The 115,343-nt window shown below is 65.8% G+C and carries 84 protein-coding genes, 1 tRNA gene and 3 pseudogenes (2 of these 88 only partly in view); 22 read left to right on the top strand and 66 right to left on the bottom strand.

Annotation, left to right across the window (positions count from 1 at the left end; genetic code table 11):
* Positions 1-1,075: the 3' portion of a phosphoglycerate dehydrogenase gene (gene serA, locus XARJCFBP2528_RS02865; protein ID WP_016904349.1), read on the top strand. 167 nt of this gene lie to the left of the window's left edge; the window shows 1,075 of its 1,242 coding nt (coding positions 168-1,242); the start codon falls outside the window, past its left edge; the stop codon is at positions 1,073-1,075.
* Positions 1,076-2,000: 925 nt separating this feature from the next.
* On the opposite strand, the gene XARJCFBP2528_RS02860 is transcribed toward serA, so the two are convergent.
* On the bottom strand, positions 2,001-2,588 hold the full coding sequence (locus XARJCFBP2528_RS02860; RefSeq protein WP_026064794.1) for an NUDIX hydrolase: 588 nt from the start codon (positions 2,586-2,588) through the stop codon (positions 2,001-2,003).
* 141 nt (positions 2,589-2,729) lie between these two features.
* On the opposite strand from XARJCFBP2528_RS02860, the gene XARJCFBP2528_RS02855 reads away from it, so the two are divergent.
* From XARJCFBP2528_RS02855 to XARJCFBP2528_RS02830, 6 genes are all read left to right on the top strand, one after another.
* Positions 2,730-4,202, top strand: a complete 1,473-nt coding sequence (locus tag XARJCFBP2528_RS02855) for an amino acid permease (protein WP_026064795.1) — start codon at positions 2,730-2,732, stop codon at positions 4,200-4,202.
* A 226-nt stretch (positions 4,203-4,428) separates the two neighbouring features.
* Entirely contained in the window at positions 4,429-5,859 is a 1,431-nt protein-coding gene (locus tag XARJCFBP2528_RS02850; protein WP_016904398.1) for an amino acid permease, read from the top strand.
* Positions 5,860-6,525: 666 nt separating this feature from the next.
* The gene (locus XARJCFBP2528_RS02845; RefSeq protein WP_016904399.1) at positions 6,526-7,179 is read left to right on the top strand and encodes a methylthioribulose 1-phosphate dehydratase; all 654 of its coding nucleotides are present in this window, start codon (positions 6,526-6,528) and stop codon (positions 7,177-7,179) included.
* Positions 7,180-7,218: 39 nt separating this feature from the next.
* A complete protein-coding gene (locus XARJCFBP2528_RS02840; protein ID WP_026064796.1) occupies positions 7,219-7,785 on the top strand; it encodes a 1,2-dihydroxy-3-keto-5-methylthiopentene dioxygenase in 567 nt (188 codons plus the stop codon).
* Positions 7,786-7,787: 2 nt separating this feature from the next.
* On the top strand, positions 7,788-8,486 hold the full coding sequence (gene mtnC / locus XARJCFBP2528_RS02835; protein ID WP_016904401.1) for an acireductone synthase: 699 nt from the start codon (positions 7,788-7,790) through the stop codon (positions 8,484-8,486).
* A 319-nt stretch (positions 8,487-8,805) separates the two neighbouring features.
* Positions 8,806-9,882 carry a C13 family peptidase gene (locus XARJCFBP2528_RS02830; RefSeq protein WP_026064797.1) on the top strand — a complete coding sequence of 359 codons (1,077 nt, stop codon included), beginning with the start codon at positions 8,806-8,808 and terminating at the stop codon, positions 9,880-9,882.
* 274 nt (positions 9,883-10,156) lie between these two features.
* Here XARJCFBP2528_RS02830 and XARJCFBP2528_RS02825 read toward each other — a convergent pair whose 3' ends face one another.
* The 11 genes from XARJCFBP2528_RS02825 to hisS all read right to left on the bottom strand — a co-directional run bounded on the left by XARJCFBP2528_RS02825 (position 10,157) and on the right by hisS (position 21,026).
* Positions 10,157-11,749 carry a calcineurin-like phosphoesterase C-terminal domain-containing protein gene (locus tag XARJCFBP2528_RS02825; protein WP_016904403.1) on the bottom strand — a complete coding sequence of 531 codons (1,593 nt, stop codon included), beginning with the start codon at positions 11,747-11,749 and terminating at the stop codon, positions 10,157-10,159.
* A gap of 156 nt (positions 11,750-11,905) precedes the next feature.
* Positions 11,906-12,526: a bifunctional phosphoribosyl-AMP cyclohydrolase/phosphoribosyl-ATP diphosphatase HisIE gene (hisIE, locus tag XARJCFBP2528_RS02820; protein WP_047124287.1), complete on the bottom strand. Its 621-nt coding sequence runs from the start codon at positions 12,524-12,526 to the stop codon at positions 11,906-11,908.
* Positions 12,516-13,292 (bottom strand): imidazole glycerol phosphate synthase subunit HisF, encoded by a 777-nt coding sequence (gene hisF, locus XARJCFBP2528_RS02815; RefSeq protein ID WP_047124286.1) that lies wholly within the window; start codon positions 13,290-13,292, stop codon positions 12,516-12,518. Before hisF ends, hisIE begins: the two co-directional genes overlap by 11 nt.
* Entirely contained in the window at positions 13,286-14,020 is a 735-nt protein-coding gene (hisA, locus tag XARJCFBP2528_RS02810; protein WP_016904937.1) for a 1-(5-phosphoribosyl)-5-[(5-phosphoribosylamino)methylideneamino]imidazole-4-carboxamide isomerase, read from the bottom strand. Before hisA ends, hisF begins: the two co-directional genes overlap by 7 nt.
* The gene (gene hisH / locus XARJCFBP2528_RS02805; RefSeq protein ID WP_016904936.1) at positions 14,017-14,619 is read right to left on the bottom strand and encodes an imidazole glycerol phosphate synthase subunit HisH; all 603 of its coding nucleotides are present in this window, start codon (positions 14,617-14,619) and stop codon (positions 14,017-14,019) included. The genes hisA and hisH overlap by 4 nt, the downstream gene beginning before the upstream one ends.
* Positions 14,616-15,743 carry a bifunctional histidinol-phosphatase/imidazoleglycerol-phosphate dehydratase HisB gene (gene hisB, locus XARJCFBP2528_RS02800; RefSeq protein ID WP_016904935.1) on the bottom strand — a complete coding sequence of 376 codons (1,128 nt, stop codon included), beginning with the start codon at positions 15,741-15,743 and terminating at the stop codon, positions 14,616-14,618. The genes hisH and hisB overlap by 4 nt, the downstream gene beginning before the upstream one ends.
* The gene (gene hisC, locus XARJCFBP2528_RS02795) at positions 15,740-16,831 is read right to left on the bottom strand and encodes a histidinol-phosphate transaminase (RefSeq protein ID WP_016904934.1); all 1,092 of its coding nucleotides are present in this window, start codon (positions 16,829-16,831) and stop codon (positions 15,740-15,742) included. The genes hisB and hisC overlap by 4 nt, the downstream gene beginning before the upstream one ends.
* Positions 16,828-18,123 (bottom strand): histidinol dehydrogenase, encoded by a 1,296-nt coding sequence (gene hisD, locus XARJCFBP2528_RS02790; protein ID WP_039815715.1) that lies wholly within the window; start codon positions 18,121-18,123, stop codon positions 16,828-16,830. The genes hisC and hisD overlap by 4 nt, the downstream gene beginning before the upstream one ends.
* Complete coding sequence (gene hisG, locus XARJCFBP2528_RS02785; protein WP_026064776.1) at positions 18,120-19,034, bottom strand: ATP phosphoribosyltransferase; 915 nt, start codon at positions 19,032-19,034, stop codon at positions 18,120-18,122. The genes hisD and hisG overlap by 4 nt, the downstream gene beginning before the upstream one ends.
* A 9-nt stretch (positions 19,035-19,043) precedes the next feature.
* The gene (locus XARJCFBP2528_RS02780; protein ID WP_016904311.1) at positions 19,044-19,370 is read right to left on the bottom strand and encodes a YerC/YecD family TrpR-related protein; all 327 of its coding nucleotides are present in this window, start codon (positions 19,368-19,370) and stop codon (positions 19,044-19,046) included.
* 222 nt (positions 19,371-19,592) lie between these two features.
* Positions 19,593-21,026 carry a histidine--tRNA ligase gene (gene hisS / locus XARJCFBP2528_RS02775; protein ID WP_016904310.1) on the bottom strand — a complete coding sequence of 478 codons (1,434 nt, stop codon included), beginning with the start codon at positions 21,024-21,026 and terminating at the stop codon, positions 19,593-19,595.
* 246 nt (positions 21,027-21,272) lie between these two features.
* Here hisS and XARJCFBP2528_RS02770 point away from each other — a divergent pair, with 246 nt between their 5' ends.
* Positions 21,273-21,896 carry a Crp/Fnr family transcriptional regulator gene (locus tag XARJCFBP2528_RS02770; RefSeq protein WP_080591401.1) on the top strand — a complete coding sequence of 208 codons (624 nt, stop codon included), beginning with the start codon at positions 21,273-21,275 and terminating at the stop codon, positions 21,894-21,896.
* A gap of 28 nt (positions 21,897-21,924) precedes the next feature.
* Here XARJCFBP2528_RS02770 and XARJCFBP2528_RS02765 read toward each other — a convergent pair whose 3' ends face one another.
* Both XARJCFBP2528_RS02765 and thrC read right to left on the bottom strand, forming a co-directional pair.
* The gene (locus XARJCFBP2528_RS02765) at positions 21,925-22,671 is read right to left on the bottom strand and encodes a murein L,D-transpeptidase catalytic domain family protein (protein ID WP_026064774.1); all 747 of its coding nucleotides are present in this window, start codon (positions 22,669-22,671) and stop codon (positions 21,925-21,927) included.
* 101 nt (positions 22,672-22,772) lie between these two features.
* Positions 22,773-24,083 carry a threonine synthase gene (gene thrC, locus XARJCFBP2528_RS02760; protein WP_026064773.1) on the bottom strand — a complete coding sequence of 437 codons (1,311 nt, stop codon included), beginning with the start codon at positions 24,081-24,083 and terminating at the stop codon, positions 22,773-22,775.
* Positions 24,084-24,226: 143 nt separating this feature from the next.
* Between thrC and XARJCFBP2528_RS02755 the strand changes: the two genes are divergently transcribed.
* The gene (locus XARJCFBP2528_RS02755; protein ID WP_016904306.1) at positions 24,227-24,541 is read left to right on the top strand and encodes an EthD family reductase; all 315 of its coding nucleotides are present in this window, start codon (positions 24,227-24,229) and stop codon (positions 24,539-24,541) included.
* A 74-nt stretch (positions 24,542-24,615) separates the two neighbouring features.
* Here XARJCFBP2528_RS02755 and XARJCFBP2528_RS02750 read toward each other — a convergent pair whose 3' ends face one another.
* The 5 genes and pseudogenes from XARJCFBP2528_RS02750 to XARJCFBP2528_RS23950 form a co-directional block, all read right to left on the bottom strand.
* Positions 24,616-25,566: a homoserine kinase gene (locus XARJCFBP2528_RS02750; RefSeq protein WP_026064772.1), complete on the bottom strand. Its 951-nt coding sequence runs from the start codon at positions 25,564-25,566 to the stop codon at positions 24,616-24,618.
* Positions 25,567-25,595: 29 nt separating this feature from the next.
* Positions 25,596-28,103 (bottom strand): bifunctional aspartate kinase/homoserine dehydrogenase I, encoded by a 2,508-nt coding sequence (gene thrA, locus XARJCFBP2528_RS02745; protein WP_026064771.1) that lies wholly within the window; start codon positions 28,101-28,103, stop codon positions 25,596-25,598.
* Between the two features lie 588 nt (positions 28,104-28,691).
* Positions 28,692-29,200: pseudogene (locus XARJCFBP2528_RS02740) on the bottom strand (TspO/MBR family protein).
* 379 nt (positions 29,201-29,579) lie between these two features.
* On the bottom strand, positions 29,580-30,188 hold the full coding sequence (locus XARJCFBP2528_RS21945) for a hypothetical protein (protein ID WP_080591443.1): 609 nt from the start codon (positions 30,186-30,188) through the stop codon (positions 29,580-29,582).
* Positions 30,185-30,709, bottom strand: coding sequence for a hypothetical protein (locus XARJCFBP2528_RS23950; protein WP_144424253.1), 525 nt, complete (start codon positions 30,707-30,709; stop codon positions 30,185-30,187). Before XARJCFBP2528_RS23950 ends, XARJCFBP2528_RS21945 begins: the two co-directional genes overlap by 4 nt.
* A 157-nt stretch (positions 30,710-30,866) precedes the next feature.
* Here XARJCFBP2528_RS23950 and XARJCFBP2528_RS02730 point away from each other — a divergent pair.
* Positions 30,867-31,969, top strand: a protein-coding gene (locus XARJCFBP2528_RS02730) for an IS3-like element IS1403 family transposase (RefSeq protein WP_102596355.1) whose coding sequence is annotated in 2 segments (ribosomal slippage) — positions 30,867-31,125 and positions 31,125-31,969 — 1,104 coding nt in all. Because the reading frame shifts where the segments join, the coding sequence is not laid out codon by codon here.
* 25 nt (positions 31,970-31,994) lie between these two features.
* Here the strand turns inward: XARJCFBP2528_RS02730 and XARJCFBP2528_RS23790 are convergent.
* From XARJCFBP2528_RS23790 to XARJCFBP2528_RS02675, 11 genes and pseudogenes are all read right to left on the bottom strand, one after another.
* A pseudogene (locus XARJCFBP2528_RS23790) lies at positions 31,995-32,164 on the bottom strand (integrase core domain-containing protein); the annotation flags it as partial.
* 270 nt (positions 32,165-32,434) lie between these two features.
* Positions 32,435-34,810 (bottom strand): glycoside hydrolase family 127 protein, encoded by a 2,376-nt coding sequence (locus XARJCFBP2528_RS02725; protein ID WP_016903930.1) that lies wholly within the window; start codon positions 34,808-34,810, stop codon positions 32,435-32,437.
* Positions 34,811-34,913: 103 nt separating this feature from the next.
* Positions 34,914-37,645: pseudogene (locus XARJCFBP2528_RS02720) on the bottom strand (TonB-dependent receptor plug domain-containing protein); the annotation flags it as partial.
* A 401-nt stretch (positions 37,646-38,046) separates the two neighbouring features.
* Positions 38,047-40,482, bottom strand: coding sequence for a glycoside hydrolase family 127 protein (locus tag XARJCFBP2528_RS02710; protein ID WP_016903931.1), 2,436 nt, complete (start codon positions 40,480-40,482; stop codon positions 38,047-38,049).
* A 1-nt stretch (position 40,483) separates the two neighbouring features.
* Positions 40,484-43,540 (bottom strand): TonB-dependent receptor, encoded by a 3,057-nt coding sequence (locus XARJCFBP2528_RS02705; RefSeq protein WP_053055003.1) that lies wholly within the window; start codon positions 43,538-43,540, stop codon positions 40,484-40,486.
* Between the two features lie 66 nt (positions 43,541-43,606).
* Positions 43,607-45,373, bottom strand: coding sequence for a DUF6055 domain-containing protein (locus tag XARJCFBP2528_RS02700; RefSeq protein WP_219722043.1), 1,767 nt, complete (start codon positions 45,371-45,373; stop codon positions 43,607-43,609).
* 181 nt (positions 45,374-45,554) lie between these two features.
* Complete coding sequence (locus tag XARJCFBP2528_RS02695; protein WP_047124284.1) at positions 45,555-47,900, bottom strand: S9 family peptidase; 2,346 nt, start codon at positions 47,898-47,900, stop codon at positions 45,555-45,557.
* Between the two features lie 193 nt (positions 47,901-48,093).
* Complete coding sequence (locus XARJCFBP2528_RS02690; protein ID WP_016905033.1) at positions 48,094-49,680, bottom strand: family 43 glycosylhydrolase; 1,587 nt, start codon at positions 49,678-49,680, stop codon at positions 48,094-48,096.
* Positions 49,677-54,023 carry an Ig-like domain-containing protein gene (locus tag XARJCFBP2528_RS02685; RefSeq protein WP_039815089.1) on the bottom strand — a complete coding sequence of 1,449 codons (4,347 nt, stop codon included), beginning with the start codon at positions 54,021-54,023 and terminating at the stop codon, positions 49,677-49,679. Before XARJCFBP2528_RS02685 ends, XARJCFBP2528_RS02690 begins: the two co-directional genes overlap by 4 nt.
* Positions 54,024-54,095: 72 nt before the next feature.
* Positions 54,096-56,912 (bottom strand): TonB-dependent receptor domain-containing protein, encoded by a 2,817-nt coding sequence (locus XARJCFBP2528_RS02680; protein WP_016901986.1) that lies wholly within the window; start codon positions 56,910-56,912, stop codon positions 54,096-54,098.
* 412 nt (positions 56,913-57,324) lie between these two features.
* A complete protein-coding gene (locus tag XARJCFBP2528_RS02675) occupies positions 57,325-59,682 on the bottom strand; it encodes a glucosidase family protein (protein WP_026064191.1) in 2,358 nt (785 codons plus the stop codon).
* A gap of 280 nt (positions 59,683-59,962) precedes the next feature.
* On the opposite strand from XARJCFBP2528_RS02675, the gene XARJCFBP2528_RS02670 reads away from it, so the two are divergent.
* Positions 59,963-61,129 (top strand): DUF5694 domain-containing protein, encoded by a 1,167-nt coding sequence (locus XARJCFBP2528_RS02670; protein WP_230724081.1) that lies wholly within the window; start codon positions 59,963-59,965, stop codon positions 61,127-61,129.
* 568 nt (positions 61,130-61,697) lie between these two features.
* Complete coding sequence (locus XARJCFBP2528_RS02665; RefSeq protein WP_016901989.1) at positions 61,698-62,606, top strand: IS110 family transposase; 909 nt, start codon at positions 61,698-61,700, stop codon at positions 62,604-62,606.
* Positions 62,607-62,987: 381 nt separating this feature from the next.
* Here XARJCFBP2528_RS02665 and XARJCFBP2528_RS02660 read toward each other — a convergent pair whose 3' ends face one another.
* From XARJCFBP2528_RS02660 to XARJCFBP2528_RS02600, 13 genes are all read right to left on the bottom strand, one after another.
* Positions 62,988-63,284, bottom strand: coding sequence for a flagellar basal body rod protein FlgC (locus XARJCFBP2528_RS02660; protein WP_016901990.1), 297 nt, complete (start codon positions 63,282-63,284; stop codon positions 62,988-62,990).
* A gap of 239 nt (positions 63,285-63,523) precedes the next feature.
* On the bottom strand, positions 63,524-65,161 hold the full coding sequence (locus XARJCFBP2528_RS02655; protein WP_026064193.1) for a DUF5597 domain-containing protein: 1,638 nt from the start codon (positions 65,159-65,161) through the stop codon (positions 63,524-63,526).
* On the bottom strand, positions 65,161-67,509 hold the full coding sequence (locus XARJCFBP2528_RS02650) for a S9 family peptidase (protein WP_026064194.1): 2,349 nt from the start codon (positions 67,507-67,509) through the stop codon (positions 65,161-65,163). The genes XARJCFBP2528_RS02655 and XARJCFBP2528_RS02650 overlap by 1 nt, the downstream gene beginning before the upstream one ends.
* Positions 67,499-69,085, bottom strand: coding sequence for an APC family permease (locus tag XARJCFBP2528_RS02645; protein ID WP_016901993.1), 1,587 nt, complete (start codon positions 69,083-69,085; stop codon positions 67,499-67,501). Before XARJCFBP2528_RS02645 ends, XARJCFBP2528_RS02650 begins: the two co-directional genes overlap by 11 nt.
* 155 nt (positions 69,086-69,240) lie before the next feature.
* Complete coding sequence (locus XARJCFBP2528_RS02640) at positions 69,241-71,112, bottom strand: DUF885 domain-containing protein (protein WP_047124283.1); 1,872 nt, start codon at positions 71,110-71,112, stop codon at positions 69,241-69,243.
* Positions 71,109-72,926 carry a DUF885 domain-containing protein gene (locus XARJCFBP2528_RS02635; RefSeq protein ID WP_047124282.1) on the bottom strand — a complete coding sequence of 606 codons (1,818 nt, stop codon included), beginning with the start codon at positions 72,924-72,926 and terminating at the stop codon, positions 71,109-71,111. The genes XARJCFBP2528_RS02640 and XARJCFBP2528_RS02635 overlap by 4 nt, the downstream gene beginning before the upstream one ends.
* Positions 72,927-73,041: 115 nt before the next feature.
* Positions 73,042-74,241: a M24 family metallopeptidase gene (locus XARJCFBP2528_RS02630; RefSeq protein WP_039522072.1), complete on the bottom strand. Its 1,200-nt coding sequence runs from the start codon at positions 74,239-74,241 to the stop codon at positions 73,042-73,044.
* Entirely contained in the window at positions 74,238-75,854 is a 1,617-nt protein-coding gene (locus XARJCFBP2528_RS02625; RefSeq protein ID WP_047124281.1) for an aldehyde dehydrogenase family protein, read from the bottom strand. Before XARJCFBP2528_RS02625 ends, XARJCFBP2528_RS02630 begins: the two co-directional genes overlap by 4 nt.
* A gap of 186 nt (positions 75,855-76,040) precedes the next feature.
* Positions 76,041-76,949 (bottom strand): dihydrodipicolinate synthase family protein, encoded by a 909-nt coding sequence (locus XARJCFBP2528_RS02620; RefSeq protein ID WP_047124280.1) that lies wholly within the window; start codon positions 76,947-76,949, stop codon positions 76,041-76,043.
* The gene (locus tag XARJCFBP2528_RS02615) at positions 76,946-78,259 is read right to left on the bottom strand and encodes an NAD(P)/FAD-dependent oxidoreductase (protein WP_047124279.1); all 1,314 of its coding nucleotides are present in this window, start codon (positions 78,257-78,259) and stop codon (positions 76,946-76,948) included. Before XARJCFBP2528_RS02615 ends, XARJCFBP2528_RS02620 begins: the two co-directional genes overlap by 4 nt.
* Positions 78,252-78,497: a 2Fe-2S iron-sulfur cluster-binding protein gene (locus tag XARJCFBP2528_RS02610; RefSeq protein ID WP_047124278.1), complete on the bottom strand. Its 246-nt coding sequence runs from the start codon at positions 78,495-78,497 to the stop codon at positions 78,252-78,254. The genes XARJCFBP2528_RS02615 and XARJCFBP2528_RS02610 overlap by 8 nt, the downstream gene beginning before the upstream one ends.
* Positions 78,494-79,684 carry an NAD(P)/FAD-dependent oxidoreductase gene (locus XARJCFBP2528_RS02605; RefSeq protein ID WP_016902002.1) on the bottom strand — a complete coding sequence of 397 codons (1,191 nt, stop codon included), beginning with the start codon at positions 79,682-79,684 and terminating at the stop codon, positions 78,494-78,496. The genes XARJCFBP2528_RS02610 and XARJCFBP2528_RS02605 overlap by 4 nt, the downstream gene beginning before the upstream one ends.
* Positions 79,684-80,622 carry a proline racemase family protein gene (locus XARJCFBP2528_RS02600; RefSeq protein WP_047124277.1) on the bottom strand — a complete coding sequence of 313 codons (939 nt, stop codon included), beginning with the start codon at positions 80,620-80,622 and terminating at the stop codon, positions 79,684-79,686. The genes XARJCFBP2528_RS02605 and XARJCFBP2528_RS02600 overlap by 1 nt, the downstream gene beginning before the upstream one ends.
* Before the next feature lie 160 nt (positions 80,623-80,782).
* Between XARJCFBP2528_RS02600 and XARJCFBP2528_RS02595 the strand changes: the two genes are divergently transcribed.
* The 4 genes from XARJCFBP2528_RS02595 to XARJCFBP2528_RS02575 all read left to right on the top strand — a co-directional run bounded on the left by XARJCFBP2528_RS02595 (position 80,783) and on the right by XARJCFBP2528_RS02575 (position 85,061).
* Positions 80,783-81,499: an AraC family transcriptional regulator gene (locus XARJCFBP2528_RS02595; protein WP_024937898.1), complete on the top strand. Its 717-nt coding sequence runs from the start codon at positions 80,783-80,785 to the stop codon at positions 81,497-81,499.
* A gap of 205 nt (positions 81,500-81,704) precedes the next feature.
* Positions 81,705-83,348: a signal recognition particle-docking protein FtsY gene (gene ftsY, locus XARJCFBP2528_RS02590; protein ID WP_047124276.1), complete on the top strand. Its 1,644-nt coding sequence runs from the start codon at positions 81,705-81,707 to the stop codon at positions 83,346-83,348.
* Between the two features lie 338 nt (positions 83,349-83,686).
* Entirely contained in the window at positions 83,687-84,760 is a 1,074-nt protein-coding gene (mutY, locus tag XARJCFBP2528_RS02580) for an A/G-specific adenine glycosylase (RefSeq protein WP_047124274.1), read from the top strand.
* A gap of 22 nt (positions 84,761-84,782) precedes the next feature.
* Complete coding sequence (locus tag XARJCFBP2528_RS02575) at positions 84,783-85,061, top strand: oxidative damage protection protein (RefSeq protein ID WP_016902008.1); 279 nt, start codon at positions 84,783-84,785, stop codon at positions 85,059-85,061.
* A gap of 278 nt (positions 85,062-85,339) precedes the next feature.
* Here the strand turns inward: XARJCFBP2528_RS02575 and XARJCFBP2528_RS02570 are convergent, their stop codons facing one another.
* Together XARJCFBP2528_RS02570 and XARJCFBP2528_RS02565 are read right to left on the bottom strand one after the other, a co-directional pair.
* A complete protein-coding gene (locus XARJCFBP2528_RS02570; RefSeq protein ID WP_047124273.1) occupies positions 85,340-86,965 on the bottom strand; it encodes a hybrid sensor histidine kinase/response regulator in 1,626 nt (541 codons plus the stop codon).
* A 133-nt stretch (positions 86,966-87,098) separates the two neighbouring features.
* Entirely contained in the window at positions 87,099-87,431 is a 333-nt protein-coding gene (locus tag XARJCFBP2528_RS02565) for an SMR family transporter (protein WP_026064197.1), read from the bottom strand.
* Between the two features lie 270 nt (positions 87,432-87,701).
* Here XARJCFBP2528_RS02565 and XARJCFBP2528_RS02560 point away from each other — a divergent pair, with 270 nt between their 5' ends.
* Positions 87,702-88,376: a class I SAM-dependent methyltransferase gene (locus XARJCFBP2528_RS02560; protein WP_016902011.1), complete on the top strand. Its 675-nt coding sequence runs from the start codon at positions 87,702-87,704 to the stop codon at positions 88,374-88,376.
* Between the two features lie 13 nt (positions 88,377-88,389).
* Here XARJCFBP2528_RS02560 and XARJCFBP2528_RS02555 read toward each other — a convergent pair whose 3' ends face one another.
* The 3 genes from XARJCFBP2528_RS02555 to XARJCFBP2528_RS02545 all read right to left on the bottom strand — a co-directional run bounded on the left by XARJCFBP2528_RS02555 (position 88,390) and on the right by XARJCFBP2528_RS02545 (position 90,244).
* Positions 88,390-88,962 (bottom strand): hypothetical protein, encoded by a 573-nt coding sequence (locus tag XARJCFBP2528_RS02555; RefSeq protein WP_016902012.1) that lies wholly within the window; start codon positions 88,960-88,962, stop codon positions 88,390-88,392.
* A 547-nt stretch (positions 88,963-89,509) separates the two neighbouring features.
* A complete protein-coding gene (locus tag XARJCFBP2528_RS02550; protein WP_024937906.1) occupies positions 89,510-89,767 on the bottom strand; it encodes a hypothetical protein in 258 nt (85 codons plus the stop codon).
* Positions 89,768-90,168: 401 nt separating this feature from the next.
* Positions 90,169-90,244 (bottom strand) — tRNA-Phe (locus XARJCFBP2528_RS02545).
* Between the two features lie 179 nt (positions 90,245-90,423).
* Between XARJCFBP2528_RS02545 and XARJCFBP2528_RS02540 the strand changes: the two genes are divergently transcribed.
* The 5 genes from XARJCFBP2528_RS02540 (at position 90,424) to dxs (ending at position 97,097) form a co-directional block, all read left to right on the top strand.
* Entirely contained in the window at positions 90,424-90,960 is a 537-nt protein-coding gene (locus XARJCFBP2528_RS02540; RefSeq protein ID WP_026064199.1) for a lipocalin family protein, read from the top strand.
* Positions 90,961-91,098: 138 nt separating this feature from the next.
* Complete coding sequence (locus XARJCFBP2528_RS02535; RefSeq protein WP_039512117.1) at positions 91,099-91,575, top strand: LEA/WHy family protein; 477 nt, start codon at positions 91,099-91,101, stop codon at positions 91,573-91,575.
* A gap of 37 nt (positions 91,576-91,612) precedes the next feature.
* On the top strand, positions 91,613-93,406 hold the full coding sequence (locus XARJCFBP2528_RS02530; protein WP_016905095.1) for an acyl-CoA dehydrogenase C-terminal domain-containing protein: 1,794 nt from the start codon (positions 91,613-91,615) through the stop codon (positions 93,404-93,406).
* Positions 93,407-94,147: 741 nt separating this feature from the next.
* Positions 94,148-94,804, top strand: a complete 657-nt coding sequence (locus XARJCFBP2528_RS02525; protein WP_026064924.1) for an HNH endonuclease — start codon at positions 94,148-94,150, stop codon at positions 94,802-94,804.
* A 376-nt stretch (positions 94,805-95,180) separates the two neighbouring features.
* Positions 95,181-97,097: a 1-deoxy-D-xylulose-5-phosphate synthase gene (gene dxs / locus XARJCFBP2528_RS02520; protein WP_039529840.1), complete on the top strand. Its 1,917-nt coding sequence runs from the start codon at positions 95,181-95,183 to the stop codon at positions 97,095-97,097.
* Positions 97,098-97,233: 136 nt separating this feature from the next.
* Here the strand turns inward: dxs and XARJCFBP2528_RS02515 are convergent, their stop codons facing one another.
* The 18 genes from XARJCFBP2528_RS02515 to XARJCFBP2528_RS02430 all read right to left on the bottom strand — a co-directional run.
* Positions 97,234-98,490, bottom strand: coding sequence for a glycosyltransferase (locus tag XARJCFBP2528_RS02515; protein ID WP_047124272.1), 1,257 nt, complete (start codon positions 98,488-98,490; stop codon positions 97,234-97,236).
* Entirely contained in the window at positions 98,480-99,091 is a 612-nt protein-coding gene (locus XARJCFBP2528_RS02510; RefSeq protein WP_026064889.1) for a hypothetical protein, read from the bottom strand. The genes XARJCFBP2528_RS02515 and XARJCFBP2528_RS02510 overlap by 11 nt, the downstream gene beginning before the upstream one ends.
* Positions 99,069-100,223, bottom strand: coding sequence for a glycosyltransferase (locus XARJCFBP2528_RS02505; protein WP_026064890.1), 1,155 nt, complete (start codon positions 100,221-100,223; stop codon positions 99,069-99,071). Before XARJCFBP2528_RS02505 ends, XARJCFBP2528_RS02510 begins: the two co-directional genes overlap by 23 nt.
* A complete protein-coding gene (locus tag XARJCFBP2528_RS02500) occupies positions 100,214-101,173 on the bottom strand; it encodes an NAD-dependent epimerase/dehydratase family protein (protein WP_016904829.1) in 960 nt (319 codons plus the stop codon). The genes XARJCFBP2528_RS02505 and XARJCFBP2528_RS02500 overlap by 10 nt, the downstream gene beginning before the upstream one ends.
* A complete protein-coding gene (locus XARJCFBP2528_RS02495) occupies positions 101,170-102,018 on the bottom strand; it encodes an MBL fold metallo-hydrolase (RefSeq protein WP_026064891.1) in 849 nt (282 codons plus the stop codon). Before XARJCFBP2528_RS02495 ends, XARJCFBP2528_RS02500 begins: the two co-directional genes overlap by 4 nt.
* 35 nt (positions 102,019-102,053) lie before the next feature.
* A complete protein-coding gene (locus tag XARJCFBP2528_RS02490) occupies positions 102,054-103,085 on the bottom strand; it encodes a 3-oxoacyl-[acyl-carrier-protein] synthase III C-terminal domain-containing protein (protein WP_016904831.1) in 1,032 nt (343 codons plus the stop codon).
* Between the two features lie 284 nt (positions 103,086-103,369).
* The gene (locus XARJCFBP2528_RS02485; RefSeq protein WP_047124271.1) at positions 103,370-104,389 is read right to left on the bottom strand and encodes an IS5 family transposase; all 1,020 of its coding nucleotides are present in this window, start codon (positions 104,387-104,389) and stop codon (positions 103,370-103,372) included.
* A gap of 64 nt (positions 104,390-104,453) precedes the next feature.
* Positions 104,454-105,473: a TraB/GumN family protein gene (locus XARJCFBP2528_RS02480; protein ID WP_026064510.1), complete on the bottom strand. Its 1,020-nt coding sequence runs from the start codon at positions 105,471-105,473 to the stop codon at positions 104,454-104,456.
* Between the two features lie 101 nt (positions 105,474-105,574).
* Positions 105,575-106,036 carry a cupin domain-containing protein gene (locus XARJCFBP2528_RS02475; protein ID WP_016903298.1) on the bottom strand — a complete coding sequence of 154 codons (462 nt, stop codon included), beginning with the start codon at positions 106,034-106,036 and terminating at the stop codon, positions 105,575-105,577.
* 35 nt (positions 106,037-106,071) lie between these two features.
* The gene (locus XARJCFBP2528_RS02470; RefSeq protein WP_016903299.1) at positions 106,072-106,866 is read right to left on the bottom strand and encodes a WecB/TagA/CpsF family glycosyltransferase; all 795 of its coding nucleotides are present in this window, start codon (positions 106,864-106,866) and stop codon (positions 106,072-106,074) included.
* Between the two features lie 4 nt (positions 106,867-106,870).
* Entirely contained in the window at positions 106,871-107,665 is a 795-nt protein-coding gene (locus tag XARJCFBP2528_RS02465; protein WP_016903300.1) for a polysaccharide pyruvyl transferase family protein, read from the bottom strand.
* A gap of 36 nt (positions 107,666-107,701) precedes the next feature.
* Positions 107,702-108,901, bottom strand: coding sequence for a GumK N-terminal domain-containing glycosyltransferase (locus tag XARJCFBP2528_RS02460; RefSeq protein WP_016903301.1), 1,200 nt, complete (start codon positions 108,899-108,901; stop codon positions 107,702-107,704).
* 64 nt (positions 108,902-108,965) lie between these two features.
* Positions 108,966-110,450 (bottom strand): lipopolysaccharide biosynthesis protein, encoded by a 1,485-nt coding sequence (locus XARJCFBP2528_RS02455; RefSeq protein WP_016903302.1) that lies wholly within the window; start codon positions 110,448-110,450, stop codon positions 108,966-108,968.
* Positions 110,451-110,467: 17 nt separating this feature from the next.
* Positions 110,468-111,517, bottom strand: coding sequence for a glycosyltransferase (locus tag XARJCFBP2528_RS02450; RefSeq protein WP_026064511.1), 1,050 nt, complete (start codon positions 111,515-111,517; stop codon positions 110,468-110,470).
* Positions 111,514-112,656, bottom strand: coding sequence for a glycosyltransferase family 4 protein (locus tag XARJCFBP2528_RS02445; protein ID WP_026064512.1), 1,143 nt, complete (start codon positions 112,654-112,656; stop codon positions 111,514-111,516). Before XARJCFBP2528_RS02445 ends, XARJCFBP2528_RS02450 begins: the two co-directional genes overlap by 4 nt.
* Positions 112,657-112,723: 67 nt before the next feature.
* Entirely contained in the window at positions 112,724-113,812 is a 1,089-nt protein-coding gene (locus XARJCFBP2528_RS02440; protein ID WP_016903305.1) for an acyltransferase family protein, read from the bottom strand.
* Positions 113,813-113,825: 13 nt separating this feature from the next.
* Positions 113,826-114,917: an acyltransferase family protein gene (locus XARJCFBP2528_RS02435; RefSeq protein ID WP_016903306.1), complete on the bottom strand. Its 1,092-nt coding sequence runs from the start codon at positions 114,915-114,917 to the stop codon at positions 113,826-113,828.
* A protein-coding gene (locus tag XARJCFBP2528_RS02430; RefSeq protein ID WP_026064514.1) for a hypothetical protein crosses the window boundary here: on the bottom strand, positions 114,914-115,343 show its end. The gene runs 857 nt beyond the window's last position; the window shows 430 of its 1,287 coding nt (coding positions 858-1,287); its start codon lies off the right edge, out of view; it ends in the stop codon at positions 114,914-114,916. The genes XARJCFBP2528_RS02435 and XARJCFBP2528_RS02430 overlap by 4 nt, the downstream gene beginning before the upstream one ends.

Here is a 115,343-nt window from a genome sequence, read left to right as displayed (position 1 = left end):
GCATATCGTCGGCATCCGCTCGCGCACGCAGTTGAGCGCGCAGGTGCTGGCACATGCCAAGCGGTTGATCGCGGTGGGCTGCTTCTGCATCGGCACCAACCAGGTCGAGCTGGACGCGGCCGAACTGGCCGGCATCCCGGTGTTCAACGCGCCCTACTCCAACACCCGCAGCGTGGCCGAGCTGGTCATCGCCGAGGCGATCCTGCTGTTGCGCGGCATCCCGCAGAAGAATGCCGAATGCCATCGCGGTGGGTGGTCCAAGTCGGCCGCCGGCAGCCACGAAACGCGCGGCAAGGTGCTGGGCATCGTCGGTTACGGGCATATCGGCACCCAGGTCGGCGTGCTGGCCGAGTCGCTGGGCATGCAGGTGATCTTCCACGACATCGAAACCAAGCTGTCGCTGGGCAACGCGCGTGCGGCGATCGATCTGGACGACCTGCTGGCACGCTCGGACGTGGTGACCCTGCATGTGCCGGAGACGCCGTCGACCAAGGACATGATCGGCGCGGCGGAAATCGCGCGCATGAAGCACGGCGCGCATCTGATCAACGCCTCGCGCGGCACGGTGATCGACATCGACGCGCTGGACGCGGCGCTGAGCTCGGGCCAGATCGGCGGCGCGGCGGTGGACGTGTTCCCGATCGAGCCCAAGGGCAATGGCGATGCGTTCGAATCAAAGTTGACCGCACACGACAACGTGATCCTGACCCCGCACGTCGGCGGCAGCACGCTGGAAGCGCAGGACAATATCGGCATCGAAGTGGCCGCCAAGCTGGTGCGCTACAGCGACAACGGCAGCACCCTGTCGGCGGTGAACTTCCCCGAGGTCACCCTGCCCGAGCATCCCGACAGCCTGCGTCTGCTGCATATCCACCGCAACGTACCGGGCGTGCTGTCCAAGATCAACGAACTGTTCTCGCGCCACAACGTCAACATCGACGGCCAGTTCCTGCGCACCGATCCCAAGGTCGGCTACGTGGTGATCGACGTCAGCGCCAGCGAGGCGCAGGCCACCGCGTTGAAGGAAGGCCTGGCCTTGATCGAAGGGACCTTGCGGACGCGCATTCTGTACTGAGCGGACTTTGTACCGAGGTGATTCCTTCTCCCAACGGGAGAAGGTGGCGCGAAGGGCCGGATGAGGGGCGCTGCACCCAACTTCGGCGCGTCTGCCATGGCAAACGCGTCGCCCCGCGCCAGTAAGGGTGACTCGTAAACTGGCAGCCGATGCCTGGCGGTACTCCCCCCCAAACCCCCGCTCCGCGCCAGTGGCGCGCAGGCAGTGCCTTATCCCCCCAACTAGTCAACCGTACCCTCCCCCGCGCCCCGGCCCGCGCTTGCGGCGCGGGCGCTCCCAGGCACGCGCGCCCATGGCGCGCAAGCTGTGCCTGCTCGCCCCCACAGGAGCGGGGCTTTGATTCGCAGACGTAAGCGTTAGGCAACGTCTCATCACGCACTCAATGCTTCCAAGGCGCCATGACAGCGAATGGCTGAGTCAGCAGCGTGGCCGGGGATTGGCGGAAAGCGGCACAAGGATGTGCCGCGGCGGCGAGTCAGACCGGATGTCTGACCAAGCCGAGCAGCCGATCGCCGGCCGCGCTGCTGCCGCCCACCGAAGCCGCCAAGCGACAGGCCGGGCCGCGCTTTGGGCACGCGCGCCTATGGCGCGCAAGCTGTGCCTGCTAGCCCCCACGGGAGCGGGGCTTTGATTCGCAGACCTGAGCATGAAACAACGTCTCATCACTCACCCACTGCGTCCAAGGTCATGACAGCGAATGGCCGAGGCAGCAGCGTGGCCGGGGATTGGCGGAAAGCGGCACAGGGATGTGCCGCGGCGGCGAGTCAGACAGGATGTCTGACCGAGCCGGGCAGCCGATCGCCGGCCGCGCTGCTGCCGCCCACTGAAGCCGGCAACTAACAAGCGCAGTGCCCGCGCTTGCGGCGCGCACGCCAGCGGTGCGCAAGCAGCGCCTTATTACCCCGACGAAAGGGGCGCTAACTGCTCAACGCGCGCGCGCCACCCACTTCTCCGCCATGCGCCGCATCGACGGATCCAGTTGCGGATCGGCAAGCAGCTCGGCGACCGGGCGCCACGCCAGGGCCAGCGATTCTTCGCTGACTTCGAACGCCTCGTCCGCCCCAGCCATCACCACATAGCGCGCGTCGTAATGCCAGTGCCCGGCCACCTCGCCGCGCGCGGGAATCCAGTGCCGGTCCAGGTCGAAAATGGCCGCGTCAGCCAGGCACAGTCCGGTCAATCCGGATTCCTCCTGCGCCTCGCGCAAGGCCACCTGCGCCAGGTCGCGGTCGCCGTCGGCGTGCCCGCCCAGCTGCAGCCAGCGCTGCAGCTTGCGGTGGTGGGTCAGCAACGTGCGCGTGCCATCGGCGCTGACCACCCAGGCCGAACCGGTGAAATGACCTTCGACACGCTCGCGCAGGAACGGGTTGGTGGCATCGTCCAGCAGCTGTGCGAACTGCTCGGCCAGCCCGGCTTCGTCGGGCCAGCGTGCGCGGTAGTCGGCCAATCGCTGTTGCAGGGTTGCATCCACCATCTGTCGTTCTCGGTCGCCCGTCGCGGGCAAGGCGGCCATTATCGCCATTCATGCTGCGTACGTGCTTGTCGTGAGCGTGTAGCTTTGGCAAGGTAGGCCGCTTGCCTGTCCGTTGGGGACGCGGCGCACACCTTCGCCCGGGCGCCAGCGCCTTAGCCTTGCCACTTAGGGATGTACCGAATGCTGAAGTCTCTGTTGAGGGTCAAACCGATCGAGCCCGCTGGACATGTGGACGGGGGCGAACCGGTCGAAGGCAGCCTGCAAGGCGAAGCCACCCTGCAACGCACCCTCACCGCCAAGCACCTGATCATGCTCGGCATCGGCGCGGTGATCGGCGCCGGCATCTTCGTGCTGACCGGCCAGGCCGCTGCCAACCATGCCGGCCCGGCGGTGATGCTGTCCTTCGTATTTGCGGGCATCGCCTGTGCGTTCGCCGGCCTGTGCTATGCAGAGTTCGCGGCGATGATGCCGGTCTCCGGCAGCGCCTACTCGTATTCATATGCCACCCTTGGCGAAGGCATCGCCTGGTTCATCGGCTGGTGTCTGGTGCTGGAGTACCTGTTTGCCGGCTCCAGTGTGGCGGTCGGCTGGTCCGCCTACCTAATCAGTTTCCTGACCGGCACGCTCGGATTACCGTTCCCGGCGGAGCTGGCCGGTGCACCACTGGCCTGGGACGGCCACAACTTTGTCAGCTCCGGCAACCTCATCAACCTGCCGGCCGTGCTGATCGTGGCTGCGGTGAGCATGCTGTGCTACGTGGGCGTCACCCAGTCGGCGTTCGCCAATGCCATCGTGGTGGCGATCAAGGTGGTGGTGATCTGCCTGTTCGTCGGCTTCGGCATCGCCTACATCGATCCGGCCAACTGGCACCCTTTCATTCCGGAAAACACCGGGCCGGGCCAGTTCGGCTGGGACGGCGTGTTCCGTGCGGCGTCGATCGTGTTCTTCTCCTACATCGGCTTCGACGCGGTCTCCACCTCCGCCGGCGAGACCAAGGATCCGCAGAAGAACATGCCGATCGGCATTCTGGTATCGCTGGCGGTCTGCACCGTCATCTACATCATCGTCTGCGCGGTGCTGACCGGCCTGCTGCCCTACACCCAGCTCGGCACCGCCAAGCCGGTGGCCACGGCACTGGAAGCGCACCCGCAGCTCACCTGGCTCAAGACCGCAGTGGAGATCGGTGCAATCGCCGGCCTGTCCTCGGTGGTGCTGGTGATGCTGATGGCGCAGCCGCGCATCTTCTACACCATGGCCAAGGATGGGTTGATGCCCAGACTGTTCGGCAAGGTGCACCCGAAGTTCCATACCCCTTATGTCGGGACGATCTTCGTCGGCGTGGTCGCGGCGCTGCTGGCCGGGTTGATCCCGCTCAGCGTGCTGGGCGAACTGGTGTCGATGGGCACCCTGCTCGCCTTTGCCACCGTGTGCGCCGGGGTCATGGTGCTGCGCTTCACCAAGCCGGATCTGCCGCGGCCGTTCCGGGTGCCGCTGGCGATGCTGATCTGCCCGCTGGGCGCGCTGGCCTGCCTGTTCCTATTCTTCCAGGCCTTCCAGGAACACTGGAAGGTGTTCGTGGGCTGGACCATGATCGGCCTGGTCATCTATTTCGGTTATGGCATTCGCCATAGCCGGCTGGCCCGTAAGGCTTGATTGCGAGTCCCTCGCAAGAGCCCGCACATCCGTGTGCGGGGATTTGACAACACGAGTCCCTCGCAACAGCCCACACATTCGTGTGTGGGGATTTGACGACACGAGTCCTTCGCAACAGCCCGCACATCCGTGTGCGGAGATTTGACGACACGAGTCCTTCGCAACAGCCCGCACATCTCGCATACGCCCGCACCGCCACGTGCAGGGATTCAACAGGAACCGCTGCATGTTCAAGCAACTCTGGGCCACCAAGCACCCGCACGCCAGCCACGAGGCGGCCGACGGGCTGGGCCTGCAACGCGCACTCGGGCCCTGGGGGCTGACCGCCCTGGGCATCGGGGCGGTGATCGGTGGCGGCATCTTCGTCATCACCGGCCAAGCCGCGGCCGACCACGCCGGCCCGGCGATCATGCTGTCGTTCGTGCTGGCCGCGGTGTGCTGCGCGTTCTGCGCAATGGCCTACGCCGAGTTCGCGGCGATGGTGCCGGTATCCGGCAGCGCCTACACCTATACCTATGCCACCTTCGGCGAACTGGCGGCCTGGTTCATTGGCTGGATGCTGGTGCTGGAGTACGGTGTCTCCGCCTCGGCGGTGGCGGTCAGCTGGACCGGCTATTTCCTCAGCCTGCTGGAGCATTTCAACATCCACCTGCCGGCCGCCCTGGTCAGCGCGCCGCTGGACGGCAAGCTGCAGCGCACCGGCGCAATCGCCAACCTGCCCGCCGCCGGTATCGTGCTGCTGCTGACCTGGCTGTGCTACGTGGGCATCCGCAAGTCGTCGGCGATGAACATGGCGATGGTGATCCTCAAGACCGGGCTGATCCTGCTGGTGATCGCGGTGGGCTGGAAGTACGTGGATACCGCCAACTGGCACCCGTTCATTCCGGCCAACGAGGGTCCGGGCAAGTACGGCATGGAAGGCGTGCTGCGCGGCGCGGCGATGGTGTTCTTCGCCTATATCGGCTTCGAGGCAGTATCGGTGGCGGCACAGGAATCGCACCGCCCGCAACGCGACCTGCCGATCGGCATGATCCTGTCGCTGGTCATCTGCACCGTGCTGTACATCGCCATGGCGGCAGTGATGACCGGCCTGGTGCCCTACACGCTGCTCGGCACCGACGAGCCGGTGGTGACCGCGGTGGCGGCGCATCCACAGCTGGCCTGGCTGCGCGTGGTGGTGGAAGTGGGCGCGCTGATCGGGCTGTCGTCGGTCGTTCTGGTGATGATCATCGGCCAGCCGCGCATCTTCATGATCATCGCGCGCGACGGGCTGCTGCCGTCGATCTTCACTCGCATCCATCCCAAGTACCGCACCCCGCACGTCAATACCGTGATCACCGGCGTGGGCATCGCCCTGCTGGCAGCGGTGTTCCCGCTGGATGTGCTGGGCGAGCTGACCTCGATGGGCACGCTGATCGCGTTCGCCGCGGTGTGCGCCGGCGTGCTGATCCTGCGCCGTACCCACCCGGAACTGCCGCGTCCGTTCCGCATGCCGGTGGCCTGGCTGATCTGCAGCGCCGGCGTGTTGAGCTGCCTGGCCCTGCTGTCGGCGATGACCCTGCACAACTGGATGTTGATGGGGGTGTGGACGCTGGTCGGGCTGGTGGTCTATTTCGGCTACGGTTACCGCCACAGCCGTCTGCGCGACGGTCGCTGAGCACACGCGTGGGCTGAGAGCGGCTGATAGAACGCCTGCGCGTCGGTCTATCGCAGAGCGGCTGATCTAGGCGGGCTGATCTTTAGCTTGGTTGGTGGGTGCTGGTCTGAGGCTTGGCTGCAGGGTCCTTGCCCGCCCACCCTCCCAGGACACGCCGCAAGTACGTCCTTGTAGGCTCTTACGCGGCATCCATGCCGCGTAAGGTCCCGCGACGGTGGGCGGGCAAGCACCTGTCGGGATAATCGGTGTGCACAGTGAAGAGCAGTTAGCGCAGTGCGTTATGCGCGTTGTTCGATACTGGTGCGCTGGCTCGAAGTGCGACACGGGGGCGACAAGCGGCTTTTCATGCGACCACCGACCAGCTTCCTGGTGCGGTGTCCTCGCCGGTTGCGGGACCCTTGGCGGCATGAATGCCGCCAAGGAGCCTCCATGGACGGATTCACGGCGTGTCCCGCGGGTGGTGAGGGCACCGCGCCCTCGACCGACCAGGCATTTGACCTGGGCTGGTGACTGCATCCAACAACAGACGACTGACGAAACCACCGCGCTCACTGCCAGGCGCGCGCTCCTCAGGTTTTGTCGGCCGCTCTGGGTACGGCCGTGGCGGGAACAAAACCCTGCTGCGCTGCACCTGACCGTAATCCGGCGGGGCAGTAGAATAGGTCCATGAATGCGACCACTGCCCCCCTGCCCTATAGCGCCGCGCGTCTGCACGAGCTGGCGCACCTGCTGATCGGCAACATCCGCGAGCTGGCCCAGGCCGGCTGGACGCCGGCCACCAGCAGCAATTTCTCCCATCGCCTGGACGAACAGCACGCGGCGATCACCGTATCCGGCCGCGACAAGGGCCGCCTGGTTGAAGAAGACATCATGGTGGTGGACTTCGATGGCCTGGCGGTTGGCCGTCCGTTGCGCCCGTCTGCGGAAACGCTGCTGCACACCCAACTGTATCGCCGCTTCCCCGAGATCGGCTGCGTGCTGCACACGCATTCGCCGGTGCAGACCATTGCCTCGCGGCTGTACGCCGGCAGCGGGATGATCCGGCTGGAGGGCTATGAGCTGTTGAAAGCCTTCGAAGGCAACACCACACATGAAACGGCAGTGGACGTGCCGGTGTTCGCCAATACGCAGGACATGCAGGTACTGGCCGCGCAGGTCGAGGCCCTGCTGGACAAACAGAGCCTGTGGGGGTATCTCATCGAAGGGCACGGTCTGTATGCCTGGGGCCGCAACATGGCCGAGGCGCGCCGTCACCTGGAGGCCTTCGAATTCCTGCTGCATTGCGAACTCGAGCTGCTGAAGCTGCGCGGCCCGCGCTGAGTCCTCGCCACCTCCCCTTTCCTTGTGAGCCAGATCGCCATGAGCCGACTTCGCATCTACAACGATTCCGATCCCAACCTGCCGCAGCTCGATAGCCGCGACGGCGAGCAGATTGCCGCCGAGCTGAGCAAGATCGGCGTGACCTTCGAGCGCTGGAAGGCCAATCAGCCGATCGAGCCGGGCGCATCACCCGAGCAGGTGATGGCGGCCTACCGCGAGGACATCGAGCGGCTCAGCACCGAGCGCGGGCTGAAGACCGTCGATGTGGTCAGCATCGCGCCGGACAATCCCAAGCGCGAGGAAATGCGCGCCAAGTTCCTGGACGAGCATTTCCACAAGGAAGACGAGGTGCGCTTCTTCGTCGCCGGCTCGGGCCAGTTCACGCTGCACGTGGACGACAAGGTCTACGAGATCGAATGCGTGAAGGATGACCTGATCGCCGTGCCCGACAGCACCCTGCACTGGTTCGACATGGGGCCGGAGCCGCACTTCGTGGCGATCCGCTTCTTTACCGAGCCCGATGGCTGGGTCGGCCACTTCACCGGCACCGAAATCGCCCAACAATTCCCCCGCTACGCCCCCGAGAAACCTTCAAAGGCCAGCTGACGATGACACGACCGCAAGCGATCCTCACCGATATCGAAGGCACCACCAGCAGCATCTCGTTCGTCAAGGACGTGTTGTTTCCGTATGCGCGCCGCGCCATGCCGGCCTACGTGCAGGAGCACGGCGGTCACCCGCAGGTGCGGCACTGGCTCAACCAGGTGGCCGACGAGATCGGCGAGGACGTACCGGACGAAGTACTGGTCAGCACCCTGCAGACCTGGATCGACGAGGATCGCAAGCACACTGCGCTCAAGGCGCTGCAGGGGATGATCTGGAGCGACGGCTACAAGACCGCCGACTTCACCGCGCACATCTATGCCGATGCGGCGATCCAGCTGCAGGCCTGGCATGCGGCCGGCATTCCGCTGTACGTGTATTCGTCCGGCTCGGTGCCGGCGCAGAAGCTGTTCTTCGCCCATAGCGATGCCGGCGACCTGAGCGGGCTGATCAGCGACTGGTTCGATACCGAAGTCGGCCCCAAGCGCGAGAGCGCCAGCTACCGCCGCATCGCCGAACGCATCGGCGTGCCGCCGGGCGAGATCCTGTTCCTGTCGGACGTGATCGAAGAGCTGGACGCCGCCAAGCGTGCTGGCATGCGTACCGCACTGCTGGACCGCCTTGAGGACTACCCCACCCCACGCTCGGCCGACGAGATCGGCAGCCACCAGCGCGTGGAAAGTTTCACCGAGCTGGCGCTGTAAGCGCGATCGGCAAGCCCGCTGCGCTCATCCTTGGGTGAGCGCAGTCGTTACTCGGCGTTGCATGCGCTCCTGATGTATTGAGGTTCAAGCGCGCCGTCCGCACCTGCCTGACGGCGCGCTCGCGGCGCGGTTGCAGGCGTGGGTCAGCCGACATCGACGATGCGCAGTGGCGAGACTTGGCAGGCAAGGCCTGCTGCACGCAACGTGTTCTGCAAGATGTGCTTGAAGCGGATCGATGGACGTTGTGCAACGTCGTGGCCTGCGTTGCGATCACTGCGCCCAGGCGCTCCACCCGTCCTCCCAGACCTCGGCGTTTGTCATGTCGCTGCATTCCCCCTTCGGACCGAACGCCCTGCTGCGGCGACTCTCGTTGTTGATCCTCATCGTGGCCTTGATGGCCGGCTGTCATCCCGACGCCGGTGCCGCACTGCCGAACCAGGCGGCGGCAGGCAAGGATGAGGTGGACCCGGTCGACCAGGCGGCGCTTGCGCAGGCATTGAACGCGCTGCAGCCACAGCGTCCTGGGGTGACCGACCTGTACGTGGTCGGCTTCGCCGGCGATGCCAGCGACGATGTGTTTCGCAACGAGACGCTCTACCTCAGGCAGCTGTTCGAACAACGCTTCGCTGCACGCGGCCGCGTGGTGACGCTGGTCAACAACCCCGACAATCTGGGCGAGCAGCCGTACGCACCGCTGGCAACCTATGACAACCTGTACGACACGCTCGCCGCAATCGGCAAGCGCATGGATCGCAAGGAAGACGCGCTGCTGCTGTTCGTCACCACCCATGGCACCGAAGACCACACGCTGTACGTGCAGGTGGACCAGAACGAGGAAGACTTCATCAGCCCGCAGGATCTGCGCCAGGCCCTGGACGATGCCGGCATCGGCAATCGCATCATCGTGCTGTCGGCGTGCTACTCGGGCGGCTTCATTCCGGCGCTGCGTTCGCCGGACACGCTGATCCTCACCGCCGCGCGCGCTGACCGGCCCTCGTTCGGCTGCGGCAACACCTCCAATGCAACCTACTTCGGCCAGGCCTGGCTGATCGATGCGATGAACCGCAGCGACGACCCGCTGGCCGCGTTCGATATGGCCAGGACGGCGATCACCGCGCGCGAGAAGCAGGAAGGCGAACTGCCGTCGTTGCCGCAGCAATCGCTCGGCAAGCGCATCGCGCCGGTGCTGGCACGCTGGCGTGCAGGGCTACATGCAGGCGCGGCCGTAGCCTACCCGTATCCGCCGCTGGAGACCGCCCCGGACGCCGGGCAGGACCAGGATCCGGAAGCCGATCCCGATAGCAGGTCGCTGGACGATCCGACCAAGGTCAAGGTGCCGGCCGCACCGGCCAGCCCGCGCAAACCGTCGCCCGTGCCGGCACCCGCGACGCCATGAAGATTGCCACGCGCTGAGACTAATTCTCATTTCGTCAGCGCCTGCGCAGCCTCGCTACACTCGCCCGGCCAGCCAGCTCACGCCAGCCAGCATCGATCCCCGCCAGCGCGCCATCGCCTGCCAGCCCGGATCCCAAAACGCCTCCCTCGTGGAGGCGTTTGTGTTTCCGGCGATAGGGTTCAAGCGTCAACGAACCAACAACCAAACACCGTAGGAGCGCATTGATGCGCGACGGGCTTCACCCAAGAACCCCCGCACCACGCACGCATCCCTATCAGGGATCGGCGCGCTGCAAGCGATACACCGTGCGTGCGCTGTACTGCCCGGTCGGCAGCGATGCGCGTACGTCGACCGCGTGCTCGCCCACTTCCAGCGTGGTCGGCAGCGCGCCACGCCACAGGTGCGTGGACGGCGTGGCCTCGGGCGAGCGGTCGTAGCCGCGCAACTGCTCGGCCGCATCGTCGCGCACGTTCTCTGCCAGCAGCCGCGGATCGGCACGCTCCACCCGCTTCATCGGCTGCCATGCGCCATTGTCGATGCGCATCTCGACGAGGGTGTCGTCCCGGCCCATGAACACATTGGCGTAGATCCCCCAGGCCGCATACGCGCCCTGGCGCAGCACCTTGGGCGCGTGCAGCAGCAGTTGCGCATCATCGACCGAACGCGCGACGTGATAGGCCAGCGTGTAGTCGCCGCCGGGCGCCACCTGCAGCACCGCGTAACCGTTCGGCGTGCCGTCGCTCATCGTCGCGTCGGGAATGCCGGCGGCATCCTTGGCACCGGACCAGAACGCACCGCAGGCAGCGCCGACGTTGTATTCGTGCAGCGGGCGGGCACCCTGCCAACCTTCGTCGGCGCCGTGATCGACCTGTCGCTGGGTATGGCTGTGTGCACTCAGCACCAGCACATGCGGGAAATCCTTCAACAGGGCGAACAGGCGGCGGCGATCGGCATGCCGGAAGGTCTCCTGCCCCGGCGCCGCGTCGAACAACGGAATATGCATGCCCAGCACCAGCAGCCGCTCGCGCGGCAGCTGCGCCAGATAGGCCTGCAGGAACGCGAACTGGTCCTCGCGCAGGCCGCCGACATAGGCCGGTTTGCCGCCTGGCGTATAGATCACATCGTCCAGGAACACGAAGCTGGCGTTGGCCTCTTCCACCGCGTAGGTGTCCGGGCCGTAGACGGCACGCCAGCTGTCCAGCGACTGCGCATCGTCGCCCGCGTCGAAGTTGAGATCGTGATTTCCCGGCACATGGAACCACGGCACGCCCAGCTGGGTGGTGGCCTTGTTCAGGGCCGGGTACAGGCTTAGATCGTCGCTGACGATATCGCCCAGCGTGGTGCCCAGCCGGGCCGGGGTCTTGCCGACGATCGGCGCAACGATATCGCGCTGGTAATACCCCACGTCGGTCAGGCTGGCGGTCTGGCTGTCGGCGAACACCAGCATCTGGAACCCATCCTTGCCGGCGCTGGCGCGCGGGGTCAGCGCGAAATCCCAGTGCCGGGTGTTGCGCCCGGTGGCGGCGATGCCTGGGTACTTGCGCTTGGCCGATCCCGTGGGTGCGTAGTGACGCCAGAAACCCGGCAGTCCGTCCGCGCTTGGCACAAAGCTGCGGTCGCCCGGCTTGATCACGAACACCGTCTGCCCGTCGCGTACCGGCAGGCGGTAGCGGCCTTGCGCGTCGGTGCGCACCAGCTGCTCGCCGTTGGAGACGGTCACGTCGCTGATGCCCGGCTCGTCGGTGCTGGGCCCGGCACGCCCGTCGCGTTCTTCGTAGACGATGCCATCGACCACCGCATCGCGTGCGTACGCGCCCTCCGCGAGCAAACCCAGGGCCAACAGAGCGAAGCGAAAGCGAAGCTGCATGCGTTTTCCCGCGCGAAGATCAGCGGAAATTGTACCCGCCCTCGCCAGGCGCACGGCGCGAAAGACAGGCCGACACATTCCGTAGGAGCGCACCCGGGCGCGACGGGCATTACCGATAACGCCCGTCGCGCCCGGGTGCGCTCCTACATGACTACGTTACTTGTGCCGCGACTCCAATAGCGCCACCGCATCGCCCAGACCCAGGCCGCGCGCGCGCAGCAGCACGATCAGGTGATACAGCAGGTCGGCCGACTCGCCGAGCAACTCGGCATCGCCCTGCACCACGCCGGCCAGCGCGGTTTCCACGCCCTCCTCGCCCACCTTCTGCGCGATGCGGCGGATGCCCTGCTCGAACAGCTTGGTGGTGTAGCTGCCGTGCGGGCGCTCCTGCTCGCGCGTGGCGATCAAGGCATCCAGGCTGCCGAGGAACTGGCCGGGCGCGGTGGGGAAACAGCTGGTGCGGCCAAGATGGCAGGTCGGCCCATGCGGGCGCGCCTGCACCAGCAGCGTGTCGGCATCGCAATCGGTCTGGATCGACACCACCTTCAACACGTTGCCCGAGCTCTCGCCCTTGGTCCACAGGCGCTGCTTGCTGCGGCTGAAGAAGGTGACTTCGCCGCGTTGCTGCGTGACCGCCAGCGCTTCGGCGTTCATGTAGCCCAGCATCAGCACGCGCAGGTTGTCGGCGTCCTGCACGACCACCGGCAACAAGCCATCGCCCTTGCGCCAGTCCAGCGTTGCGAGCGCATCGCCCGCTGCCGTCTCGTTACTGCCCATCACGTACCTCGATCTGTTGCGCGCGCAGGAATTGCTTGAGTTCCGGGATCGGAATCGCACCACTGTGAAACACGCTTGCCGCCAGCGCGCCATCGACATCGGCCTGGTCGAACACGTCGGCAAAATGCTGCATGTCGCCCGCACCGCCGGAGGCAATCAACGGCACGTGGCACAGCGCACGCACCTGGCGCAGCTGCCCGATGTCGTAGCCGCGCCGCACCCCATCGTTATCCATGCAGTTGAGCACGATCTCGCCGGCGCCCAGGCGCTGCGCTTCGGCCACCCAGTCCAGCGTACGCATCGGCAGGGCCTGGGTCTTGCTCGGATCGCCGGTGTAGCGGCGCACGCGCCACTGCCCATCGTCCTCGCGGATCGAGTCAATGCCGACCACCACGCATTGCACGCCGAAGGCGTCTGCGAGCTCGGAGATCAGCTGCGGCCTGCCGAGCGCCGGCGAGTTGATCGAAATCTTGTCGGCACCGGCATGCAGCACCGCGCGCGCGGTTTCCACATCGCCAATGCCGCCGGCCACGCAGAACGGGATATCGATCAGCCGCGCCACCCGCTCGACCCAGGTGTAATCGACCGAGCGCCCTTCCGGGCTGGCACCGATGTCGTAGAACACCAGTTCGTCTGCGCCCTGGTCGCGGTAGCGCAGCGCCAGTTCGACGATGTCGCCCATGTCGATGTGGTCGCGGAACTTGACGCCCTTGACCACGCGTCCGTCGCGCACGTCCAGGCAGGGAATGATGCGGCGGCTCAGCATGCCAGTGCCTCCTTCAATGCCAGATGCCCTTCCAGCAAGGCCTTGCCGAGCACGATGCCGGCGCAGCCGGCAGCCTTGGCCGCAGCGACATCGGCCAGGTTGCGCGCGCCGCCGGACACCTGCACCTGCAACTGCGGCGCCAGCGCGCGCAAGTGCGCGTACAGGTCCATGTTCGGGCCGGACAACATGCCGTCGCGCGCGATGTCGGTGCACAGCAGATGTTGCAGGCCGGCCTGCGCATAGCGCACGGCCAACTGATCCAGCGTGGCCTCGGCCGCTTCGGTCCAGCCATGCACCGGCAACTGCCATACGCCGTCGGCGTCCTGGCGCGTGTCCAGCGCGATGGTCAGCCGGTCAGCACCGAATTCCTGCAGCCAGGCGATGACGGTATCGGCCTGGCGCACCGCCAACGAGCCGATCACCACGCGCGCGGCGCCGGCATCGAGGATGCGTGCCACGTCCTCGCGTGAGCGCACGCCACCGCCGGTCTGCACCTGCAAGCCGGTGGCACGGGCGATCTCGCCGAGCGTGCTCGCCAGCGTATAACCGCCGGCCTTTGCTGCATCCAGATCGACCAGATGCATCCACTGCGCGCCGGCATCAGCAAATGCCTGCGCGCGTGGCAGCACATCGTCGCCGTACTGCGTCTCGCGTGCGTAGTCGCCTTGCAGCAGGCGCACCACGCGGCCGTTGCGGATATCCAGCGCCGGGTAAACGGTGAAACTCATGGGAAGCTCATCTCAAGAAAATTGCGCAGGATGCGTGCACCGGTCTCGGCCGAACGCTCGGGGTGGAACTGCGCGCCGCAGCGCAGGCCGTGCTGCACCACTGCGGTGAACAGACCGCCATGGTCGCAGGCGGCCACGGTGTCGGCCGTCATCGGCGCGGCATACCCATGCACGAAATAGGCACTGGCGCGCTCCGGCAAACCGGCCAGCAACGCGGAGTCGCGCATCGGCACCAGCTGATTCCAACCCATATGCGGCACGCGTATGCCGAGTGCGGGCGTCATGTGCCGCACGATGCCCGGCAGCACGCCCAGGCAATCGACATCGCCTTCTTCGGAATGTTCGAACAGCAACTGCATCCCCAGGCAGATGCCGATCAACGGCACCTGCAACTGCCGCAACGGCTCGACCAGGCCCTGTGCGCGCAGGCGCGACATCGCCTCGGGCGCGGCGCCGACGCCAGGCAGGATCACCCGCTGCGCGCCCTGCAACCCTGCTGCATCGCGTACCAGGCGCGCTTCCACGCCCAGCCGTTCCAATGCGTAGCGCACCGAGCCCAGGTTGGCGCCGCCGGCATCGATCAACGCGACATCGGTCATAGCGCACCCTTGGTGGTTGGCAGCGCGGTGCCTTCGCGGCGGATCGCCTGACGCAGGGCACGCGCCAGGGCCTTGAAGCAGGCCTCGACCTTGTGGTGATCGTTCTCGCCGCGCACGCTCAGGTGCAGGTTCAGGCCGGAGGCATCGCAGATCGAGCGGAAAAAATGCGGGACCAGTTCGGTCGGCATGTCGCCCACGCGCTCACGCTTGAACTGGCCTTCGAACACGAAGTACGGCCGGCCGCTGAAGTCCAGCGCGGCGCTGGCGATGGTCTCGTCCATCGGCAACGTGAAGCCATGCTGGGTGGTATCGCCGGCCACACGCCACGGGCTGTCGTCGGGGTCGAAGCCGTAACGGCCGATGCCGCGCTTGTCGCCCAGCGCTTCGCGCAAGGCCTGGCCCAGCGCCAGACCGGTGTCTTCGATGGTGTGGTGCTCGTCGATATGCAGATCGCCTTCGGCGCGGATATCCAGCGCAAAGCCTCCGTGCTTGCCGATCTGTTCCAGCATGTGGTCGAAGAACGGCAGGCCGGTGGCGGTCTTCGGTTCGGCCACGCGATCCAGATCCAGTTCGACGCGGATTTTGGTTTCCTTGGTGTTGCGCTGGACCACCGCACGCCGTGGCGCATCGGCCAGCTCGTGCGCAATGCCTGGCCAGTCCCACTCGCCGCCGAATTCGTCGGTGCGCAGCTGGAAACCGCGGATATTGAGGTTCTGCGCGAACTGGATGTCGGTGATGCGGTCGCCCACCATCGCCGAGCGTGCCCAGTCGATCGTGCGGTCCTGCAGGTAAGGCACCATCAGGCCGACACCGGGTTTGCGCGTGGGCGCGTTGTCGGCCGGCCAGCTGCAGTCGATCAACACCTCGCGGAACACGATGCCCTGGCTGGCGAAGATCTGCAGCATCAGGTTGTTCGGGCCATCGAAGGACGCGCGCGGATAGCTCTCGCTGCCCAGGCCATCCTGGTTGCTGACGATGACGAACTGATAGCCGGCGTCGCGCAGCTTCAGCATCGCCGGGATCACGTTGTCGACCAGGCGCAGTTTTTCGTAGGCGTCGATCTGGTAATCGGCCGGCTCGGTGATCAGCGTGCCGTCGCGGTCGACGAAGAGAATCGGGGTCATGCGGCGGCCTCCTGCGTGCGTTGCAGCGCGCTCAGCACGCGCGCGTTCTGTTCGGGCGTGCCCAGGGTGATGCGCAGGGCATCGGACAGCTGCGGTACCGCGCGTTGATCGCGCACCACCACGCCGGCCTCCAGCAGCGCCTGGAATGCCGCCTCGGCATCGTCGAAACGCACCAGCAGAAAGTTGCCCTGCGAGGGATACACCTGACGCACGCCGGCCAGCTGCTCGAGTGCGGTGTGCACGCGTGTGCGCTCGCTGCGCACCTCGGCGATGCGCCGGCGCGTGACCTCCAGCGCCGGCGCGGACAAGGCCTGTTCGGCCATTGCCGCGCACGGCGTCGGCACCGGGTATGGCGCCTGGCAGCGCCGCAACAAGGCGATCAACTCGGCGTTGGCGATCAGGCTGCCGATGCGTGCCGCTGCCAGCGCATGCGCCTTGGACAACGTGCGCAACACCGCCAGATTGTCGTAGCGCGCAAGCAGGCTCACTGCCGAGGCTATGTCAGAGAACTCGCCGTAGGCTTCGTCAACCACCACCAGCGCCCTGCCCTGCAATGCCTGCAAGGCGGTTTCGATCTCGTCCAGGGCAATCGCCGAGCCGGCCGGGTTGGACGGCGAGCACAGGAACACCAGCTTGGCCTGCGAGCTCAGCGCTGCTTCGACGATCGCAGGGATATCCGCGTGGAAACCGTCAGGTCCATCCACCAGCGGCACCTCGACTAGAGGTGCGTTCTGCAGGCGTGCGCACACCGCGTACATGCCGAACACCGGCGGGGTCACCACCACCGCATCGCGCCCGGGCACGCACAGGCCGCGCACCAGCAGATCGATTGCCTCGTCGCTGCCACGGCCGATCAATAGCTGCTCGGGCGTGCAGCCGTACAGCGCCGCCAGTGCGCTGCGCAAGCCCTTGGGTTGCGGATCCGGATACCGCCGCGTGCTTGCGCCCGGGTCGGCCGGATTGCCCCAGGCCGACTCGTTGGCGTTGAGCCACACATCGCCCTGCAAGGCGCTGGTGCGTGCCGACGAATAGCCGGCAAACGCACGCAGGTCCTCGCGCACCAGATCCAGAATCGAGGACGTGCTCATGCTGCCACTCCCATGCGCAATGCCACTGCATTGGCGTGCGCATCCAGGCCTTCGGCCCGCGCCAGAATCAGTGCGCATGCGCCGATGCCGTCGATGCCGGCCTTGCTGGCGGCCTGCACGCTGACCATGTTCTGGAAGCTGGCCACGCTCACGCCGCTGTAGGCGCGCGCCGCGCCGCTGGTCGGCAACACGTGGTTGGTGCCGCTGCAGTAATCGCCCAGCGCTTCGGGCGTGTAATCGCCGAGAAACACCGAGCCGGCCGCTTCGACCTGGCTCAGCCACGCACGCGGCTCGCGCAGCGCGAGAATCAAATGCTCAGGTGCATAGCGGTTGCTGATCGCAAACGCCTCGTCCAGGGTCTGCACCTTGATCAGGCGCGATTGCGCCAACGCCTGGCCTGCGATCCCGGCGCGCGACAGTCGCGCCAGTTGGGTGTCGAGCTCCACCTGCACCGCCGCGATCAGCGCATCGCTGTCGGACAGCAGCAGTACCTGCGAGTCCGGGCCGTGTTCGGCCTGCGACAGCAGATCGGCGGCAACGAAGGCCGGCTGCGCACCGGCATCGGCGATCACCAGCACTTCGGACGGGCCGGCCGGCATGTCGATCGCCGCGGCGCCGGACTGCGCCACCTGCTGCTTGGCTTCGGTGACGAAGCTGTTGCCCGGGCCGAACAGCTTGTCGCAACTCGGAACCGATTCGCTGCCATACGCCATTGCCGCAATCGCCTGCGCACCGCCGAGCTTGAACACCCGGCGCACGCCGGTCAGCTGCGCGGCAACCAGCACTGCCGGATCCACGCTGCCGTCCTTGCGCGGCGGCGTGCACAGCACCACCTCACGGCACCCGGCCAGACGTGCCGGCACGCCCAGCATCAACGCAGTCGACGGCAACGGCGCACTGCCGGCCGGCACGTACAGGCCGACCCGGCCGATCGGCCGCACGATCTTTTCGCACACCACGCCCGGCGCGGTTTCCACCGCATAGCCGTCGCTCATGCCGGCGCGGTGGAAGGTGTCGATGCGCGCCACCGCATCCTCCATGGCCTGACGCAGTTCCGGCGCCACGGCCGCTTCGGCGGCAGCGAATTCGGCCTCGCTCACGGCAAAGCTGTCCAGCGCCACGCCATCGAAACGCGCGGTGATCTCGCGCAAGGCGGCATCGCCGCGTGCACGCACATCGGCAATCAATGCAGCCACCGCGTCGCGCGTCTGCGTGGCCACGGTCTGCACCGGGCGGGTCAATGCCTGCGTCCGTGCAGCGGCGTCCAGTTGCGACCAATCGAGAATATTCATGCCAGCGAGCGCTCCACCGTCAACACCATCAGACCTTGCGCACCTGCGCGTTCGAGTTCTTCCAAGCGTTGCCAGGTCACCGCGCCATGACACATGGTCTGCAGGCGCAACGCGCCGTTGCCATCGTCGGGCAGCTGCACCAGCGGCTCGGCATCGGGCAGCAGACGGCGCAGCGCATCCACGTTGCCGTGTTCAGCGCGGAACATCAGCAGCTTGCTGTCGCGCAGCTTGAGCACGCCGTCCATGCGCCGCAGCAGCATCGCCAGCAGCGCGGCGCGTGCGTCGGCCGGCTCGCGCACCGCACCGGCCAGCACCGCTTCGCTCTCCATCACCAGCTCGACCGGCTTGAGCTGGTTGGCGGCCAGGGTGGCGCCGCTGGAAACCAGATCGCAGATCAGATCGGCGGTGCCCAGGCGCGGGGCGATCTCCACCGAACCGGACAGCTCCACTACCGCCGCGTCGATGCCCTGGCGCTCCAGCCAGTCGGCCAGGATTGCCGGGTAGCTGGTGGCGATGCGCTTGCCGGCCAGTTGCGCCACGCCCTGCCAGTCCCACTCTTCCGGCACCGCGAGCATCAACCGGCACTGGCCGAAACCGACCCCGCGCACCGCGTGATACGCGGCCGGCAGGCCGTTGCGGCGGCGCTCGGATGCCTGCTCTTCGAGTTCGTTCTGCCCGACGATGCCCAGATCGCAGACGCCATCGGCGATCAGGCCGGGGATGTCGTCATCGCGCACCAGCAGCAGGTCCACCGGCAGCGATTCACCGTAGCAGAACAGCTTGTCGCGGCTCTGCCGCCAGCTCAGCCCGCAGGCCGCCAGCAGGCTGCGCGCCGGTTCGGCCAGGCGGCCGCTCTTCTGGATGGCGATACGCAACCGGTCACGTGCCGGTGCTGCCGTGGAAGCACTCATCTTGTTCTCTCAGTGGGATTCGTCAGGGCGCGCGGCTTGCTCGCGCAGGGCCGCGGCATAGCCGCCGGCGCCGTGTTCCAGCGTGCGCGCAACGCGCCCGATGGTGGTGACGCTGACCTGGGTCAGCTCATGGATTTCGCGGTAGGGCACACCCTTGATCAGCAACGGCACCACCCGCCAACGGTCGGACATGGCCTCCAGCTCGGCGGGCGTGCACAGGTCGCGCAGAAAGGCCTCGACCGCGCCGGGGTCCTTCAGGCACGCCAGCGCATCGGCCAGCCTCTTGAGAGAGGCGGCGACGTCGGTGGTTTCGCGGGGGGCGGGTCGTTGTTTCATTGCGTTAATGTAATAGCGTGTTAGTACATTAACGCAAAGGCAGGCCCCGAGACAAGCCCGACGGGCAAAGCGCTCAGAGAAGTCCCGGACCGTGCGGCGGACCAGAAACGACAAACCCACCGACACCGAGGTGCCAGTGGGCCTGTGCATGCTTCAGCAGGCGTGAGCGCTGCTGACCGTCTTTATCACCCTGGCGGCGCCATCGCGCCGCTTCCGGAGGCGTCAATCGCCGTTGACGTTACCGGCCACCAGCATCGCCTTGGCCTGCTCCAGCTCCACCTGCAAGGTGCTGGCCAGCTCGTCGCGGGCCACATCGAACTGCTGCTCGCGCACCAGGTCCTTGACCGCCACCACCCCGCGCGCCAGCTCGTCGTCGCCGGCCAGCACCACGAAGCGGATGCCCGCGCGTGCGGCGTATTGGAACTGCTTGCCGATCTTCTTCGGCTCCATCTGCACTTCGGTATTGATGCCGCCGATGCGCAGCCGGCGCGCGATATCCAGCGCGTCCTCCAGCCGCGACTCGTCCATCAGCGCCACCATCGCGTGCACGCTGCTCTCGGCGATGCCCTGGATCAGGCCGGCCTCGCGCAGCTGCCAGAACAGGCGGGTCAGGCCGATCGAGATGCCCACGCCGGGCAATTTGGACTTGGTGTAGTGGCTGGCCAGGCTTTCATAGCGGCCGCCCGAGCAGATCGAGCCGATCTGCGGGTGGTCGGTCAGCGTGGTTTCGTAGACGGTGCCGGTGTAGTAGTCCAGCCCGCGCGCGATCGAGAAGTTCAGGCAGTACGCGCTCTCGGGCACGCCCAGTGCCTTGACCAGCTCCAGCACTTCGCGCAGCTCGGCGATGCCCTCGCCCAGGGTCGCGCTCGCAGCGACCGAGGCCTCCAGCGCCTGCAACTGCGCCAGCGCATCGGCATGCCCGTTCGAGCGCACCGCCACGAAGGCCAGGATCCTGTCGACCTGCTCGGCGGCGATGCCGAAGCCTTCGCCCACCAGCGTGTCGCGCACGTAGTCGGCGCCGCGCTTGTCGATCTTGTCGACCTCGCGCAATACCGCCAGCTGCAGCTCGCCCTCGGCCACGCCCAGGCTTTCGAAGAAACCGCGCAGCAGCTTGCGGTTGTTCAACTGCACCTTGAACGCGCCGATGCCCAGCTCGGCGAACACCGCGTGGATCACCGCCAGCACCTCGGCGTCGTAGCGGATGCTCAACGCATCCTTGCCGATCACGTCGATGTCGCACTGGTAGAACTCGCGGAAACGCCCGCGCTGGGCACGCTCGCCGCGATACACGCGCTGCATCTGGTAGCGGCGGAACGGGAAGCTCAGGTCGTGCTCGTGCTCGGCCACGTAGCGTGCCAGCGGCACGGTCAGGTCGAAGCGCAGCGCCAGCTCGGGCAAGCCCCCCTCGCCACCTTCGTCCGCCGCGGCGGCGGCATTGGCCAGCGCACCGGTGGACTGCACGAAATACACCTGGCGCTCGGTCTCGCCACCGGACTTGGTCAGCAACACATCGGACAGCTCGAATACCGGAGTTTCGACCGGCAGGAACCCGAACCGCTCGTAGTTGCGGCGGATGACGTCCAGCATGCGCTGGAACGCGATCTGCTCGCGCGGCAGCAATTCCATGATGCCGGGCGGCGTACGGGGCTTGATCACGAGCGAAACTCCTGCAGGGCAATGTGGCGAACGCGCAATTCTACCGGCTGGGCGGCCGCGCTGACCGCATGGCGTATCATTCACCTGCGTTCCAGCAGTGCGTGACTCATGTACCGGCAGCTTTCAGACCCCAGCACGACCTGCCCGGCGCCCAGCGCGTCCGGGCGCAGCGATGCGCGCGGTTCCGACTGCGCGCTGTGTGCAGTCCGCGGCCGGGCCATCTGCGCGGCGCTGTCGCCGCAGGAAATGGACGCGCTCGACCAGGCCACCAGCGCCCAGTCCTATGCGCCCGGCAGCACCCTGGTGCGCGCCGGCGACATCCGCCAGCACGTCTATACGCTGACTTCCGGCGCGCTGCGCATGGTGCGCACGCTGGCCGACGGCCGCCGTCAGGTCACCGGCTTCGTGCTGCCGGGCGACTATGTCGGCCTGACCGAAACGCCGCAGCACCGCCACGACATCGAAGCCATCATCGACAGCCGGGTCTGCCGCACCCCGATGGCACAGATGCGCCAGTTGCGCGAGCGCTATCCGCAGCTGGAACGCAAGCTGCTGCAGCGCGCCAGCATGGAACTGGCCGCCGCACAGGACACCGGCCTGCTGCTGGCGCGCCTGCAACCCAGCGAACGGCTGGCGCACTTCCTGCTGCGCCTGGCGGCCCGCTCCACCCAGCCCGGCGCCAGCGGCGACACCGTCGCGCTGCCGATGAGCCGTAGCGATATCGCCGACCATCTCGGGCTGACCGTGGAAACGGTCAGCCGCACCTTCACCAAACTCAGGCAACAGCAGTTGATCGCGCTGCCGCAGCTGCATCTGGTGCAGATCCTGGATTACGCGGCGCTGCGCAGCCTCGCCGGCGATACCGTCTGAGACTTAACAGCTGGCAAGCCGGAACGCCTCAGCGCCCGCCCGCATTCGCACTTGCCACCGACGCACCGCAGCCGCCACCCAGCAACCGCGATTGCCGCAGCCAGGCCCGGTCCGGGTAGTAGGCGAACACGAAGGCGCCTTCACGCAAGGTATCGATCAATTGCCTGGCCACCGCCGGACGCACCGCCGGGCAGCCCAGGCTGCGGCCGAGCCGGCCCTGCGTGCGGATCACCGCCTCGCTGACATAGGGCGCGCCGTGGATCACGATCGCGCGGTCGCGCGCATGATCGTTGAACCCGGGCTCCAGGCCCTTGAGCCGCAACGAATAGCCGTTGTGACCGGTATACGACTCCTGCGCGGTGAATGCGCCCAGGCTGGACTGGAAACTGCCGTCGTCATTGGAGAACTTCGCCGCCAGGTTGTTGCCGGTATTGCGCCCGTGCGCCACCCATTCCTGGAACAGCAGCCGCTGCCGCTCCAGATCGAACACCCATAGCCGGCGCTCGGTCGACGGCCGGCTGTAGTCGATGACGCTGAGCACGCGCTCGGTGCCCACCTGCTGGCGCTGCCGCGCGCATTGCAAGGCTTCGGCCGCCAGCGCCAGCACCTGGCGATCCAGCGATGGCGCCTGCCGCGCCAATGCATCGACCAGACCGATACGCGGTGCGCCCAGCGCCGGCAACGGCGAGGCAGACATGGCATCGGCCGCGCTGGCCGCTCCAGCCGCTGCCCACCCGCACAACGCGGCGGCAACGGCGATCACTCGATAAGACATGCACCAACCCACATCGGACGCGGCGCCACGCTGGGGCCGCACCCGCTAGAAATAGCCCCATGGGCGGCACTTTCCAACCCCAATACCCTGAACACGTTCGGTCAGGCCGCATCCGCAAGCAGGCGCTGCCGGAACGCGGCGTAGTCCGGCGCCAGCGTTTCGGCATGCGCGGGACGCTGCAGCAGCGCGGCCAGCGCCGGCGGCACGGCCACCTCGCGCCCGATCAGGGGCTCGACCACGCCCTCGAACTTGGCCGGATGCGCGGTGGCCGCCACCGCCCAGTCGCCGGTGCCGCCTTCGGCCCCTTCCGCCCGCAGCTGCTCCAGCACATGCACGGCGGTGGCGGTATGCGGGCAATGCACTTCGCCATAGCGGGCAAAGCGCTGCTGCACGGTCTGGCGGATCGCGGCATCGTCCACCGAAAGCGCACGGAATGCCTCGCGCAACGCGGCATCGTCGCCGTCGTAGAGCCAGCGCAGCCGTTCGAAGTTGCTTGGCGCGCCCACGTCCATCGCATTGGCCAGCGTCGCCACGCTGGGCTGCGGCGCGTAATCGTCGCCGGCAAAATAATCCGGCACTACATGATTGGCATTGGAGGCCAGCGCGATACGGCCCAGCGGCACGCCGAGCGCGCGCGCCAGGATCGCCGCCAGCCCGTTGCCCAGGTTGCCGGTGGGCACCACCAGGTTCAGCGCCGCCCCCGCGCCGGCATGGTGCTGCAGGGCGGCGTGCGCGTAGTAGCTCATCTGCGGCAGCAAGCGGCCCAGGCTGATGCTGTTGGCCGAACTCAGCGGCAGCTGCGACTGCAGCGCGGCATCGTTCAGGGCCTGCTTGACCATCGCCTGGCAATCGTCGAACGTGCCGGCCACGCGCAAGGCCTGGATGTTGTCGCCGAAGCAGCCCAGCTGATGCGCCTGACGCGGCGACACGCGCCCATCCGGATACAGCACCACCACGCGCAGGCCCGGCTGGCGATGGAAGGCCGCCGCCACCGCAGCGCCGGTGTCGCCGGAAGTGGCGACCAGGATGGTGAGCGGCCGGCCTTCGGCACGCCGCAGGCGGGTCAGGCAGGCCGCAAGAAAGCGCGCACCGAAATCCTTGAACGCGGCGGTCGGGCCATGGAACAGCTCAAGCGCGTAATCGCCGGGCGTGCCCAGGGCCACCAATGGCGCCGGGAAGTCGAACGCTTCGGCACAGATGGCCGGCAGCTCTGGCGCCAATGCATCGCCGTCGAAGAATGGCTGCAGCAACGTGGCGGCGGTGTCGGCCAGCGTGGCACCTGCCGTCAGCGTGCGTGCCGGTGGCAGGGCCTGCGGCACGTACAGGCCGCCATCGGGTGCCAGGCCGGCGGCAATCGCCTGGCTCAGGCTTGCGGCGGGTGCGCCGCCACGGGTGGAGAGGAAGTTCATGATGACGACTCCAGACAAGGCGAAGACGGGGCGTGGCCCGTGAATGAAAAGACTGGACACTGCGGCATGGCCGCGCTGCGCCGCAGGGGCGCCCGGCAAGGGCGGCGCGGCGCTATGCTGCGCGCACCTTCCAGTGGAGCCGGCAGATGATCAAGGTCAGCGTGATGTACCCGTACCGCGAAGGCGCCCGCTTCGACCATGCCTACTACCGCGACACCCACATGCCGCTGGTGAGCGCGCGGATGGGCGCGGCCTGCCTGCGCTATACGGTGGACAAGGGCATCAGCGGCGGCGAGCCGGGCAGCCCCCCCGCCTTCATCGGCATGTGCCATATCTTCTGCGAGTCGGTGGAGGCCTTCGGCGCCAGCTTCGGGCCGCATGCCGATGAGATCCTGGCCGATATCGCCAACTACACCGATCTTGCGCCGGTAATGCAGATCAGCGAGGTGGTGGTCGGTTGAAGCGTGCCTTGCGCGCTGCACGGCCTGCCTGCCGTGCGCGGGCGATCGATCGACGACGACATCCGCGCGATGGCTCATACGAGCAACCGCGCGGCCGGGCTGGCGATCGGGGACACCCAGTGCTGGCTATCCAGGCCAACGCCTGCGAAGGCGGCCTTGACCGATGCGGCGGCAGCGTCGGCGGCCGCGCGCGATGCGAACCAGGCGAACACACTGGGGCCGGCGCCGGAGATGCTGGCACCCAAGGCATCGTGATCCAGCGCGGCCTGCTTGGCAGCGGCAAAGCCGGCGATCAAGGGCGCGCGGCGTGGTTCGACCAGCACATCGCGCAGTCCCGCCCGCACCAGCCCCGCATCGCCGGCATGGCAGCCGGCCAGCACCAAGGCCAGGTTGGTGCTCTGCGCGACGAACTCGCGCAGCTGATAGTCGCCGGCCAGGGCTTCGCGCGCGCGGCGGGTTTCCAGCACCGCGTCCGGATGCACCAGCAGGCTGTGCCACGCCGCCGGCACGCTGATCGGCACCAGACGCTCCAGCGTGCACAGCACCAGGCCGCCCAAAAACAACGGGCCAAGATTGTCGCCGTGGCGGCTACCGCTGGCCACCGCCTCGCCATCGAGTGCGTGCTGATACAGCTGCTCGTTACTCAGCGGCGCATCCAGCAGCGCGTTGGCGGCAACCAACGCCGCCACGCATGACGCTGCCGAGCCGCCCATGCCCGAACTCAAGGCGATGCCTTTGTCGATTTCGATTTCAAAGCCGAACGGCAGCGACAACGCCGCGCGCAACGACATCAAGGCCGCACCCGCAGTGTTGCGTTCGGCATCCAGCGGCAGGGCCACCGTGGTGCCGCGGATGGCGGCGATGCGCACCACGGGCGCATCCATGCGCCGCACCTTGACGGTGTCGCCGACGCCGTCGATGGGATAGCCGAGCAGATCGAATCCCACCGCCACATTCGCCACCGAGGCCGGTGCGAAGGCGCGTGCCTGGCCAAGCTCGCGCGCAGCAATCGCCACCTGTTGCATCTCCGCGGACTGGTCTGCAACCGCCTGATTCACAAGCGTGCCCCCTCGCCCGCCGCCACCCGCAGCAGATCGGCAAACACGCCGGCCGCGGTGACTTCCGGCCCCGCACCAGGCCCCTGCACCACCAGCGGATTCTCGCAATAACGACGCGTGGTGAACTGCACCACGTTGTCGGTCAGGCGCAAATTGGCGAACGCATGATCGGCAGGCAGTTCCACTAGACCCACGCTGGGAGCACGATCCGGCGGCAGCTGCGCGACATAGCGCAGCACATTGCCGCGTGCACGTGCATCGGCCAGGCGCTGCGCAAACGTCGCATCCACCTCATGCAGGCGCGCCATGAAATCTTCGACGCTGGCCTGGCGCAGTGCTTCGGGCACCAGGCTTTCGACCTGCACATCTTCCAGACTGATCTCGCGCCCTGCTTCGCGCGCCAGGATCACCAGCTTGCGCGCCACATCCACGCCGGACAGATCGTCGCGCGGATCAGGTTCGGTATAGCCCATGCCGCGCGCCTGCGTCACCAGTTCGGCGAACGGCACGCTGCCGTCGTACTTGTTGAACAGCCAGGCCAACGTGCCGGAAAAGATGCCCTCGATCGAGGTCACCGCATCGCCGGTATCGACCAGATCGCGCAGCGTGGTGATCACCGGCAAGCCGGCGCCCACGGTGGCTTCGTAACGGAAGCGCGCCCCGCTGGCATCGGCCGCCGCACGGATCGCCTGATACCGCTGCAACGGGCCGGAGCCGGCCTGTTTGTTCGGCGTCACCACATGGATGCCGGCAGCCAACCAGTCCGCGTAGCGATCGGCCACTTCTGCGCTGCCGCTGCAATCGATGATCACCGTATGCGGCAGATGCGCGGATAACAGGTGCGTGGTGAAACGCTCCAGATCGGTCGCGGTGGCTGCGGAGGCGAAAGCATCGCGCCAGTTGCCGACCAGGCCGCGCTCGTCGAGCAGCATGCGGCCGCGCGAGACCACTGCGCGCAGGCGCAGATCCAGGTTGGCCTTGCCCAGCAACTGCGGCTGCGCAATGCGCAACTGGTCCAGCAACGCCGCACCCACATTACCCGGGCCAATCACGCCCACCGAGAACGTCTGCGGCGACAACCAGAAGCCGGCATGCGCCGCGCGCAAGGCCTTGGTCGCATGCGCCGCGTCGATGGCCACCGAGATGTTGCGCTCCGACGACCCCTGAGCGATCGCCAGGATATTGACCTGCGCACGCCCCAGCGACTCGAACAGCCGCGCCGCCACACCCGGCTGCCCGGCCATGCCATCGCCCACTGCGGCCAGCACACTGATGCCGGTGGTCAGCTGCACACGTTGCACCTGACCGACCGTGAGTTCATGCGCAAAGGCCTGCAGCAAGGCATTGCGTGCGCGCTCGGATTCATGCTGCTTGACCACGCAACAGATCGAATGCTCGGAAGAACCTTGCGAGATCATCACCACCGACACCTGCGCCGTGCGCAGCGCCGCGAACACCCGCTCGGCGGTGCCCGGCACGCCGATCAGGCCGGTGCCTTCCAGGTTGAGCACGGCCAGATCCGGGCTCAGCGTCAGCCCCTTGATCGGCCCGCTCACCGCGCTGCTGGCGGTGATGCGCGTACCCGGATGTTCGGGCTGGAAGGTATTGCGGATGATGATCGGCAAACCGCGCTCGATCGCCGGCGACATGGTCTGCGGGTGCACCACCTTGGCGCCGAAATAGGCCAGCTCGCAGGCCTCGTCGTAGCTCAGCGTTTCCAGCTGCACCGCTTCCGGCACCACGCGCGGGTCGGCCGACAGTACGCCGTCCACGTCGGTCCAGATATGCAGCTCATCGGCATCGAATAGGGCCGCGAAAATTGCACCGGAATAATCGCTGCCATTGCGCCCTAACGTGGTGATGCGGTCGGCGCGGTCGCGCGCAACGAACCCGGTGACCACCACGCGCGTCTGCGGATGCGCCTGGCGCCAGGTCGCAAGCCGCTGCGCGCTGGTGTCCCAGTCCACATCGACACCGAGTTCGCCACGGTTGACCACCAGCACATCGCGCGCATCCAGCACCGCACAATCCTCGCCAAGCGCGCGGAAATGGTCGCCCAGCAACTGCGCCGAATACACCTCGCCCAGGCCCTGCACGCGGTCGAGCACCTCGCGCGGCAGCTCGCCGATCACCGCCAATGCGCCCAGGATTTGCGACAGGTGCTCGAAGCGCTCGTCCAGCCACTCCACCGTCGGCCCCGAGTGTTCGCCAAGCAAGGCCACCGCCGCACCGCGATGGCGCGCGCGCGTTTCATGCCAGCGTTCGCGCCACTCCGGGCGGTTCTGTGCGGCCAGCTCGGCCAGCGCGATCAAGGCATCGGTCACCCCCTTCATCGCCGACACCACGGTGACCTGCACCGACTCGTCGCGTGCCAGCAACAACTGCGCCACATGCCGGTAGCGCTCGGCATCGGCCACCGACGTGCCGCCGAATTTGTGCACGACGGTGCGTGCGGAAGATGCGGCGACAGCAGCGGGTTCGAACGAAACAACAGGCGATGACATCGACAGACCTCGTTAGGGAGGCCCCGTCCGCATCAGATGAGGGAGGAAAGCCCCCGCATCCTGATCCGGGTGCGGGGCCGTTGTTTTCGGAAGTTACGCGAAAACGACGGGCCGCACCGGGCGAATGGTGACGGTGGTAATGGTGGTGCTAATGCCGGCCACGCCCGCACCCGGCCGCAGCTGCGGCTGACAGGTAAGCGAGGAGATGGCGGAGGCGTTAGGCATGCGTGCAAAAGACATCACAGGGCCGAGGCCTGTCAAGCGCTGCGTGAAAGGGCAGGCGCACGTGCTCGGCAAACAGAACAGAAAACCTTGCAGCTCAGGGATTTAAGCGACGCGCTCACAAGCAGTTGATTGCTATGGAAACTTTTGGAGCGGCTTCAGTGGGTGGCGCTGCGCAGGTTTCGAGCATGGATTGATGCAGTCGTGCGACTTGGCTAAGGCGATGCGGCTGAGGGATCGCTTGTGCGCGAGTGCATCACATCGCTGCCGGTGTCACTACGCCAAGCAACAGATCACTTCGGATCAACGGTAGATGATCGCCATCGCCGCGACGCACTGTGCAAGTCAGCAAGCGCAGCAGAAAGATCAGCCAAGCACCTGAGGATTGAGCTGCCAGACCGAAAAGTTGAGCGCAGCCGCGAAGCTCACCCACGCCAGATACGGCACCAATAACCACGCCGCCAGTGCCTGCCGCTTCGCGAACACGGCGATCGTTCCGGCCAACACCAGCCACAGCGCCACGATGTCGGCAAACGCCCAGGCTCCCAACTGCCACGCAAAGAACAGCCAGCTCCACAAACCATTGAGCGTCAACTGCAGCACGAACAGGCCCAGCGCCGGACGCGTCCCCGCCCGGCTGCCACGCTGCCACGCCGCCACACCAACCAGACCGACACCGCCATCATTCCGTACAACACTGTCCATACCGGTCCAAACAACCACCCCGGCGGTGCCCACACCGGCCGCGCAAGTTCTGCGTAGAAGCTGGCCGCCTGGATGGATGCCTTTGCACCAAGCCCAGCGACCGCATAGGACAGCACCAGCCAGCCGACGAGGCCGAACCATTGCGACTTTCTTGAAGTACTTTGCGTCATGACTGCCTGAAGTGTTGTAAGCGCTTCGCAGCGTGGCAGAGCATCTGTGCAAGCCGTGACTACACGAATAAACCGTCTGAACCCAACCAATCAAACATGTGCTAGCCCCACCATATCGCTGACTGCAAGGCCTACATGACTATTGGGTTGACCGAGTCCCAACGGGTTCGACACTGAGTTTCAACCTTAAGCCTCTGTCTTTTTTCATAGCTAGTACTCAGTTGGCGTGGAAACTGACACCGGTCCGCACGCGAGCTTCGGTCATCGGGTCAATTCCTACGACAAGTACAAACATTTATTATTTATAAATACAAATAGATGCATCTTCCCAATTAAAGTTAAAAATCCACTCACAGGTGTTAAATAAATTTTTACGTAACTAAACCGCGCCCTGAATGAATCTAATTTTCCAGCAGTCCCCTCTAGCAATCCAATATTTTTCTTTTTCTGGTATTAGAAAATTGAAATCAACATTTTTTGCAATCCAGCCGGGATAAACAAGATCTTCATGAAATCTACCATGATCCAAGTGCATATAGATCATTCTATCGAAATTGATATAAAACATAGGAAGTAGTGTTGAAATATTTCCAGCAACTCTAAAATCATGTGCATTCAACTCAACCCCAGATAGATAATATTTTTCAACAGAGTTAAAAATTGACAAAACATCACCGGCGCTATCGGAAAAAAAAGTTCTTTCGAGATCATCTTTTGAAATTACGACCACACCATCAACTTTCAAGTATTTAAAGAAATTCTCTGAATTTAACTTAAGTACGCCACCCCTAAAGCTCTCACAAGCCGACAGGTATTGCTCTTTATTTATATTCCCTTTGTCAAGGTGTGCCTTATAATCACGCTCCGCATCAAGAGAAAAATTGTACTTATGATCCAAAACCCAGTAACACTTCCCATGGTGCACAAAAAAACATATAGCTTTCTCGCCACTATATAAATCATCAAAAATACTTCTATTCAATTTCACTTTCCAAACTCCTTCAAAAATTCATCATGAGTGTAAACCCTTGCATTTCTAGACCCATTCTCCAGCAATGACTCCCACACCTTAGGAAGCTCTAAAGCTGTACCGGGCTTATTAGGATCCACAATTTTTGGCGCCTTAGGATCTCTAGGAATGCCCGGAATAGGGCGCTGAGGTATAGCGGAATTCATAATTTCACCATGGAGACTAGCATCAACCTCAAAAACTATGACAGAACCGTCAGGCCGCTTATTTGAAAGATAATAAACCGCGTGATCGGCGGCCCCCACACTTACACAAAGCTGACCAGAACAGCCGGGATTAATGCTTATACTACCATCAGAGTTCGCAGTAATACGATTTTTACTCGTAGCAGTGCCCGTCCCACCGCCCTCGACCCTGAAATAATTGACAACTTCAGAGTTAGCGACCGAGCCAGCCTCATCTCTAATTAAGCTGTTAGGATTTGGTCGCGTCGAATTCAGGTAATCAATTACATCATCGGCCTTGAACGCGTCGCCCAAGCCTGTGGCTGCCTTTGCAGCGACACCACCCTTCCCTGCATAGAGCTCTGGAACAACGAGCGAGAGAACGTCAACGCTGACCTTGCCACCGACGTCCCCCCAATTTTGAGTAGCACCTCAGTTTGGAGTCCAATTCCCTACCCCAAGGAGATTGGACGTGAAGAAGCGTTTTACCGAAGAGCAGATCATCGGCTTCCTGCGCGAAGCCGAAGGCGGCGTGGCGATCAAGGATCTGTGCCGGCGCCATGGCTTCAGCGAGGCCTCGTACTATCTGTGGCGTAGCAAGTTCGGCGGCATGAGCGTGCCCGATGCCAAGCGGCTCAAGGACCTTGAGGCCGAGAACGCGCGGCTGAAGAAGTTGCTGGCCGAGCAGTTGTTCGAGAACGACCTGATCAAGGATGCGTTGCGAAAAAAGTGGTGAGCGCACCGGCGCGTCGTATGCTGGTGCGCGAGTGGATCGGGCGTGGTGCCAGCGAGCGTCGTGCGCTGGCAGTGATCGGCATGAGCGCCAGCGCGCTGCGCTATTGCCCACGCCAAGACCGCAACGGCGAACTGCGCGAGCGCATTCTTGCGCTGGCGCATCGCCATCGTCGCTATGGCGTGGGGATGATCTATCTCAAACTGCGACAGGAAGGGCGCATCGTGAACTACAAACGCGTGGAGCGGTTGTACCGCGAACAGCAGCTACAGGTCCGACGGCGCAAGCGCAAAAAAGTGCCAATAGGCGAGCGTCAGCCGCTGCTGCGGCCAGCGCAGGCCAACCAGGTGTGGTCGATGGACTTCGTGTTCGACCGCTCCGCCGAAGGCCGAGTGATCAAGTGTCTGGTGATCGTGGACGACGCAACGCACGAAGCGGTCGCCATCGAGGTGGAGCGCGCGATCTCTGGGCACGGGGTTGCGCGCGTCCTGGATCGGTTGGCACACAGTCGCGGCCTGCCGCAGGTGATCCGCACCGACAACGGCAAGGAGTTTTGCGGTAAGGCAATGGTCGCCTGGGCGCATGCCCGTGGCGTGCAGTTGCGGCTGATCCAACCAGGCAAACCGAACCAGAACGCCTACGTCGAATCCTTCAACGGCCGGCTACGCGATGAATGCCTCAACGAGCACTGGTTCCCGACGTTGCTGCACGCGCGCACCGAGATCGAACGCTGGCGACGCGAATACAACGAGGACCGACCCAAGAAAGCAATTGGCGGCATGACGCCGGCTGCGTATGCCCAACATCTGGCAAACACCGATATCATTAACCCGGGACTCTAAACCAAGCCGCTACTCAGGGCGGGGGGATGTCGGGGAACCAGTGCTCGTTAAGGCATTCGTCGTGCTGCCTGCCACTGAACGAGTTAGACGTAAGAGTTCTGGTTCGGCTCGCTAGGTTGGATCAGACGTCGCTGCACACCACGCGCATGCGCCCATAGCCTCGCCACAGAACTCTGTTCCGTTGTCCGTGGGAACCAGTTCTTCGGTCAACACCTCTTCACGTCAACTCTGGTGCGGGATTCAATTCGGTGAAGCGAGGGGCCTGTGCAATTGAAAATAGGCTGCGGCTTCACCGCCGTACCCTCACCCCAACCCCTCTCCTGAGCGGAGAAGGGTTTGATGTTGCATGTCTGAGTTCTTTCGAGTGGCTGCGGGCGTGGCCTCTTTTGCTCTCCGGTGCCATGCTCTCTTCAAAGTTAGGGTGGGTTCCCCCGTCATCCCTTCGATATGCGCTTGATACAGCACTCAAACCGACTCCAACACCCAACAACCAAACGCGGGCCCAGCGGAGTAGCCAGTCTCCGGCTCGATGCGGATTTGTAAGGTGGCGCGGCCGGCGACCGCTGCAGGCAAGGCGTAATCCACGTCGACGAAGTCCAGGCCACGATTGCCGTCCAGGCGTTCGTTGGCGATGAGTTCGCCGTCGGCGAGGATGCGGAAGCGGCGGCGGGTTTCGTCGCCCCAATAGCGCAGGCGCAGGATCCGGGCCCGGGTGGTGTTGCTCAGGGTGAAGGCGATGAAGCCGCCGGTGCGGGCGTCGCGACCGGCGCGGCGGCGGTAGCTCAGTGCGTAGGAGCTTTCGCTTTGCAGGCCGTGGGCTTTTTCAGAGGCTTCATCGCCCAGGGCGACCCGGTCCAACGCGCGCGCGTCCAACGCCTGTTGTTTCGCGTCTGCTGCGGCTTGTTCGGCTTGATGCTGCTGCCATGCAGCGGCGTCGCGATGCTCCAGGTAGGGCGCGCTGCGGCGATCGAACTGCGCGTAGAACGGCGAGAAGCGCCACTGCTGGCTGCCGTCGCTGTAGTCGAACGCGGCCTGGCCCGCCACCGGCTGCAGGCGCTGCAAGACCTCATCGCCGCCGATCAACGCCGGGGTTTTGCCCGACCAGGGTTTTGCCGCATCGCCCAGGTCGGCCGCCAGCACCAGCGGCCCGCGCAGCACCGAGACCCAGGCGGGGTCGTCCGGTGTGGTTTCCAGGCGCAGCGGCATCTCGAACGACAGCGTGAGCATGTCGCCGGCGCGCCAGACGCGGGTGATACGCAGGTAGCCCTCGTTGACGGTGGCATCGACCGGCTGGCCGTTGAGCTGCAGCCTCGGCGACTGCGCCCAACCGGGCACGCGCAGTGCGAGCGTGCGTTGCTCGGCCGGCGCGGCGTCGATGCGTAGCGAGGCGCTGCCCTGCTCCGGCATCGTGCTGCGCAGGGTCATGTCCAGCCCGGCGGCATCGCGCACGCTGGAGGGCACATACAGATTGACGTAGACGCCCTGCCCGTCATGCCAGTAGATCGAATCGCCGAACTGGGCATGCGCCTCCATGCCGCTGCCGACGCAGCACCAGAAATCGTCGAACGGCGACGACCAGGCGCGCGCTTCGCCGGCCAGCATCGGTGTCATGTAGGTGAACATGCCGGTGCGCGGATGCTGCTGCGCCAACACGTGGTTGAGCAGCGTGCGCTCGTAGTAATCGAAGAACTCCGCCTGCGGACCCCACTGGTACAGATGCCGGGTGAGCTTGAGCATGTTGTAGCTGGCGCAGTGCTCGCAGGTCTGCTCGGTGACAAACTTCGAAATGCTATCCGGCTGCTGGAAGTACTCGCGGTCGCCGTTACCGCCGATCACGTAGGTGTGGTGGTCGGTGACGGTGTGCCAGAAGAAGCGCGCTGCCGCGCCGGATGCTGCATCGCCGGTGACTTCGTACTCGCGTGCCAGGCCGATCAGCTTGGGGATGTTGGTATTGGAATGCTGGTGCACCAGTTCGTCGCGCTGGGCGACCAAGGGATCGAGCACGGCGTGATGGTGCAGGCGCTGCGCCAGTGCCAGCCATTGCGCATCGCCGGTCCGCACATGAAGCTCGACGAAGGATTCGTTGAGGCCACCGAATTCGCACGACAGCACCTTCTGCAGCTGCGCGTCGTCGAGAGCGGCGAAGATGCCTTGCAGATAGCCGGCCAGGCTTACCGCCACCTGCAGCGCCTGCGCATTGTCGCAATGCGCGTGCACGTCGAGCAGGCCGCCAAACAACTTGTGCCAGGTGTACAGCGGCGCCCAGCTGCCGTTGAGGTAGAACGGCGCGGGGTCGATCTTGCCGCGCCTGAGCTCATCGAACACCGTGCGGCCGCTTTCGATCTTCCCTGCGGCGTTCTTTCGGGTGAAGCCGGCCACATAGCCATCGCCCGCGTGCGCCTGGCAGCGTGCCAGCTCCGCGACCAGATACCCGGCGCGCGTGCGGCATTGCGCATCGCCGGTCTGCGCATGCATCAGTGCCAATGCGCTGAGATAGTGACCGAGCGTATGCCCGGCGATGGTGTCCGCCTCCCAGCCGCCGTATGCAGGCGCCTTGGGATCGAGGCCGGCGTACAGCACGAAGTTGTGCAGCAGCCGGTCCGGCTCGAGCCGCATCAGATAGCGTCGATTGGTGTGCAGCGCGTCCAGGAACAACGACGGCGTGAGCCGCACCTGCGCCAGCGGCACCGCACGCACGCTGCCGGGTTGTGCGGCGCTGGCCTGCGCCGGAAAGCGCAGGAAACCCGCCGCAACCGCCAGGCTGCTCCAGGCCAGAAAGCGCCGTCGCGACAGGCTCGGCGCGTGGTCGTTGGGCAATTCGCTCGGATACGTCTCGGTCATGGGCTCAGCTTAGCTCCTGTCGGCGCGCACAGACCGCGCGCGCCGTTGCAACAACCGCCTATGCAATCGCGACAACACGCGCGTGCATACGCATGACGCCCACGTAGCCGAGCTGCAGGTTGTTGTAGACGTAGGCGCCGATCTTGCGCACCACCATCGGCTCGCTGGAATCGGCCGACAGGCTCTGGTCCGGATCCGAATTGCCGATGGCGGTGTGCCCCACATAGCGGATGCGCCAGGTGGCGCTCCAGTCGTCCAACGCCCAGTTCACCGTGCCCAGCGCACGCCAGCGCGGAAAATTGCCGTAGGCCTGGGTGTAGCGGCCGACATTGTGGATGGTGACCGAGCTGGGGTCGGTGGTATCGGGCAGCACGTCGTAACGGGTGAGATAGGTGCCGTTGAGCCCGGCGCTGAGATTGCCCCATGCGGCGCGCGGCGCGCGGTAGGTCAGGTTGAAGTCCATGCCCTTGGCCCACAGCTTGCCCAGGTTGACCGTGGGTTCGGCGATGTAATTGATGGTGCCGTTGCCGTTGCGATGGATCAACGCGCAGAAGGAGCTGGCCGGGTTGGCGAAGCATTGATTGAGCACGGTCTGCGCCGACACCGTGGTGATGGTGTCTTCCAGATCGATGCGCCACCAGTCCGCGCTCAGCGACAGCCCATCGATCCACTGCGGGTCGTACACCAGCCCCACGTCGTAGGACTTGCCGGTTTCCGGCTTGAGCTGGTACCCGGCCACTGCTGCGCCAGACACCTTGCCCGACACCTGGCCATCGGATTGCTGGTAGCTGCCATCGGTGGGCACATTGGCGCAGGCCACGCTATTGCCACCGGTGTAGCCATTGCATGGGTCGTTGACGGTGGCCGCATCGCCGGCCACGCCGGCGTACAGCTCGTTGATGTTGGGCGCGCGAAACACCTCCGACACCGTGCCGCGGATCAGCAGGTTCTCGATCGGGCGATATTCCAGCGACACCTTGCTGTTGGTCTTGCTGCCGACCGAGCTGAAGTCGGAAAAGCGCGTGCCCAGCGTGATGTTCAAGGCGTTGATGCCGGGCAGGTCCTTCAGCAGTGGAAACAGCGCTTCGGCATAGGCCTCCTTGACGTCGAAACTGCCGGCCAACGTGGACGAACAGAATTCGATCACCCCGCACAGGCCGTCTTCGTCGCCGGTCCATAGCGGGTCGGAGGCGGTGGTGGAGCGCTCCTTGCGATAGGAGACGCCGGTCGCCAGGCTGACCGTGCCGGCCGGCAGTTCGAACAACGAGCCGTTGGCATTGGCTTCGAATTGCTTGACCGTGTAGACGCTGGTCACGATAGGGTTGACCACCATGCCCTGCAGGGTGGACAGGTTGGCGCTGTCGTTGAGGTTGAAGAAGTTCAGCGGTGTACAGCCGACGATTGCCGCGCCCGCGCTGCCGCACTTGACCACGCCATCGCTGTCCAGGAACGAGGGGCCGATGGCCTGATTGAATGCGGCATAGTCGAGAAAGCCGTTGTTGATCGACTTCTGTTTGACCTTGCCGTAGTTGAAGGTGGCATCCCACTGCCAGGAACTGTCGCCGAAGCGGCCGCGCAAGCCGGGGCTGATCTGGAAGTTGTAGGTGTTGTATTGATAGCTGCGATTGCCCAGCACGGTGGCGCGCGTGTTGAGGTCGTTGTAGGAGGTGCCGGTGCTGCGATCGGTGCCGAAGTTCACGCCGAACGGGTTGTAGTAACTCTGCGACGACACCAGGATGTTGTCGCCGTTGGCGAAGATCGGAATCGGCGCAATGATCGAGGCGGATTCGGTTTTACTGAACCAGGTGTTGACGTAGCCCTCGACGTTGTCGGTGAAACGATAGGTGCCAAGCAAAAACGCATTGGTGCGCTTTTGTGGGGTCTGCAACAGGTTGAACGGCTGGTAGTTGTAGGAGTCGGCACTGGTGTTGTAACAGTGGAAATCGCCCGGGCCGGCGCGACCGCTGACGCCGCTGTTGAGGGTGACACGCCCGCAGCCGTTGGCTTGCGCAAGCTGCGTGGACTGATCCGAGCCATCGTTGAAATTCACGGTGCCGGTGGGCGTTGCGGACGAGCCCTGCTTCACCGGTTGCCCGTTGGTCAACGCAAGCGCGTCCCTGGAATAGTCGCGCGCCGCTGCCGAGACTGGATCGATGTTGTGGTACGACAGGCCGCCGATCAGGCTGCCACGCTCCCAGGTCTTGCCGGTGGTCAGGGTGAAGTTGCGCCGGTTGCCGTCGCCCTCGCTGCTGGTGCCGAAGTCGCTGCTGAACTGCACACCATCAAACTGGCTGCGCAGGATGAAATTGACCACGCCGCCGATGGCGTCGGAGCCGTACACCGCAGAGGCGCCGTCGCTGAGCACTTCGATGCGCTCGATCATGCTGGACGAATCGCGTTGACGTCGTTGTAGGCCAGTCGAATACCGTTGACCAGCACCAAGGTGCGCTTGTCGCCCAGACCACGCAGCGAAATGGCCGACGCACCGGTGCCGCCGCCGTTATTGGTATACGGATTGGTGGCGTTGCCGGCGATCGACGGCAACTCCTGCAGCAGATCGCCAACCGTGGCCTTGCCGGTGGCGGCAATCTGTTCCTGGCTGACCGTGACCACCGGGTTGGCGGTTTCGGTATCCACGCGGCGCAGACGCGAGCCGGTGACGACCACGCTGTCGAGCGTTTGTGTGGCCTCGCCGCTGTTGCCGGTTTGCTGCGCGGCCGCAGGGGCCGCTGCAGTGGCACCAAGCGCCAGCCACAACGCGCTGCCGAGCATGCTCGGCACCGGGCGCACATTGGCAACGGTGGTCCGGAAAAAAGGCGACAACAACATCGGCATGCGGGGCTCCTGATTCGAACGGCAGACAAACGACGGGCAACACCGGCCCGTGCCGGCGTGCGCCAGCGCGGGTGGAGAGCAATTGCAGCGGCGCGTCGCAGCGAGATGGTTGCGACGGCAATACAGTGGACACGCAGACAACCTGCGCTGCGCGCGACCGCAATCGATTACGCAACACCGCGCGTTGTCGGAGAGATTGATTCCGCACTGAAGTCGCCCATGCGCTCCAGTTTCACCAGCTGGTCACAATGTGCCTGTGCGCACGCGCCACGTCTTGTCGCATTTGTCGACAGTGCGTGCGGAAAACAGCATGGTTTCTGGCCGGGCGCCAACGTGCGCAGCGTGCTCCACTGCGTCAGTGCGGTCATGCCGGTCCTCACCGCACCGACATTGCCGCGCGCTCAGGCATGCAACAGCCAGCCGCCGAACAAGGGTCCTGCGGTGTCGCCAGCCTGCGGCTCGATGCGCAGGGTCAGCAGTGCATGACGTGTCATCGCGATCGGCAGCGGGTAGTCGCGATCGACGAAGTCGACGATGTCGCTTGCATCCACCTGCACGGAAACGGCAGACACCCCGTCGACCAGGATGGTGAACCGCCCACGGTCGCTGCCCCAGAAGCGCAGACGCAATACCAACGGTGCATCGCTGCCGCGCATGCGGAACTGGACGAAGCCCTTGCCGCGGACATCGCGAAACTGTTGGCGGCGGTACATGCCGGAAAACGAGGTATCGCTGGTCAACCCATGCGCCTGCTCGGACGCGTCGTCGCCGAACTGGATGATGTCGACCGCCCTGGTCAGCAAGGCACTGCGATCGGCTTGAACTTGCGCGCGTCGCCCCTGCTCGGCAGACCATTGCGCGGTGGTCATCTGCCTGAGGTAGAGCGCGCTGTGGCGCTCGTACTGCGCGTAGAACGGAACGAAACGCAGCGGCTGCGGACGCACGCTATTGACCAGGTAATGACCGGGTTGCGGCAAAGCAACGCACTCCGACAACGGCGATGCGTCGCTCACCAGCACCGGGTCCGGCCCCTCATAGGGCGCATCCACATCGCCCAGATCGGCGGCCAGCGCAAGCGGCCCGCGCATGACCACCACGGTGCTCGGATCGCCGGCTGCATGCTCCAGGCGCAGCGGCATCTGCAACGCGAGTTCGATGACATCGCCCGCGATCCAGCGGCGTGCGATTTCTACATAGCCATCCACCGCTGCGAACTGCTGCGCCCGTCCATTGAGACGCAGCGTAAATTCATCCTGGCACCAGGCCGGAATGCGCAGCAGGAGGCGACGCGGCGCCAGCGCACCGGCACGCAGCACCTGCAGCCGCACATCGCCATTCTCGGGCACGCCGCTGTCCAGTTCGATCGCGACATCGGCGTCGTGCCAGTCCAGCGTCGACGGGATGTAGAGATTGACGTACAACGCATCGCCGGCATGCCAGTAGATCGAATCGCCGAACTGCGCATGCGCTTCCATCCCGCTGCCGACGCAGCACCAGAATGCATCGAACTTGTCCGAAAAGCCGCGCTCGCCACCGGTGATCATGGGGGTCATATAGGTGAACATGCCGGTGGCCGGATGTTGCGCGGCCATGGTGTGGTTGTGCAGCGTGCGCTCGTAGTAATCGAAATAGCGTGCCTGCGGCATCCACTGATACAGGTGCCGGGTCAGCTTGAGCATGTTGTAGCTGTTGCAATGCTCGCAGGTCTGCTCGGTGAGGAAACTGGCGATGCTGTCCGGCGCCTGGAAGTACTCGCGGTCGGCATTGCCGCCGATCACATAGCTGTAGTGGTGGGTGACCGTCTCCCAGAAGAATTGCGCGGCAGCAGCGGCATCCACATCGCCGGCCACTTCGAACTGCCGCGCGGCACCGATGAACTTCGGCACCTGGGTATTGGCGTGGTGATGCGGTAGCGCATCCTTGCCCGACTGCGCCGGACCAATGACCTTGTCGTGACGCAGACGCTGGCCGATGGCCACCCAGCGATGCTCTCCGGTGCGCGCGCCCAACTCCAGATACGACTCGTTGAGCCCACCGAACTCGCTATCCAGCAGCGCCTGCATCTGCGTCTGGCTGAGTCCATCGAAGATGCCGGCCAGATAGCCGGCAAGCGGCTGCAGCACCTGCAGCGCCTGTGCATTGCCGGCCAGCGCTTGAGCATCGAGCAGGCCTGCGAAGAGTTTGTGCACGGTGTAGAGCGGCGACCAGCTGCCATTCAAACTGAAGGCGCTGGCATTGATCACGCCACCGCGCAGGTCTTCGAAGACCTGCTTGCCCGCTTCGATCTGGCCGGCGTCGTTCTTGCGGGTCAATCCGCCGACATAGCCGCTGCTGTCCTGCGCCTGGGCGCGCGCGAGTTCGGTCACGATGTAGTCCACGCGTGTGCGTAGCGCCTCATCGCCAGTTTGCGCATACATTTTCGACAACGCGCTCAGATAATGTCCCAGCGTGTGTCCGGCGATGGTGTCACCCTCCCAACCGCCGTAGACCGGGCCTTTTGCCGGCAAGCCGGCGTAATGCAGAAAATTGTGCAGCAGCCGGTCTGGCTCGAGTTCGAGCAGATAGCGACGATTGGTCTGCAACGACTCCAGAAACAGCGAGGGCTTCAACCTGACCGCCTGCAAAGGCACTGCGGTGACCGCGCCGGCCTGGCTGGCCGCCGCCTCCAGGGGCAGCCGCAGCCACCCCGCTGCCACCAGCAGCGCACTCCATTGCAACACACGGCGACGCGAGGCATCTGCCGGTAACCCGTCGTTGGCCGGTGCCGCAGCATGCGGACATGCGGCATGCGTAGGCGATGCGTTGGTCGATACGTTGGGCAAGCTGTCGTCGTGCATCTCAGTTCCAGTTGTAGCGCAGGATCACGCCGGTCGTGCGCGGGTAAAGAGCGGTCTTGGCGCCGTAGTAACGATCGCGTTCCCAGGTCGGCCTTCCATCTACAGTGCCGGCGTATGCGCCGTAGAATGGCACCGAGGCAATTTCGGTGTCCTGGTTGAGCAGGTTGCCCACATTGAGTTCCAGCCGCAGCGTCTGCGGCCCCCAGTGCTTTTCGTAAGCGGCATTCAGATCCAGCGTCCACCAGCTGGGAAAGCGCCCCAGGCTGCCGCGCGACACCGCCACGCCGTCGCAGTAGAACGCCGAGAGACCGGCGTCGTGGGCCGCATCGGTGGGATCGGGATGTTGGCTGTAGCACGAGCGCGGCGCCCCGCTCTGCCATACCGCCCCCAACCCCAACGACAGACCGCTCGCACCGAAGGTATGCGAGGCGTTGAGGCGCAGCACATGCCGCACATCGGCCGGCAATGCACCGCTGCTGCCGGCCGACAACGCGCCATACCGGAAATTCGGCGCGCCCAGCACGTTGCCGTTGGTCTCGCCGTAATAGCCTTCGTAGTTGCCATAGACGTGCTTCCAGGTATAGCCGAACAACAGGAAGAACGGCTGCTCTGGCGTTTCCGGATGCACCAGTTCCAGGCTGGCGCTATAGGCCTCGCGACGCGGTTTGGCCAGCCCGGTGGCGCTGCCGGGAATGGACACCCGTTCGCGTTGCCCGTCGCCATCCAGATCGTTGTCGATCACCACGGCGCTGCCGGGATTGATCAGCATGTTGTTGCCCAGGTGCGGGTCGGCATAACCCAGCGACTGCAGATAGACATAGGCGGGACTGGACAAGCTGCTGTTGAGATCGTTCCACACCGCCAATGCCCGCTTGACCGAAGAGTGGTTCAATTCCAGCGTGCCGGACCAGTGCGGCAACAGCTGATTGTCCTGCAGATACACGGTGTAACTGTCCTGGCGCGCATTGCGCAGATTGCGCGAGGTCATCGCCACCGGCTCGCCGATGATGCTGGCGTTGGTGTAGCTGCCGATCTGTTGCGGCGCGATCGGTGTGCCGTCCGGATTGATGCCGCTGTAGGTGTAGGCGACGTAGGCATCGCTGAAATCGTTGAACAGGCTGGTCAGGATCACGCCGGGAACCGGCATGGTGTACACGCCGGCACTGGCGCCCAGCTTCATCGAGCTGTCGCCACGCACATCCCAGGACACGCCGAGTCGCGGCGAGGTGGTGTACAGACCCAGCACGTTGCGGCCGTTGGCAAGACGCGCGCCGCTGTTGTCGCGACGCAGGCCGCCGTAGACCACCCAGCGCTCGGCCGCCTGCCAGTAGTCTTCGATGTAGGCGCCACGATTGACCTGGGTCAGGATGCCGCCGCTGTTGAACACCTGGGTCAGCAGCACCGGCGTATCGGCCGGCACCACCAGATCGCCGACGATCGCACGCTCGGTGGGGCGGCCATAGTTGAGGTAACGGTAGTTGCCGTTGCGGCCGTAGACATTGAAGCTGTCGAACGACAGGTCGTAATGTTCCGCACCGACTTGCAGCTTGTGCGCACCGAGCTGCCAGGTGTAGTCGGCGCGGAAACCGCGCTTGCGGTAGTTGGCCGGTTCCTGCGAATCGCGCATGCCGCTGGCCAGGACATGTTCGACCCCGCCCGGCTCGTCGATGCGCACCGCATACAGGCCGGCGTCGGAAAAGGTGTTCTTTTCCATGTGGCTGAAGTATCCGGCCATCAACGACAGATCCATGCGCTGGTTGATCTGCCAGCGGTAGCGCCCCAGGTAGAAGGCATCCTCGCTCTGGAACAGCACATCGCGCAGATAGCTGCGCTGCGCATCCGGATTGGAGGGCTCGGCCAGGCTGTCGATGCGGGTGTAGTTCTTGCGATCGGACTGCGCAGCCGTCAGGTCCAATTGCTGGGCGTCGCTGATGACCCAACTGAGATTGGCCGCGGGATTGTTGTAGGCAGCGCGCGTGGTGCGCCATTCGTCGCCGATTTCCCCTGCCATGAACTGCGCTTGCGCCTGCGGCCGATTGTTCTGCACAACCACATTGAAGAACAGCGTGTCGCGTATCAGCGGCCCGGACAGACTGTAGGTGTTGTTGAACGCGGTCTCGGTCTGGCCGTTGGTGCTCAGGTCCTGGTAGTAATAGCGATTGACGCCGTCGCGCTGTTCGATCAAGTACGGACGAACCTTGGGGTTGAGCACGCGCGAGGACGGCAGCACGATCGACGACGCGAAACCGGCCCGCAAGGTGTTGTCGCCGGTCTTGGTGGTGGCCGCGACCGAGCCGCCCATCGCGTTGGAATACTTGGCCGAGGCGCCATTGGCGATCACCTGCGCCGAGCCGATCATGTCGCCCGGCACCGAGCTTGCACCGGCGCCGGTGTAGTCGAAGGTGGTGTCGAACTCGTTGATGTAGTAACGCGTCTCGGTGCCCGAGCCGCCATTGAACGAAGCCAGTCCCGAGCCCTGCCCCGAGGTGACCTGCGACATGTACATCTGCGGCAGCTGGGTGAGCAGATTGGCGTAGCTGCCGCCATCGCTGGCACCGCTGGTGTCCACACCGGTCTTGCGAAACAACGCCTGGTTGTACTGACGTACCAACACCGGCGTGCTGACGTCGATGGGCACGGTGTTGTCGAGCGCATTGTTCACTGCATCGGCATGCACCTGCACGGTCTCCAGGGTGAGGCCTTTGAGATCGGCAGCAACGAACGCGGGTACCGGCGTGGCGCTCCCCGGCCGCACCAGCACATCGCGCCAGACCGGACGCTGGCCGCCGATCTGCAACTCCACCCGGTACGCGCCGGGAGCAAGGCCGGTGACGCTGAACTTGCCATCGGCGCCGGGTGTGCGCGTCTGGCTTGCGCCGGTGTTGAGATTGCGGATGACCAGGCGCGAGGTGGCCGCTGCATCCGCCGCCACGTCGCCATAGACCGCGCCGGTTGCCTGTTGGGCATGCACCTGCAGCGCCGGCAGCAAGCTTGCGCAGGTGGTCCAGCAAACCAGAAAGGGAATCGATCGGAACGACAACCAACGGATCTCTTGCATGGGCCACCTCGCTATTGACGAAACCAGCGCATCCGCACAGCCGTCGGCGAACGCGCGCAAGTCAACTTATCGACAGGGTTGCGGTTCGAAGTTGTGGCCGTTGGTGTTCCAGTTCCGATCCAGGCCGTCGGTCCCTTTGTAGGCGTAGCAGGTCGTCGCGGGGCCAACCAAGGGCGTTGCGCCCTGGATGCCGACCTCGTAGGGAAAGGTCGTTGCGGTCTTGCCGGCCAACTGTTCTTCGCCGGTGGGAACCACCGAATAGCGGTACGGCGTAGCGGTCACGACCAGGTAGTAGGTAGTGCCGCTTCCGGCTTGCAGCGGAAAGGTCACGGTGGCGGAGGCGGTGCCTTCCACTGCGGCCAGCGGCGTATAGCGCGGATGCGACTGCGCATCCAGGGCCAGCACGGTGAACCGCCACGACGCCTGATCGGCATTGGTCTTGCCCTTCAAGCTGACCGCGATCGACGTGGCAGCGGCATCCGGCGTCAGCGGAATCACGTGCGTACCGTAGATATTCAACGGGCGCTCCGGCGACGAGGCGTAATTGCCGCGCGTGGACAGCGGCTTGAGCGTCACGTAGCGCTTGCCGGCAGCATTGCCGTTGCCGATATCGAGCATCGCTTTTTGGCTCGCGAAATCGAACGCCGCCAGGCGTGCGCCATAACGCCCGACCATCTCTGCGAACGAGCGGTATCCGTTCGGAAACTGCCCGCCCTGCTGCCCCAGACGCACCAGCGTCTGCACCGGCATTTCCAGGGTGTCGCCTGCGGGATTGCGCTGATTCTTCAACCACATGTCCCAGACCAACGGCCGGGTGGCATCGTTCTCGTCCAGATACATCAGGAAGGGATGCGCGCCATAGCGGCTTTGCGGAAAGAACGGGCCGTTTTCCAGATTGGAGTAGTAATACGACACCCATTGGTCGTCCATGCGCGTGGTCTGGTAGGCGCTCCAGTTGGCGTTGGTTTCCCAGAACCACCCCGCCGCTTGCAGGTTGCGATAGCCGCCGCTGTAGTACTGGATCACATGGGTGAACTCATGCGCGATCGAAAATGACCCAGTGCCCAGCGCCCAGGCGGTGGCGCCGATGGACTGACCGCCGGAGGCACCGCAATCGGTGAGATCGCCGCCTTCCACATAGGGCAAACCGGTGGCGCACACGTACACGTTGATGCGCTTGGGCTTGGCGGCGTTGGCATAGGGCATCGGCGCATTGAGCACCTGTGCATTCATTTCCCAGACCTGTTCCAGCCACGCGGCGCTTTGCGCCACGAAATCCTTCCAGGCGACTCCCCGGCTGGCCACATCGCGGTAGCTCTCGCCTCTGGTGTCGACGCCGTACCAGAGCGCGAAATGCTGGGTTTCGTATTTCTTCGCCGAGCCGTTTGCCAGCATCGCCGGCGTGACGGTGTCGGCTGCGGCCTCGGTGGCATAGCTGCGCGTATCCTTGCGCAACGGGTGTGCCTGGGCCACCGTGGCGACATAGCGGCGATCGCCATCGCCGAAGGAGTTGAGTTGGTAGCGCCGGCGGCAGCCATCGGCGGACTCCAGCAAGACCGTGCGCCACGACTGCGCGGAGGCCTCGCCAACGGCGATGACCAGCCTGGCATCGAAGGGCCGGCCCTGGGCGATACCCGCATTGTTCGGCTTTCCGGCATCGGCCTGGGTGTTGTTGGGTGTCCAGGTGCGCAGTGGCTGCGCGGTGCCCCAGGGATAGCGTTGCGACAGGCTTTGGCAGCCCACCGTCTCTGCGGCCAACGCCAGACTTGGCAAGGACGAAGCCAGGACAGCGCCAAGCATCCATCGGGACGCACGGGTGTGCGATGTTTCCATCAGCTTGCTCTCCAGTACGAAGCGCACCGTGATGGGCGCTTACCTGATCGAAATGCGTCATCGACCCTGGGACCGATGCCGGTAATGCCGCGCGTTGCACATCCGCCGGCGGAACCTTGCATGCTCGACGCGTGGACGCGCCGGAGCAAGGCGGTGTCGGTCGTGGCATGCAAGGGCTGCATCATTGCGCCGGCACCGCTGCCGACACACGGTTCCACTCCGGCGTTGGCGATCGCTGCATCCAGCGCACGAAGAAATCCAGCAGACGGCGCTTGCCGTAATCGCCGCCGGCACCGTGATCGCCGCCGGGCACCACCACTAGATCGAAATCCTTGCCGGCCTTGATCAGGCGGTCGGCGACCTGGAAGGTACTGGCCGGGTCGACATTCATGTCCATGTCGCCGGTGATCAGCAACAGATGGCCTTGCAGACGTGCGGCGTTTTCCACATTCGACGATTCGGCGTACCACGGCCCCACCGGCCAGCCCATCCATTGTTCGTTCCACCAGATCTTGTCCATGCGGTTGTCGTGGCAACCGGAATTGGCCACGCCCGCCACATAGAACTCCGGATGAAACAGCAGCGCGGCCAATGCGTTCTGTCCGCCGGCAGAAGTGCCATACACACCGACGCCGCCGCCGATGTCGTACCACGGGTACTGCGCGGCAGCGGCGGTATGCCAGGCGATACGATCCGGCAAGCCGGCGTCCTTGAGATTGCGCCAGGCCACGTCGTGGAAGGCGCGCGCGCGATTGTTGGTGCCCATGCCATCGATCTGCGCGACCGCAAAGCCCAGCCCGGTCAACGCCGGGACGCGTGGGGTGAAACTCTTCGGCACAAACGAGCCTTGCGGGCCGGCGTAGATGTCTTCGATCACGCGGTAGTGCTGTTTCGGGTCCTGTTGCTGCGGGCGCTGGATCACGCCCCAGATCTCGGTCTTGCCATCGCGCCCGGTGGTATGAAACGGCAACGGCGGCTGCCAGCCGGCCGCCTGCAAGCGGCTCAGGTCGGTGCGCTCCACCGTGCGTGCCAGGCCGCCATCGGCGCTGCGCCGAAGTTCCAGCACCGGCCCCAGATCCACACGCGAATAAAGATCCAGCAACCACTTTCCATCCGGCGAATAACTGACCTGATGGTCGGCGGCGATTGGCGTCAATGCAGTGAGCCCGCTGCCGTCCAGGCCGATGCGATAGGCATGGCGGTAATACGGGTCTTCGCCGGCCTGCATGCCGGAGGCGGTGAAGTACAACTGCCCTGCGGCCTCATCGAGATAATCGAGCTTGCGCACCACCCAATCGCCACGCGTGACCTGGCGGATCACCTGCCCGCTGCGGCCGTCGTACAAATACACATGCTCCCAGCCATCGCGCTCGGAGGCCCACAGGAGTTGCGCGCCGTCGGCCAGGTCACGCCGCGCATGCTTGCCGCCGGTCTCATGATCGCCGCTGAGGTCGGAGTATTCGATAAAGGTGGGCGAGGTTTCTTCGATCAGGGTGCGTGCGGCGGCCGTGCGTGCATCTACTTCGATCACCCGATACAGCTGATGCCCGCGTGCGTTGTATTCGAAGGTCAACCCGCGGCTGTCCTTCCACCAGACCATCTCGCTCAAGCTGAAGGCATTGGGCAGCAACGTCATCGCCACCGGATGCGCCGCGCGCGTGGCGATGTCGAACAACACCGGTTGCATCACCGGCAATACATCGCCGGGCTTGGGATAGACCTGTTGGTGCAACTTGGGCTGCACCTGATCGGCCGGTGCCGATTCGATGTAATAGACCATGCGCGGCGGTGGCGCCTTGACCCGGTACGCAGCCAGATGCTGCGAATCCGGCGACCACACCACGCTGTCGAGCGCGTAGTAATCGCCCGCACTTCCATCACGACTGAGTACGCTGCGCTCGCCGCCGCCCACCGGGGCGATCACCAGATTGGCCTGCTCCACCCAGGCGCGCCAGCGACCATCCGGCGATACCATGGCCTCACGCTCGCCCTGCTTGAGCGGCAACCGCATGTCCATCGATTCGGCCGGCACATCGCGCTCCGGCACATGCGCGCAGCGATAGCGCGCCAGATCGCATTGCCAACCGAGGCGCGCCAATTGGAAGCGCAAGCGCTGCTGTTCCAGACCGGGCTGTTCCAACTCCAGATTCGCTGCATCGACGTCCTGCGCACCGGCCTGCGTCAACGCCGCCGCCAGCCGCGCGTGATCGAAGGCCAGCGTATTGCGACCACTGGCGGCATCCACCAGGCGGTACTCGATGGCCGGCGCCTGATTGGCACGTGCAACGCCGCGCCGATACAGAAAGCGCCCTGCATCGATCCACACCGGCGCCGTCGGTTGGTGGTCGACCAGGGAGGCGTAGCGATCGGACAAGCCCATCGCCTGCATGTACTGCGCCGGGGTTGGCGTGGGCACTACCGATGCCGCCACTGCGCTTGCCGAAAACGAGCAGAGCGCGATGCTCAGACACCCCGCTGCGATGCTGTGCCAGCGAGAGGTCGGTGTGGGATGCAGCGGTGGCTTCATGCGTTTTTCCTGGAATGGAATGTGGTCACGATCAGCGCCTGTCATGCAGGTCGAGATGGGAGAGCGTGGTTGGTGGCAGTGCGGTGATTGCCCGACTCGGGCACTCCCTGACTGGGCTGCCTGCACGCCGACGCTTGCGCAGCGTCGCCAGCATCCAGCCGACGTGCGCGCGCCAGCGCTTTTTCCAGCCGCGTCAAGGCGCATCGCAGTGTCTACTGTCGGCAACGCTCGCTGCAGGCAGACGCTGCGGCTGCGGCGCCAACACTTCCCATTCCTGCACCGCCAACGCGGCGTGGCGGGTTCCGGCGCCGGAGGCATCCAGCACCACACGCATGCAACGCGTGGTCACCGGCGCGAACGACACCGCTTCGTAGCGATCAACGCGCGTGCCGTAGTTGTCGCTCGGCTGCACCGGATGCCACTGCCCGCCTTGTCGAAATTCCAGATGCCAACGCGCCGGCGGTGCCACGCCAATCTGCGCACCGGCCGGCTGATCGGCCCAGAACACGATGCGGGTGCGGTCCAAGGTCACCGGCTGCGACCAGCTGTATTGAAGCCACTGCTGCGGTGGATTGTCAGGCGTCCAGCTTCCCCATAGTTGCGGCGGCAGCGGATTGGCCTTGACGATGCCGTCGTTGAGCGCGGCCATCCAGTACTGCAGCGGAATGTCCGGGCCGTTGGAAGCGGTGGCATAGGCGGCAGGCGCCTGATTGCGCTGCGGCGATGTGGGCGGCTGCACGCGCCGGGTAGGTATGACGGTGCGGATGCTGGCCGGTTGCGTGCTGTCGTCCCACTCCAGCCGGTCGATCGCCAGGCTGCGGCGAAAATGCCCGCCGCCCTGCGCATCGGCAGTGTGATAGACCAGATACCACTGCTGGTTGAAGGCGACGATACCCGGATGCGAGGTGGTCGAAGACACCGGCGGCAGCACGATGCCGCGATACGTCCACGGGCCCAGCGCGGTCGGCGCGCTGGCATAGGCGATACACGCATGGTAGAGCGTTGGCGTACATGCGGAATCGCGGCCGGCGTTGTTGGCCGCATACGCCAGGTAATAGCTGCCGTTGCGCTTGAACAGCCAGGGCGCTTCGAAATAGCCGGCCAGCGTCTCCACGCGCACCGGCGTGCCCTTGAAGCTGACCATGTCGCGCTGCAGCTCCACGCCATACAACGCGCCGAAGGTGCCCCAGTACAGATACACGCGCCCGTCGTCGTCCACCAGCACGGTCGGGTCGATGTTCTGGATGGCGTTGCGGTTGGGCACCGATTGCGACACCACCGGCCCTTGCGGATGCGCATCGGTCCATGGGCCGAGCGGGCTGTTGGCCACCGCCACGCCGATGGCGAATGGATCCTCATTGGGCGAGCTGCGTTGCTGCACCGGCGCATACAGGTAATAGCGCCCATCCGGCCCCTGCACGATCTGCGATGCGTAGGCGTAGCGTTTTTCGGCCCAGGCGAACACCTGTTGCGGGCGCAGTACATCGCGGTAATGCGTCCACTGCCCGCTGCCCGGGTCGCTGCTGACGAACAACTGCCAGCCGGGCATGACGAAGGCATTTTGGTTGGGTGCAGCGGTGTCGCGCCCGGCCAGGATGTACAGCTTGCCATCGGCCACCAGCGGTGCCGGGTCGGCGGAATACGTGCTGCCATCGGCCAGGATCGGGTTGCCGGGCGCATGCAGTTGCGTGCCCTGTGATGGCGTTGCGGCACACGCTGGAACACCACTCAGCGATAACGCACATGCAAGCGCAACCACGCGAGTGAGCAGGCGCGTCATGGCGTGGCGGCCTTGATCTGCAGCGTGAGCGGAACCGACACCTGCCCGGTGGGTGCACGCCCCTGGGCCGTGCCGGTCACCGTGATCTCGCCGGGTTGCGCGTAGCGCGCAGGTGCCAACGCCGGCCATTGCACCGGCAACCGTTCGCGTGAGCCGTCGTTGTACTGCACGCTGACGAATCCCGGCAGCGTGGGTGCATGCCCCATTTGCGTGCTCACCACCGGCAACGGCTGCACGGTATTGATCTGCCCTGGTGGCGTTGCGCGCACCCAGATCGTGGCCTTGACCGGAAGCACGCCTTCGACCAACCCCTGCAATTCCACTGCGCCCTCGCCGCTCAGGCGATCCGCTGGCAATTGCGCCCACTGCACTGCCACCGGCAACGCGCTGCCATCGGCGAAGAACGCGCTAACCTCCTGCGGCAGCGTGGGCAGTTGCCCGGGCGCAGTGCGCAGATCGATCGCCTCAAGCTGCTTGGGCAACTCGGACAGCACCTGCCATTCGTCAACGCCGACTGCCGCATGCCCGGTCGCAGTTGTTTGGGTCGTCAGCACGGCGCGCAGCCCGGTTGTCACGATGGGCGCAAAGCGTGCCGTACTCACTGCGCCGACGGCGGCAATCGGGTAACCACCGTCGGCGACGATGTCGTGCCATTGCCCGTCGCGCAGGAACTGCAGCGTCCAGCTGGAGGGCGGTGCGACGCCGCCGTCGGGTTGGTCGTCCCACAGCGACAGCGTGCTGGACGACACCCGCACCGGCCGTGGCCACCGGTACTGCAACCAGACCGATGCAGGCTGCGCGCGGCCATAACTGCCCCAGCGACGCGTATTGCCAGGCACACTGCCCGCAGCGGGAATGAAGCCGTCGTTGAGCGCCTCCACGCGGTGATGCGCGCTGGTGACTTCGGCGCTGGCAGTGGCCATGCCCTGCAACGGCACTTGCTGCAGCGCCGGCGATTCGGGCGCATCCACCTGCACATCGGCATGGCCGGCGAGCGCGCCATCGTTGGCAAGCAACCGCAGCGAGTAGCGCCCTGCACGGGTAAAGCGCACCGCCGTGCGCAGTGCGGCGGCATCTGCAAACAGTGCCTCGCCGCCGTCGGGCGCGTGGTGTGTTTGCCAATGCACTTGCAACGCGTCAGTGGGCAAGCCGTCGTCGCCCACGCGGCCATTCACCACCACGTTGCCATCGGAACCGGGATCGTCCAGCTGCCACGCCTGCACCTGCGGCGGCGCATTGCCGGCGCTTGCAGGCACCGGCAAGCCGCTGTCGAAGACCTGAATTTCCTTGATGCCGGTCCGCGCACTGCCGGCATGGGTCACCACCACACGCAGCGCACGCGCACGGATCGGCGGAAAGCGCATGCGGTTGCGATTGCCTTGCGCGAACGGTGCATCGCGCACCTGCCCTGGCACGGTCTTCCAGCTGCCGTTGTCCTGGTACTGCACAACATAGACCCATGGCGCGACGTAACCGGGACAGGTTCCCGATGGAAAGCCATGTTGCTCGCCGGCGGGCGAAGAACTGCGATAGAAATACACCACCAGCTGATCCAGTTGCCGCGCCTTATCCAGCTCCAGCGCAATCCAGTCGCTGGCCGATGGGGAGCCAACCGTGCCCCAGAACGGCGTATTGGCGGTGCTGCCATCCACTGCTGCGTCAGCCGGGAAACCGGGTGCGGCGAAGCTGGCGGTGACATGCACGCCCTCGGCGAGATTGCGGCTGGCGCTTGTGGGAAGTGCTACGTCCATGCCGGCCTTGTCCAGGATCTGCGCGGTGCGCGAGGTCGCGGCAAAGCGCACCTGCGACATCGACGCCAGTTGCATGGGATGCGCCTCGAGCACCTGCGCCACACCATTGCGATTGACAGCATCCGGCGCTGCGCTCACCTGCCCGCTCGCCGGGTCGTAGATCACATGCGCCAGCCGGTCGACGCGAAACGCCAGCCTGCCATCCAGATACACGCTATATCCCCTGCCCACCTTGCCACCGTAATGAGTGCCGGTGCGGTCCCAGACGATACTCAGGTCGCGATCGCGATAGCGCAGATGTTCGGCAGCAAAATGTTCCCAGCCGATATCGATCGGATACAGCTCGATCCTGTCGTCGCTGCGCGGGCGCAAGCCCATCGCGTCCTCGATCATGCTGAAGTTGGTCGCACCCAACTGGGTGTGGTGGATCCATGAGCGGTAGCCGATCCGACCACCGTCGTTCGCACTGCCCTTAGCCCAGAACTCGTTCTGATCCGGGTAGCGGTTGTCGCCATCGACATAGGGCGCCCAGGCGTTCCAGTACAGCAACTTGCGGTAACTCTGCGCACTCAGATACCGGCTGGGATACTCGCGTAACGCTGCACCGAGCAGCCGGAACGCCACCGTCGCATTGATGGTGGAAAAGTTGTTGCTGCCCGCATCGGCGCCGCTGCTGCGCGCCTGCAGATCGACCTGGTTGGCGGTATAGAACGGAAACAGCGGGTACTGCGCCGCATCGGCGAACAGCCGCAATGCGCGCACATACTTGGGATCGTAGTCCGGCTCACCCTGCTTGGGCATCAGGCCCACGCTGAAGGGGTAATAGTTGTTGGTTTCCTTCCAATCCACCGGCAGGCGCGGCCCGCTGGCCTGGCGGTGCTTGAGCAGATCGCCGTGCAAGCCCACCGAGTCGGCGCTGTCGCTGTGGTCCTGCCACAGCACCTCCACCACCGCATGGCGGATGCGTTGCGCAGTGGCCTGCATGCGTTGTGCCGTCGCGGTGTCGCCTGCCAGTAATGCGGCCTGCGCGGCGGCCTGCGCGTTGGCATACACATACGCGCTTTCGGTGCGATCCATGCGGATCTGGCCGTGCTGTCTGGCCCAATCGAACGACACCGCATCGGCATCGTTGCCGGTCATCGTGGCCCAGTCGTATTCGATCAAGCCGTTGTGATTGAGGTCGTAGGCGGCCAGCACCCCATCCACATCGCCGCTGCCGTAGCGCGCCAGTTTTTGTGCCAGTGCGGCCGGCCCGCCATGCACCTGCATCGACCGCCATGCCGAAGCGGTGATGTATTGCGCATAGGAGTTGGACCAGTGTTCCGGCGAGCCGGGATTGTCGGTGTATTTGCCGCCGCCGGCGGTTTCGCCGGCACTGAGCCAGCTGCCGTAGGCATACAGCGGGTCGCGCAGATACTTCAGGTCGTCCAGAAACACGCCGGTGGTCAGCACGATGGCGTTGTTGTAACCCAGCACGCCTTCGATGGCGACAGGAAACTGGTAATCGTTGCCCGGCACATTGGCATCGAGAAAATTGAAACGCAGCACCCACCAGCGATAGAACAGGCTCTTGGTGATGTTCTCGTCGGGCGTGTCCAGATACGGCAGGTTGTCCACCCACCAGCGGTTGTAATGGCTGACGTGCTGCTGATACGCCTGCTGAGGCGACTGCTCGGCAATGCGAGTGTACTCGGCGCGCGCTTCCGGCAATTCGTGCGTGAGCAGGCCCAATTGCAGCTTCATTGCCGGGCTTTCGCCGGTGGCGGGCACGGCCACCTCGCGCAGCAGACGCGTGCCGTCCACCCGAAAACCGTCGCCGGACAGCCGCGCAAACACCGTGGTGATCGCGTTGTAGGCATCGAAGGCGCCGGTCAATTCATTACCGTCCGCATGCTGCGCCAGCGGCGAAAGCGCCTGTACCGACAGCGTATGCGCCGCGCCATCCAGGCTGGACAAGGCGATGCTGGCCACTGCGACATTCTGCTCGGTGATGTACTTCACCAACCGCATGCGCACGCCTGCGCTGGCATCCTCGAACACGCTGCTGAAATAGCTGGGCGTCTGCCGTCGCTGCGTGGCGTCCTCTTTCCACTGCACCGGCTGCGTGGCTTGCGTGGACTGGATGCGCAGCAGCGCGTCGTAATCGGTGGCATGCCAGTACGCCACCTGGCCGACAAAGCCGGGTTGCGCGGGTTGGTGATCGGCCAGATAGGCTGCGCGTCCGCGGGTGAACAGCCACGTGTTGTCGTCGCCGGCACCACCGCCCTCGCCCTCGCCCTCGCGCGCCAGCATGCGGTCGATCCAGAAATCCTTGCCCGGCGCCTGCCCTGCTCCGTGGGCGATATCGGCGGCATAGATCCTTGCCAGTTGTCCGCCAGGCGCGAATGCCACACCGCTGTCCGGCACCGGATGCGCGAGCCCCCGAAAACGTGGCTCGCCAATGGCCGCGTTGGTCATCACAATCGGCACATCCTGCATGTCCTTGGCGATTGCCGACGGCACGCTCAAGACCGCGCCCAACCAGAACAGCGCTGCCGCACCGCAACGCGGCGTCGCACGCAGCCAGCGCCGGTACCGATACAGGAACGCCATCACGCCGGATCTGCGCAGGCGCAGGCGTTTTGAAAGCTGCAAGTCCACGCGATCAACCTCTGCACCGGCAATTCAAAACTCCACCCGCAACCTGCTCCAGAAGTAGCGGCCCAAGGTGTCGTAGGTGGTGGCATCGGTGTTGGCCGCATTGGAATAGCTGTAGAAACGCGGCGGGGCGCGGTCGGCGAGGTTGTCCACGCCGATGGCCAGCGTGCTGTGCAGGGAAGAGATCTTCCGGCTCAGCGAAGCGTTGTGGTACACCACCGAGCCGATCTGAAAGTAGCGGCAGCTGCCATCGGCGTTGGTATCGGCGCAGAAATCTTCGTACTGACTGCCGTTGACCGTGCGGCCCAGATAGCGGGTGGTCCAACTCGCATGCCACGGCCCGTTGTCCCAGGCCAGATTGACCACCGCGCGCCAGCGCGGCATGTTGCCCCAGCCGGAATTTTCGCCGACATAGTTGTGCGCATCGCCCGCGAAGCGATAGTCGGAAAAGAATGTCGCATCCAACCCTGCCGTAAAGTCGCCCCACGCGGTATCGGCCAGGATGTAGTGGATGCCGGCATCGTAGCCACGGATATCCACCTTGCCGCTGTTGTAGGAAAACGGCACCGACACACGGGTCAGCTGACCTGCCGCATCGCGCTGAATCAACGGGCAGAACGCGGCGTCGCGTCCCTCGAAGCAATCGCTGACCACTTGCTGCAGTCCGACACCGGACAGCATGTCGTCCAGTACCACGCGCCAGCTGTCCACGTTGAGCGACAGCCCGCGTACCTGATCCGGGTCGTACACGATACCGACGTTGTAGGAGCGACCACGCTCGGGTTCCAGCTGAAAACCGATATTGTTCGCCCCCGACGTCACCACGTTGAACTGCGCAGTGTTGGTGAAGCTGCCATCGTTGGGGACGTTCGCGCAGGCCGGATTGGGCGTACCGGTGAGGCCTTCGCACGTGTCCTGGAACTCGCCGGTGTTGTCGACCACCGCGGTATACGGCGAGCCGTACAGATCGCCCAGCGCAGGCGCGCGGAATACCTGCGAACCGGTTGCGCGCACCAGCAGGTTGGCGACCGGCCGCCATTCGATCCCGACCTTGCTGTTGGTGGTGGCGCCCCAGGCGTCGTATTTGGAATAGCGCGAGCCCAGATTCAAGTTCAGAGTGTTGGCGAATGGAACATCCTTCAGTAACGGCACCAGCAATTCTGCATACGCCTCGCGCACCGATTCCTCGCGCCCCTGCTTGAGGATGCAGCCGTCGTTGTAGTCGCAGTTGCCATCGGCATCGGCGGCCGCCACGTCGCTGCTGGTGCCCTGCGCGAACTTGTTGGTGCGATAGACCAGGCCGACGGCGGCCTGCACCATCCCGGCGGGCAGCGTGAACAGATCGCCATTGGCGCTGATATCGACAAAGCGCATCTGGCTCTCGTCGATCAGATCCACCGCCCGCTGCGTACCGCGCAACGCGGCGATGGTGGCGGGGTCGTTGGGGTTGAAGATATTGATCGGCGTGCAACCGGCGATCACCGCACCCGGCGCACCGCATTTGACCACCCCATCGCTGTCCAGAAACGACGCACCCACTGCATTGTTCAACGCAGAGGCGATCGAAAAACCGGTGCGCACCAGGGTGTCCTTGTAACGCGCATAACCGGCTGCGGCATCCCACTGCCAGCTGCTGCCTTCCACACGGCCACGCAAGCCGGCCACGATATTGGTCTGGAACATCGTGGCTGTGTAGACGCGCGTATTGGCTTGTGTGGAGCGCAACAGGTAGCGGTCCAATTGATCGCCGAACGGGTTGTAGTAATTGTCGGCCGCACCCTGCATCTCCATGTCGAACGCATCCAGCCGCGACGTGGTCTTGCTGCGGGTCCAGAACACGTCCATGTAGCCCTGCACGTTCGGAGTGAACTCGAAACTGCCGTGCAACGAGGCGTTGGTGCGCTCGAGCGGGGTGATCAGATACTGCGCGTCGTAGACGTTGTAGCTGTCGGTTGCGCGTTGGTAAGGACGAAACGCCTCTTCACCCACAGGACCGGGTGCAACGCCCTGCGCAGGCGTCAGCACGCGGCCATCGCTCATGAACGCGCGCGTATTGCCGCCACGGATTTCGCTGACCTGGCCATCGAGATATTCCACTGCCTTGGCGGCATAGCTGCGGTTGCGATTGAACACCGGATTCATCGAATTGCGACTGAGCCCAAGAATCACCCCGCCACGCTCCCAGGTCTTGCCCCATTCCAGCCCGAGCGTGCGGCTATTGGCATCGCCATGCGTGCTCTGTGCGTAGTCGACCGTCGCGGCGAAGCCGTCGTACCTGTCCTTGAGGATGACATTAACCACGCCACCGATGGCATCGGAGCCATACACCGACGAGGCCCCATCGGTGAGCACTTCCACACGCTCCACCATCGATGCCGGAATTGCATTGACATCCACGCCGGGCGCCGAAGCAACGCTGCTTGCAGGACCGGCCATCCGATGACCGTTGACCAGCACCAAGGTGCGTTCTGGGCCCAGATTGCGCAGCGAAACAAGCGCGCGGCCATGGCTGAAACCGGAGTTGAGCGCCGGGCCAGGCATGAAGCCGGCCATTGCCGGCAATTGCTGCAGCAACTGGCCCAATGTGCTCTTGCCGCTGTCTTCGATGCGCTGCCGGTCGACCACGATGACCGGGCTGGCCGTCTCCGCATCGACACGGCGCAAGTGGGTGCCGGTGACGTTGATCTGATCAAGCGTCTGGGTTGCATCGTCGACCTTGTCTGCACGCTGCTGCGCGGACACCGGCAGCGCGGTGATGGACAAGCCGAAGACGATTGCCTTGACCAACGTGGTGGTCCTGAAAAGACGGTACTGCGGTGCGACAGTGGAACGGCTGGGCGACATCGGGAGTCCTTGTGCTTTCACGGAGACAACGGCCCACCTGCGCGCACGGCCAAGCCGCACTACGGCAGCGCGAGGTGAGAGATCGATCACGACAGAAACAAAGGCACCGACCTGCCGCTCAAAACGGCAGGTCTCCACGCAAGACGGCGGGGCGGCTCTCCCCCTGAGAGCACGTACCCGATGACTGACGGGCCACGCGAAAAAAGCTTGCGGCAACGGCAAGACCACGTCTTGATGAATTTATCCAGACTGCATGCGGAAATTCGCGTGCTTGCCCATGTTTTTCGGCATAGCAGCTCTTGGTGCCGACTTACATGCTGACAGGGTTAATCGGCGATGCCCTGGTCTCTCACGATGCCGATGCGCACGAGAGTGACTGCACCGTATCGACAGCGCGATGCGCTGCCCGCGATCACATGTACCACGCCTGCACAGTCACCACGGCGGCGCTGCCAGACAAGGCCACGCGATCCGCATGCGGGCCTTGCAAACGTGCCGGCTTGCCGTCCACAAGCACGCGATCCAGCCGTGTGCCCTGTGGCGCGCGCAGCGTCAGCCAGGTGCGCTTGGGCGCGTGCTCCGGCAGTTGCACCTGCGCGTCGATGCGGTGCGCATCGACGTCTGCGCGCAGCGTCAGCGTGACCTTGCCCCAGCGCGTCGGCGCCGTAGTGATACCGACTGTTGCACCGCTGCCCAGCCATGCGCGCGGCAGCGCACGCGCAAGGAACAACTGCTCGCCTGCGCTGTCGTCGCTGACCAGCATCCAGCGCAGCAGCAACGGGATGGTCATCTGCGCGGGGATGCAGAACAGCGGCATGCCACCGGTGATGCCGCTGACCTCGCCGGCGGTCCAGCTGCCGCGGGTATGCACCTGGTAGCGGTGCGCGTAGACGAACAACAGATACTCTTCGATACGATCCAGCCGCAGCAGCTGTTGCGCATAGCCGTAGGAAATGAAGCCGAGCAGATCGCGGCTGCCCGGCTCCGGCGGCGCGATGTTGGCCACCACGCCGATGCTGGTGCCGCCATGGCCGCGCAGGCAATCGATCACCAGGTTGGCCAGGTCGTCGGGCAGCACATCGGCCTGCAGCAATTCCGCATACGCACGGTGCGGCCATTGCTGCTCGCTGGGCTTTTCCTGCAGCAGCGATTGGCGAAACGTCAGTGTGGTGCCCGGCAACGGGCCGATATACGGCGGCGACAGATCGCGGCGCACGTTGGCACGCAGGCTGGCCTCCAGCCGTGCGCGCAACTGCGTGGCGCGATGCTGCCATTGCGTGGCCAGACCGGCATCGCCACCGAGCGTGCTCCAGACCTGGGCGATGTCTTCCCAGCCGCGTATCGTCAGCGCGCTGTTGGCGTAATACGGTTTCCACCACAGCGACGGGTCGGGGAACAGGCAGGCATCGGATTCGTTCCAGCCGTGCAGCAGGCCATGGCCATGCGCGTTGCGCGGTAATGCCAGCGCCTGGTCGTGCAGCTCGCACAGCAGCTGGGCGGTGGCGGCGATCTTGGGCAGCAGGCGGCGCAGCCGCGCCGCATCGCCGGTATAGCGTAGATAGCGCGCCAGCAGCGACAGGGTCAGCCCGAACTGCCCGACCTCCGGCCCGCGCATGTTCGGCAGGCCATCGTCCTGCACGAAATCGTCGAAGTAGTTGTCCAGTACCGCAGCGGCCTGCGCGAAGCGGCCCCATTCCAGATTGGCGTAGAACGAGCTGGTAAAGGTGTCCTGGAAACCGTCGTACTCGTTGCCGTAGTAGTCGCGCTCCACCGCACCGTACTTCGGATAGTCCCCACCGGGGCGCACCACCAGTTCGCGCGCGAAGGCGAACTGCGCCATGTCGTTCCAGCTGGCATCGGGCAGCTGCGCCTGCACCGTGCCGTCCAGGGCCTGCTGCCAGTACGCGGCGAAGTCGATCAACGCCGCGTAGAACTGCTCAGCCGTGGCCGGCTTGCGCGACGGTGCAAACGCGGGATAGCTGTGGGTGTAATGCACGCCGACGATCTCGCCGCCGCGTACGTGCATCGTGCGATGCCAGGTCTGCACCACGAAGCGATCACTGGCACGCACATCGGCGAACACCAGCACGTCGTACCAGCTATCGACCTCGCCTTCGCGCCGCATCACCTTGCGCACCGCCGGCATCCAGCCACCCAGCAGACCTTCCTCGCGCCGTTTGATCAGCGCCTCTTCGCCCAGCTCGGCGAAGGCGTGTTCCGGCCGCGAGGTGCGGCTGCGGCCGTTGGGCAGGATCGGCATGGTGTCCAGGCCTTCGCGCGTGCCGACGAAGGTGGTCCACGGCCAGCGGCCACCATTGTCCTTGGGGTCGAGCAGCGAGGCCGGCGGCGGCGCGACATCGCGCACCTGCGCCTCGTCCGGGTCGCCATCGCGCAGCAGGCGGTCGGCGAGCAGATCTGCCTCGGCCATCGCCACCTCGGCCAGCGACATCCCGAAGTACGGCTTGCCCTCGGCCGGGTAGGCCGGCTCGGTGCGTTTGTCCAGGCGCAGCATGCCGCTATCGGTCCACAGCGTCAGCTGGCCCTGCGGGTTGTCGAGATGCTCGTAGACGGTCCAGTCCTGCTGCAGATGCCGAAAGCGGCAAAGCGTGCTGCCGACATGCGCGGCCGACGGCAGCGCCTCAAGACGTGGCAGCGCCGGTGGCGGCAACGTCGCCGGCGTGTGCGGCGTGCCCGGCAGCGCGAGCGCGGCACCCGCGCCCACCGCCGCGGTTGCCGCCATGCCCTGACGCAAAAAGCTTCTGCGGTCCATCGTCGCGCCCTCGGTTGATCTCATCCACATCGTGCGCGACGGCGCGGCTTGCGTCTTGTGGCACGTGTCTGGCACGTATGCGGAAATCCGCACACAAGCAGCTGTTGCTGCGCTGCCATCGCAGCAACGGCGCAGCGCCCAGTTGCTGCCCCCTGCCATTTAGCCACGTGACTTTCTGGCCACGCCGGCATCTGCGGTGGCAGCCACACTGGCTGCACAGACGCAGGCGACATCGTCGCCAGACCGCCACGCAACCCAAGCCCCACCCACAAGGACCGTCATGCAGCCATCCCTACCGCGCTTCGCGCACAGTGCCCGCGCCGCAGCGCGATTTCTCGATGCCGGCAGCGCGTCTGCCAGGCAGTTGAAACGCCCGGCGCATTGCTGGCTGTGGCTGGCCTTGATCGCGCCCTGCATCGCGCAGGCGCAGGTGGATCTGTCGCAACTGGATGCCGAGATGGCCGCGCCACGCACCCAGGTGCTGGTGCTCGGCAGCGTGCATCTGTCGCAGTTGCCCAAGGGCAGCGATATCGGTACAGCACGGCTGCAACCGCTGATGGACCGGCTGGCCGCGTACGCGCCGACCATCATCACCACAGAGGACCTGTCGGGCGAAACCTGCGACCTGATGCGGCGCCATCCGGCGGTGTATCTGCCCGAGGACACCACGACCTATTGCCCCGACACCAGCGAGGCGGCGCGTGCCACCGGGCTGGACGTTCCCACCGCTCTCGGCCAGGTCCGTGTAGCGCTCCGCAGCTTGCCCAGTACGCCCACACCGGCACAGCGCCGGCACCTGGCTGCGCTGTTTCTGGCCTCGGGCGAGCCACCATCTGCGCTGGTGCAGTGGCTGCAGCTTGCGCCAGCCGAACAGCGCAGCGGCGACGGCCTGGATGCGGCGCTGGTCGCGCGACTGCGCAAGATGGAGCAACGCCCGAACGAGAGTTACCAGATCGCCGCGCGACTGGCGGCACGCCTTGGCCTGCAGCGCGTCCACCCGGCCGACGATCACACCGGCGACAATGTAGACCTGGGCGACCCGGCGGCGTACGGCAAGGCGATCCAGGCCGCCTGGGGCAAGGCCGCGCCGCGGGCAAGCGCCATGCGCGAGCACGAGGACCAACTGGCAAGTCAAGGCAAGTTGCTGGAGCTCTATCGCGCGATCAACCTGCCGGCCAGCCAGCAGTTAGCCGTCGCGGTGGATTTTCGCGCCGCACTGAGCGAGGGTTCGCCGCAGCGCTACGGCTATCGCTACGTATCCGGCTGGGAAATCCGCAACCTGCGCATGGTGTCCAACGTGCGTGCCAGCTTTGCCGACCAACCCGGTGCACGTGTGCTTGCGGTGGTGGGCGCGATGCATAAGCCCTGGTTCGACAACTGGCTGGGACAGCTGCAGGGCGTGGATATCGTGGATGCGGCGCAGGTGCTGGGTGCCGACGGAAAGTGAGCGGCAGTGAGTACAACGGCTTCAGCGTGACGCTCTCAGTCAAAAGCCTGATTGGCCGAGGGCGCGGTGCCCTCGCCGCTCGTGGTCCACGCCGTAACCCCTTCCCTGGGGGCTCGGTGTCGGCATCCATGCCGCCACACGGCCCCGCAACCGGCGAGGACACCGCATCAGAGAGTTGGTCGGTGATTTGGCAAAAATCTGCTTGTTGCTCGGGGTGCATTGGAAGGCTGATCGGAGGCGACGCTATCCAAACAACACACGTCATGTTTTGCTCGCGACCTTGCACACCGACCATCTCGACTGGTCCTTGCCCGCCTACCGTCGCGGGACCTTACGCGGCATGGATGCCGCGTAAGAGCCTTATCTGTTCGGATTCTGTCAGTGTGGGTGTCGAGAGCCGACGTGGGCCACCGTGAGAGCCTAGATCATTGCCGATCGTCTTGGAGCCGGGTGCCCACGTCGGTTTCTCCCCTGTATCGCCCGAACAGTTGCCAGAGTAGCCGCTCGTAGACATAAGGCTGGGCAGGCGGGGGAGCTCTCGACCCTTCAAGCCTAACGGAGTTTGCTCATGAACGGCATCGGGATTGATGTGTGTAAGGCCATGTTGGATGTAGCCGTCCACCACGGCCCTTGCGCGCAGTTTCACAACACACCGGCAGGCCATCGCAAGCTGTTGGCCTGGCTGGCAAACCAGGAGGTCGGCCAGATTGTCCTGGAGGCCTCTGGCGGCTACGAGCATCCGGTGCTGGATGTTCTGTTTGACGCGGGTTACCGGATCGTGCGGGCCAATGCGCACCGCTGCCATGCCTTCGCCGCCGCCACCGGCCTGCCGGCAAAAACAGATCGTCTGGACGCGATGAATCTGGCTTGCATGGCCGCCACGCTGGAGTTGCTTGCCTACCAACCGATGGAACCTTGGCGGCGGCGACTGCGCGAGTTTGTGCGTGCCCGGCGGCAGCTGGTGGCGCTGGCGACAAGCGCAGACCACCAACTGGAGCAGGTGACGGACAAACCCCTGCGCCGGGTGCTGCAGGCCAACATCAACCAGATCAAGAAGACCTGCGCACGCCTGGAACAGCAGATTGCCGAACAGGTGCGCCAGCAACCACAGTTGGAGGCGCTGCGCTCGCTCAAGGGCGTCGGAGCGACCCTGCAAGCGGTGCTCGCCAGCTACCTGCCGGAGCTGGGCACCCTTGATGGGAAGGCGATTGCCAGGCTGGTCGGCGTGGCTCCCATCGCCCATGACAGCGGAAGGATGCGCGGGGTGCGCCGGATCCAAGGCGGGCGGGCCGAGGTCCGCAACGTGCTGTACATGGCGTGCCTGTCTGCGATCCAGCACGAGCAGCGGATCTGGGAGTTTTATCGGTCTCTGCGGGCACGCGGAAAGCCCGGCAAGGTCGCGGTCGTGGCAACCATGCGCAAGATGCTGGTCATCCTCAACGCCCGCGCCAGAGACGCCCAAGCCGCGCCGACCTGAATGTCCATGTGCGGGATGCGGCGATGGCTGCAGACACGCGGCCGGCATGCACGTGCCCGCTGCTGGAACGGCCAGAGCTCCCTGCACAACACAGTTGCTCCATGGACGGATTCACGGCGTGTCCCGCGATGGTGGGCGGGCAAGGGCCCGGCAGCCAGGTAACAGATCAGCCGCTCTACGCTTGCGAGCTGCCCGCACGGTCCTAACACCCGCAGACAAGACAACTGCAGTTATCGATACCGGCATAAGCAGCAGCCATCAAACCGCCGACTCAGTCACGCAGAACGTGCATCTGCCCGTCGTCTCACCAGGTGGGACTAGCGCGCCGGCCATGTACCCCAAGCACCAGATCGACAACCGGCCTCCGTCCAATCCAGGCTCTCAGGTCAGCACATCCAGCAAGCTACCCAGCATTTGGTCGGAGCGCCGTAGCGCATTGGCGTTGGCCTGGAAGTCGTTGCGTGCCGAGAGGCCTTCGACCAAATCGCTGGCCGGTGCCGATGGATCGGCGTTGGCGTCGACCACGCTGGCGGCCACGCCACCATTGACCTGCGTGCTGGCTGCAACGGCCTGACGTGGACTGCCGTCCACCGGCTGACGCGCCACATTGCTGGCGGCCACCTGCTGGCGCAGCGCGGCGACCTGCATTCCGGAACTGGCGATACTGCTGATGCTCATGATGGCTCCGGTGCAGAAACTGAGAAATAACCAATGACGTTTGTTTACCAACCAATCAGCACAACCGCTGCCGGCAATTGCGCCGTACCGCTTTCGCTCTTACGCAACCCACTTACGCCAGCCAATGCGCGTGGCGAGCATTTCTCACGCGGTGGAACCAGCTAACAGGAACCGCAACTACATGTCCCATCGATTCCGATAACGCCCACCTCACGGCTGCGCAGCCGCCTCACGCAGGCTCAATAGGTGCCTACCCGCACACGCAACACCACCGGCACTTCACCCGCCGCATCCACCCGTCCGACGTTGAGCCCGTAGTCGGTCTGGTCGCCGTTGAGCTGTCTTTCGACCTGCCAGCGCCCGTTCACGTACCGCCCCTGCTCCACCCGCAACAGTTGTCCATGACGGGTATCGGCCGCCTCGCGGAAAAATTCAATGCGCGCGGCCATGCCGGTGACCAGGAACTCCTCCGGCCCCAGCTGCGCCACCAGCAGCCGACCTGCATGGTCGTCGTTACCCGGCAGGATCGCTGGCGCATCGCCCCATAGCGGCGCCCCGAACGACACCCTGGCCTGCCAGTCGCCGAAACGCAGCGTGCGTTGCGGCGCGCCGGGCTGTTCGGCCACTGCCTGCAGCCGGCCGTCGAAGGCCGCCTGGGCGATCACGCGCTGCATCGGCGCCAGCAGCTTGAAGTTGGCCGCGTGCGCTGCAATCGCGGCGCGGTTGGCTGCGCTGTCCGGGTTGCCATCCATGCCAAACACCGAAAACCCGATCCCGCCCTGCCCCAGCACATGGAACAGGTATGGCGCCGTCGCCGCTTCGAAGCCGGTCTCCGACACCCAGGCCGGATTGTCCGGCCGCGCGTACTGGCCGATGACCTTGGTGTATTCGTTGTAGTCGCTGGTGTAGATGTCGGTGCCGATGAAGTCGATCGACGGGGTGGCCGCGCGCCATAGCGCGAACACGTTCACCGTCGCACCGCCGGACGGGTAATCCATGCCTGGGTAACGCTTGCCCTTGTAGCGCAGCCAGGTGTTGACGTAGAGCGGCAGCGGATACGCGCGCCTGCCGGCCGCGGCCACCTGTTCGATATACGCCGCCGTTGCATGCGCATTGAAGGCTTCGGCCGCCTCGGCACCGAACAGCTGTTGCCAGCTGCCCTGCGGCTTGCCCAGCGCCTGTGCGGTCGCGGCAGGCACCGGTTGCGCGAACGCCGCCTCGCCGGCCGGGCCATGGTCGCGCACCGTGCCGATCGCGCCGGGCTCGTTTTCCACCTGTACCAGGATCACCGTGTGGCGGTCGCCATCGACCTTGCGCAAGTGCTGCATCAACGCGGTGAAGGCGCGCGCATCGGCCTGCATGTTGGCGGCCACATGCGGCGACAGCACGTCCACCGGTTCGCCATTGGCATCGCGCATGCGTGGGTACGTGGTGTCGTCGCGCTTGATCCACTCCGGCACGTAATGCATCTGGCCGTTCTTCCAGCTGCCGAACCACAGCAAGGCCACGCGCAGGCCGCGCTTGCGCGCGCCGGCGATCAGTGCATCCACGTTGGTGGTATCGAAGCGCCCGGGCGCCGGCTCGAACTGCTCCCAGTACACAGGCGCTTCCACCGTGTTGGCATGCAGCGCGACCACCTCGTCCAGCGCCTTGGGCAGCACGGCCGGCCAGGCACTGGAGTTGTGCAGCTGCGCGGCCAGCACGGTGTATGGCGCGCCATCGACAAACAGCGCATGGCGGCCATTCTGGGTGACGAAGCGCGGCAGCTCTTCTGCACTGGCCAGCAGCGGCACGCTGGCGGCCAACATCGCCAGCGACCACAGCAGGGCCGCGAGGCGGCCACGCGGCTGCGGTATGTTCAGGGCAAACACATGCATCATCGCGCCTCCGACGGTAGTGAATTCCAGTGCGGCGTGGGTTCGTTGCGCAGGTGGCGCACGAAGAAGTCGTACTGGCGGCGCTGCACATAGTCGATCGGCCCGCTGGACCGGCCCACCGAATGCTCGCCACCGGGCACGTTGAGCAGGTCGAAGTCCTTGCCGCTCTTGATCAACGCATCGACCACCTGCGCGGTGGAGGCCGGATCCACGTTGCTGTCCTGCTCGCCGACGATCAGCAGCAGGTCGCCTTGCAACTTGGCTGCGTTGACAACGCCCGAAGCCTGCGCATAGCTGGCATCCACCGGCCAACCCATCCACTGCTCGTTCCAGCTGATCTTGTCCATGCGGTTGTCGTAGCAACCGGCAAACGCCACGCCCACCTTGTAGAAATCCGGATGCCGCTCGAGCGCACCCAGCGTGCTCTGCCCACCGGCCGAAGCACCATAGATGCCGACCCGGCCGATATCGTAGGACGGATCTTTTGCGGCCAACGCGCGATGCCAGGCAATGCGATCGGGAAAGCCGGAATCGCCGAGGTTTTTCCACGCTACATCGTGAAAGGCCTTGGAGCGATTGGCGGTGCCCATGCCGTCGATCATCACCACGATAAAGCCCAGATCCGCCTGCGCCTGCATGCCGATCTGCTTGTCGCCACCGGAGTGATAGCCGAACGGCCAGAATGTCTTGGGCACGAAGGAGTCGTGCGGTCCGGCGTAGATGTTCTCGATCACCGGATACCTCTTGTGCGGGTCGTAATCGCGTGGGCGCACCACCATGCCCCAGATGTCGGTGCGGCCATCGCGGCCCTTGGCCACGAAGGTCTCCGGCGCGCGCCAGCCGGCGGCCAGCAATTTGTCGATCTTGCCCTGTTCCACCTGCTGCAGCAGCCGGCCATCGATGGCGTGCAGCTCCATCACCGGCGGCAGGTCCGGTCGCGAATAGACATCGACGTAATGCCGGCCGTCGTCCGCGATCGCCACATCGTGATCGGCATCGCTGTGGGTCAGCCGGGTCAACCGGCGGCCGTCGAAATCCACGCTGTACAGCTGCCGGTAGTACGGGTCCTTGCCCGCATCCATGCCGCTGGCGGTGAACCAGATGCGCCGCTGCGCGTCGTCCACGCGCAGCACATCGCGTACGATCCACTGCCCGTGCGTGAGCTGCCGCTTGAAGCTGCCGCTGCGGCCATCGACCAGGTACAGATGCCGCCAGCCGTCGCGTTCGGAGATCCACACAATCTCGTTGCCATGCGCGTCCACATCGTGACGAAAGCTGCGGTCCGCATAGACGAAGGTGCGTGCGTGTTCGGCCACGGCCACATGTGCCCGCCCGCTGCGGGCATCCACCGCAATCACGCGCATGTGCTGAAAGCCGCGTTGCACATACTCAAAGCTCACGCTGCGCCCATCCGTCCGCCATTGCAGCGGCGACAAGGAGTACGGCGTGGCAAACAAGGCGTTGTCCACCACCCGCCGCGTGCCATCCACCGCCAGCAGCACCGGCCGTTCCACATCCACCGCATCGCCCGGCTTGGGATACAGCTGGGTGTGCACGAGCGGTTGAAGACGTCCGGCCGGCGCGGCCTCCACGCGGGTGACGCGGCGCGCAGTACCCGGCCGTACCCGATACACCGCCAACCGCTGCGAATCAGGCGACCAGGCAATGCTTTCCGGATCGAAATAATCCTCGGCGCGTCCATCGTCGGTGCGCTGCACGCTTCGGCCATCGGCCACCCGGCGCACGATCAGGTTCCAGCCATCGGCCAGCGCTTCCCATTGCCCGTCGGGCGAACGGCGTGGGGTGGTGTCGGCCGCCACATCCGGGTCGCGCACCACGCCGAAGCCGCGTGGTCGCTGCTGCGACTGCGGTTGCCGGCCGGGGGCATCGGGCGCGCATTGATACGTGGCCAAGCTGCAGCGCCAGGGTGCTTCCCCGATGGCGAACACAATCGCGCCGTCTTCGCGCGCACCTTCCTGCGAGTACGCAAACCGCTCGAACGGCAACGCCAACGCCGCATATGCGGCGCCGGTGGCGGCTTGCAGCGCCTGCGCCACGCGCGCCTGGTCGAAGGCCGGCTGCTTGTGCCCTGTCGCCACGTCCGCGCGAACGAAGGCGAAACCACCAGGCACGGTCTTGCGGTAGTAGAACGTACCGTCGTCCTTCCATTGCGCCGGCCAGGCGACGTTTTCGGTCAGCGTGCTCCAGTGCGCGCGCAGGCCGAGCGAACGCTGGTAATCGGGCACCCCGGGCTCCGCCTGCGCAGTGGCGGCGAGCAACAGCATGCAGGCGGCCATGGCGCGCGAGACCTGCACTGCCCATGCGGGACGCCGAGCGTCATTCGCCATCGTCTTCTTCCAGCGCCAGCTCGTCACTGCGCAAGCCGCTGCGCGCGCCCCAGTGATAGATGAAGAACGCGATCACCGCCACGCTCAAGGTGTCGAACGGATGCGCGATCCAGCCGTGGCCGCCGAACGTACCGGCCCAGGACACCGCCATCACCAGCACGAAGAACACGATCAGCCACAGCGATGCGCGCACCTGGCGCAGCAGGCGTGCCCTGCCCGCGCGCGAAGGCAGGCGATACAGCACGTATAGCGCGAACGCGAGCACCTGCAGGCCGAGCAACCACGACAGCGTCGGCCAGGTGGACCAGTACACGATCAAGGCCGCGACCATGAACGACAGCGGCCCCAGCACGGCAAGGCCACGGACGCGAAACGGCCGCGGCAGCTCCGGCGCGCTGCGGCGCAACGCTGCCACCGTGACCGGCGCCACCGCATAGCTCAGCACCAGCGCGGCCGACACCACGCCGATCAAGGTCTCCCACGAGGGGAACGGCAGCGTCCAGAAGATCGACAAGCCCAGGCTCAGCCACAATGCCGGACGCGGAATGCCCGACGCCGGATCCACCCGCGTCAGCACCGGCAGGAACCCGCCGCTACGCGCCCAGCCATACACCACCCGCGGGGTGGCATTCATGTAGATGTTGCCGGTGCCGCTGGGCGAGACCATCGCATCGCAGATCACCAGTGCGGCCAGCCACGCCATCCCCAACGCCAACGCGATGTCGTGGTACGGCAGCGCAAACACCTTGTCGATGCCGCTCCAGCCCGGCGCCAGTTGCGCGGCCGGGATGCTGCCCAAAAACGCCAGCTGCAGCAGCACATAGATCACCGTGGACAAGGCCACCGACAGGATCAGGGCGATCGGGATATTGCGCTGCGGGTCGCGCACCTCGCTGGCCACCGACACGATCGGCGTCAGCCCCAGGTAGGCAAAGATGATGCCGCCGGCGGAGATCGCCGCCTCCACCCCGGCCATGCCCGACGGTGCGAACCCGTGCACGCTCAGGTTGTCTGCGTTGAAGTGTTTCATCAGCAGCACGATCACCAGGATCGGCACCAGGAACTTGAAGATGCTGACGATGTTGTTGGCCAGCGCGAAGGTCTTGACGCTGAAATAGTTGAGCAGGAAGAACAGCACCAGCAAGGCCAGTTGCACCAGCCAGCCCCACACGCTGGGATGGCTGCCGCCGGGTTGGTTGAGCAGCGGAAACCACGCCGCCGCATACTGGCGCGCCGCCTCCACCTCGATCGCGATCAGGCTGGAAAACGCGATCAGGGTGATGAAGCCGGTCAACGAGCCGAGCAAGGCGCCATGCGAATATTCCGGGTAGCGCACCACGCCACCGGCACGCGGCAGCGCGGCGCCGAGTTCGCAATACACCAGGCCGAGCAGCAACACCGCAATGCCGCCGAGAATCCACGACAGGATGCCGGCCGGTCCGGCGATGGACGAGACATGGCTGGCCGAGAACAACCAGCCCGACCCGAAGATCGAGCCCAGCCCGATGAAGGTCAGGTCGGTCAGGCTCAGTCGCTTGTGGAACTTGCCTTGCGTGGTCGCACCGTGTGTGGTCATAGCTGGCCCCGGACAAATGAAAGCGCGTGCTGCGGAAGATGGCGTGGTCGTGCGTGGCGTATGGCGGTCAGTGGTTCTGCGATTGCGCGTCGGTGGTCTTGTACGACGGCAGCAACACAGGTCCGGCAAACGGATGCAGGCGCAACTGGCCGCACTCAGTCATCGGCAGCCGCCCCCGTCCCTGCATCGGCGGTATCTGCCGCGGTGCCGTCCGCATAGGGCGAGACACCCCCGTCGGCGATGAAGCGGTCGATGCGCGCTTCCAGCACCGGCAGCGGCACCGAGCCGGTCTGCAGCACCGCATCGTGGAAATGGCGCAGGTCGAATTTTTCGCCCAGGGCGGTTTCGGCCTTGCGCCGCAGTTCCAGGATCTTCAGCTCGCCCAGGTAGTAGGACAACGCCTGCCCCGGCCAGGCGATGTAGCGATCGACCTCGGTGGTGACTTCATGCTCGCTTAGGGCGGTGTTGTCGCGCAGGTAGGCCTGCGCCTGCGCGCGCGTCCAGCCCTGGTGGTGGATGCCGGTGTCGATCACCAGGCGGCAGGCGCGCCACATCTGGTAGGTCAGATAGCCGAAGCGGTCGTAGGGCGTGTCGTACATGCCCATTTCCTGGCCCAGGTACTCCGAGTACAGCGCCCAGCCTTCACCGTAGGCAGAGATGTAGGCGTAGCGGCGAAACTCCGGCAGCCCCTGCGCCTCGGCCGCCAGCGGCATCTGCAGCGCGTGGCCGGGCGAGGACTCGTGCAGCGTCAACGCGGTCAGGTTGTACAGCGGCCGCGATGGCAGGTTGTAGGTATTGACCAGGTAGATGCCGGGGCCGCCACGGCCGCCGGTGTAGAACGGCGCCAGGTCCGGCGGTACCGGCTCGATCGCGAAGCGTCGCCGCGGCAGCCGGCCGATGTAATCGCCCACCTTGGCGTCCACGCGCTTGGCGATCCAGGCGGCCTGCTTGAGCAACTGTTCCGGCGTCCTGGCATAGAACTGCGGGTCGCTGCGCAGGAACTGCAGGAAGGCCGGAAACACCGCCTGCCCGGCCGGCGCCTTGAAGCCGCTGGCGGCGATGGTCTGATCCATCTGCGTGCGCAGCTTGGCCACTTCCTGCAGACCGATCTGGTGGATCTGCTCCGGGCTCAACTCCAGCGTGGTGAACTCGCGGATCTGCGCGCGGTAATACGCCTGCCCGTCCGGCAAGGCCTCGCCGGCCAGCGTGGTGCGTGCGCGCGGCTGGTACTCGTTGCGGATGAAGTCCAGCAAGCTCGCGTAGGCCGGCAGCACCTGCGCATCGATGGTCTGCACCGCCTGCTGGCGCAATTGCGCCTGCACATCGGCAGGCAGGGTGGCCGGCATCTGCTTGAACGGTGCGTAGAACGGATTGGCCTCGCCCTTGGCCTGCACCACGTCGGCGATGGACTGGTCGCGCCCGGTCAGGGTCACCCGGGGCTGGCTGAAACCGCGCGCCAGGCCGGCACGCATATTGTCGGTGTGCTCGGCGAAATAGCGCGGGATATCGGCCAGCATCTTCAGATAGCGCTGGTAGTCCTCGCGCGTGCGCAGCTTGGCCTCGGCGCTGAAGCCCAGGTCGCTCCAGAACGCCGAGTCGCTGTTGAACGGCATTTCCCAGGCGCGGAAGTGCTGCTGGTCCAGCAGCACCAGCAGCTGCTGCCGGTACACCTGGTAGCTCACCTGATCTTCGGCCGGCAACTGCGCTGCCGAAATCGCATCCAGCTCCTTCAACGCCTGTTGCCAGTACGCGGTGCGCAGGTTTTGCGTGGCCACATCGACCTTGGGCAGATGGTCGGACTGCCTGTCCTGCGTGGCCTGGTTGTCTTCATCCACCGCGCCGGACAGCTGCGCCTGGCGCCAGCGCCATTCGCGCGTGTACAGCGCCTTGAAGCGTGCCGCTGCACTGTCCTGCGTGCTTGCTGCGGGTGCAGGTGCTGCGGCCTGTGCCTGCACGGCGGTGCCGCCCAGGCTGGCAACAATCAGCACACTCAATGCGCTCGCGCGCCAGACGCTGTGGGTGCTCATCCGCGTGCCTCCGGCGCCGCCTTGGCCTGTGCAATCCACTGGCGCACGCGCTGCTGCAACATCGCCAGCGGCATCGCGCCGCCGCCGAGCACCGCATCGTGGAAGGCGCGCACATCGAAGCGATCGCCGAGTTCTTTTTCCGCCTCGGCACGCAGCGCAAGAATCTGCAGCTGCCCCAGTTTGTAACCCAACGCCTGGCCCGGCCAGACGATATAGCGATCGGTTTCGGACTGGATGCTGGGCTCGTCATCGGACGGATGCGCGTGGAAGAAATCCACCATCTGCTGGCGGTTCCATCGCTTGTAATGCACGCCGGTGTCGAGCACCAGGCGATTGGCGCGCAACAGCTCGCCGGACAGCCGGCCGTAGTCGTTGTACGGGTCCTTGAAGAAACCGATCTCCTTGCCCAGGCGCTCGGCGTACAGCGCCCAGCCTTCGATATAGGCGTTGTAGCCGGCCTGCTGGCGGAACGGCGGCAATGGCAACGTCTGGGCGAGCGAGATCTGCAGGTGATGGCCCGGCACGCCCTCGTGATACGCGGTGGTTTCGATATTGACCAGCGTGCGGCTGGCGAAGTCGCTGGTGTTGACCTTGACGATGGCCGGCTTGGTGCCTTCCGGATTGCTCTGCCAGTATTCGGCGCCGGGCGCGCTGCGCCGGAATGCGGGCATCGCCTGCACTTCCAGCGGCGTTTTCGGCAGGTGGCCGAACAGCTTGGGCAACTCGGGTTCCATCGCGGCGATGTAATCGCGGTACTGCTGCAGGATCTGCTCGCCGGAGCTGGCGAAGTGGCGCTTGTCGGTGTCCACCGCCTTGCGGAAGCTGGCCAGGTCGGCAAAGCCCTGCGCCTTGGCGATCACCGTCATCTCGCCTTCGATGCGCGCCACTTCCTTCAGGCCGATCTGATGGATCTCCTCAGGCGCCATGTCGGTGGTGGTCTGGGTATGGATGGCGTAGCGATAGCGGCGTTCGCCATCGGGCAGCGACCATACCCCTTCCTGCGCACGCCCTTGCGCGGCGTATTCGTCGCGCACGAACGCGGCCAGCTTGGCGTAGGCCGGGCGCACCTGTTGCTCGATCGCCGCAAGCAACTGCGTGCGCAGCGCAGCGCGCTGGTCAGCCGGCACCGCGGCATCGAGTTTTTTCAGCGGCGAGGCGAACGGGCTCTGCTCGCCGGTCAGCGCGGCGATCTTGTCGATCTGCTCGGGCAGGCGCTCCAGCAGATAACGCGGCTGCACCAGCCCCTCCTTGGCGCCCTGCCGCGACACCGCGATCACCTGGTCGATCACCGTCGGAATCGTCTGCAGGCGCTTGATGTAGTCCTGATAATCCTTGGCGTTCTCGAACGGAAACGCATCGCCGTAACCGGCCAGCCCCAGTTGGATGCCGCCGATCGGCTCCAGCGGCATCGCATAGGTCTTCAGGTCGATGCCTTCCAGCTTGTCGCGCAACTGGCCAAGCATCATCTGCAGGCTGAGCTGGCGCTGTTCGTCCAGCGTCTTGCTATCGATCGCTTCGAATTGCGTGAGCAGCTCGGCAGTGGCCGTGCGCTCGGCCTGCACGGCCTGAAGCGAATAGTCGCTCCAACGATCGTTGTACCGCTTGTCGCCGATGATGCTGGCGAACTCCGGGTTGTGCTGCAACTGGTACTGCCATTGCTTGTCCAGCAGCGCATCGAAGGCCTTGGCGGCCTGTTCGCTGGTTGGCGCAGGCGGGGCCACAGCTGCCGTCTCCGCTGCCGGCGGCGCCGGCTTGCAGGCAGTGAACAAGGCGGCGGCCAGCAGGCCGATGGCGACGGGACGCAGGTGGTTCATGCAGTTACTCCAAGAGGCAATGGCGGCTGTAGGAGCGCGCCTGAGCGCGACGGCTTTATCGGGACTGCCCGTCGCGCCCGGGTGCGCTCCTACACGTGCGTGAGCCTGTAACGGCTCATGCAAACGGTTGGTCGATCGCCGGCGACGGCGGCGTAAACCACTGCGCGCCGGTATCGGTGACGTAAAAGTGGTCTTCCAGGCGCACCCCGAACGCACCGGGCACCACGATCATCGGCTCGTTGCTGGCGCACATGCCCGGCTGCAGCGGCTGCGCATTGCCGCGCACCAGATACGGCGCTTCGTGGATCGCCAGGCCGCAGCCATGGCCGGTGCGGTGCGGCAATCCCGGCAAGCGGTAGTCCGGCCCCAGTCCTGCGGCCTCCAGCACGCTGCGCGCGGCCTGGTCTACCGCTTCGCAGGCGAGCCCGGGGCGGATCGCCGCAAACGCGGCTGCCTGCGCCGCCTGTTCCAGGTCCCAGATGCGCCGTTGCGCGTCATCGGGCGTGCCGTAGATCCAGGTGCGGGTGATATCGGAGTGGTAGCCCTGCACGGTGCAGCCGGTGTCGATCAGCACCAGCTCGCCTGCGCGCAGGTGCTGCACGCCGGGAATGCCGTGCGGAAAGGCGGTGGCATGGCCGAACTGCACGATGCAGAAGGTCGAACCGTTATCCGCGCCCAGCGCGCGATGCGCCTCGTCGATGAAGCGCACCAGCTGGTCGGTGCCGATGCCCTCCTGCGCGATGCCGGCGGCCAGCCGCTGCACCAGCAAGGTCATGTCGCAGGCCTGCTGCATCAGCGCCAGCTCGGCCGGTGACTTGCACATGCGGCAGCCGTCGATGATGGCCGCGGCATCGCGGATCGCCGTGCCCAGGTGCGCGCGCAGGCCGGTGTGCACGGCAAAGGCGATGCCCGGATCCAGCGCCAGCGCATGCGCGTGGCGGTCGTCCATCACCTGCACCACCAGTGCGTACGGGTCCTCGTGTTCTTCCCACAGATGTTTGGCGACCGCAATCTTCAGCACCGCATCCAGTGAGCCTTCTTCGAACGCGGGGCAGATCAGCACCGGGTCGCCGTCCAGCGTGAGCAGCAGCGCGACCAGGCGCTCGCTCGCGCCCCAGGGCACGCCGGTGAAATAACGCAGCGAGGTGCCCGCGCCGATCAACAGCGCATCCACGCCGTGCGCGCGCATCAGGCGGCGTGCGCGTTCGATGCGCTGTGCGTATTCCTGCGCGGCGATCGGCGCGGCGCGCTGCGTCCACGGCGTCAATTGCGCGCGCGCCTGTTCCAGCGACAACCCGCCGATCTGGCTGCTCATGTGCCGGCTCCGAGGTCTGCGGTGCTCCATTGCCCATCGACCAGGCGCGCCACGCCCCCCGGATTGCGCTGGCGCAAGTCGGCCGGCAGCAAGGCGTCCGGCACCGCGTCGTAGCTGTGCAAGGCCGCGAAGCGGCGGATCGAACCGGGCATGCCCACCGCGGTGAAGCCCGGATGCCCGGTGCTGGGGAACGGCCCGCCATGATTCTGCGCCGCGCTCACCGCCACGCCGGTCGGCATCTTGCTGTTGATCAAGCGCCCCACCCGCGCCCGCAGCACCGGGGCGATGGCCTGCCAGGCCGCATCGTCGCTGCCATCGGTTGCGCGGTACAAGGTGCCGGTGAGGTTGCCTTCGAATGCAGCGGCGATCTGCGTCATCTGCGCCACGTCGCGTGCGCGCACCAGCAGGCTCACCGGGCCGAAGGCCTCGGTCTGCAGCGCATGCGGACTGGTGAGGAACGCCTGCGCATCCACGCTCAACAAGGTCGGCGCGTAGCGATAGCCGTCTTCGCCGGTATGCCCGCCGGCAAGCAGCGCGGCGCCGGCAGCGCGCAGGGCTGCCACACCGTGTTGCACGCCTTCCACGCCTGCGCTGGAAAACAGCACCATCGGCATGGCGGCTTCGAAGTGCGCCGTGGTCGCGGCCACGAACGCATCGCCGGCCTCGCCCTGCGGCACCACCACCACCCCGGGATTGGTGCAGAACTGGCCGCTGCCCAGCGTGCACGAGGAGAAGAATTCCTGCGCCAGCGCCGCGCCGCGTTCGGCCAGTGCGCCCGGCAGCAGGAACACCGGGTTGACGCTGGACAGCTCGGCATAGAACGGCACGCCAGCCGCATCGGCGGCGGCCTTCAGCGCCAGCCCGCCCGCACGGCTGCCGGTGAAGCCGATCGCCCCCAGCCGCGCATCGCCGGCCAGCCGCAGGCCAGTGGCGTTGTCAAAGTGATACAGCAACTGCACCGCCGCAGCCGGCAGGCCCGCAGCAAGCAAGGCTGTGTGCGCAAGCTGCGCCATGCGCTGGCTGGTGGCCGGATGCAGCGGATGCGCCTTGGCGATCACCGGGTTGCGCGCGGCAATGGCCGAGGCGAAATCGCTGCCGGCAATCGCATTAAAGGCGAACGGGAAATTGTTCGGGCCAAACACCACCACCGGCTTGCCGAGCGGCGCCAGATGGGAACGCAGATCGGCAGCGGTATCGATGATGGGTTGGGTCCAGCTATAGCTGCGCACCGCCTGGGCGGCCTGACGCAACTGCCCGCTGGTGCGTGGCAGCTCGTTGCCACGCAAGCGTGTGGGCGCCGGCAGTGCGGTTTCTGCGTGGGCCAGCGCCACCAGGGTGTCGGCATCGGCGTCCAGTGCGTCGGCGTAGGCGTCCAGAAACGCCGCAATCTTCTCGACCGGTGCTGCCGCAAGTTCCGCTGCAACCGCTTGCGCTGCCGCAACCGCGGTTTCGACATCCTCCGCACCGCTGACCGGAAACTGCGGCCCGATCGCCTCACCCGTGCTCGGGTCGGCGGCACGGAAGCTGGCGCCCGCCGCGCGGCTGGGTTGCCACCGGCCGGCCAGCAATACCTCGGCCTGCTGTGTGGGAGGGGATTGGAGCGTCTCGTTCATTGCGGCACCTTCGGTTGCATGAGGACAGACCCTGCGCACTGTGCGGCAGCGGCCGACCAAAAAACGACGAGGATGCCGCGCTGATGCCACATCCTCATCGACCCACCTCGCGCTACGCCGGCCACCGCGTCCGCGCGTGCATCCGTGCGCAGCGCTCATCCGGTGGCGTGCAGCGCGAGCTCATCGTCAGGACAGTTTGGGCGCAGTGGCGATGGCGTGGTCGATGACCTCGAGCGCGGCCTCGCGCTCGGCACCGTCGACCACCAGGCGCGGCGCGCGCACGCGCTCGCTGCCCACGCCGACCTTTTCCTGCACCAGTTTGATCAACTGCACGAACTTGGGCACGGTATCCAGGCGCAGCAGCGGCAGGAACCAGTCGTAGAGTTCCTTGGCCGCCGGGTAGCCACCGTCGCGCGCGAGTTCGAACAGGCGCACCGATTCCTTCGGGTAGGCGTTGACCAGGCCGGCGATCCAGCCCTTGGCACCCATGCTCAGGCCTTCGACGATGGCATCGTCCATGCCCACCAGCAGCGCCAGACGATCGCCCAGCAGCTCCTGCAGCGCGGCGAAGCGGCGCACGTCGCCCGAGGATTCCTTCACTGCCTGCAGGTTGGGGAATTCGGCGGCCAGCTCGGCGATCTGCGCCGGGCCGAAATCGGTCTTGTAGGCCACCGGGTTGTTGTACAGGATCACCGGCAGGTCGGTGGCGGCGATCACCGCGCGCACATGCGCGCCCATCTCGCGCCAGTCGGTGGAGTAGACGTAGGGCGGCAACACCATCAGCCCGCCGCAACCGAGGTCCTTGGCCGCCTTGGCCAGCGCCACCGCCTCACCGGTCGCCAGGCTGGCGATGCCCGGCACCACCGGCACGCGGCCGTTCAATGCGCCAACCAGCGTCTTGAGCACGGCCAGCTTGTCGTCCACGCTCAAGGTGGCCGCTTCGCCCAGCGAGCCCAGCGGCACGATCGCGGTGCAGCCGGCATCCACCAGTTGATTGGCGTGCTTGGCGAGGAAGTCGTGATCGATCTCGCCGGAGGCGGTGAACGGGGTGGTGATGGCCGGCAGCACGCCATGCCAGAACGCAGCAATACTCATGGATGATTCCCTTGCGAGTCGGAAGTGAACGGGTCGGCCAGCGCCGCGAGGCGGACCGGGAACAACGGCGGCCGGCGGCCGGCGTCGGTGGAAAGCGCGGGCGGGCAGCGCCCAAGCTCGGCGAGCGCGGTGCCGCAGATGCGGCCCTGGCAGGCGCCCATGCCGCAGCGCGAAGCGAGCTTGGCATCGCGTGCATCGTTGAAGTTGTCCAGCGCGCCCAGCGGCACGTCTTCGCAGCGGCACACCAGCGTGTCGGGCTGCGCCAGCGCGCGAATGCGTGGATCAAGAGCGAACTGCTGTTGCAGCACCTCGGCGAACGCACGCGCGGCACGCCGCCGCCGCTGCAGGCGCAGCGCAGCGTCCGGCACGTCGGCAGCCATATGCCCGGCCATCGCGCCTTCGATCAGCGCGCAATCGCGCCCGCCGATGCCGCAGGCCTCGCCCGCTGCAAAGACCTGCCGCACGCTGGTGCGCAGCAGCGCATCCACATGCACCTGTTGATGCGCGCCGTACGCGTCCAGCCGGCAACCGAGCAGCTGTGCGAGCTCGGTGTTCGGCACCAGGCCATAGCCCACCGCCAACTGGTCGCAGGCAACACGCGTGCGGCCGGTGGGCCCTTCGATCTCGATTTCGCGCAGTTGCGTGTCGCCATGTGCGGCAACGACAAAGCTGCCGGCGCGATACGCCACCGCGCGCAATTGCAGGCGCAGCGCCACCGCCTGCGCCGCCTTGCCCGGCCAGCGCCACAGCTGCAATGCGAACTGCCGCAACGCAGCTGCAGAGGTCTGTTCGTGGATGCCAAGCACCTGCGCACCATGCCGTTGCAAGGTGGCCGCACTGGCCAGCAGCAGCGGGCCGCTGCCGGCGACCACCACACGCTTGCCGGCCAGCGGCCAGCCCTGTTTGGCCAGCGCCTGCGCCGCGCCGGCGCCGGTGACGCCGGGCAAGGTCCAGCCCGGAAACGGCAGCAGCAATTCGCGCGCGCCGGTGGCCAGCACCAGGGCGGCGTAATGCAGTTGCAGGGAACCGTGCGGGCCATCGGCCAGCAGCCAGCCCGGCTGCGCCAGCAGGATCTGCGTTTGCGTCAGCAGCGTGATCGACGCCGCGTCCTGCACCTGCCGCAACAGCGCGCGCGCATCGGCCGGCGCGCCGTGCCGCACATCGTTGCACCACACCTGCCCGCCGGCACGCGGCTGCAGGTCGACCACGCCCACCCGTACGCCATGACTGGCCGCTGCCTGCGCCGCCGCCAGGCCGGCCGGGCCGGCGCCGATCACCAGCACATCGAAATGCTGCACGCGCTCAGACATCGGTGCGTACCTGCATGCCGTCGCGCGCATCCACCAGGCAGGCGCGCTGCTGACCGATGCCGTCGATGCGCACCCGGCATTCGAAACACACGCCCATGCCGCACAACGGCGCGCGCGGCTGGCCGCTGCACGACTGCCGGAACTGCAGCGTCGCCAGCGCCACCGCAGCGGCCACGCTGGCGCCGGCCGGCACCTCGACCGCTTGCGCATCCACGTGCAGGCGTACCGTCGCGCTCATGCGGCTGCACCATGCACGGCGCGCGCCGGAGCGTACGGGCTGGGGTCGATGGCCGGGGTGCGCCCGAGCAGGCTGTCCACGATCACCCGGGCGCTCCCCAGCGCCGTGGTGACGCCCAGCCCCTCATGACCGGCGGCCACCCACACATCGCGCCGGCCGGGCACTGCCCCGAGATACGGGCGTCCGTCCGGCGTGGCCGGGCGCAGCCCGGTCCATACCCGGATCGCCTGCAACTCGCGCAGCACCGGCAGATAGGCGAATGCGCGCTGCAACATCTGCTGCAATACCGGCAGCGACAGCGCGCGATCGTGCTCGCCGAACTGGCGCGAGGAGCCGATCAATATCTGCCCGGTCGGCCGCGGCTGCACATTGAAGGCCACGCTGGTGGCGTCGGCGCCATGCGCCGAATCGGCATAGCCCAGTTCCAGTAGCTGATGCCGGATCAAGCCAGGATGCCGGTCGGTGATGACCAGATGGCCCTTGCGCGGGCGCAGCGCCAGCTCCGGCAACAACTGCGGCAAGGCCACGCCGCTGGCCACCAGCACCGGGCCGGCCAACAGCTGGCCATCGTCCAGACGCACCCCATGCGCCTGCAACTGCTCCACCTTGCGGCCGGCAAACAGCTGCGCGCCCGCCTTGCAGGCCAGGCTCACCAGATGCCGCGCCACACGCGGCGGATACACCACGGCCTCATCGGGCACGCGCATGCCGCCGGCCAGGCCCGCCACCAGTTGCGGCTCCAGTGCATACAACTGGCCGGCGTCGACAGCGTCGGCATGCAGGCCGGCCGCCGCCAGCCGCGCGATCTTGGCCGGCACCGCCGCCAGTTCGCGCGCATCGCGGGCCACCCACAGCGTGCCGCAGCGGCTGAACTCGGCCTCGCTCAGTTGTGCGAAGCGCTCCCACAGCCGCAACGAATACGCCGACAACGCCAGCTCGGCCGGGTCGTCGTCCATCGCCACCAGGTGCCCCATCGCCGCCGCGGTGGAACCGCCACCGATCGGCCCTGGCTCGACGATCGCCACGCGCAGTCCTTCGCATGCGGCCGCCTCGGCGCAGGCCGCGCCGACGATGCCCGCGCCCACCACGATCAGGTCGTAGCTGCGTCGCGTGGACGCTGCCGACGGCGCCGCATCGGCGGCCGGCGCGCTGCCAACTCCCTCCGATGCGGGCCGCACTTCGTCCATCAGGCCACGATGCCCCAGGCGAACGGGTCGGCCGGATCGATCAGCAGCTGCGCGCGTGCGGTGATGTAGGCATGCCCGCTGATGCGTGGCGCAATGCCGCGCCCGCTGAGGCGATAGCTGCCTTCGAAGGCGCTGCCCAGAATGCCCTGCTGTACCCAGCGCTCGCCTTCGGCCAGCTTGCCGTCGGCGGCCAGGCAGGCCAGCTTGGCGCTGGTGCCGGTGCCGCACGGCGAACGGTCGTAGGCCAGCCCCGGGCACAGCACGAAGTTGCGCGACACGCCGCTGCCGTCGGGTGCGCTGCCGTTGATTTCGATATGGTCGATCTCGCCACCGGCCTCGCCGGTGATGCCGGCCGCTTCCAGCGCCAGCCGGATCGCTTCGGTATAGGCGGTCAGCTCGCGCTGATGTGCCAGGTCCAGCGCACACGGCGCCTGCCCGGTGATGAAGAACCAGTTGCCGCCCCAGGCCACATCGCCACGCACCGGCCCGTAACCGGGCACGTCTACGTCGACGTCGGTCGCAACGCGATAGCTGTCGACATTGTCGACCGACACCCTGCCGTCTTCGGCCAGTTCCACGCCGACCGTGCCGACCGGCGTCTCGATGCGGTGCTGGCCCGGCGCAATGCGCCCCAGCTCGGCCAGCGTGCGCACCACGCCGATGGTGCCGTGCCCGCACATGCCCAGGTAGCCGACGTTGTTGAAAAAGATCACCCCAGTACAGGCGCTGGGGTCGCGGGCCGGCAGCAGCAAGGCGCCGACCATGGTGTCCGAGCCGCGCGGTTCGCAGGCGATCGCGCTGCGCCACTGGTCGAAATCGCGGCCAAATCGCTCGCGGCATTGCGCCAGATCGCCATCGCCCAGATCGGGGAAGCCGGAGAGGACCACGCGGGTAGGTTCGCCGGCCGTATGGGAGTCGATGACGTCGATGGTGTGCATGGCCCATGCTCCCACTGCCGGCTGGCGGACGACTAGCGTCCAATGCGAGTTGCAAATGCGGAAATCCGCACAATCGACAACCCGGTTCACAGCCCCGCGTTTGCGCTAGGATCAATACAGGGCCGCGCCTTTCGTGCAGCCGTCAATCGTGACCGCCACCATGACGCCGATGGACCTCAACCTTCCCGCGCTGGAAATGCAGACGCTGTTCGATGCGCTGCCGGACGTGGTGTTCTTCATCAAGGACAGCGAGGGCCGCTACACCCATTGCAACCTGACGCTGGTGCGCCGGCTCGGACGCAAATTGCGCAGCGAAATCATCGGCCGCTCGCCACTGGAAGTGTTCCCGCTGCCGCTGGGCGGCAGCTACATGATGCAGGACCGCCGCGTGCTGTGTGGCGAGCTCATCGACAACCAGCTGGAGGTGCATCTGTATCCCAACCGCCTGCCCGGCTGGTGCCTGACCTTCAAACGCCCGCTGTGCGAGGCCAATGAAGTGATTGGCGTGGTCGGCATTTCGCGCGATCTGGGCCAGCCCGACAGCCGCCACTCGGCGTACGAGCGCCTGAGCCAGGTGATGGATCACATGCAGGCCAACTTCGGCGACAACCTGCGCGTGCAGAGCCTGGCCGACCTGGCCGGCCTGTCGGTGGCGCAGCTAGAACGGCACTTCCGCCGCGTGTTCCAGGTGACCCCGCAGCAACTGCTGACCAAGCTGCGGATCGAATCGGCGATGCGGCTGCTGTACGGCGACGACAGCATCGCCAGCATCGGGCAACGCTGCGGCTTTGCCGACCAGAGCGCATTCGCGCGTCAGTTCAAGGCAACCGTCGGCATGACCCCGCGTGATTACCGTGCGCTCAAGGGTCAGTTGTAGGCGCGCAAACACACGCTGACACACCGCTGGCACAAATGCCGAATTCGGCAGCATTGGCGATACCGCAGCGATGCGGTTTGCGCCGGTTGTTGCACCGCTGTCTCGGCGCGCAGGAGGTGGCCCCGCCAGGGCCGCGCTGAAGGTCGCGTCAAGGCGACTCTGGGCCCGGATGGTAGAATTCCGGGTTTCCCCTACCGCGTTGCCAATGGCCAGCTTTTTCCGCCGTAACAAGCCCACCACGCCCGACAGCGCGCGTACCTCGCGCTATAGCCTGGAAGAATTGGCAGCCGCATTCCCCACCGCGCCGTCTGCCGCCACCCCGGCATCGCCGGTCGAGGCAATGCCGACTGCCGAACCCGGCACATCGGCCACACCAGCGCCTGCCGCACCGGCGCGCAGCGATGCGGTAACGCCGACGCCCGCCGCAACGCCGCCTGCCGCGGCACCGGCCGACCAGTTCGCCCAGGACATTGCCACGCGCACTGGCCAGGCGCAGAGCATTGCCGCAGTCCCCAATGCACCCACGCCGCCGGCCACGCCGGCACCTGCGGCCCTGCAGGCGCTGCCCGATCCGCTTCCGTCTGCCGCGCCGCACGCACCCACGGTAGTGGTGCCGCCATCGGTGGTCGTGCCGCCGCACAGCGCACCCGCGCAGCCGGCAGGCACGCCGGCACCGACGCCTGCGCAAGGCGCCGCGCCCGCAGTCGTACCGTCGACCGCAACGCCTGCTGCCACGCCTACCGTCGTGACACCCGCTGTCGTGACACCTGCCGCCGCAACAGCTGCGCCCGCAGTGCAACCGGCCGTCGCCCCGTTGCCCACCGCCGCGCCCGGCGTCGTCGCCCCGGCCGTGATCAGCGCCCCAGTGCCGGCCAGTTCCGACAACGACAGCATCAACGGCCAGCGCGATGCGCTACCGGCCGCCCCGGCCGGCAAGCCGGGCTGGCGCGACCGTCTGCGCAACAGCAGCTTCGCGCGCAGCTTCGGCGGTCTGTTCTCGCGCAACCCCAAGCTCGACGACGACCTGCTCGACGAGATCGAAACCGCGCTGATCACCGCCGACGTCGGCATCGGCGCGACCACCGCCCTGGTCGAAGGGCTGCGCAAGCGCATGAAGTCGCGCGAGTTCGCCGATGCGCAGGCGATGTTCAAGGCCTTGCGCGCCGATCTGATCGCGCTGCTGCAGCCGGTTTCCAAACCGCTGGTCATCGACCGCTCGGCCAAGCCCTTCGTGGTGCTCACCGTCGGCGTCAACGGCGTCGGCAAGACCACCACCATCGGCAAGCTTGCCAAGCGCTTCAAGGACGACGGCAACAGCCTGATGCTGGCCGCCGGCGACACCTTCCGCGCCGCGGCGGTGGCGCAGCTGCAGGCCTGGGGCGATCGCAACGGCGTGGCCGTGATCGCGCAGGGGCAGAATGCCGATGCCGCCTCGGTGGCATTCGACGCGCTGCAGGCCGCCAAGGCGCGTGGCACCGAGGTGTTGATCGCCGACACCGCCGGCCGCCTGCACACCCAGACCGGGCTGATGAACGAGCTGGGCAAGATCCGCCGCGTGCTCGGCAAGATCGATGCTGCCGCACCGCACGAGGTGCTGATGGTCATCGACGGCACCACCGGCCAGAACGCCATCTCGCAGCTGCGCCAGTTCCATGCCGCGGTCGGCGTCACCGGCCTGGTCGTGACCAAGCTCGATGGCACCGCCAAGGGCGGCGTGGTGTTCGCACTGGCGCGCGAGTTCAATATCCCGATCCGCTTCGCCGGCATCGGCGAACGCCCGGAAGACCTGCGCGTGTTCGACCCGGTCGCCTTCGTCGATGCCCTGCTGCCGGAAGCCCTGGGCAGCTGAGTGGCAGAGGCCTGCCCGCATCTGCAAGCGCTGTGCGCGCAGGCGCTGCAGGCAGGCTGCACGGTGCGGGACGCGTCCGGCCACTGGTCGCGCGCCAGGCGTGTCCTGGAGTTCGCCCAGCCATTGCCGGCGGCGTTGCGCAAGCAGGCGCGGCGCAACGCGGAGCTGGTTCATTACCATGCACCGGCCGCACCGCACTGGCCTGGCGATGAAGGCTTCTTCTGCGACCAATGCCGGGTTGGACTTGCGTTTCCGCTGCACTGATCGGCCTATCGCCATACGCGCACAGCCGGGCGTCATCCGCCCGCCGTCATCGCCCTCCTTCGCCAGCAGACCCCATGCCAGCCGATCACGCCACTGCCACCGCTGACGCCTTCGTCGACCGCCTGCTGCACTGGTTCGACGGCCACGGCCGCCACGACCTGCCCTGGCAACATCCGCGCGCGCCCTACCGGGTGTGGTTGTCGGAAATCATGCTGCAGCAGACCCAGGTTGCGGTGGTCATTCCGTATTTCCACAAGTTCGTCGCCAGCTTCCCGACCCTGGCCGACCTGGCCGCGGCCGACAACGACACCGTGATGGCGCATTGGGCCGGGCTGGGCTACTACGCACGCGCACGCAACCTGCATGCCGCTGCCCGGCAATGCGTCGCCCGGCACGATGGCGAGCTGCCACGCGATTTCGATGCGTTGCTGGCGTTGCCCGGCATCGGCCGCAGCACCGCCGGCGCGATCCTCAGCCAGGCCTGGAACGACCGCTTCGCGATCATGGACGGCAACGTCAAACGTGTGCTGACGCGCTTCCATGGCATTGCCGGCTATCCCGGCCTGCCGGCGATCGAAAAGCAGCTGTGGCAACTGGCGACGACGCATGTGGCACAGGTGCCGGCCGGCCGCCTGGCCGACTACACCCAGGCACAGATGGATTTCGGCGCCACGCTATGCACACGCGCCAAACCGGCCTGCGTGCTGTGCCCGCTGCAGGACGATTGCGTGGCGCGCCGGGATGGCCTGGTGGACGCACTGCCCACGCCCAAGCCCGGCAAGGCGTTGCCCGAGCGCGAAGCCACCGCCTTGCTGCTGGAAAACGCAGACAGGCAGATCCTGCTGCAGCGCCGCCCACCGACCGGCATCTGGGCCTCGCTGTGGACGCTGCCGCAGGCCGAGACCGACAGCGGCATGCGCGCATGGTTCGACAAACATATCGATGGCAACTACGACCGCGCCGACGAACTGCCGCTGATCGTGCACACCTTCAGTCACTACCGCCTGCATCTGCAGCCCATGCGCCTCGGCAAGGTCGCACTGCGCCCGGCGGTACGCGACAATGACGACCTGCGCTGGGTCGCCCGCGCCGATCTCGCATCGCTGGGCCTGCCGGCGCCGATCCGCAAACTGCTCGACGCCCTCTAGGCGCGCACTCAAAGGAATCCGCATGTCCCGCACCGTGTTCTGCCAGTACCAGCAATGCGACACCGAAGGCCTGGATTTTGTGCCGTATCCCGGCGAGCTCGGCCAGCGCGTGTTCGCGCAGATCGGCAAGAGCGCATGGCAGGCCTGGCTGGCGCATCAGACCATGCTGATCAACGAAAACCGGTTGTCGCCGCGCGACCCCAAGCACCGCGCGTTTCTCGAAGCCGAGTTGCAGAAGTTCCTGTTCGAACGCAATGCCGACAAGCCGGATGGCTATGTCGCGCCGATGAGCGAAGAGTAAGCACGTCGGGATTCGGCGCGGCCAACAGACCACTGCGCTCACTGCCGGGCGGGCGCGGCCGGTAACCGGGATCGGCGTGCAACACGCATGCCCTCCAGATCCTGCGCAACATCTTCTTCGGGCCCGGGCACTGCTGGCCGCAGCTTTAGCCGTTCTCAGACAGAACAGAACGAAACGGGCGTAGCGCAGGATAAGCCTGCAGCGCAGCAGCCGCCACACGATCGCGGCGACCATCTGCAGGCGACATCCGGGCATCGCACTGCCCGGATGTATACGCCTCAACCGACGCCGGTCGGCCCGTCCAGCAGCATGCGGATCCGCTTGAGCAGCTCCTTCTGCGTATACGGTTTGTTGACCACGTCGAACTCCGCGCCGCCCACGTCGGTGCGCTGGATGCTGGCATCGGCATAACCGGTGGTCAGCAGGACCTTGATCCTGGGCAGCATGCGCCGCGCCTCGCGGGCCAGCACCACGCCATTCATGCCGCCGGGCATGATCAGGTCGGTGAACAGCGCATCCACTTCCGGATGCTGCTCGAGTAACTCGATCGCCTCGCGCCCGCTGGCTGCAGAGAGAATGCGGTAACCGGCGTTTTCCAGGAACATCCTGGCCACCACCGCCACGTCCTGCTTGTCTTCCACCACCAGGATGGTTTCGCTGCCGCCCTTGTCGATGGCACGGCTCTTGACGGCCTGCAGGTCGTTCTCGAACTCGTTGGATGCGGGGAAATACAACCGCACCGTGGTGCCTTCGCCCACTTCGCTGTAGATGCGCACGGTGCCGCCGGACTGCTTGACGAAGCCGTACACCATCGACAGACCCAGGCCTGTGCCCTGCCCCTCATCCTTGGTGGTAAAGAACGGCTCCATGACGCGGCTGGCCACCTCCGGCGGCATGCCCAAGCCCGTGTCGCTGACGGCAATGCTCACATAGCGACCCGGCGCCAACTGGTGGTGCATGGCCAGATCGTGGCTGGTGATTTCCACGTTCTGGGTCTGCACGGTCACTTCCTTGCGCTCGGACTGCGCCATCGCATCGCGCGCATTGATCAGCACGTTCAACAGCGCCACTTCGGCCTGGGTGGTGTCGATCTGGCAGTTCCACAGCCCCTCTTCCAGCGACTGCCGCAGGCCGATGCCGCCCCCCAGCGTGCGCTCGGCCATGTTGTTCATGCCCGACACCAGGCCATTGAGATTGACTACCCGCCCCCGCAATTTCTGCTTGCGCGAAAACGCCAGCAATTGCTGGGTCAGGGTGGCCGCCTTGGCCGCGGCCGTTGCGGCATGTTCGGCGCTGAAGGCGATGCGTTCGGCGTTCCTGGCGGCATCGCCGGAGACCATCATCTGGATCACTTCCAGATGCCCGGACATCACCTGCAGCAGATTGTTGAAATCGTGCGCGATGCCGCCGGTCAACTGCCCCAGCGCTTCCATCTTCTGCGCCTGGCGCAAGGCGTCCTCGGCATCGCGGCGACGACTCACGTCCAGCTGCGAACCGAAGAAGTAGACCAGGTTGCCTTGCTCGTCGAACACCGGCGAGACGAACAGCGCGTTCCAGAACGAGGAACCATCCTTGCGGTAATTCAGCACCTCGGTGGCGAATTCGCGGCGTTGCTCGATGGACTCGCGCACGTCCTGCACGCTGGCCGGATCGGTTTCCGGGCCCTGCAGGAAACGGCAGTTGTTGCCGATGATCTCCTCGGACGAATACCCGGTCATTTCCAGGAACGCCCGGTTGGCGAACACGATCGGATTGTCGGGCAGGTGCGGGTCGGTGACCGTCATCGGCATCCGCGTGGTTTCCACCGCGGCAAAAAAGATATCCGAGCGATGCTTCTCCACAGGCAGGCTGCGAGATTCGCTGATATGAGGCGCCCGCAGCTCTCCGTGACGGGTATCGTTCAAGTGATGTTCTCCGCGGGGCCATTCCCGTGGCGATAGTCTAGTTGGGGCCGGTGAGTTGATCCCTCACATCCATGAGCCTTTCCCGTACGGCCGCGCCCGCCGATGCAACCCGGCACGCGGGAGGCAGCACGCGCTAATGCGGCGCCACCTTGGAAAACACGTTGATGACCACCGCACCGGCCACGATCAGCCCCATGCCCAGCAGCGCCGGCGCATCCAGCCGTTGTCCGTGCATGGCCCAGGCCACCAGCGAAATCAACACGATGCCTGCGCCCGACCACATGGCGTAGGCGATGCCGACCGGGATCACGCGCAGCGTCAGTGCCAGGAAATAGAACGAAATGCCGTAGCCCAGCACGGTGAGCAGCGATGGCCACATGCGCGTGAAGCCTTCGCTCGATTTGAGCGCCGCCGTGGCGGTGACCTCTGCGCAGATCGCGATTGCCAGGAATATCCAGTTCTTCATCGCCGCACCTTGCCCGTGGAATGCGGCGACCATAGCCGCAGGCACCGGCTTGCATGCAAGCGCGCCGCCGTGCGCCATTGCCTGCGCCGTCGCTTGCTGAAAGCAGGCTAATGAAGGCACGGCGGGCCGGCACTGGCAGGCAGGTGCATCGGTCGTTTTGCCGTAGCATGCGCGGGCAGCAAGCAGCTCTTGCGCTTCATTCGGCCGTTCTGGCGCCGTTGCGCGCGTCTTTCCAGCCAGCGCAGGCTCTGGCAATCATGCGATGCCACCATGCCGGGCTACCAGACCCAGATTCACGAGTTGACCTTCGGGCAACTGACCTACGTCATCCGCGCACTTGCCGATAAACAGCAATACGCCGATCCGGACGAGAGTGCGGCCGATGCCGGCATCTCCTCGGCGCAGTGGAGCCTGTTCGGGCAGGTCTGGCCTGCCGGCCAGCTACTGGCCGAAGCCATGGCCACGCGCCCGATCGAAGGCCGGCGCATTCTCGAACTCGGCTGCGGCCTGGGGCTGGCCAGCCTGGTGTTGCGCCGGCGCGGCGCCGACGTGGTCGCCAGCGATCACCACCCGCTGGCAGAGGTGTTCCTGGCGTACAACGCCGCACTCAACTCGCTGGACTCGGTGCCGTATCGCCGGCTCGACTGGGACGCCGGCGCGCTGAACATGGGCCAGTTCGACATGATCATCGCCAGCGACGTGCTGTACGAAACCCGCCACGCCACCATGCTGGCGAGCCTCATTCCCGCGCTGGCCAGGCCCTCGTGCGAGATCGTCATCAGCGACCCGGGCCGCGGCAACGCCAACGCGCTCTCGCGCATGCTGGCGGACATCGGATTTTCGTTGGTCGCTGGCGACCGCCAAGCCGCAGCCCAGGTGGCCAAGGCGCCGCGCCTGTTCGTCTACCGGCGCAACATGGACAACTGGTGGCCGGCAGGCGGCTGATCGCCCTGCCGCGTCACTCGGGTGCAGGCGTATAGGCAGACAGTGCAATCGGCTTGCGCGGATCGGCCTTGATCTCCTTGTGCTCGCTCATGCGCATTGCATCGGCATCGGGCGCGTTGTCGGTATTCATCTCCCAGCTTTCCAGCACGCGCTTGTGGAACAAGAACTCGCCGCGCGCACGGTCGTAGCGGAAGGTGATGTAGTCGGTCCAGTGCTGGCCGCAGGCCACGCCATTTTGCACGGTGAAGTAGGCGCCCTTCGCCACCAGGCCTTGTTCGCCGTCCAGAAACGGATCGCACTGCCCGCCTTCGTCGGCCTTGAAGATCACCCGCGTATTGCGCCCGGCAATCACAAAGCCGCCGTCGGCAGTCGCCACCAACACCAGCAGGGTCCGCGCCGGCGCCGGGTCGCTGTTTGTCTTGCGCGCATCTTCTGCCTTGGCGCGCAGGGCCACCACATAATCCGGCCGCCCATCGGCGGTCAGATCCGCCTCGGCAAGGCCGATGACCGTCTGCCCGACAGGCAGCAGCCTGGACGCAGCGGCCGGCAGTGTCGTCGCTGCGGTGCACGGCGCGACTGCGGCCATTGTCAGTGCCAGGGCCAAGCGCCAGTATCGCGTCGTCATCGCCGTTCCTTCATCTGCATGGGACGCCAGCATACGCGGCTATCCAGGTCGGTCGGCTGGTGAGGCACTGCGCGAGATCATGTCTGCGTAGGCGATGCTGCGCGTTGCATCAGTTGGGCATGTATCGCGTGGCCACCGGTTCGAAAATACGAGCGTGTCTGCCAGTGCAATGGCACACGGATAAGAACGGCAGTTCATCATCAGCGGCATCACCGGCGGCACGTTGTAAGCGCGCCCGCGCTGCCAGGCCTACAGGGCACTGGTCGCCAGCAGCGCCGGTGTCATGGCACACAGAATAAGAAGCGCAGCTCACCACCAGCGGCACGTTGTAAGCGCGCCCGCGCAACCAGGCCTACGGGGCGCTGATCGCCAGCAGCGCCGGTGTCCCCGCGCGGCGATCGCTGCTTCTTTCGTTTCCAGCGATCCACCAGTGCACGACGCGGTGGCGCGTTTTAACAGTACAGACACGGTCCAACAAAGCCTGACGCCACCGTGCCGACGCCAGGCCTCAGGGCCGGTATTCCTTCGGATCCAGGAACTCGGCGAGACAGGAGCCCACACGCAGCGCCTGCTCGCGCGCATCGCCGCGGTATTCGCCCTGCCCCGCGCCTTCGATCGTGGCGATCGGTGAGGGGTGGTCGCGGTGATACACGAACGCCGTCGACGACCACTGCGTCTGTCCAGGGGCCTGACTTTCCATCGTTTCCACGCGGAACTCACCGCAGTAGCCATGGATCAACGTGCGTCGAAGTGTCTTGTGCGTCATGTGTGGAAGTATCGCCACGCGCAGTTGAAGACCACGTGGAAAAACCACCGCGATCCGGCAGCGCGCGATCCGACTCCAACCCATTGGGTCACCGGACGCAATCTGCCAAGCCCATTCAAGGGCGGGCCGTACCCGCATCCGCCCGCCGGGCACCTTCTCCCGATGGGAGGAGAATTAGGCGCTGCACATCAGCTGGGGTTTGCGCAGCACACGCACCGCCCAGGGGGTGGCGCCACAGCACGGAGCAACACAGCAGTTCGCCCAGCCGCAGGCGACAGGTCTGCCGGCAAACGCAAGCAATCCATCCGCAGCAATCGCTGCAACGTGGCGTCAACAAAACAGGGAAGAGAGTTTGCACATCCGGCGATTGCCGGGAAGCATTGCGAACGAAGGCTTGGAAATGGTGGCCGAGGACGGAATCGAACCGCCGACACGGGGATTTTCAATCCCCTGCTCTACCAACTGAGCTACTCGGCCACTATCGCAACATGCTGCCTGCGTTGCGAGGACGCGCATCATAGCGAGCAGGCGCAGTTTGAGCAAGCGTTGCGATGAACTTTGTTGCGGGCCGGCGCGGCGACCGCGCTTTCCTGCATCGGTTCACGCCGCGCGGCGGGCGGCATGGCCTAGCCTGCGCAGGTCCCGAGGAGATTGTCATGCGCCTGCCCCGCCTGCTGTTGTCGTTCGCCATGCTGCTGCCGTTGATGGCCGCGGCCCAACAGCCGGTACGCGCAGTGCCGCAACTGGACATCTCCCGCTACGCCGGGCAGTGGCACGAGATCGCGCATCTTCCGGTGTCGTTCCAGAAGAAGTGCCGCAGCGACATCACCGCCAGCTACACCTTGCGCGACGATGGCTTGATCGGCGTGCGCAACGGCTGCCGCAGCGCCGATGGCGAGTTGACCCAGGCCGAGGGAGTGGCACGGCCGGTCGAGGGCCGGCCCGGGCAGCTGCAGGTGCGCTTTGCGCCGGAGTGGCTGAGCTGGTTGCCGCTGGTGTGGGCCGACTATTGGGTGATCGCACTCGACCCGGACTACCAATGGGCGGTGGTCGGCGAACCGGATCGCAAATATCTGTGGATCTTGTCGCGCTCGCCACAGATGCAGCGCGCGCAGTTCGAACAACTCAAGCGTCAGGTCACGCAGATGGGCTACGACCTGTCGCCGCTGATCGTGGCTGCGCCCTTGCGTTGACGCCAGCGGCCTGAACGCAGGCCGCGCCGAGTGACGTGCCGCCAACGCCTGCACCCGGACACGCCGCGAGGCAGCAAGGCAGCAACCGTACTGCGTAGTATTCTTGGCGCCGCCTCATCCCGCCAAGGACCTCAGTACATGCGTCGTGCCTACCGTCTCCTGATCGTGTCGCTGGCCTGCGGCCTGCTGCTGAGCGCCTGCGGCGGTGCGGTGCGCCGCGTATCCGAGCCGGCCGCCAGCATCCAGCAACTGACCGTGCGTGCCGACGGCTCCTGGTCGGTCGATCTGCGGCTGCAGAACTACAGCAGCATCCCGATGCAGTTCGAGCGCGTGGTGCTGGAGATTTCCGCCGGCGATCAGCTGGCCGGCAAGCTCGACCAGAGCGTCGGCATCTCGATCGGCCCGGAAACCGCCGACGTGGTGACTGTCAGCGTGCAGCCGACCTCGCTGGGCCGCCTCACCGTGGCCGATGTGCTGGCCGGTGGCCGCTCGCTGCCTTACTCGCTCAAGGGCACGGTGTGGGCGACGCCGCAGGACAAGAAGCAGCGCGATTTCAGCGTCGAGTCGCGCAACACGCTCAGCCCGGCCCCCGGCCTCAACGGCGTGCTGCGCTGACGCGCACGCCTTCCCGCACTCGTTTGAAGGATCCCGCATGAGCAGCTACACCGCCCCGCTGACCGATTTCCGCTTCGCCCTGCACGACGTGCTCGGCGCGCAGGCCCTGTTCGCCCGGCTCGGCTATGCCGACGCCAGCACCGACATCATCGACGCCGTGCTCGAAGAGGCCGGCCGCTTCACCGCGCAGGTGCTGGCGCCGCTCAACAGCGTGGGCGATGAGATCGGCTGTGCCTTCGACAAGAGCACCCACGCGGTGACCACCCCGCCCGGCTTCCGTGCGGCCTACGACCAGTTCGTGGCAGGCGGCTGGAACAGCCTGACCGCCGAGCCGGAGTTCGGCGGCCAGGGCATGCCGCACACGCTGGGCGTGCCGCTGAGCGAAATGATCAACTCGGCCAACCTGGCGTGGGGCAATTTCCCGCTGCTCTCGCACGGCGCGATGGAAGCGCTGCGCCAGCACGGCGAAACCTGGCAGCAGGATGTCTTCCTCAAGCCGCTGATCGACGGCCGCTGGACCGGCACCATGTGCCTGACCGAGCCGCATTGCGGCACCGACCTGGGCCTGCTCAAGACCCGCGCCGAGCCCAACGCTGACGGCAGCTATGCCATCACCGGCACCAAGATCTTCATCACCGCCGGCGAGCACGACCTCACCGACAACATCGTGCATCTGGTGCTGGCCAAGTTGCCGGACGCACCGGCCGGCGCCAAGGGCATCTCGCTGTTCGTCACCCCCAAGTTCAAGGTGGACCGCGACGGCAACGTGGGCGAACGCAACGCGCTGCACTGCGGCTCGATCGAGCACAAGATGGGCATCAAGGGCTCGGTGACCTGTGTGATGAACTTCGAAGGCGCGCAAGGCTATCTGGTCGGCCAGCCGCACAAGGGCCTGCAGGCCATGTTTACGATGATGAATACCGCGCGCCTGAGTGTGGGTCTGCAGGGCATCGGCCTGTCCGAACGCGCGTATCAGAACGCGCTGCGCTACACCCGCGAGCGCCTGCAGTCGCGCGCGCTCAGCGGTGCCAAATTCCCCGACAAGCCGGCCGACCCGATCATCGTGCACCCGGACGTGCGCCGCATGCTGCTGACCATCAAGTCGCTGACCGAAGGCAGCCGCCTGCTGGCGCTGCACGCGGCCAGCCTGGTCGATGTGGCCCACCGCGGCACCACCGAGCAGGAACGCGCCGACGCCGAGACCCTGGTGAGCTTCCTCACCCCGATCTCCAAGGCCTGCCAGACCGAATGGTCGATCGAGAACACCTACCACGCGCTGCAGTGCTTCGGCGGCCACGGCTATATCCGCGAATACGGCATGGAGCAGTTGGCCCGCGACGCACGCATCACCACCATCTACGAAGGCACCACCGGCATCCAGGCGCTGGATCTGATCGGCCGCAAGACCGCTGCCAGCCAGGCGGCGGGACTGAAGCTGTTCCTGGCCGATGTGGAAACCTTCGCCAATGCGCAGGAAGGCAATGCCGCGCTGGCCGAGTTCATCAAGCCGCTGCGCGACAAGTGCAGCGAGTGGGCGATGCTGACCCGCGACGTGCTCGATCGCGCCGCCCGCAACCCGGACGAACTCGGTGCCGCCAGCTACGACTACCTGTTCTATTCCGGCTATGTGGTGCTGGCGTACTGGTGGGCGCGTAGTGTGGCCGCTGCCGATGCTTCCGCGCACAGCGAGGAGTTCAAGCGCGCCAAGCGCGAAACCGCCCGCTTCTACTTCGCACGCGTGTTGCCGCGCACGCTGACCCATGCCGCCACCATCCGCAGTGGCGCAGCGCCGTTGATGACGCTGGAAGCGGAGTTGTTCGGCGAAGCCTGAGCAAGCGCCATCATCGCGGCGGGCTGCCGCTGTCGTAGGAGCGGACCTGGCCGCGACGAGGCAGTACCGATCGGCCAGACGTCGCGCCCGGGTGAGCACCTACGCCAACATCGCAGAATTCCGCCGCTGTCGTAGGAGCGGACCTGGCCGCGACGAGGCTTTACCGATCGGCGAGACGTCGCGCCCGGGTGCGCTCCTACGCCAACATCGCAGGGTTCCGCCGCTGTCGTAGGAGCGGACCTGGCCGCGATGAGCCATTACCGATCGGCGAGATGTCGCGCCCGGGTGCGCTCCTACGGCAACATCGCAGAATTCCGCCGCTGTCGTAGGAGCGGACCTGGCCGCGACGGCGCATTACCGATCAGCGAAACCTCGCGCCCGGGTGCGCTCCTACGGCAACCTCACAGGATTCCACCGCTGTCGTAGGAGCGGACCTGGCCGCGACGGGCATTACCGATCAGCGAAAGCTCGCGCCCGGGCGCGCTCCTACGGCAACCTCACAGGATTCACCGCTATCGTAGGAGCGGACCTGGCCGCGACGGGCATCACTGATCGACGAACCTCGCGCCCAGGTGCGCTCCTACGGCTAAACCAGGCCTTCAACGCCCAAGGATTGGTCACGCAGCACGGCGGCATCGCGGCCGGGCGGGCACGTGCTGATCCCTTGATTGCAAGACGCGCGCCACGGCCCGTCGCTGCGATACACAAACTGTCAACGATCGGGTATAAGCTGTTTTCCCGATGGAGACAGACACGCACGCAGGTGATGTGATCTTCCCCGGAGGCTCTTCTGCTCCGGTCGCGGGCAGCGCTGTCGCTGCGATTCAGCAGCTTCCCACCTTGCGCCTGCTGTCGCTCGATGCGCATGGTCGCGTGCTGGACTGGATCAACTGGCAGGACGCCGCCTGTCTATACGCACGCGATGCGGTGTCCTGGACGCTGGGCGAGCCCTGCATGCAGATCCATGGCGGCATCTCGCGCCTGACCGGCGCGCGCAGCGTGCTGGAATTGCATCCCATCATCGCCGCGCGCGGGCACGCGCGTTCGCGTGCGCTGGACCCGACGCCGACGCTCAGCAACACCGCCCTGTTCGCGCGCGACTCGCAGCTGTGCATGTATTGCGGCCAGCACTTCAGTCGCCCGCAGCTGACCCGCGATCACGTCATGCCGGTCTCCAAGGGCGGCCGCGACAGCTGGGAGAACGTGGTCACCGCCTGCTTCCAGTGCAACTCGCGCAAGGCCAACCGGACGCCACAGCAGGCGCATATGCCGTTGCTGGCCGTGCCGTACCGGCCGAGCTGGATCGAACATCTGATCCTGTCCAACCGCAACATCCTCTCCGACCAGATGGCGTTCCTGCGCGCGCAGTTGCCCAAGCGCTCGAAACTGTCGTTGTAGTCCGCCATGCCGGCTCGGCGCGATGCTCCGGCTTGAGCGCCAAGTACCAGCGTTGGCAACAGCCGACAGAGAGAAGGTGTCGTCGACGGTGTCGAACGCGTCGTTTCACAACGACGCATAGCCTTGCATGGCCTCGCACCCGTTCTCCTCATGCGCCGGCTCCACCCGAGAGTCATACGACAGCCGGGCAACATCCCCGACCCGTGCCCCAGGCCGCTGACCCAGGTGCGGCAGATTGCCGCAGCCCTCGGAACCCGGCACGCACGCCTGCACTGCCGACAGGCTCGGCCCTCACTTCCCGCTGACAGCTGAACCGGCTTGCTTGCCGGGCCTTCGCATGGGGAGGACAATACGGCTTCAGAACATTGACACGATGATGATCGACTCCACCCGCTATCCGCGCCTGTCCCGCATCCAGACCCCCGACGACCTGCGCACTTTCGACGAGGCCGATCTGACCGCGATCGCCGAAGAGCTGCGCGCTTACCTCATCGAATCGGTGGGCAAGAGCGGCGGGCATTTTGCGGCCGGCCTGGGCGTGATCGAACTCACCGTCGCCCTGCACTATCTATATCAGACCCCGGTCGATCAGCTGGTATGGGATGTGGGTCACCAGACCTACCCGCACAAGATCCTCACCGGCCGCCGCGACCAGATCCACACGGTCAAGCAGAAGGACGGCGTGGCGCCGTTCCCCAAGCGCGAAGAGAGCGTCTACGACACCTTCGGCGTCGGGCATTCCTCGACTTCGATCTCGGCCGCGCTGGGCATGGCGATCGCCGCGCAACGCAGTGGCGACGAGCGCAAGGTGGTGGCGGTGATCGGCGACGGCGCGATGACCGCCGGCATGGTCTACGAGGCGCTCAACCACGCCGGCGGCATGGACCCGGAGCCCAACCTGCTGGTGATCCTCAACGACAACCGCATGTCGATCTCCGAAGCGGTGGGCGGGCTGACCAAGATGCTGGGGCGTGCCAGCGGCAGCCGCACCCTCAACGCGATCCGCGAGGGCGGCAAGAAGATCCTCGGCGACAAGAAGAACAACCCCACCGCGCGCTTCGTACGGCGCTGGGAAGAACACTGGAAGGGCATGTTCGTGCCGTCCACGCTGTTCGAGGAAATGGGCTTTCACTACACCGGCCCGATCGACGGCCACGACCTGCCCGGCCTGGTCGGCGCACTGAAGACCCTGAAGACGCTCAAGGGCCCGCAGCTGCTGCACGTGATCACCACCAAGGGCAAGGGTTACGAACTGGCCGAAGGCGACCAGATCGGTTACCACGCCGTGGGCCCATTCGATCCGAGCAAGGGCCTGGTCGCCAAGGCCGGCGTCAAGAAGCCGACCTATACCGATGTCTTCAGCGACTGGGTCTGCGACATGGCCGCGGCCGAGCCCAAGCTGCTGGTGATCACCCCGGCGATGCGCGAGGGCTCGGGCCTGGTGCGTTTCAGCAAGGAATATCCGCAGCGCTATTTCGACGTGGCGATCGCCGAGCAACACGCGGTGACGCTGGCCGCCGGCATGGCGACCCAGGGCGCCAAACCGGTGGTGGCGATCTACTCCACCTTCCTGCAGCGCGGCTACGACCAGCTGGTGCACGACGTGGCGGTGCAGAAGCTCGACGTGCTGTTCGCGATCGACCGCGGCGGCGTGGTCGGCCCGGATGGCGCCACCCATGCCGGCAACCTGGACCTGAGCTTTCTGCGCTGCGTCCCGCACATGGTGGTGATGGCGCCGGCCGACGAGGCCGAATGCCGTCAGATGCTCACCACCGGCGTGCGTTACGAAGGCCCGGCGGCAGTGCGTTACCCGCGCGGCACCGGCCCGGGCAGCGCACTCGATGCATCGCTCACCAGCCTGCCGATCGGCAAGGCGCAGCTGCGTCACAGCGGCACACGCATCGCCCTGCTGGGTTTCGGCGCAAGCGTGGATGCCGCAGAAGCGGTTGGCCGCGAGCTCGGCCTGACCGTGGTCAACATGCGCTTTGTCAAACCGCTCGATAAAGCCATGCTGCTGGAACTGGCCAAGAGCCACGAAGGCTTCGTCACCATCGAAGACAATGTCGTCGCCGGCGGCGCCGGCTCCGGCGTGGCCGAGCTGCTCAACGCCGAAGCGGTCACCATGCCGATGCTGCACCTGGGCCTGCCGGACAGCTTCCAGCATCACGCCAGCCGCGAAGACCTGCTGGCCGAGGCCGGCATCGACCAGGCCGGCATCCGCGCCGCCGTGCTCAAGCGCTGGCCGCAGCTGATGGCAGGCAAGCCGCCCGCGTTGAATGCCGCTGCAGGCTGAGGCCTGCGCGGGTCACCCACGGTGGCAGTTGCGGCAGGCGGTTGCAGAATCGCCTGCCTGTGCCGGTAATGCCGTATGCCGCGTGCTGACGCTGATGCGTTGACCCGCAACACGACCGATCCCGCGCGATAACGCATCAGACCTGCGGCACCGCCCCGGTGCGTGCAAACGCCTCCACCAGCCGCAGGATGCGCGCCTGCGCATCGATGTCATGCAGCTCTGCCTGCAATCTGCGCACGCCCGCCGGCAGCTCGGTGGCGGCAAGTGCCTCGCGCAACAGCGCAGGCAGGCCGTCCAGCTCGCGCAGCCACCACGACGCACCTGCGCTGTGCAGACGCGCGGCATGGTCGAACTGATCGTAATCCAGCGGGTAGACGATCGACGGCAAGCCCGCGGCCAGGCAGGCATACAGGATGCCGGCACCGCCATGGTGGACCACCAGGTCGTAGCGATGCAGCTGCTGCGCGTAGTCCACGTACGGCAGGCGCTGGTAGTTGCCGTGCGTCTGCGCTGGCGGCGCAGCGGTATCGCCATCGCTGAAGTGGAAGATCACCTGCGGAAGCTGCACTGCGACGGCGCGCAGCACCTGGTCCATCCGCTGCTTGACCCATTGCAGATGCGTGCCCAGCGTCACCAGCACATGCCGACGACCGGGAACGAACTGCGGCGGCGCAACCGCCGCGGGCGGCGTGCACAGCTGCGGCCCGACGAAGCGCACCGCCGCCGGCCAGCGCCGCGCCAACTCGAACGACGGCAGCCCCAGGGCCAGGATGCAGTGCGGCGAATACACCGCCTCGCTGCGATCGCTGCGATAGATCGCCGGCAATCCGGATGCGCGCATCTGACGGCGGTAACACAGGTGCAGGCTCCGTTTGAAGCCACGCGTCAGCCGCCGCGCCATCGCCTGCCAGATCCGCTGCGCTGCCGTGGATGGCGGAAGCAGACCGCCGAAATACGCCGGAGGCCCGTCGCCGGTTTCGATCACGCATGGCGACGGCATGCTGGTCCACCAGGCGATGCCCATCGCCTGCGCTGCCAGACCCGCGCTGGGCAGGGTGAAATCGGCGATCACCAGGTCCGGCCTCCGCTCGCGCCCGCGCTGCCGTACCGCATCGCCTACCCGCGCCATCAGGCCAAGCGCGCTGTGCAACTGTCGGCGCAGCCGCAAGGGATTGTGGCCTACCGCATGCGGTGGATTGGCGATATCGAGCAACTGCCGGTCGGCTTGCGCATCCAGCACGCCGACCGCGCTCAGTCCGCATGCACGGATGCGCGCCAGTGCCGCCGGCGTGCTGATGACCTGGACATCATGATGTGGCGCCAGCTGCCGGGCGATCGCCAGGATCGGATGCAGATGCCCGCTATACGGCGGCGCGATCAGATCAATGCGCATGTTCCCTCCCCTGCACTGGCTGCTCGACCTGCGCGATAAAGGCCTGGCACTCGGCCAGCACTGCCGCATCGCGCAGATAGTGCAGATGCCCGCAGGCAGGCATCAGATCTGGCGCACCGGCGCACAGCGCACGCGAGATCCAGTCGCCGCTGCCCTGGACGACGCGCAAGTGCCCGAACGTGGCAGGCGCATTGCATACCGGGCCATAGGCGAACACCGCAAGACGCGTGCGCAGCGCCTGCGGCAGCTGCAACGCTGTCAGCAACTGCAGGCCACAGCTGCCGGCCAGCAGCACCGTTGTCGGCGCCTGCTCCAGCAGCGCCACCACGCGCGTGCGATCCGCATCGGCAACGCGTGCGGCGCGCGCGGCCAGATACTGGCGCGCGTTGGACACGCTGGCACGCCACAGCGGCATGTGCCGGTAAGTTGGACTAGCGGAGCGATACGGATAATTGCAGTCGATCAGCCGCCGGCCCGGGCCTTGCAGCTGCTGCAGAAAATGCTGTTGCTGCATGCTCAATGCGCAACTCTCCGGATCGCTTTGCCCGGTGAGGAAGGCGATCTGCAGGCTGGCGCCGTCAGTCCGCATGGAAACGCCCATCCGGCAACACGCGATAGCGCCGGGTGCGCCAGCGGATCGTGCGCACCAGCGCGGCATGCAGCAGATGCAGTGGCTGCAGGCACTCCGCAACAACCGACAGCAGCGGACGGTGGCGAACCGCACCGGTTACCCGCCATTGCACCAGGCATAGCAGCAGCGCACGCAGCAGCACGGTGCCCAGCACCCAGGCCAGCGCCGGCCAGCTCGCCTGCACGCAGGCACAGACCAGCAAGGCCAGCAGCAGCAACGGCGGCAGCCCCTGCAGCACGCCAATCGCCGAACGCACGCCCACGCTCTGCCGACGCAGCAGGATCGACGCGAACAGCATCCATCGATGCATCTGGCGTGCGTAGCTGGCCAGATCCGGCATCGCGGTGCGCATCGCCACCGGCGCGACGGATTGGCGGAGTCGCCCGCCGCGCTCACGCACCAAGGTGGCAACGGCCAGATCGTCGGTGAGCTGCTGCAGTAAGGCGGCAAAGCCGCCCCAGGCACGCAGCTGCTCGGTACGCGCGGCATAGCACATGCCGTTGATGGTCAGCGGCGCGGCGAACGGCAGCCAGCCCAGATAGGTCAGCGCCGCGTTGTTGTTGACGAACTGCGACAACAGCCGGCCTGGCAGCGTGGTGCTGTCCTGGTAGTACGGCAGCGCGGTGACCATATCGGCGTCGGTCAGATCCTGCAGCAGGCGTGCGAGCGCGCTGGCGCTCAGCTGTGCATCGTCGTCGAGGATCAGGCTGATCGGCGCGCGCACATGCGCCAGCGCGTGCTCGAGCTTCCAGGCCTTGGGGTTGATCCCGGCCGGCGCGGCCGGCACCCGCATGCGCTGGATGCGTGCATGCGGATGCAGCGCGACCAAGGCGTCGGCAACGTTATTTCCCGGGATATCGTCTGCATCCAGCAGCCAGACAAACTGCGCGTCCGGCAGCGCTTGCAGGTTGGCCGCAAGCACCTGCTGCAAATGCGCATCGCCCCCCAGCACCGGCTGCAGGATCGCTACCTCGGCCTGGGTTGCGGTGGCGCCACCCGCGGGCAGTGTGCGCGCACCACGCAGCACCCACAGCACTGCAGCCGTCTTGACCATCAGCACCGCCAGGTAGGCAATTGCCAGTATCGGAACGATTACGCCCACTGCGCCGCCTGCCAACGCACGAATGCCTCGATGCCTTGCTCCAGACTGACGCTGGGCGGTCCGAGATCGGCAAGCGTGCGGCGTGGGTCGAAGGTCTTGGAATAGGCGAACGCACCCACGCCGAAGCGCGTGATCGGCGGTTCGCCGCGCAGGCGCAGCACGCGATACGCCGCTTCCACCACGCTGGCCATGCGCAGTGCGGTGGCGATGCGCACCTCGCGTTGCGGCAGCGGCAGCTGCAGGCGCGTGAGTAAGTCCAACAACAGCTGTTGCAGATCCACCGGCTGCGCATTGGTGAGGTTGTAGGCCGGCTGCAACTGCGGCGCGGTCGCAGCGCGATAGAGGTAATCGCATAGCGTATCGATGTAGATCAGGTCGCCGATCACCGGCTGCGTCTGGCCGACGAAGCGCGGCAGCGCCCCCTTGCGCGCAGCGGCAATCACCCGCGGGAACAGCACCGTGTCTCCCGGCCCGAACACCGCACGCGGGCGCAGCACGGATTTGTCGCCCGGATACTGCTCCAGCAGCGTTTCGCCAAGGTATTTGGTCTGCGCGTAGGTGTTGACGAACGTCGGCCCGATCGGGCTGTCCTCGCTGAGCTCATATTGATGCTCCTCGCGGTAGAACACCGAACTGGACGACACATACAGCAGACGCGGGCAGCCATGGCGCTTGCAGAAGTCGATGACGTTGGCGGTGGCCTGGACGTTGTGCAACTGGAACTGCGCACGCGTGCCCCACGGCGAGGCCAATGCCGCAGCGTGGATCACCACATCCGGCTGCCACTGCAACGAGAACGGCCGGCTCAGATCGATGCGATGGTAGTTGGGCAGATCGCTGGCGCGACGACCGATGCCGTGGATCTCCACACCCGGCTGGCCCTGGAAACGTCGCAGGAAGGACCCACCGACAAAGCCGGATGCACCGGTCACGAGAATACGCAGGCTCATCGCCACTCCGGTTGATAACGGTCAAGACTGGGTTGGCAATGCGACGGCAGGATGGCCAACTCCGGGTGTGCATGCGACAGCGCGTGCAGCTGCTGCACGGTGCGCCGGAACGCGCGCCAGTCGTGCATCAACAAACGTGTGGGCCAGGCAGGCCACTGCAGCGCAGACCAGGTCGCCGACGACCACACCGCGTCGGCGCACAGCAATACCTCGCGGTCGTGCTGATCGCGCAACCACAGCCCCATCTGCCCGGGCACGTGCCCGGGCAACGGCACGGCCAGCACGCTGCCGTCTGCGAACAGATCGTAGGCCGCGCCCAGACCTTGCCAGGCGCCGGTCAGCGCACGCAACGGCGCCTGCTCGGCAAACTGCAGGCGTCGATCGAAATCCTCGGGGAGCAGCTGCGGCAACAACGCACGCCGCAGGCCGCCGAGGCGCGAACAGCTGCGCAACTGTTGATAGTCGGCGCGCAGGCACAGGAAGCGCGCGTTGGATAGATCGCGCAGACCGCCGACATGGTCGGCATGGAAGTGCGAAATCAGGCACCAGGCGATCTCCTCCAGCTGCACGCCGCGGCGTGCCAGCTGTGCGCCCAGCGTTTCGTGCGCGGGCAGGTGCACCGGCGTGGTCCAGCGATACAGGCGCTCGGGCCAGGGATCGGTCGCGCGGAAAAAATGCTCCGCATACCCGGTGTCGTACAACAGCGCGCCGCGCTGCGGATGCCGGATCAGCACGCTCAACGCGGGGAATTCCACCGCATGCCAGTGGCCGTCCGCACGCACCATGCGCTCGCAGTGGCGGCAGTGGCCGATGCGCAGCAACTCGAGCGACACGCGCGGCGGCATCAGGGCGCGACCTGGTCGGAACATGCGCACACGCCCTAGTACCGCAACACCATGCCGCCGATCGCCAGCCCGGCACCGGTGCCGAGCAGCGCAACCAGATCGCCACGCTGCACGCGTTGTTCGATCCGGGCGTGATGCAAGGCATGCGGCAGCGAGGCGGCGACCTGGTTGCCGGAGGTCTGCAGGATGCGAATCACCTGATCGGGGCGCAGCCCCAGCGCCTGCACCACATGATCTAGACCGCCCCCGGAGGCCTGGTGCGGGACCAGGCAGCGCAACGCTGCCGTGGTGGTGCCGGCCTCGCCCAGCAACCGTTCCCAGAACGCAGGCAGATGGCGCGCCGCGAACCGGTAGGCGCCACGCCCATCCATGCTAAAGCTGCGCAAGGCCTCGGGCGACTGTTCTTCGCCGCGTGGATAGCGGGTGCCGCCGCCGCGAATGCGGCACAGCTCCGCGCCTTCGCCGTAACTGGACAGGCGGCTGGACAGCAGTGCCGAGCCGTCATCGGCGGCGCTGCGCCCCACGACCACCGCGGCCGCGCCATCGCCAAACAAGCCGGCAGTGGCCGGCGTCGATGCATCCAGCCCGCCCGATGCCACCTCGCTGGAAACGATCAACACGCACTGGTAGCGCCCGAGCGCCAACGCATTCGCGGCCATGTCCAGCGCCACCAGAAAGCTCAGGCAGGTCGCATTGACGTCGAAGGCCGGAATGCCCGAATCGCCCAGCCCGAGCGCGCGCTGGATCAGCACCGCCTGGCAGGGAATCGGCTGCTCCATGACGCTGCAGGCCGAGATCAGGCAATCGACCTGACCGGGGTCGATGCCCGCGCTTGCCAGCGCCTGGGTCGCCGCCGCCGCACCCATCGACGAAGCCGTCTCGCCCTCGCCCACGTAATGGCGCGTGGCCACTCCCGAGCGCGCGAAGGTGGTGCCTGCCGGCAGCTGCCAGCGTTGATCCAGCTGTTGCGAGGTTACCTCCGTGGCGGGGACATGGCGCCCGGTGCCCAGAATGCGCAGCGGCAATGCGTTCAACACGGAGGTCTCGTTGGACAAGGCGCGCAGCATACCGTGGCTGGCGTGGGCCGAGCCGATCGATCGGCGGAGCGCGCATCGCGCATGGACTGCCTGCGAGGACGGCGATCGGTCAGTCGATCGCCACCTCGTTCTAGACCACAACCGCCGGGCAGTCGTGCCGACGTGTCAAGGGCACCTCGAACAACCTCGATTCTGCCGTTTGAGATGTTCGGTAAGGCGACAGGCCCCCCTCGCACCTGCCGGTCGAAGGGGCGCGAAGAGCCGACCCATGGCATTTCAAACCCGGATTGCGGCCTGTCAGCCGCCGTTTCCGCTCACGCCGGCACGATCCCCTGGCTCTGCAGCCGCGCCAGCCTCATCAGGTTGTGTGCGGCAACCTTCAGGCCGATCACCACCTGGGCTCGCGCCAGGCCAATCGTGCGCAGGCATTTGCCTCCCTGTTGGGCGAGTCGGGCAAACGGATGCTCGCCGAACGCCCGATCCTTGGCGATGCGATGGTTCCGACGCTGCTGGGCCAGGCTCAGCGGCTTGTCCGTCTGCCCCTTGTGCTGGATGTCCGCGCGGTAGCCTTGTCGCCTGAGTTCGGTTTCCCGAGCCTGGCTGGCATAGGCGCTGTCGGCCCGTACCGTGCGCCCGGTGTTGACTGGATCGAGCAGCGTCTCGAAGTGCCGGCTGTCGTGCACGTTGGCCGCACTCACCTCGTGCCGCCGGATGAACCCCCAGCGCCGATCCGTGTTGGCGTGCAGCTTGTAGCCGTAATGGGCCTTGCCGTGCTTGAGCGTCCAGCGCGCCTGCACGTCCTTCTGCCGCCGCTTGGCATCGCTCCAGTCCTGCACAGCCTCGCCTCGCTTGATCCGGGCGTTCTCCTCGCGCGTATTGCGCTGGATCGGCGCGCTGACGATGCTCGCATCAATGATCTGTCCACCCCGGGCAATGAACCCGGCCCGCTGCAACTGGCCGCTCACCGCCGCGCTGATGTCGCCGATCAGATCGTTCTTCTTGAGCCGCTCACGCCACACCCAGATCGTCTTGGCGTCAGGCACCTTGCCGCTGTGTTCCAACCCCAGGAAGCGCTGGAAGCTGCGACGGTCCAGCACCTGGTACTCCAGCGCCTCGTCGGACAGGTTGTACAACTGCTGCAACAGCAGCAGCCGGATCATCAGCTCCGTCGGCCACGCCGGGCGACCGCCCTTGGCACCCGTGCCCAGGCGAAGGTGGCCATCGATCACCGCCGCGATCGCGACGAAATCGATGTGCCGCGACAGCAGCTCCAGCGGATCGCTCAACTGCTGGCGCTTGGCTTCGCGCTCGGCCCCGGCAAACAGACTGATCATCGGCTCTTACCCTGGATGGCGGTGGAACTATGATGCCAAGGATCGGGGGTTTTTAGAGCTGCCCTCAAGGCGCTTCCACCGCATATCCCAGTGCCTGCAACCGCGCCAGATAGCCATCGGCTGCGGTCAGCCGGCTGATCGGCAGCACCGCGAAGGTGCTGCGATTGCGTTGCAGCGCGGTGGTGGCGATGCTCAACCAGTGCTCGCGCATGCGCCGTTCCAGATCGTCGATGCCGCGCTTCCTGGCGGCGCCGGAACTGGCCATGGCGCTCATGCAGGCGGCCTGCGGATCCTCGCGTGGCAACTGGCGCAATGCCTCGATGTCACCCACCGACCAGGCGTTGGCGCGCTCGACCATCGTGGGCAGGTCGCGCTCGACGGTGACCAGGATGCTGCGAAAGCACGCGGTATCGTCCATGCCGCCGGCGCGGAACTCCTTGATGGCCTGGCGCGGGTCGGCGATCTTGTAATCCAGCGCGGTGGGCGTCGGCTTGATCCCGGCGCGCTTGGCGGCACGCTCCACCACCGACCAGATCACCGGCGAGCGCGCCAGGCCGGAGCGTTTGATCGCCGCCTGATACAACTCGCCGGCGGCAAGCATCGGGCGCTTGCGCTCCACCCCACGGTCGCTGCCGAGATAGCGTGCCTTGGCAACCGACCAGCGCGCATACAGATCAGCCGGCAGCAGTTCGCGCAGTTCGCGGCCGTCCTCGTTCTTCATCGCCTTCATCGCCGACGGCAGCAAGGTCAATTTGCCGAAGAACCCCATGTCCGCATCGATCTGGACGGTCGGGGCCATCAGCACCTGCTGCGACTGGCCGATGATCGTTTCCACCTCGGCCGACTGCCACTGCAGCCGCTTCGGCAGCGGCGACACGGTGCCCAGGATCCACAGCACATGATCGCCCTTGATGACCTTCCACAGGCCCGGGCCAGGCTGCACGCCGCGCACCACCATCGCTTCCAGATCGACCACGGCCGGCGGCGATGGCGCGGCCGGCTGCGGCGTCGTGCAATCGCTGGCCGACGCCAGCAACGACACCAGCATCATTCCCACGCCCCACCCCGCCCGCTGGCCTCGCATCACGTCTCGCCCCCTGTGTGAGAACGCGGACACTACGCCAAGCCGGCCATGGCCGCGTTAGGGAAATGTTCGCCGCCGCAGCCGCCGCAGCCGCCGATGGCTCAGCGTGGATCCAGGCTGGCCAGGTGCGCAGCCAGCGGCGAGCCGCCGTCGAGCAGCGCGAATCCTTCCCAGACGAATCCCGGCGAGACCGTGCAGCCCACCAGGGTGAAATCGCCAAGCGACCGCGCCGCCTGCCAGCACCCTGCCGGCACCACGTGCATCGGCTCGCCGCGCTCGGCGGCATCCAGGATCAGGCGTTGCAGCTGCCCGCTGGCCTCGTCGTAGATCGACAGCTCCAACGCATCGCCCTGCTGCCAATGCCAGCTTTCTTCCGCATCGACGCGGTGCCAGGCGCTAAATTCGCCGGCAGCAAGCAGGAAGCGGATGGCGGTCAGCGCCGGGCGCGGCTGGCCGCCCTCGCTCACCTGGCGCGCAGACGCATACACGCGACGGAAATGCCCGCCCTCCGGATGCGGGGCGAGTTCGAGCGAACGGATCAGGTTGGCGGCGGTCGGATGCATGCCTACATGCTAAGCCAGCCAACCCCGCGCATGCATCACGGCAGGTGCTTGCCCGCACGCAGGCAGGTGCGGAAGAACACTAGCAGATCCCAGCTATAGCGCTTGAGCAGACGACGCGGCTCGTTGAGCAGCCGGTACATCCATTCCATATGCAGCCGCCGTACCCAATCCGGCGCACGCTTGGCGGTGCCGGACAGGAAATCCAGCAACGCGCCGACCCCGAACACCAGCGGGACGTTCAGGGCATGGCTGTGATCGAGGATCCAGCGCTCCTGCAGCGGGTTGCCGAAGGCCACCAGCAGCACATCGGCGCCCGAGCGATTGATGCGCTCGGCCAGGCCCTCGCCGGCGGCTGCAAATTCGCCGTAGCCGTCGCACATGCCCACCACCTGCTGGCCGAGGGTTCCGGTCAAGGTCGCGGCAGCGGTCTTGCCCACGCCCGGACGACCGCCGAGCAGGAAGAACTTGAGTGGCTGCGCGGCCTCACGACACAGATACGGAATCAGGTCGGTGCCATTGAGGTTGCCGGCAAAGCGCCGACCATGGATCAGGCGTGCTGCCAGATCCATGCCGATGCCGTCATTGACGATGCGCACGCTGGGCTCACGCATCCGCAGCCGCAGTGCCTGGCATTGCACGATGAAATTGGTGTTGGCAAAAAACACCCGGCGTGGTTGCCGGGCGGCCAATGCGTGAAACAACTCCAGTGCAAACGCTTCCTGCGTGGTGGAGAGCACCGGAAATCCGCCAAGCGGAATCACCACGCCCTGCGGCATCGCCGCGTTGGCGGTCGCTGTCGTCTCCGTATCCACGTGCCGGCCCTGCATCATCGAATCACCAAAGGTCGTAAGGAAACGCGGCCAGCAGCCCGGCCTGCAGTTTTTCCAGGTCGAAATCGCCGTTACCGCCAAGCTTCAGGCACTCTTCCACGCTGTTGCCCGAGTGCCACTGCATGCGTCCGGTGCCGTTGTAGTAGTCGTCGTACTTGAAGCGATCCTCGCCGTTGCCCCAATCCAGGTACACCGCCGGAATCCCGTACGCCTCGGCAAGAATCAGCCCGTGCAGCGAACTGCTGATCACCAATTCGGCGCCCAGCAACGCACTCATGAAGGTCGCAGGCTTGACGTTGGGAAACACCAGATGGTCCGCGTACGCGCTGTACTTCTCGACCGGCTCGTTGAAATGCGGAACGATGGCGAAGGGGCGCTTGTTTGCCGTTCCCAGCGCATCGGCGGGGAAAAACATCGGTGTCAGCAGACCGGGGTCGCCATAGACTTCCGGCACCGCGATCCCGCGATCAAGCAGGAATTGGCGCGTCTTCGGACCACGCACTGCACGCACATCGAGCGTGCTGAAGGTATTCCGCTCGGCGGGAATCTTGCCGTTGATGCCGCTGCCCCAGACGGTGTCGCCGTCCTTGGCAAAATGCAGCACCGACCCGATGGCGACCAGCTTCTTGCTGAGATCACGCTTCTCGATCAGCGTCTTGTCCTGCAAGGAGAGCACACAGGACACAATCACCTTGGACAGATGATCGCCCATGTTGACGCCAGCGTTCTTCGGCTGCCACCAGAACAAGGCACGGCGTTCCGCATGTTCGATCCATTTCTGCAGCAAAGCATTGGCCATAACGAGCAGTCTCCTTCTAAAGTTGTGTGAGCCGCATCAGTGCGAGAGCGCGGCCTCCGAAGAAGCACGCACAGCTGCGCCATCTTGCTGCGGGTACAAACGGGTTTCCGGATACGCACCTGGATTCAGTACGCGGTCGGTGGTGTCGGACCAATTCAGGCATTGGCGGTAACGCACGCGCGGTGCTTCCAGCGCGCGACTGATGGCCGCAATGACCGACTCGCCGTTGCCGGGAGTGTAGCCGAAACGCGATTGATACGGCCCCACGACGGCATTCGGACACACCGCAGGCAGGCCGAAGAAATCGTATTGCAGCAACTTCATCGAGCTATCGGCCAGATACACCGGCACCTGCTCGGATGCGTAAGGTGCGATCCCGAAACGGGCGTGCTTGATGTAGCCGATGGTCTCGGCGTGCTTCATCTCGCCATAGACGATCACGTTGTCGCCATAGCCGGGATGCCGCCCCATGCCCGAGCCGATCACATGGAACGTGACCTGCGGGAACGCCTTGCTGGCAACCACGAAGAAGTCCGGATCGAACAACATCGAGCCCACCGCGACCGCATGCATGCCCTCGCCGTACGGCGACGGGTCGCCCAGCTGATCCAGGTTGTGATCCACACCGTGACCGACGTGATAGACGTTGTCGCGGCTTGCCACTTCCTCCGCCATTGCCGGCGACACCAATGCGATCACATCCAGCGTCGGTGCAACCCGATCGAACTCACGCTCGATATAGGACGCGACATTGATCGTGCTCAGACCATCGGAAGCGCGATAGACCAGCTTCGCTGCCGGATTGATGCGCTTGGCCAGCTCGATGAAGGCCACCGCGATACCGCTTTCGAACACGATCACGTCCGCCTCGCGCATCCAGTCCAGCAACTGGCGTGGCGGATGCGCGGCATACCAGCGGAACATCGCATCTTCGACAGAACGCAGCCAGGCACGACGCGTGTTGAACGGATGCACCGTCGTGCGCCACAGATAGCACTCCACGCCCTTGTGCGACACCACGGTATTCGCGGTGTCGTCCAGCGGCAGCCGCATGTCGCCCTTCATGCGCGACAGCCGGCTATAGCGCAGCGAGAAAAACCGCGTGGTGCCGCGCAGCGCGAGTTGATCGGTGATGAAGTGGATATTCGCACGCCGTGGCGTGCGGTAATCGTGGGCGGACAGGACCAGATAGCAAGGCCGGCGAATGCCGGAAGCGGCGGCGGGTGTATCGCTCATGGGCCGTGTCCTATGAATGAGTGGGAGAAAGCATGCAAGAACGCAGGCGAAGACGATGTCGATCTCATTGGCGTGCCTTGGCCTGCTTCAGCAACTTGCGGATGTTGAGGATGGCAACGACATCGCGGCGGAACGCCGGCCAGATCGCCAATGCCAGCAAGCAGACCGCCGCCATCGCGGCCGCACCAACGGCCAGCTGCTGCCACAGCGGGCCACCGACGGTGATGGATGCGTAATACGCGCACACCCCTGCCACGCCATACGCGGTCATCGCACGCACCGCATTGGTGAACAGTGCAACCACCGGTGCGTCGGAGATCTTGCCGACCCAGACCAGCGACAACGGCCAGGTCACCAGCAGGCCGAACGAGTAGCCGATCGCCACGCCCATCGCGCCCCAGCGCGAGCCGACGAAGATGCAGCCGATCAGCACGATGCGGCTGACCAGCGAGAACAGCAACTGCGCACGCATCAGGCCCCTGGCAAGGAACACCCAGTAGGTTGCATAGGACGCGGTCTGGAAAATACCGCCCAGCGTCAGCACCTGGAACAGGGGCACCGCCTCGCGCCACTGCTCGCCGAGCACCAGCACGATCAGCGGCATGGCCAGCGCGCAGGCGAAGGCGAACAGCGCAACGATCAGATGCACCATCACCGTCTGCCCGCGCAGCAGAAAGGCGCTGAAGCGTTCGCGGTCGTCCTGCAGCTGCGACAACACCGGCAACGCCACGCTGGTGGCGGGCGCGTTGATCTGATTCAACGGCATCATCAACAACTGGAACGCACGGTTGTACAGGCCCAGTGCGTCCGGGCCGGTGCGCCAGCCGATGATGACCTGGCCGACGTTGCGGCTGGCATAGCCCAGCAACTGCGCAGCCATCAGGTTCCAGCCGAAGCTCATGAAGTCGCGCATCGGCGCCGAGCGTTGGTACCCGCCCGGCAACCAGCGTGCACAGCTCGCGGCGATGACGAAATTGACCATCGCCTGCACCACCTGCTGCACCACCAGCGCCCAATAGCCCCAGCCCAGCAAGGCGGCAGCGACGGCCGCGCCCAGGCCCAGCACCTGCGATCCCACATCGCTGAGCGCAACCTGGCCAAACCGCAGCCCGCGGCTCAGGTGCGCGCGGTACTGCGTGGTCATGCCGTTGATCAGGAAGGTCACCGCCAGCGCCTGGGAGATCGTCACCAGCGCCGGTTCTTTATAGAAATTGGCGATCACATGGGCAGAGGCGTACACCACCACCGACAGCGACAAGCCGATGCCACTGTTGATCCAGAACAGGTTGTCGCGTTGCTCGCGGCTGACATGCTTGGCCTGCACGGCAGCGGCAGACAGGCCGAAATCGCGCAGGATCTCGGCCGCGCCGACAATCGCGGTGACCATCGCCATCAGGCCGTAGTCGTAAGGCGTCAGCAGGCGCGCCAGCAGGATGATGCCGCCGAACTGCACGACCATCTTGGCCGACTGGCCGATCATGGTCACCGCTGCGCCACCGGCGGCGCGCGAACCGAGGCTGCGCTGTGGCGGCGGCGTGGGGGAATTCATCGTTGGGATCTCTGCGGTCACAGCGCGGCGCCTCCATCCTTGCCGAGCGCTTCCAGGTAGGTGCGGTAATGCAGCTGTCCGATCCGTGGCCAGTCACGTTGCGAGAGATCCGGTGCCGGGCCGCGCGGCGCGGCGCGCACCTGGTCCAGCATACCGGTCAGCAGCGCCGCATCGAATTCGCCTTCATAGAGAAACACCCAGCCCGGGCCGACTTCTTCGGCAATCGCCGCATTGGATTCGCTCCACGGTGCCAGCACCGGGCGCGCCAGCGACAACGCCAGCAACAAGGTGCCGGAGTTGTGCATCTGCCGGTACGGCAGCACCACCAGCTCGGCCTCGCTGACTTCGCGTGCCAGCACCGGTTCTTCGACATAGGCCAGCAAGGCGCTCACACGCGGATCCTGCGCGCAGGCCTCCTCCACCAGGCTGCGCATCTGCGGCGTGGCCGGGTTGCCGACGATACGCAGCTTCAGGCGCGGGTCGTCGACCTGACGCATCACCTCCAGCAGCGTTTCCACGCCCTTGTATGGGCGGATCAGGCCGAAATGCAGCAGCCGCCCCGGAACCGGCGTGCCTTGCGGCATCTTTGCAAACCACTCGCGATAATGGCCGTGCAGGATGGTGTCGGTGAATGGCGGTCGCGGCGGCGTGGTCGCGTTGATGCGGATCCAGCGACGCGTCAGCCGGTCGATCCAGCGCAACAGGCCGCGCTCGCGCCAGCCGCGATCCTCGTGCGGTGCCAGGTTGTGCAAGGTGCGCACCACCGGCGTGCCGGTCAGCTGCAGCTTGAGCAGCAACAGCGCCGCACACATCTGCTTGGCCAAAGTGCCGACCGCACTGGGATGGCGCAGCAGATATTCCGGCCAATGCAGATGCAGCACGTCGTAGCGCGACAACAGCGCATCGCGCATCGAAAAGAAGCGCGGCTGCACTGCAGCGGGCAGCGATGCGTAAAGCTGGGTCAGATACGGATTGGTGCTGGCATTGGGCTTTTCGGTGGAGAACAGCACGGTGACCTGCGGCTGCGCGGACGCACGCACAGTCGCTGCCGATGCAGGCGCGCTCATCGCACTGCCTCCCGGGTGCGGCGGGTGCCCAACGCGGTGTGGTATTCGTCGACGTAACGCCCGACTACATGCTTCCAGTCGTAGCGGCTCACGTACGCCATGGACGCTGCACGACGCGTATCGAAATCCGCGTCCGCCTGCAGCGCCAGCGCCTGCACCTGCTCTGCGGCCGCATCGATCCGGTCGCGGTTGACGATCACGCCCTGCCCCGATTCGCTGGCAAGACGCACGAACGGCGGGATGTCGCTGAGGATCGGAATCAGGCCTGCACTCATCGCTTCGACCGCAGCGATGCCGAAGCCTTCATGGCGCGACAGGCAGACAAAGAACTGCGCCTGCTGCATCAGGCTGCACAACTGTTCCTGCGACGGCGACATGCTGAGCTGCACCTTGTCCTGCAAGCCCCGCTCGGCGCTCGCCTTGCGCAGGTCGGCCTCGTTCAAATCGTATTCGCGCCCCGCGATGATCAAGCGCCACTGCGGGTCGCGCTGCAGCATCGCCTGCAGCAGCTCCAGGGTTTCGATCAGGCCCTTGTTCACCGACCAGCGGCCGAAATACATCATGGTCCGCCCCGGCGTCGCTGCGCCCTGCCCCGCGTATTTCTCCACGTCCACACCGTTTTCGATCACCCGCAAGCGCGCCGGCGACACCACCTTGGCGAACAGCTCACCGTCGTTTTCGCTGGTGGCGATCACCCGCGCATACGCCAGCGCCGAGGTGCGGGTGAGCGTCTGAAACCATAGCTGCTTCATCCGCGAGGCATACGCGGTGTGGAAGAACCCGCCGTGCGTGGACACCACCATCGGCTTGCCATGCAGCGGCCTGGTCAGCGCCAGATAGTCGTAGAAAAAATCGATGCCGTGCAGATGCACCAGATCGGCCGAGCGGATCGCGCTCAGCACGGACGGCGCCAACGGATAACGCGACGAGCCGCGATAACCGATGCGTCGGATCGGCAAGCCCTGATACGTCTCCTGCTGCGCAAGCTGCGCGCCCGGATCGGTAAACACCCGATCCAGGGTCACGACCTCCACCGTATCGGCACTGGTGGCCTGGTGTTGCCGGGCCACATTGAGAACGACTTCCTCCATGCCTCCGATCGAAGGATGGAATTGGCGGACGACATGCACCACTTTCATTACGCCAATCTCCTGTGCCAGCGACGCAGACACATCTGCATGCTCGGCTGATCATTCTGGAAGCTCGTCATTTACGTTTCAATCCCAACATCCACGGCGCAACGCGCACCAGCACCGCGCGCATCGGCACGCTGACAGCGACCGCAAACGCGCTCAGGCCCATCGCCCAGGCCGGTGTCCCGATCAGGCTGCGAGCGATCACACCCGTTCGTGCCACCACACTGGTGAGCACCAGGAACACCAATGTGTGCGTGCACAGGATCAGCAAGGTATTGCCACCGATCCACTGCAGCCAACGCCACTGTCGAACGAAATACGCCACGCACAAGGTCATCGCGGTGCCCAGCAGGCTGACCAGCAGGAACACCGCAGCGGAATGCCCGAACTGCAGATTGTTCACATCCACTTGCCCGTTCCATCCGGCCAGCCACCACCACGCTGCCGCCAGCACCGGCAGTGCCAACGCCCACACCGAGGCGCCAAGCGCGCGCAGTGCATCGGCATAACGCGACAGCCATCCGCCCACGGCGATGAAGAACAGCGCGACAGGCAATACATCCAGCGCCAACGGAAGCCGCAGGTGCACCGACGGAAACCAGCCCGCCCATGCCAAGGCGAGCAACAGACTGGCTGCAGCCAGGGCCGCCGTCGTCAGGCGCGTGCGCAAGGCGATGTAGGCCAGCGTGGTGACGAACAAGGCCGGCAGGAACCACAACGCCGGAAGCACGTACAGGCGTGTGCCGTTGGCCCAGAACAGGCCGACAAACGGATCCCACCACGGCAGCACATGCGATGGATGCGGCGCGCGGCTGGTCACTCCCATCAGCAACCAGCAGGCGTAGGCCACCAGGAAAAACGCGACATAGGGAACCAGCAACGTGCGCGCCAACTTCGCGATCGTCGCCACCGTCAATGCACGGTGGCCGAAGCGCTCGCCCACCCAGCCAGACAGCACGAAAAACAGCGGCACATGAAAACTGTAGGCGAACAACTTGTAGGCGGCCGGCATGCCGTTGGCATGCCCCAACACCACCAGGACGATGGCCAGCGCCTTTGCGGCATCGATCTGCCAATCGCGGGTCAACGCAGGCGCCGGTGCGGCCTTGGCACCCAGGCCGCCGCGCCCGGCCGCGTCGGAATACGGCGCGGTGGTCATGGTGCAGCGCCGCTCATGCCGCCACCGGGCGGGCACCCAGGGACCACGGCGCAAAACGCATCAGCAACCAGCGCAGCGGCACGCACGCGAGCAGCGCAAACACCGTCACGAACACTACCCAGCCGAGCCCCGGACGCGAGGCACCGAATCCGCCGGCCAGCGCCGCGACACCGGAGAGCACGAAGAACACCAGCATGTGGGTGCACAGGATCAGCAAGGTATTGCGGCCGATCCACTGTATCCAGGCCCAGCCCTGCACCAACCGTGCGGCACAGATCACCATCAGTGAGCCGAGTACTGCGCTGACCACAAACCCGGCGTGGTTGCGGCCGAACTCCAGCATGTTGACGTCGATCCGGCCATTACGATCAGCCAGCCAGGCCACCGGCAGCGCCAGCAATACCGTCGCCAGCGCGCTCAGCGGCAAGGAGGTTGGCAGACGTGCAGAAACGCGGATCAACAGGGCGCCCAGCGCATAAAAGCACAGCGACACCGGCAGGACGTCCAGGCCAAAAAAAAGTCGCACTTGCTGGCCCGGAAACCAGCGCATCCAGCACCAGGCTAGGATCAACGACGCCACCGCGATCACCACCGGCGACAGCCAGCGGCGCAGTACTACGTAGCTCAGCACCGTCACCAGCATCACCGGCAGGAACCACAGCGGGGGCTGCACATACAGATCGGGGCCGATGCCGGTGAACATCGCCACGATCGGCTCCCACCACGGATGGCTGCCCCAACGCGCCGCCTTCTCGCCGATATTGCGCGTCAGCAACCAGTACGCGTAACCGAGCAGATAAAACGTGACATACGGCAGCAACAGACTGCGCGCCTGCTTGCTGATGGTCTGCGGCAAGCCGGTGGTCCGCGACGCATAGCCCGCCGCCAGCCAGCCGGACACCATGAAAAACAGCGGCACATGAAAGCTGTAGGCAAACAACGTCATCGCATGCGGCACGCCCTTGGCGTGGCAGAACACCACCAACAGAATCGCCAGGGCCTTGGTGGCATCGATACGCGGGTCGCGGCTGCGCCCGCCGGTGGCAACGTACGCGCCGACGACCGGTGCGACCGGCTGCGGTGCTTGCGTTGCCGCCACACTCATCGCGTGCCTCCCGCGGGCAGTGGCAATCGCGCATCCTCGTCGGCCGGATCCTGTCTGGGCAGCTGCGTAGCGCTGGCAGCAGACCAGGTCGGCCGCATGTGCCACAGGCAGCCGCACACGAACCACCACAACGCCGACGTCTTGATCGAGAAGTAGCCGTTGGACACCAGCAAGCTCAGCGCGAATGCAAAGATCGCCAGGTTCTTGAACAACTGCCCTTCCTTGCTTGGCATCAACAACAGGAACGAATACGACAGCAGGAAGGCGAGCACGCCGACGATCGACTGCGATGCGATGAAGTAGGCAATGCCGCTGTCGAAGTAACGGTATGCCTGCGCAAAATCCAGGCCCATCCACGAGTTGAAGGACAGGTTGTTCATCGAATTGACGGTGAAGAAGATCCGGCCCATCGTGTTGTCCTGATAG

Source organism: Xanthomonas arboricola pv. juglandis, assembly GCF_001013475.1.
GTDB lineage: Bacteria > Pseudomonadota > Gammaproteobacteria > Xanthomonadales > Xanthomonadaceae > Xanthomonas > Xanthomonas arboricola.
This window is presented reverse-complemented; position numbering and strand designations above follow the sequence as displayed.

Bases quoted from the DNA above. Each gene is read 5' to 3' on its own strand.
- XARJCFBP2528_RS02860 (WP_026064794.1), bottom strand. From the start codon at position 2,588: ATGGCCGCCTTGCCCGCGACGGGCGACCGAGAACGACAGATGGTGGAT.
- XARJCFBP2528_RS02855 (WP_026064795.1), top strand. From the start codon at position 2,730: ATGCTGAAGTCTCTGTTGAGGGTCAAACCGATCGAGCCCGCTGGACAT.
- XARJCFBP2528_RS02850 (WP_016904398.1), top strand. From the start codon at position 4,429: ATGTTCAAGCAACTCTGGGCCACCAAGCACCCGCACGCCAGCCACGAG.
- XARJCFBP2528_RS02845 (WP_016904399.1), top strand. From the start codon at position 6,526: ATGAATGCGACCACTGCCCCCCTGCCCTATAGCGCCGCGCGTCTGCAC.
- XARJCFBP2528_RS02840 (WP_026064796.1), top strand. From the start codon at position 7,219: ATGAGCCGACTTCGCATCTACAACGATTCCGATCCCAACCTGCCGCAG.
- mtnC (WP_016904401.1), top strand. From the start codon at position 7,788: ATGACACGACCGCAAGCGATCCTCACCGATATCGAAGGCACCACCAGC.
- XARJCFBP2528_RS02830 (WP_026064797.1), top strand. From the start codon at position 8,806: ATGTCGCTGCATTCCCCCTTCGGACCGAACGCCCTGCTGCGGCGACTC.
- XARJCFBP2528_RS02825 (WP_016904403.1), bottom strand. From the start codon at position 11,749: ATGCAGCTTCGCTTTCGCTTCGCTCTGTTGGCCCTGGGTTTGCTCGCG.
- hisIE (WP_047124287.1), bottom strand. From the start codon at position 12,526: ATGGGCAGTAACGAGACGGCAGCGGGCGATGCGCTCGCAACGCTGGAC.
- hisF (WP_047124286.1), bottom strand. From the start codon at position 13,292: ATGCTGAGCCGCCGCATCATTCCCTGCCTGGACGTGCGCGACGGACGC.
- hisA (WP_016904937.1), bottom strand. From the start codon at position 14,020: ATGAGTTTCACCGTTTACCCGGCGCTGGATATCCGCAACGGCCGCGTG.
- hisH (WP_016904936.1), bottom strand. From the start codon at position 14,619: ATGACCGATGTCGCGTTGATCGATGCCGGCGGCGCCAACCTGGGCTCG.
- hisB (WP_016904935.1), bottom strand. From the start codon at position 15,743: ATGACCCCGATTCTCTTCGTCGACCGCGACGGCACGCTGATCACCGAG.
- hisC (WP_016904934.1), bottom strand. From the start codon at position 16,831: ATGAGCACGTCCTCGATTCTGGATCTGGTGCGCGAGGACCTGCGTGCG.
- hisD (WP_039815715.1), bottom strand. From the start codon at position 18,123: ATGAATATTCTCGATTGGTCGCAACTGGACGCCGCTGCACGGACGCAG.
- hisG (WP_026064776.1), bottom strand. From the start codon at position 19,034: ATGAGTGCTTCCACGGCAGCACCGGCACGTGACCGGTTGCGTATCGCC.
- XARJCFBP2528_RS02780 (WP_016904311.1), bottom strand. From the start codon at position 19,370: ATGAAACAACGACCCGCCCCCCGCGAAACCACCGACGTCGCCGCCTCT.
- XARJCFBP2528_RS02770 (WP_080591401.1), top strand. From the start codon at position 21,273: ATGGACGCGCTCGACCAGGCCACCAGCGCCCAGTCCTATGCGCCCGGC.
- XARJCFBP2528_RS02765 (WP_026064774.1), bottom strand. From the start codon at position 22,671: ATGTCTTATCGAGTGATCGCCGTTGCCGCCGCGTTGTGCGGGTGGGCA.
- XARJCFBP2528_RS02755 (WP_016904306.1), top strand. From the start codon at position 24,227: ATGATCAAGGTCAGCGTGATGTACCCGTACCGCGAAGGCGCCCGCTTC.
- XARJCFBP2528_RS02750 (WP_026064772.1), bottom strand. From the start codon at position 25,566: ATGCAACAGGTGGCGATTGCTGCGCGCGAGCTTGGCCAGGCACGCGCC.
- thrA (WP_026064771.1), bottom strand. From the start codon at position 28,103: ATGTCATCGCCTGTTGTTTCGTTCGAACCCGCTGCTGTCGCCGCATCT.
- XARJCFBP2528_RS02725 (WP_016903930.1), bottom strand. From the start codon at position 34,810: ATGACCGAGACGTATCCGAGCGAATTGCCCAACGACCACGCGCCGAGC.
- XARJCFBP2528_RS02710 (WP_016903931.1), bottom strand. From the start codon at position 40,482: ATGCACGACGACAGCTTGCCCAACGTATCGACCAACGCATCGCCTACG.
- XARJCFBP2528_RS02705 (WP_053055003.1), bottom strand. From the start codon at position 43,540: ATGCAAGAGATCCGTTGGTTGTCGTTCCGATCGATTCCCTTTCTGGTT.
- XARJCFBP2528_RS02700 (WP_219722043.1), bottom strand. From the start codon at position 45,373: ATGGAAACATCGCACACCCGTGCGTCCCGATGGATGCTTGGCGCTGTC.
- XARJCFBP2528_RS02695 (WP_047124284.1), bottom strand. From the start codon at position 47,900: ATGAAGCCACCGCTGCATCCCACACCGACCTCTCGCTGGCACAGCATC.
- XARJCFBP2528_RS02690 (WP_016905033.1), bottom strand. From the start codon at position 49,680: ATGACGCGCCTGCTCACTCGCGTGGTTGCGCTTGCATGTGCGTTATCG.
- XARJCFBP2528_RS02685 (WP_039815089.1), bottom strand. From the start codon at position 54,023: ATGGCGTTCCTGTATCGGTACCGGCGCTGGCTGCGTGCGACGCCGCGT.
- XARJCFBP2528_RS02680 (WP_016901986.1), bottom strand. From the start codon at position 56,912: ATGTCGCCCAGCCGTTCCACTGTCGCACCGCAGTACCGTCTTTTCAGG.
- XARJCFBP2528_RS02675 (WP_026064191.1), bottom strand. From the start codon at position 59,682: ATGGACCGCAGAAGCTTTTTGCGTCAGGGCATGGCGGCAACCGCGGCG.
- XARJCFBP2528_RS02670 (WP_230724081.1), top strand. From the start codon at position 59,963: ATGCAGCCATCCCTACCGCGCTTCGCGCACAGTGCCCGCGCCGCAGCG.
- XARJCFBP2528_RS02665 (WP_016901989.1), top strand. From the start codon at position 61,698: ATGAACGGCATCGGGATTGATGTGTGTAAGGCCATGTTGGATGTAGCC.
- XARJCFBP2528_RS02660 (WP_016901990.1), bottom strand. From the start codon at position 63,284: ATGAGCATCAGCAGTATCGCCAGTTCCGGAATGCAGGTCGCCGCGCTG.
- XARJCFBP2528_RS02655 (WP_026064193.1), bottom strand. From the start codon at position 65,161: ATGCATGTGTTTGCCCTGAACATACCGCAGCCGCGTGGCCGCCTCGCG.
- XARJCFBP2528_RS02650 (WP_026064194.1), bottom strand. From the start codon at position 67,509: ATGGCGAATGACGCTCGGCGTCCCGCATGGGCAGTGCAGGTCTCGCGC.
- XARJCFBP2528_RS02645 (WP_016901993.1), bottom strand. From the start codon at position 69,085: ATGACCACACACGGTGCGACCACGCAAGGCAAGTTCCACAAGCGACTG.
- XARJCFBP2528_RS02640 (WP_047124283.1), bottom strand. From the start codon at position 71,112: ATGAGCACCCACAGCGTCTGGCGCGCGAGCGCATTGAGTGTGCTGATT.
- XARJCFBP2528_RS02635 (WP_047124282.1), bottom strand. From the start codon at position 72,926: ATGAACCACCTGCGTCCCGTCGCCATCGGCCTGCTGGCCGCCGCCTTG.
- XARJCFBP2528_RS02630 (WP_039522072.1), bottom strand. From the start codon at position 74,241: ATGAGCAGCCAGATCGGCGGGTTGTCGCTGGAACAGGCGCGCGCGCAA.
- XARJCFBP2528_RS02625 (WP_047124281.1), bottom strand. From the start codon at position 75,854: ATGAACGAGACGCTCCAATCCCCTCCCACACAGCAGGCCGAGGTATTG.
- XARJCFBP2528_RS02620 (WP_047124280.1), bottom strand. From the start codon at position 76,949: ATGAGTATTGCTGCGTTCTGGCATGGCGTGCTGCCGGCCATCACCACC.
- XARJCFBP2528_RS02615 (WP_047124279.1), bottom strand. From the start codon at position 78,259: ATGTCTGAGCGCGTGCAGCATTTCGATGTGCTGGTGATCGGCGCCGGC.
- XARJCFBP2528_RS02610 (WP_047124278.1), bottom strand. From the start codon at position 78,497: ATGAGCGCGACGGTACGCCTGCACGTGGATGCGCAAGCGGTCGAGGTG.
- XARJCFBP2528_RS02605 (WP_016902002.1), bottom strand. From the start codon at position 79,684: ATGGACGAAGTGCGGCCCGCATCGGAGGGAGTTGGCAGCGCGCCGGCC.
- XARJCFBP2528_RS02600 (WP_047124277.1), bottom strand. From the start codon at position 80,622: ATGCACACCATCGACGTCATCGACTCCCATACGGCCGGCGAACCTACC.
- XARJCFBP2528_RS02595 (WP_024937898.1), top strand. From the start codon at position 80,783: ATGACGCCGATGGACCTCAACCTTCCCGCGCTGGAAATGCAGACGCTG.
- ftsY (WP_047124276.1), top strand. From the start codon at position 81,705: ATGGCCAGCTTTTTCCGCCGTAACAAGCCCACCACGCCCGACAGCGCG.
- mutY (WP_047124274.1), top strand. From the start codon at position 83,687: ATGCCAGCCGATCACGCCACTGCCACCGCTGACGCCTTCGTCGACCGC.
- XARJCFBP2528_RS02575 (WP_016902008.1), top strand. From the start codon at position 84,783: ATGTCCCGCACCGTGTTCTGCCAGTACCAGCAATGCGACACCGAAGGC.
- XARJCFBP2528_RS02565 (WP_026064197.1), bottom strand. From the start codon at position 87,431: ATGAAGAACTGGATATTCCTGGCAATCGCGATCTGCGCAGAGGTCACC.
- XARJCFBP2528_RS02560 (WP_016902011.1), top strand. From the start codon at position 87,702: ATGCCGGGCTACCAGACCCAGATTCACGAGTTGACCTTCGGGCAACTG.
- XARJCFBP2528_RS02555 (WP_016902012.1), bottom strand. From the start codon at position 88,962: ATGGCCGCAGTCGCGCCGTGCACCGCAGCGACGACACTGCCGGCCGCT.
- XARJCFBP2528_RS02550 (WP_024937906.1), bottom strand. From the start codon at position 89,767: ATGACGCACAAGACACTTCGACGCACGTTGATCCATGGCTACTGCGGT.
- XARJCFBP2528_RS02540 (WP_026064199.1), top strand. From the start codon at position 90,424: ATGCGCCTGCCCCGCCTGCTGTTGTCGTTCGCCATGCTGCTGCCGTTG.
- XARJCFBP2528_RS02535 (WP_039512117.1), top strand. From the start codon at position 91,099: ATGCGTCGTGCCTACCGTCTCCTGATCGTGTCGCTGGCCTGCGGCCTG.
- XARJCFBP2528_RS02530 (WP_016905095.1), top strand. From the start codon at position 91,613: ATGAGCAGCTACACCGCCCCGCTGACCGATTTCCGCTTCGCCCTGCAC.
- XARJCFBP2528_RS02525 (WP_026064924.1), top strand. From the start codon at position 94,148: ATGGAGACAGACACGCACGCAGGTGATGTGATCTTCCCCGGAGGCTCT.
- dxs (WP_039529840.1), top strand. From the start codon at position 95,181: ATGATCGACTCCACCCGCTATCCGCGCCTGTCCCGCATCCAGACCCCC.
- XARJCFBP2528_RS02515 (WP_047124272.1), bottom strand. From the start codon at position 98,490: ATGCGCATTGATCTGATCGCGCCGCCGTATAGCGGGCATCTGCATCCG.
- XARJCFBP2528_RS02510 (WP_026064889.1), bottom strand. From the start codon at position 99,091: ATGGGCGTTTCCATGCGGACTGACGGCGCCAGCCTGCAGATCGCCTTC.
- XARJCFBP2528_RS02500 (WP_016904829.1), bottom strand. From the start codon at position 101,173: ATGAGCCTGCGTATTCTCGTGACCGGTGCATCCGGCTTTGTCGGTGGG.
- XARJCFBP2528_RS02495 (WP_026064891.1), bottom strand. From the start codon at position 102,018: ATGCCGCCGCGCGTGTCGCTCGAGTTGCTGCGCATCGGCCACTGCCGC.
- XARJCFBP2528_RS02490 (WP_016904831.1), bottom strand. From the start codon at position 103,085: ATGCTGCGCGCCTTGTCCAACGAGACCTCCGTGTTGAACGCATTGCCG.
- XARJCFBP2528_RS02485 (WP_047124271.1), bottom strand. From the start codon at position 104,389: ATGATCAGTCTGTTTGCCGGGGCCGAGCGCGAAGCCAAGCGCCAGCAG.
- XARJCFBP2528_RS02480 (WP_026064510.1), bottom strand. From the start codon at position 105,473: ATGCGAGGCCAGCGGGCGGGGTGGGGCGTGGGAATGATGCTGGTGTCG.
- XARJCFBP2528_RS02475 (WP_016903298.1), bottom strand. From the start codon at position 106,036: ATGCATCCGACCGCCGCCAACCTGATCCGTTCGCTCGAACTCGCCCCG.
- XARJCFBP2528_RS02470 (WP_016903299.1), bottom strand. From the start codon at position 106,866: ATGATGCAGGGCCGGCACGTGGATACGGAGACGACAGCGACCGCCAAC.
- XARJCFBP2528_RS02465 (WP_016903300.1), bottom strand. From the start codon at position 107,665: ATGGCCAATGCTTTGCTGCAGAAATGGATCGAACATGCGGAACGCCGT.
- XARJCFBP2528_RS02460 (WP_016903301.1), bottom strand. From the start codon at position 108,901: ATGAGCGATACACCCGCCGCCGCTTCCGGCATTCGCCGGCCTTGCTAT.
- XARJCFBP2528_RS02455 (WP_016903302.1), bottom strand. From the start codon at position 110,450: ATGAATTCCCCCACGCCGCCGCCACAGCGCAGCCTCGGTTCGCGCGCC.
- XARJCFBP2528_RS02450 (WP_026064511.1), bottom strand. From the start codon at position 111,517: ATGAGCGCGCCTGCATCGGCAGCGACTGTGCGTGCGTCCGCGCAGCCG.
- XARJCFBP2528_RS02445 (WP_026064512.1), bottom strand. From the start codon at position 112,656: ATGAAAGTGGTGCATGTCGTCCGCCAATTCCATCCTTCGATCGGAGGC.
- XARJCFBP2528_RS02440 (WP_016903305.1), bottom strand. From the start codon at position 113,812: ATGACCACCGCGCCGTATTCCGACGCGGCCGGGCGCGGCGGCCTGGGT.
- XARJCFBP2528_RS02435 (WP_016903306.1), bottom strand. From the start codon at position 114,917: ATGAGTGTGGCGGCAACGCAAGCACCGCAGCCGGTCGCACCGGTCGTC.